This is a genomic window from Sphingobium sp. DEHP117 (genome assembly GCF_030867385.1).
Lineage (GTDB): Bacteria > Pseudomonadota > Alphaproteobacteria > Sphingomonadales > Sphingomonadaceae > Sphingobium.
On sequence record NZ_JAPFBJ010000002.1, the window covers coordinates 55450 to 169419 of the forward strand.

Below are 113970 nucleotides of genomic sequence, written 5' to 3' on the forward strand. Positions count from 1 at the left end.
GATGCTTTTCGCCCGGCGCCCAAAGGCCGTCAAACAAGGTGCAGCTGCCGGTGATGTCGATGAAGGCGCGGCCGAATTCGCCGCCCTCGCCGCCCTCGACCTTGCCGCCAAGCTGCTCCATCATCGTCTGCTGGCCATAGCAGATGCCAAGGATCGGGACGCCCGCATCGAAGAACGCCTGCGGGGCGCGCGGGCTGTCTTCCCACGTTACCGAGGACGGACCGCCCGACAGGATGATCCCGCTGGGTTTCATCCGCTCAAAGGCTGCGGCGGCGGCGCTGAACGGGGCGATCTCCGAATAGACGCCCGCCTCGCGCACGCGCCGGGCGATGAGCTGCGTCACCTGGCTGCCAAAGTCGACGATGAGGATGGATTCGTGGTGCTGGCCTGTCATAGGGAGCCGATAAGGCGGGCAGGCGCGCCTGTCCAGCCTGCGCGCTATTTGGGCGTAACCTCCAGCCCGGTCCAGTGCGCGAGGAAGGCGTAGCTGTCGGCATATTCGGCGATCAGCTTGTCGACCGGCTTGCCCGAGCCATGCCCGGCGCGCGTTTCGATGCGGATGAGGTGCGGTTTAGGGCCGATCTGCGCGGCCTGCAGCGCGGCGGCATATTTAAAGCTGTGGCCCGGAACCACGCGGTCGTCCGTATCGGCCGTCGTCACCAGGATCGCGGGATAGTCCACGCCCGGGCGAATATTGTGATAGGGCGAATAGCCGCGCAGAATTTTGAAATCCGCCTCTTTGTCCGGGTATCCGTAATCATCGACCCAGTATCGCCCGGCCGTGAACTGGTCGAAGCGGAGCATGTCCATCACGCCGACGGCGGGCAGCGCGGCAGCAAACAGGTCCGGACGCTGGTTCACCACCGCGCCCACCAGCAACCCGCCATTGGATCGGCCCTCGATGGCGAGCTGGCCCGCGCCGGTATAGGCATTGTCGATCAGATATTCGCCCGCAGCGATGAAATCATCGAACACATTCTGCTTGTTGGCGAGGCGGCCCGCATCATGCCACTCGCGGCCGAACTCGCCGCCGCCGCGCAGGTTCGCCACCGCGATCACCCCGCCCTGCTCCAGCCAGGCCATGCGTGTGGCGGAATAGCCCGGCGTGAGTGGAATGTTGAAACCGCCATAGCCGTAGAGCAGCGTGGGCGCGGGCGTGCGGGTGCGGGCCAGCGCCTTCTTGCGCACGACGAACATCGGAACCTTGGTGCCGTCCTTGGAAGCGTAGAACAGCTGCTCTTCTTCATAGTCCTCGGGATCGAAGGCGAGGCGCGGCCGGGCGAACTCTGCGATAGCGCCCGTATCGGTATTGAAACGATAGATGGTGCCCGGCGTGGTGAAACCGGAAAAGCTGAAGAACGTCTCCGGGTCGCCCGCCTTGCCGCCAAAGCCCGCCGCCGTGCCGATTCCCGGCAGCGGGACCGGGCCGACAAAGCGGCCATCCAGCTCGACCAGCTCCGCAACCGATTGTGCCTTGCTCATATAGGCGAGGATGATGCGCCGCCCGATCATCGATGCGCCCGCAAGCGTATCGGCCCGCTGTGCCACCACCTCCACCGGGGCGGCGCGGCGGCGCGCGGCATCGAGTGTGACGAGGCGACCGCGCGGCGCGTCTCGATCAGTGATGAACCACATACGGCTCGCCACGCTGCCGACCAGCCGCCACTCATGGTCGAGGCCGGATACCAGCCTGCGCGGCTTCCATTTCGGATCGGCGAGGTCGATCACCGTGACGGCATAGCGCGGGTCCGTCCCCTCCGAGGTGGTGATGACGAGCCAGGCACCATCGTCCGTCACCTGCGCGCTGTGGTTCCATTTGGGGTGATCCGGGGTGCGATAGACCAGCCGATCGGCGCTCTGATCTGTGCCGAGGCGATGATAATAGACCGCGTGGCCAAGGTCCGCGCCCAGAAACTCGCGCCCCTTTTCCGGCGCGGGAAAGCGGGAATAGAAAAATCCCTCCCCGGCCCTGTCCCACTCGAGGCGGGAGAACTTCACCCAGTCCACCCGGTCGGGCAGCACAGCGCCGCTATCGACATCGAGCACGTGCACCGTGCGCCAATCGGTGCCGCCGTCCTGCACCGCATAGACAAGGCGGCGGCCATCGGGCGAAGGCTCCCATTCAGCGAGCGCGGTCGCCCCGTCCCTGGCAAAGCCATTGGGGTCGATCAGCAGGCGCGGCGCCCCCTCCGCCCCTTCGCGCACATACAGTGGAGACTGGTTTTGCAGGCCGGTGTTGAAGAGGTGAAAAATCCGCCCACCCGCCTTGCGGGGCACCGAATAGCGGGCATAGTCGAACAGCGCGCGCATCCGCGCCCGCAATATCTCCCGCCCCGGTAAGGTGGCGAGATAAGCGTCGGTGACGCGGTTCTGCGCGCCAACCCAGGCTTCGACCTCTTTGTCGGTGCGCACATCATTTTCAAGCCAGCGATAGGGATCGGCAATGCTTTCGCCGAACTTCTCCTCAATGAGTGGCAGCGCGCGGGTGGCGGGATAGCGGATGGCGGGCATGGAGTCCTTGTTCGCGGAGCGAGGGGCCGAAGCGGCAGCGTCTGGCGCATTTGCCCGTGCGCACGGAGCAGAAAGCGCGCCCAGCGCCAGCGCGCATATCAGCGCGGCCCGATATGTGGATCCTGTCACACCCTCTCCCGGCTCCCTCGGGCTTATAGCGCCAAACGGGCCGCCAGCCTATTGGCCGACGACCCGTTTGTGAAGCGATGATGTGATGAAGCGCTTAGGCGGCTTCCATCTCATCCATGTCTGCGGTCTGCACCGGGCCGCTGTCCTGACCCTTGGCGCTGGTGTCGCGGTCGACCAGCTCGATCACCGCGATCGGCGCGGCGTCTGACGCGCGATACCCCGCCTTGATGATGCGCGTATAGCCACCGGCGCGGCCCTTGTAGCGCTCAGCCAGAACGTCGAACAGCTTGGCGAGCTGCGCGTCGTCCTGCAGGCGCGACTGCGCGAGGCGGCGGTTGGAAAGGCCACCGCGCTTGGCGAGCGTGATCAGCTTCTCGACATAGGGGCGCAGTTCGCGCGCCTTGGCGATACCGGTTGTGATCTGCTCGTGCTTGATGAGCGAGGCCGCGAGGTTGCGCAGCAGGGCCGTGCGATGGCCCGATGCGCGCTGTAGCTTGCGATGTCCTACCTTGTGACGCATGTTTCTTACTCCGTTCGTAAAGGGACCGTGCGAGGTATCCCCATCCCGGCGGTGTTGGCTAGCAGGCCACCGCCATCGCCTGTGTGTCCTAAGACCGCGTGGTGTTTCGTTCAGGCGGAGCCGGGTCGAAGACGACCGTAGGGCAAAAGTTCGATTTTCGAGCACCGGCGCGCAGCGTACCCATAGTAGGTGAGCACCGGACCGGAGAAAATCGGGCTTTGCAGGCCCGCCTGGGCGGAATGCCGCCGGTCTTAGCCCATGAGCTCCTGTTCGAGCTTCTTCGCCATCTCCTCGATATTCTCCGGCGGCCAGCCGGGGATATCCATGCCGAGGCGCAGGCCCATGGACGAGAGCACTTCCTTGATCTCATTGAGCGACTTGCGGCCGAAGTTCGGCGTGCGCAGCATCTCCGCCTCGGTCTTCTGAACCAGATCGCCGATGTAGATGATGTTGTCGTTCTTGAGGCAGTTGGCCGAGCGGACCGAAAGCTCCAGCTCGTCCACCTTCTTGAGGAGGTAGCGGTTGATGGTGTTGGCGTTGCTCTCGCCCTCGCCACCCGCAGCAGCCCCGCCTGCCATCGCGACCGGCGCTGGCGCGGCCAGCGCGTCCTCGAAGTGGACGAACAGCTGCAGCTGATCCTGCAGGATGCGCGCGGCATAGGCGACTGCATCCTCGGGGCTGACGGTGCCGTCGGTCTCGACCGTGAGGCTCAATTTGTCGAAGTCCAGCTCCTGGCCCACGCGGGTCGGCTCGACCTTGTAGGCCACCTGGCGCACCGGCGAATACAGCGCATCGACCGGGATGAGGCCGATCGGCGCATCGGCCGGGCGGTTGGAAACGGCCGGAACATAGCCCTTGCCGATATCGGCCGTCAGCTCCATGTTGAGCGACGCGCCCTGATCGAGGTGGCAGATGACGAGATCGGGGTTCATCACCTCGATGTCGCCGGACACCGCAATGTCGCCCGCCTTCACCTCGGCAGGGCCGGTGATCGAGAGCTGAAGCCGCTTCGGCCCCTCGCCCTCCATCTTGAGCGCGATCTGCTTTACGTTGAGCACGATGTCGGTCACGTCTTCACGCACACCGGCGAGCGACGAGAACTCATGCAGCACGTTCTCGATCTTGATCGAGGTTACGGCCGCACCCTGCAGCGACGACAGCAGAACGCGGCGCAGCGCGTTGCCCAGCGTCAAGCCAAAGCCGCGCTCAAGCGGCTCCGCCACGAAGGTCGCCTTGCGGCGGCCATCGCCGGCAGACTTGATCTCCAGGCTGTTGGGCTTCTTCAATTCCTGCCAGTTCTTCATGTTGACAGTCATGTATTTCCCCTGGGAATATGGCGGGAGTTCTGCCTTCACTGAAGAAGCGAACCCCGGCCGGTGCAAAAGCGAGGGTGGCGCGTCCGCCACCCTGACGGGAGGTTCGTTAGACGCGACGACGCTTGGACGGCCGCACACCATTGTGCGGGATCGGCGTTACGTCGCGGATCGAGGTGATGGTGAAGCCGACGGCCTGGAGGGCGCGCAGCGCGGACTCACGGCCCGAACCCGGACCCTTCACCTCAACCTCAAGGGTGCGCACGCCATGCTCGGCGGCCTTGCGGCCCGCATCCTCGGCGCAGACCTGCGCGGCGTACGGCGTGGACTTGCGGCTGCCCTTGAAGCCCATCATGCCGGCGGACGACCAGCTGATCGCATTGCCCTGCGCGTCGGTGATGGTGATCATGGTGTTGTTGAAGCTGGCGTTCACGTGCGCGACGCCGGCCGAGATGTTCTTGCGCTCGCGTCTTTTGATGCGCTGAGGTTCCCGTGCCATATCTTGCATTCCCTACTCGAAATTTCTGTCTTCGAGGCTGTGCCCAAGGCGGGCTGCCTCCGGCGGAGAAAAAGTTGAAATCGTCCCCGGGACGATTCTTACTTTTTCTTACCTGCGATCGGCTTCGCCTTGCCCTTGCGGGTGCGCGCGTTGGTATGCGTGCGCTGGCCGCGAACCGGCAGGCCCTTGCGATGGCGCAGGCCGCGATAGCAGGCGAGGTCCATCAGGCGCTTGATGTTCATCGCGGTGTCGCGGCGCAGATCGCCCTCCACCGTGTAGCTCGCGTCGATTGCCTCGCGGATCTGGAGCACCTCGGCGTCCGAAAGATCCTGAACGCGGCGGCTCTCGTCGATGCCGAGCTTGGTTGCGATGTCCACCGCAGTCTTGCGGCCGATGCCGTGAATGTAGGTCAGCGCGATGATAACGCGCTTGTTGGTCGGGATGTTGACGCCCGCGATACGTGCCATAAAAATGCTTCTCCTGCTCCACAGGGCGCCTGGCGAGCGCCCCATCTCAAAGCTTGATGCCGCGCTGCCGGTATAATCCGGCATGGGCAACGACGATATTCCGGGATACAAAAAGCACGGCCAGCGCCTTTACCCGCACTGCCGTCCATCCATGTATCGGAAGCGGTTGCCCTTATCGAGTCGCCTGTGCCCTGTCAAGCAAAGGACTATGTTCACCTTCACTTAACCAAAATATCGGAAAATGGGGTTGTCGATCCTTTATAAAGGGTCAGCGGATCGGCGGAGACTGGCATCAATGAATTTAACAACAATCCTGGTCGTCGATGATTCCGTAACAATCCGCGCAATGCTGGAGGTGTTGCTGGAGCAGGACCGCTCGCTGCGCATCGTCGGCATCGCTGGCGACGCCGAGGAAACATTCCGTCTGATTCGCGAAACCGACCCGGATGTCATCACTCTGGATGTCGCAATGCCCGGCATGGACGGCATGGCCGTGCTGGAACAGATCATGCGCGAGGAGCCGCGCCCGGTCATCATGCTTTCCTCGCTCATGCGCGAGGGAGATCCGATGCGGGTCGAGGCGGAACAAAAAGGCGCCGCCGGATGCTTTAACAAGTCGCGCATGGTCAGCCAGGCGCCCGAGTTGATCGCGATGATCAAGGAGGTCGCCTATCAGCGCGGCCACAGGGGTGAGGATATTCCCCGCATGCCCCTTTCCGCTAGAGCCTGATCGCCCCTGCCCGTTCGGTCCCGCCGCTGCGGCTGCTTTTGCGCGCTTTCCACCGCTCGGTGATCCACCGGCTCGCAGGCATTTCAACCCCATAATGCAGCGCCGCTGCCATCGGCACGATCACGCTGAGCGCGAGCGCGAACGCACTCCAGTGATCCAGCCCGGCGGCCTGCGCTTTCAGCAGGATGACGAAGCTGATATTCTCGTGCACGAGGTAGAGCGGATAGCTGATCGCGCCGAACCATAATATCGGCCGCACGTTGAGAAAGCGCAGCGCCCCGCCGAGCGTCGCCGCAAAGGTTATGATGAGAGCGCACCCGGCCAGAAACATGTCGTATTTGTCGGTGAGGAACAACGTGATCAGCGCCGCCGCGAAATAGGGCAGTTGCCTGTGCCATTGGCGCTGCCCCGACCAGATGCGATAGAACAGCATGCCGATAATGAAATAGGGCACGAACTGAAGCACCAGCACCATGGCGATGCGCGAGGGCATGTCCTCCCACAGGAACATCAGGCATTTGAGTGCCAGCCACGGGATCAACATCGGCTCCAGCCGATCAAGCTTTTTGCCGAGCAACAGCCACAACCCGATCATGCAGGCATAAAATCCCAGCTCGACCGTCAGCGTCCAGTAGGCTCCGTCCACTGCGGGCAGATAGAGATAGCCCTGCAGCATCGTGATGTTGGCGAGCGCGGCGGTGGACGGGATCTGCAACTGCTCCACATGCCCCAGCCACACGAATGCCAGCACCAGCGGGAGGGTAGCCCAATAGGCCGGAAAAAGACGCGAGAAGCGATTGACCGCGAAATCCATCACACCGCCTATCCGCTCGAGCGTGAAGAAGATCGCAAAGCCGGACAATGCGAAGAACAACAGAACCCGATATTCCCCCGCCCAGAACGAGAAGGGGACGTGGTCGACGCCCGGAAATACCTGGGGAAAGCGGGTGGTCAAGTGAAACAGCACGACTGTGATCGCCCCGATGCCGCGCAGGGCATCAAGCTCGATCAGGCGCCCCCTGGTGGCGCGCACCGGCGAATCAACAACAGCCGTTTCGTCTCGCATTGCGCGGCTGATAGCGGAAAATGCTTAAGACCCTAGTAAAGCTGTTGGCGGGTGAGCAGTAGCAGCCCTAACTGCGAGAGGGCATGGGCGCTGCATCATCGAGCGGCCCCGCCGCAAGGCAGCAGCCTGCGGCAACCGCCGCCGCGCACCACAAGGCCGCCGCGCCAAAGTGCGTCTGCATCGCCGCCCCCGCCACCGCGCCGCCCACCAGTGCCAGCCACAGCGCCATATGCGGCAGCCATGCCCTGCGGTCCTCGCCCAGCAGCGCGCCCGCGATGCGCTGCCCCGCCTTGACGAAGGTGCCGGTCATGTAGGTGAGCGCCACACGCACCTCGCCATCGCGCTCGAACGTGGCGTTCTCCGCACCCATTGCCAAGGCAAGCAGCAGCGCGGACGGCATGGCCCAGCCCGCGCTTCCCGTCGCCGCACCCAGCGTCAACAACAGCGCCACCAGCCCCAGCACAGCCCTGTGTCGCCTGCGCGCGAGCCTGCCAGTGAGCGACCCGGCAATTACGCCCAGGAAGAACGCGGCGATCAGGCCGCCCGCGCGTATCCAGTCCGCCGCATGATGCATCAGGCCCACCGCAAGGCGGGTGCTGTTCCCGCTCATGAACGAGACGAAAAATCCGCCGATCTGGATGAAGCCGATCGCGTCGACATATCCCGCCAGCGCCGCCAACAGCAGCGCCAGCGCGCGCCCTGTGATTAAGCTCGATCATCCCCGCCGGTCAGCGGGATGCGTCGCCCGGTCCGCATCAGCCGAGGATCGCGCCGATCGCCACCGTCACATCGTCCATGTCCGCCATGCCGTCCACGCGCGAGACGATGCCGCGCGCCTCGTATATGGGAAGGATCGGCGCGGTCTTGGCGCGATATTCGGCCATGCGCGTGCGCACGGTTTCCTCATTGTCGTCGGCGCGGCGCTTGAACTCGGTGCTCCCGCATTTGTCGCACACGCCCTCTTTGGCGGGCAGCTTGAATGTGTCGTGATAGCCCTCGCCGCAATTGGCGCAGGTGAAGCGGCCGGTGATCCGCTCGACCAGCGCGTCTTCATCGACCTCCAGCTCGATCACGTGGGCGAGGGTGCGGCCGCGGGCCGACAGGATATCGTCGAGCGAATGTGCCTGCGCTTGCGTGCGCGGATAGCCATCGAAGATCACACCGGTTTCGGGAGACAGCGCGTCCAATGCCTCGCCGATGATGCCGGATACGATCTCGTCAGAAACAAGACCGCCCGATTCCATCACGGCCTTCGCCTGCAAACCGACTGGAGTGCCCGCCTTCACCGCAGCGCGCAGCATATCTCCCGTTGAGAGCTGCGTCATGCCCCGGCTTTCGACCAGCCGGGTCGCCTGCGTGCCTTTGCCTGCACCCGGAGGGCCCAACAAAATGATGTTCATATCCGTCCCCTGTTATGGCGCCCCCCCGGTGCAGCGGGTCAGCGCATCCGTCCCTTGAGGCGTGCCTTCTTGATAAGGTCGCCATATTGATGCGCCAGCAGATGGCTCTGAATCTGCGTCACGGTGTCCACCGTTACATTGACGACGATCAGAAGGCTAGTTCCACCAAGGTAGAAGGGAATGCCCGCCTGGCTGATGGCATATTCCGGCACAAGGCAGATGAAGGCGAGATAGGCCGCGCCGATTACGGTGATGCGCGTCAGCACATAATCGAGGTAATTCTCGGTGTTCTTGCCCGGCCGGATGCCCGGAATGAACCCGCCATTCTTCTTGAGATTATCGGCCGTCTCTTCGGGATTGAATACCAAAGCAGTATAGAAAAAGCAGAAGAAGACGATGCCAAGGCCATAGAGCAGCATGTAAACGAGGCTGCCGTGGCTGAGATACTGGTTAAGCGCGAGCACGAAGTCACCCCAGGCGCTCTCACCCGCCACCTGGTCGCCCGCGAACTTCGAGACAGTGAGCGGCATCAGCAGCAGCGAGCTGGCAAAGATCGGCGGGATCACGCCCGCCGTGTTGACCTTCAGGGGCAAATGGCTGCGGTCCGCCTGCATCAGGCCCTGCCGCGTCTGCCGCTTGGGATACTGGATCAGCACCCTGCGCTGCGCCCGCTCCATGAAGCAGATGAGCGCGATGAGGCCAAGGCCGACGATGATGATACCAAGGATCAACAGGCCGGAGATTGAGCCTTCGCGGCCGGACTGGAACAGGTTCGCCAGCGTAACCGGCAGCTGCGCGACGATGCCCGCCATGATGATCAGCGAGGTGCCATTGCCGATCCCGCGCGAGGTGATCTGCTCGCCCAGCCACATCAGGAACATCGTGCCGCCGATCAGCGAGACGACGGCGGTGATGCGGAACAGCGTGCCCGGCTCCACCACCGCCTGCATGCCCTGCGCCGCGCCGAAGCTTTCCAGCCCCACGGCGATGAAATAGCCCTGAACGGCGGTGAGGCCGACGGTGCCATAGCGGGTATACTGGTTGAGGCGCTTGCGCCCGCTCTCGCCTTCTTTCTTGATCGCCGCGAGCGTGGGGTGAAGCGAGGCCGCGAGCTGCACCACGATCGACGCCGTGATGTAGGGCATGATGCCCAGCGCGATCAGGCTCATGCGCTCCAGCGCGCCGCCGGAAAAGGTGTTGAAGATGTCGAGCACGCCGCCCTGCGTCTGGGCATAGAGCGTCTTGAGTACGGTCGGATCGACACCAGGCAGCGGCACATGGCTGAGGAAGCGAAACACGATCAGGGCGCCGATGGTGAACCACAGGCGCTTCTTGAGGTCCGTCGCCTGCGCGAATTTGGCGAAATTGATGTTCGCCGCCATTTTATCGGCCGTGGTTGCCATGCTTGCTCTCAAACCTTCAAAACTGGCGCCTGCGGGCAGGCGAAAACGTCCCTTAGCGGCTATATCGGCGGGTGTGAACCATTAACCTGTTGGTTCGCCCCGTTCATCAACAGGAATTGGTGACGCGTAGCGGACCCAGCAAGGTTATGCCGGTGCCATGGCCCAAAAAAGCGAAACCCCGCTTCCCATTGCGGGCGAGCGGGGTCTCAAAATTCGAGCGGAGAGGCTTACTTCCGTGCTGCGAGCTTCGCCGCGCGGACCGTGCCCTTCTTGGCGGCGGCCTTCTCGGCGGCGCTCACCACCTCGATCACCGAGACCGAACCACCGGCCTTCTCGACTGCCTCAATCGCGCCCTTCGACGCACCGGCGACAGTGAAGGTCAGCTTGGCGGAGAGGTCACCCTTGCCCAGCAGGCGGACGCCGTCCTTGCCGCCGCGCGCCAGGCCAGCCTCTTTCAGCGCAGCATGATCGAGCGCGGCGCCAGCGGCGATCTTGCCCGCGTCGACGGCCTTCTGGATCGCGCCGAGGTTCACGATCGCGTAATCCTTGGCGAAGATGTTGTTGAAGCCGCGCTTCGGGATGCGCATGTGGAGCGGCATCTGGCCGCCCTCGAAGCCGTTGATCGACACGCCCGAGCGCGCCTTCGCACCCTTCTGGCCGCGCCCGGCGGTCTTGCCCTTGCCCGAGCCGATACCACGGCCCACGCGCATACGGCCCTTGCGGGCGCCTGCATTATCGGAGAGTTGGTTCAGTTTCATGTCTGTGCACTCGCTTTCGCTATGTTCGCGCTTCCTCTCCCGCTGGCGGGAGAGGATATGAAGCCTTGCGAGCTTGCTCGCTAGGCGAAGTTGGTGAGGGCGGTTCCCTCACCGCTGCGACTAGGGCCTGCTGCGCAGCCCAGTCTCGCTGCCTCTCCCGCAAGCGGGAAAGGATGATATATTAATCTAAGACCTGCACCAGATGCGGCAGCTTCTTGATCGCGCCGCGTACTTCGGGCGTATCCTCCAGCTCCACCTCACGGTGCATTTTGTTGAGGCCAAGCCCGATCAGGATCTTGCGCTGGGCCTCGGGGCGGCGGATCGGCGATCCGATCTGCTTCAGCTTGATGGTTTTTTTCCCTTGGGCCATATCGCTTACTCCGCAATCGCTTCGGCGTCGGCCTGGGCCACCTCGGCAGAGGCGCCGCCACGACGCAGCAGATCCGCAACCTTCTTGCCACGGCGCTGGGCCACGGCCTTGGGGCTGGACTGATCGGTCAGCGCCTCGAAGGTGGCGCGGATCATGTTATAGGGGTTCGACGTGCCGACCGACTTGGTGACCACGTCCGCCACGCCCAGGCTCTCGAACACGGCGCGCATCGGGCCGCCCGCGATGATGCCCGTTCCTGCCGGAGCCGAACGCACGGTGACGTTACCGGCGCCGAAGCAGCCACGGCCATCATGATGCAGTGTGCGGCCTTCCTTCAACGGAACGCGGACCATCTTCTTCTTGGCCGAAGCGGTCGCCTTGCTGATCGCCTCGGGCACTTCGCGCGCCTTGCCGTGGCCGAAGCCGACCCGGCCCTTGCCGTCGCCGACAACGACCAGCGCCGCGAAGCCGAAACGCTTGCCGCCCTTCACGGTCTTGGAAACGCGGTTGATGTGAACCAGCTTCTCGACCAGCTCCTCGCCCTGTTCCTCGTCGCGGTTGCCGCCACGGCGGTCGTCGCGGCGGCCACGGCCACCACGGTCACCGCGCTCGCCACGGTTGCCGCCACGGCCACGACGCGGGCCACGGCCTTCGCCCTGGGTCTCGGCTTCTACCGCCGCCGGGTTACCGGCCTGCGCCTGAATGTCGTTTTCATCTGCCATATCAGAACTCCAGCCCGGCTTCGCGAGCCGCATCGGCCAGCGCCTTCACGCGGCCATGAAAGAGGAAACCACCGCGATCGAACACGACGCGGGTCACACCGGCCTTGGTCGCCGCCTCGGCGACGCGCTTGCCGACATCGGCAGCGGCGGCGGAGTTGGACCCGGCCTTGCCGCGCACGTCCTTGTCCAGCGTTGAGGCAGAGGCAACCGTGTGGCCCTGCGCATCGTCGATGACCTGGGCATAGATATGCCGGCCCGAACGGTGGATCGAAAGACGCGGGCGATCGCCCGAGCGCGCCTTGAGGGCGGTGCGAACGCGGCGACGACGCCGCTCGAAGAGAGAGAGTTTCGCCATGGCTTACTTCTTCTTGCCTTCTTTGCGGAAGATAAACTCGCCGCGATATTTGATACCCTTGCCCTTGTAAGGCTCCGGCTTGCGCCAGCGGCGGATCTCGGCGGCCACCTGGCCCACCTTCTGCTTGTCGATGCCCGAAATCTCGACCGTGGTGTTATCCGGGGTCTTGATCTCGATGCCCTCGGGCACCGGGAAATCGACGTCGTGGCTATAGCCGAGCTGCAGCTTCAGGGTCTTGCCCTGCGCGTTGGCGCGATAGCCGACGCCGGTGATTTCCAGCACCTTGGTATAGCCCTCGGTCACGCCGGTGACGAGGTTCTGGATCAGCGTGCGCTGCATGCCCCAGAAGGAGCGTGCGCGCTTGCCTGCGTTGGCCGGAGCGACGGTCAGCTTGCCGTCTTCCAGCGCATAGGTGACTTCATCGGCCATCGGGATCGAGAGGGTGCCCTTCGGTCCCTTCATCGATACGACGCCGCCCTCGATGCTGGCGGTGACGCCAGAGGGGATCGCCACGGGTTTCTTGCCTGTGCGGCTCATCAGAACACCTCCGCCAGCACTTCGCCGCCGACATTCTGCTCGCGCGCTTCCGCGTCGGAGAGAACGCCCTTGGGCGTGGAAACAATCGTGATGCCGAGGCCATTGCGCACGATCGGCAGCTCCTTGCTGCCCGAATAGACGCGGCGGCCGGGCTTCGAGACGCGGGCGACATGCTTGATCGCGGGCTGGCCCTCGAAATATTTCAGCTCGATGCGCAGGCCCGGGTGCTTGCCGAGCGCTTCCTCGGAATAGCCACGGATATAGCCTTCGCGCTGCAGCACATCGAGAACGCGGGCGCGCAGCTTCGAAGCCGGCGTCGTCACGCTGTCCTTGCGGGCCGTCTGGCCGTTGCGGATGCGGGTGAGCATATCACCCAGAGGATCGGTCAATGCCATTTCTTGGCTCCTTACCAGCTCGACTTGGTGACGCCGGGGATCAGGCCCTTGTTGGCGAGATCGCGCAGCTGCACGCGGCAGAGACGGAATTTGCGGTAGTAAGCGCGCGGACGTCCGGTCAGCTCGCAACGGTTGCGAATACGGGTCGGGTTGCCGTTGCGCGGCAGCTCCGCCATCTTCAGCCGCGCCATCAGGCGCTCCGTATCGTCGAGCGACGTATCCGCCGCGATCGCCTTCAGCTTCGCATATTTGCCGGCATATTTCTTCACCAGCTTCTTGCGCCGCTCGTTCTTGTTAATGGAACTCAGTTTCGCCATCGACTTAAGCTCTCTTTCCTACCTTACGGGCAGACACGCTCACGCGGCCTGCTTTTCCTCTTCGACCGGGAACGGGAAACCGAACAGGCGCAGCAGCTCGCGCGCCTCGTCATCGGTCTTCGCCGTGGTCGTAACGATGATGTCCATGCCGCGCACCTTGTCGATGCGGTCATAGTTGATTTCGGGGAAGATGATCTGTTCCTTGATCCCGAAGGCATAGTTGCCGCGCCCGTCGAAGCTCTTCGGGTTGAGACCACGGAAGTCGCGGATGCGGGGCATCGCGATCGTGATCATGCGGTCGAGGAACTCGTACATGCGCTCGCGGCGCAGCGTAACCTTCGCGCCGATCGGCATACCCTCGCGCAGCTTGAACTGGGCGATGGACTTTTTCGCCTTGGTGATGACCGGCTTCTGGCCCGCGATCAGCTCCATTTCCTCGGCGGCGGACGTGACCTTCTTCTTGTCCTGCGTCGCTTCGCCCACGCCCATGTTCAGCGTGATCTTTTCGATCTTCGGAACTTCCATCTGGTTCTTGTAGCCGAACTTCTCGGTCATCGCCTTGACGACCTGATCCTGATAGATCGACTTCATGCGAGGCGTATATTTGTCAGCCATCAGATGACCTCCCCGGACTTCACGGCCACGCGGACCTTCTTGCCATCGCGCACCTCGAAGCGGACGCGGGTGGCCTTGCCATCCTTGCCCGCAACGGCGACGTTGGAAATGTGCAGCGGCGCGGGCTTGCGATCGATGCCACCCTGCGGGTTCAGCTGATCGGGCTTGCGGTGGCGGGCATGCACGTTGATGCCGTCAACCAGCACCTTGTCTTCCTTGGGGAAGACTTGAAGGACAGCGCCGGAACGGCCCTTGTCCTTGCCGGCGAGCACAACGACGGTGTCGCCCTTCTTGATCTTGGCCGCGCTCATTACAGCACCTCCGGAGCCAGCGAGATGATCTTCATGTGGCCGGTCGCGCGCAACTCGCGCACCACGGGGCCAAAGATACGGGTGCCGATCGGCTCCTGGTTCTTGTTGACCAGCACGGCGGCATTGCCGTCAAAGCGGATCACGCTGCCGTCCGGGCGGCGCACATCCTTGCGGGTGCGCACGATGACGGCGCGGTGCACGTCGCCCTTCTTCACCTTGCCCTTGGGCTGCGCTTCCTTGATCGAGACGACGATGATGTCGCCCACGCCCGCAGTGCGCCGCTTGGAGCCGCCCAGCACCTTGATGCACTGGACGCGCTTCGCGCCGCTGTTGTCCGCGACGTCGAGATTGGATTGCATCTGGATCATCGATCCGGTTCCTTCTTGTCTGGCCTGCCGGAAGCTTCCGGTGGTTCCTGATTAAGCTCTTATGCCGCCACTTCCGGGGACTTGTGCGTATCCACCCGCTCTATGACCTTCCAGGTCTTGAGCTTCGAGATCGGCGCCGTCTCCTCGATGCGGACGGTCTCGCCCTCGCGATACTCGTTGGCATCGTCGTGAGCGTGATACTTCTTCGAACGGCGGATGATCTTGCCGTAGAGCGGGTGCTTCACCTTGCGCTCCACGCGGACCACCACCGTCTTGTCACCCTTGTCGGAAACCACCGTTCCCGTCAGCACGCGCTTGGGCATCGTCTGGTTCCTTCCTTACTTCGCAGCCGAGCGCGCACGCTCGGCCCCTGCGGCGGATGCCGCGCGTTCATTTTGCAGAGTTTTGATCTTCGCGATCGAGCGGCGCACTTCGCGCACCCGAGCCGGCTTTTCCAGCTGGTTGGTCGCAGCCTGAAAGCGCAGGTTGAACTGCTCCTTCTTCAGGTTCGCGAGCTCACCGTTCAGCTCATCGTCGCTCTTGGCGCGCAGGTCAGCGATCTTGCTCATGCTCCGGCTCCCAGGTGCGAGGTGTCGCCCAGGCGGGCAACGACCTTGGTCTTGATCGGCAGCTTCATCGCTGCGCGCGAAAAGGCCTCCGCCGCGAGCGGGCCGGGAACGCCGTCGAGCTCGAACAGGATGCGGCCCGGCTTAACGCGCGCCGCCCAATACTCGACACTGCCCTTGCCCTTACCCTGACGGACTTCGGCGGGCTTCTTCGACACCGGCACGTCGGGGAACACGCGGATCCACAAGCGGCCCTGACGGCGGATGTGGCGGGTGATCGCACGGCGGGCCGCCTCGATCTGGCGGGCGGTGATCCGCTCCGGCTCCATGGCCTTGAGGCCATAAGCGCCGAAGTTCAGGTCGCTGCCACCCTTGGCATCGCCCTTGATCCGGCCCTTGAAGGCCTTGCGGAACTTCATTTTCTTCGGTTGCAGCATGGTGCTCTTACCTTATTCTCAATGCGCCGGGCGGACGCCGGAGGTTTGAGCCTCCATCATCAGCCGGTCGGTCGCCATCGGGTCATGGCCCAGAATCTCGCCCTTGAAGATCCACACCTTGATGCCGCACACGCCATAGGCGGTGTGGGCCTCGGCCTCGGCATAGTCCACGTTACCGCGCAGCGTGTGCAGCGGAACGCGGCCCTCGCGATACCACTCGGTCCGCGCGATCTCCGCGCCGCCCAGACGGCCGCCGCAGGTGATCTTGATGCCCTCGGCGCCCAGACGCAGTGCAGACTGCACCGCGCGCTTCATGGCGCGGCGGAACGCGATACGACGCTCCAGCTGGTCGGCAACACCCTGCGCGACGAGCTTCGCATCGATCTCCGGCTTGCGGATCTCGACGATGTTGAGGCTGACGTCAGACGAGGTGAACTCACCCAGCTTGCGGCGCAGCTTCTCGATGTCCGCGCCCTTCTTGCCGATGATGACACCGGGGCGCGCGGCATAGATCGACACGCGGCACAGCTTGGCCGGGCGCTCGATCACGACCTTGGAGATCGCGGCCTGCGGCAGGTTCTTCATCACATACTGGCGGATCTTGAGATCCTCCATGAGAAGACGGCCATAGTCGCCACGCTCGGCGAACCAGCGGCTGTCCCAGGTGCGGTTGATCTGGAGACGCAGACCGATCGGATTACTCTTATGACCCATGGCTCAAGCCTCCGCTTCGTTCTGTTCGCGCACCACGATCCGCACCCGGCTGAAGGGCTTGAGGATGCGGGTCGATTTGCCGCGACCGCGGGCATGGAAACGCTTCATCACGATGCCCTTGCCGACCGACGCCTCTGCAACGACCAGCGAGTCCACATCGAGATTGTGGTTGTTCTCGGCATTGGCGATGGCCGAAGCCAGCACCTTGCGCACATCGACCGCCATCGCGCGCTTGGAGAAAGCGAGGATGTTCATCGCTTCCTCGACCTTGCGGCCGCGGATCAGTGTGGCGACGAGGTTCAGCTTCTGCGCCGAGCCACGGATCGACGTGCCGACGGCCAGCGCCTCGTTGTCGCCCACGCGGCGGGGGGATTTTGCCTTGCCCATCAGCGCTTGCCCTTCTTGTCAGCGGCGTGGCCGGGGAAGGTGCGCGTCGGCGCGAACTCGCCCAGCTTGTGGCCGACCATGTCTTCGTTGACGGAGACAGGGATATGCTTCTTGCCGTTGTAGACGTTGAACGTCAGGCCAACGAACTGCGGCAGGATGGTCGAGCGGCGCGACCAGGTCTTGATCGGGCCAGCCTTGCCGCCCGTATCCTGAGCAGCTTCTGCCTTTTTCAGCAGATGCAGGTCCACAAACGGACCCTTCCAGACGGAACGAGCCATCGCTTACCTCTTCTTCTTCGCGTGACGCGACCGGATGATGAACTTGTCGGTCGCCTTGTTGTGGCGGGTGCGGGCACCCTTGGTCGGCTTGCCCCACGGGGTCACCGGATGGCGGCCACCGGAGGTCCGGCCTTCACCACCGCCGTGCGGGTGGTCGACCGGGTTCTTGGCGACGCCGCGGGTGAGCGGGCGCTTGCCGAGCCAGCGGTTGCGGCCAGCCTTCGCCAGGTTGGTGTTGGCGTTGTCGGGGTTCGACACCGCGCCCACCGTGCCCATGCAGTCAGAGCGGATGTAGCGCTGTTCGCCCGAGTTGAGGCGCACCATCACCATGCCGCGATCACGACCGACGAGCTGCGCATAGGTGCCTGCCGAACGGGCGAGCTGGCCGCCCTTGCCCGGCTTCATCTCCACATTGTGGATGATGGTGCCGACCGGCATCTGGCCCAGCTCCATCGCGTTACCCGGCTTCACGTCGGTCTTCTTCGCGGCGATCACCTTGTCGCCAGCGGCGAGGCGCTGCGGCGCGAGGATATAGGCCTGCTCGCCGTCCGCATAGGAGACCAGCGCGATGAAGGCGGTGCGGTTGGGGTCATATTCCAGACGCTCGACCGTGCCCTCGACATCCCACTTGCGGCGCTTGAAATCGATGATGCGATAGCGCTGCTTGTGGCCGCCCGCGATGCCGCGCGAAGTCACGTGGCCCTTGTTGTTGCGGCCGCCGGTCTTGCGCTTGCCCTCGGTCAGCGCCTTGACGGGCTTGCCCTTGTGCAGGTGAGACTTGTCGACCAGGATCAGGCCGCGCTGGGCCGGGCTGGTCGGATTATAATGCTTGAGTGCCATTGTCCGTCCTCAGCTCAGATCGTGCTGGTCACGTCAATCGACTGGCCCTCGGCCAGCGTGACGATCGCCTTCTTGAAGTCGCTGCGTGTGTAGGGCTTGCCCTTCCAGCGCTTGGTCTTGCCCTTCTGGACGAGCGTGTTGACGCCCTTGACCTTCACGCCGAACAGCGCCTCGACAGCGGCCTTGATCTCCGGCTTGGTGGCGTCGTTCGCCACCTTGAAGACCACGGCGTTGTTTTCGGAAAGCAGCGTCGCCTTCTCGGTGATGTGCGGGGCGAGCACCACGTCGTAATGACGCAGGGTCGCTGCGGGGGCTGTGGTCTTAGCCATTGAAACGAGCCTCCAGCTTTTCCACGGCGGCGCGGGTCAGGACCAGCGCATCCGCACGCAGAATGTCATACACATTGGCGCCGACCGCAGGCAGCACGTCGATGCCGATGAGGTTCGACGACGCCTTGGCGAAGCTGACGTTGATGGCGTCGCCATCAATGAACAGCGCCTTCTTCAGGCCCAGCTTCTCGAGCTGACCCGCAAGCACCTTGGTCTTGCCGTCCTTGACATCCAGGTTGTCGAGCACGGTCAGCGTGCCGCCCTTGGCCTTGGCCGAGAGCGCCATCTTGAGGCCGAGTGCGCGGACCTTCTTGTTCAGGTCGTGGCCAAAGGTACGGGCGCGGGCGCCGTGTGCCTTACCACCGCCGATGAACACCGGGGCGCGACGATCGCCGTGACGGGCGACACCGCCGCCCTTCTGGCGACCGAACTTCTTGCCGGTACGGGCAACATCCGAACGCTCGCGGGTGGCACGGGCCGGGGCGCGGCGCTTTTCGAGCTGCCAGGTGACGACGCGGTGCAGAATGTCCGCGCGCGGCTCGACACCGAACACGGCGTCGTTCAGCTCGACATCACCGGCCTTGGCGGCGTCCAGGGTTTTGACATCAACCTTCATGGCTTAGCCCTCCTGGCCTTCGGTCGCTTCCACAGCGGCGACATCCTCGGCGGGTGTGTCGGCAGCAGCCGGAGCGGCATCGTTGGAATTGGCAACCTGCTTGAGGCTGGCGGGATAGGGCGCGTCGGCCGGGCGCGGTACCTTGACCGCATCCTTGACGAGCAGCCAGGTGCCCTTCGAGCCAGGCACGCTGCCCTTGACGAACAGCAGACCGCGCTCAACGTCCGTACGGACGATCTCGAGGTTCTGCTGGGTGCGCTGGCGGTCGCCCATGTGGCCCGCCATCTTCTTGTTCTTGAACACACGGCCCGGATCCTGGCGGTTACCGGTCGAACCATGGGCACGGTGGCTGATGGACACGCCGTGAGTTGCGCGCATACCGCCGAAGCCCCAGCGCTTCATCGCACCGGCAAAGCCCTTGCCCTGCGTGTGGCCGGTTACGTCAACCAGCTGGCCGGCGATGAAGTGATCGGCGGCGATCTCCGCGCCGACATCGAGCAGCGCGTCCTCAGCGACACGGAACTCGGCGACCTGCGCCTTCAGCTCGACTTCAGCCTTGGCAAATTGCCCGCGCTGCGGCTTGGCGACGTTCTTCGCCTTGGCAACGCCAGCGCCCAACTGGACGGCGACGTAGCCGTCCCTATCAATCTCGCGGCGCGAAACGACCTGGTTGCCTTCCAGCGACAGAACGGTGACCGGCACGTGCCGTCCGTCCTCGTTGAAGAGGCGGGTCATCCCGACTTTCTTCGCGATCACGCCAGTGCGCATGATCTTGTCCTCCAATAGAGGCCCGCGTCGCTCGCGCTTCACGGGCTTATCCAACGAAAAAACCCCTCGGGAGCATTCCCTTGGGGCCAACCCAAAATTTGATCACCCCGCCCGGGCTGGATGCTCTCTCGAGGAGAGCGACGGGGGACCATGACCCGGACAAGTCCGGCGGTATCCCAATAGCTGAGGGGCAAGCCGAACCGGCCTACCCCTCACATGGCCATCAGGCCAGTTTAATCTCGACGTTCACGCCAGCGGCCAGATCGAGCTTCATCAGCGCGTCGACCGTCTGCGGCGTCGGCTGCACGATGTCAAGCATACGCTTGTAGGTGCGAACCTCGAACTGCTCACGGCTCTTCTTATCGATATGCGGTCCACGGTTGACCGTGAACTTTTCGATGCGCGTCGGCAGCGGAATGGGACCGCGAATAAGAGCACCCGTACGACGAGCCGTGTCGGCGATGTCGCCAGTCGCCTGATCGAGCACGCGGTGATCAAAGGCCTTGAGGCGAATACGGATATTCTGCGTTTCCATGTCCAACTTACCGATGCGAAAGAGCCAGAAAAAATCAGACCGCGCGAATCAGTCGACCCGCGCGGTCCGGTGCCTATATTACTTCGAGATGCTGCCGACAACCCCTGCGCCGACGGTCCGGCCGCCTTCGCGAATTGCGAAGCGCAGACCCTGGTCCATCGCGATCGGAGCGATCAGCTTCACGCCGAGCTTCACGTTGTCACCGGGCATCACCATCTCGGTGCCGGCGGGGAGGATGACCTCACCCGTAACGTCGGTGGTGCGGAAGTAGAACTGCGGACGATAGTTCGCGAAGAACGGCGTGTGACGGCCGCCTTCGTCCTTCGAAAGGACGTACACTTCAGCTTCGAACTCGGTGTGCGGGGTGATCGAGCCGGGCTTGCAGAGCACCTGGCCACGCTCCACCTCTTCACGGCCCACGCCGCGAATCAGCGCACCGATGTTGTCGCCCGCGCGGCCCTCGTCGAGCAGCTTGCGGAACATTTCGACGCCGGTGACGGTGGTCTTCTTGGTGGGCTTGATGCCGACGATCTCGACTTCCTCGCCAACCTTGACGATGCCGGTCTCGACGCGGCCGGTAACCACGGTGCCGCGACCCGAGATCGAGAACACGTCTTCGATCGGCATCAGGAACGGCTTGTCAACCGGACGCTCCGGCTGCGGGATCCAGCTGTCAACAGCCTGCATCAGCTTCAGGATAGCGTCGTGGCCGATCTCAGGGGTCTTGTCCTGAAGGGCGGCAACGGCCGAACCGGCGATGATCGGAATATTGTCGCCGTCGAAGTCGTAGGAAGAGAGCAGCTCGCGCACTTCCAGCTCGACCAGCTCGAGGATTTCCGGATCGTCGACGAGGTCGACCTTGTTCATGAACACGACGAGCTGCGGCACGCCGACCTGCTTGGCGAGCAGGATGTGCTCGCGGGTCTGCGGCATCGGGCCGTCGGTCGCGGAAACGACGAGGATCGCGCCGTCCATCTGCGCTGCGCCGGTGATCATGTTCTTCACATAGTCGGCGTGGCCGGGGCAGTCGACGTGCGCATAGTGGCGCGCTTCGGTCTCATACTCGACGTGCGCGGTCGAGATGGTGATGCCGCGCTCGCGCTCTTCGGGCGCCTTGTCGATGTTGTCATAGCTGGTGAAGGTCGCGCCGCCGGTCTCGGCGAGAACCTTGGTGATCGCTGCGGTCAGCGAGGTCTTGCCATGGTCGACGTGACCGATGGTGCCGATGTTGCAGTGCGGCTTGGTCCGCTCAAATTTAGCCTTAGCCATTTCCTACCTCTTCTTGTCCAAATCTGCTTCGACTGCCTGGAGGCGCCTCGCGAAGTGGCGCTCATAGCAGCTAATTTCGATAATGCCAGCCTGTTTTGCAGCTTTTTGGCCCTCGCCAATCCGATGCAAAATAGGGTGCGCTGCGTTTGGTTCAGGGGGAGCCGAGAAGTTCGGTTTTCGAGAACCGGAGCGCAGCGTACTACAGGTACGTGAGCACCGGATCGCAGAAAACCGGGCTTCGCAGGCCCTTCTGAACCGAACGCCTAGGCCATTTTCGCCTTCACTTCTTCCGCCACATTCTGCGGCACTTCTTCATAGTGCGAGAACTGCATGGTGTACTGCGCGCGGCCCTGGGTGAAGCTGCGCAGCTGGTTCACATAGCCGAACATGTTGGCCAGTGGCACCATCGCCAGCACAGCCTGCGCGTTGCCGCGGCTGTCGGTTCCCTGAATCTGGCCACGACGGCTGTTGAGGTCACCGATCACGTCGCCCAGATAATCCTCTGGCGTCACGACCTCGACCTTCATGATCGGCTCGAGCAGCTTGATGCCGGACTTCTGCGCCACTTCGCGCATACAGCCACGGCCCGCGATTTCGAATGCCAGCGCAGAGGAGTCGACGTCGTGATAGGCGCCGTCCGTCAGGCGGATCTCGAAGTCGATGATCGGGAAGCCGATCAGCGATCCGGTTTCCGCCGTCTCGCGCATGCCCTTCTCGATCGCGGGGATATATTCGCGCGGAATGTTACCGCCCTTGATCTCGTCGATGAAGGTGATGCCGCTGCCGCGCTCGCCCGGCGTGACCGAGACCTTGACGCGACCGAACTGGCCCGAACCACCCGACTGTTTCTTGTGGGTGTAGTCGACCTCAACCGGCTTCGCGAGCGATTCACGATAGGCCACCTGCGGCGCACCGACATTCGCCTCAACCTTGAACTCGCGGCGCATACGGTCGACGAGAATATCGAGGTGAAGCTCGCCCATGCCCTTGATGATGGTCTGGCCGCTCTCGTGATCGGTCGAGACGCGGAAAGACGGGTCCTCGGCGGCGAGGCGATTGAGCGCGACGCCCATCTTCTCCTGGTCCGCCTTTGTCTTCGGCTCCACCGACAGCTCGATCACCGGCTCGGGGAATTCCATGCGCTCGAGGATGATCGGTGCCTTCTCGGCGCACAGCGTGTCGCCGGTGGTGGTCTCCTTGAGGCCCGCCAGCGCCACGATGTCGCCCGCATAGGCGCTTTCGATGTCCTCGCGGTTGTTCGAGTGCATCAGCAGCATGCGGCCCACCTTCTCCTTCTTGTCCTTGACGGAGTTGAGGTAGGTGCCCTTGGTCAGCGTGCCCGAATAGATGCGCACGAAGGTGAGCGAGCCGACGAACGGGTCGTTCATGATCTTGAACGCCAGGCCGGAGAACGGCGCGGCGTCGTCGGTCGGGCGGCTGTCCGGCGCGTCGGTGTCGGGGTTGATGCCCTGCACGTCCTCGATGTCGAGCGGCGAGGGCAGATAGTCCACCACTGCGTCGAGCAGCGGCTGCACGCCCTTGTTCTTGAATGCCGAGCCACAGCACACCGGCACGAAGCTCTGGTTCAGCGTGCCCTTGCGGATCAGCTTCTTGAGCGTGTCGACGTCCGGCTCATTGCCCTCGAGATAGGCTTCCATCGCCTCGTCGTCCTGCTCGACGGCGAGCTCGATCAGCTTCTCGCGATAGCTGGCGGCCTTGTCGGCCATGTCAGCCGGAATTTCCTCGAAGAAGAACTCGGCGCCCAGGCTCTCGTCCTTCCAGATGATGGCGCGGTTCTGCACCAGATCGACGAGACCCTTGAGGTCGCTCTCGATCCCGATGGGGAGATACAGCACCGCCGGCGTCGCGCCCAGGCGCTCGATGATCGACTGCACGCAATATTCGAAGTTTGCGCCGGTGCGGTCGAGCTTGTTGATGAAGCACATGCGCGGGACTTTATACTTGTCCGCCTGGCGCCACACCGTCTCGGACTGCGGCTCGACGCCCGCCACGCCATCGAAGCATGCTACCGCGCCGTCGAGCACGCGAAGTGAGCGCTCCACCTCGATGGTGAAGTCCACGTGTCCGGGCGTGTCGATGATGTTGATGCGGTGGTCGTTCCAGAAGCACGTGGTCGCCGCAGACGTGATCGTGATGCCGCGCTCCTGCTCCTGCTCCATCCAGTCCATCGTCGCGGCGCCGTCATGCACCTCGCCGATCTTGTAGGACTTGCCGGTGTAGTAGAGGATACGCTCGGTCGTCGTGGTCTTGCCGGCGTCGATATGCGCCATGATGCCGATGTTGCGATAGCGTTCGAGCGGATGGCTGCGGGCCATGATGCTTACTCCGTGTGCCGAATGCGGCGGGTTGGGTTATGTGCAAGAGTGGCCGGAGCGCGAGGCACCGGCCATCCCGAAAAGTTTACCAGCGATAGTGCGAGAAGGCGCGGTTGGCCTCTGCCATGCGGTGCGTGTCTTCGCGCTTCTTCACCGCGTTGCCGCGGTTGTTGGCGGCGTCCATCAGCTCGCCCGAGAGGCGGGCGGCCATGGTCGTCTCCGAGCGCGAGCGCGCGGCCGAGATCAGCCAGCGGATGGCGAGCGCCTGCGCGCGCTCGGGGCGCACCTCGACAGGAACCTGATAGGTGGCGCCACCGACACGGCGGCTGCGAACCTCGATGCCCGGCTTGACGTTGTTGAGCGCGTCATGGAACATCTGGATCGGGTCTTTCTTCGCCTTGGCCTCAACAGCCTCCAGCGCGCCATAGACGATCTGCTCCGCAACGGCCTTCTTGCCGTCCAGCATCACGCTGTTCATGAACTTGGAAAGCACCTGATCCTTGTACTTGGGATCGGGCAGGATGATGCGCTTTTCGGGGCGACGACGACGTGACATATGTTCTTCTCCCCTGCCTTACTTCGGACGCTTCGCGCCGTACTTCGAACGGCTCTGTTTGCGGTCCTTGACGCCCTGCGTGTCGAGCACGCCGCGCAGCACATGATAGCGCACACCGGGAAGGTCGCGCACACGGCCGCCGCGGATCAGCACGACGCTGTGCTCCTGCAGGTTGTGGCCCTCACCCGGGATATAGGTGATGACCTCGCGGCTGTTGGTGAGGCGCACCTTGGCAACCTTGCGCAACGCCGAGTTCGGCTTCTTCGGGGTCGTGGTATAGACACGGGTGCAAACGCCGCGCTTCTGCGGGTTCGCTTCCATCGCAGGGACCTTGCTCTTGGCCTTCTGCGGCTCGCGGCCCTTGCGGACCAATTGGTTAATCGTTGGCATGAAGCCCTTCACCTTCTCAGTTACTTTACCGTACCCGCCCTCTTGTTGCCGTGGTTTATTCCAACAGCAACGGCCCCGGCGGCCAATGACCCCCTGGACCTGCAAGACAAGCCGGCAATGTTCAGCTCATAATGTGACTCGCTTGTCGGCACTTCGGAACTGCGCAAATCCGCGAAACGGAAGGGCGGGAATCCCCAACTACTGGCCGCGAGGCAGCGCGCCCTATAGCGATGCGTTCCCGCATGGTCAAGCACGCAGGCTCGCACGCAGCTTTTCCCGTTCACGGCAAAAATTAACCACGCGCCCGATGCCGTGGGCACCATCCTATAATGGAGGGACGCTCCCCAATCGTAGGATTGTACGGCATGACCATTCGCAAACTCATCCAGCTCGGCGCTTTTGCGCTCCTTCTCCTCCTTGCTGTCGGCGGGACTATCGCGGCCATTGAGATCCGGGAGATCAGTATAGGTGGCCCAATCGAAACTCGCCAGCGGCAAACCGCGGAGCTGATGGCCGATGTCCTTCCTCCAGCAAACTACATCATCGAGCCTTTCATGTCCGTCACGCTCGCTCTCGAAGATTCCGAGCACAGCGCGCAGATCATCAATAATCTGGTCAGGATGGAAAAGGCATACCGCACGCGCAAGGACGTGTGGCTCAATGCGGATCTTCCACCTGGCGCCGCAGACAATATGCGCCAGGCTTATGAATGGGGCGACAAATTCTGGGCCTCGGTCGACAATCAGTTCATCCCCGCCATCCGGCGTGGAGACCGTGCCACGGCAGATCATTATCATGATACCGTGATCACGCCTGCGTTCGACCGTCACCGGGAGGCGATAGACAATGCCATAGCCGAAATTTCAGTGTATCAGGCGGATCTGGAGGAAAAGGCACAAGGCTCCCTCAAGCAGATCGACATGATCCTGGGTGTGGCCGCGCTGCTGGTTGTCACCTGCGTCGGGCTCTTCTGCTGGTCCATGCTCTCCCGCGTTTCCGCGCCGCTTGCCCGCACGGCAGAGACGATGCGAGCCATGGTGAACGGCGATCTTTCTGCCGCGATCGAGGGTGATACCCGGGCGGACGAGATCGGCGATGTCGCCCGAGCGCTCGTCAGCTTCCGCCAGGCCGAGGTAGACAAGCGCGCGCTCGAGGAAATGGGCCGGGCGCAACAGGCTGAGCGGACCCGCATCATTGACGCTCTTTCAGTCGCGCTGCGCCATCTTGCGAACGGCGATGTAAGCTATCGCATCGAGGACCAGTTCGAAGGCCAGTATGAGGAGTTGCGGCAGGACTTCAACTCCGCCCTCACCGCTATGGGCAGCGCGCTGCGCGCCGTGTCGGAAGCCTCGCACGCCATCCGCCTCGGCACCGGAGAGATTGCGCAGGCCTCAAACGACCTTTCGATCCGCACAGAGCAACAGGCCGCCGCGCTGGAGGAAACTTCCGCATCGATGACGACCGCCACCGGATCGGTACGCGAAACCGCCGATGCCGCCAAGGAGGCGAACAGCGCGGTGCAGGATGCGCATGACGCCGCCGAGCAGGGCGGACGCATCGTGCACGAGGCGATCGCCGCGATGGACGAGATCGAGAACAGCTCCAAGCAGATCAGCCAGATCATCGCGTTGATCGATAATGTCGCGTTCCAGACCAACCTGCTGGCGCTCAACGCGGCGGTAGAGGCGGCGCGCGCGGGCGACGCGGGCGATGGCTTCGCGGTGGTCGCCGCCGAGGTGCGCGGCCTTGCCCAACGCACGGCCGATGCCGCCAACGACGTGAAGAAACTCATCACCTCTTCGGCGCAGCAGGTGGAGAACGGCGTGCGCCTTGTGGGGCAAGCCGGCGAGACGCTCGATCATATCGTCGAGCGTGTGAGCGAGATCACCAAGCTGGTGCGCAACATCGCCGGATCTGTCGAAGAGGAATCGCTGGTGCTGGTTCAGGTCAACGCCGCCGTGGGCGAAATGGACCAGATGACGCAACAGAATGCCGCTATGGTTGAGGAGTCGACCGCGTCGGCTCGTAACCTCGCGAGTGAGGCTGAGTCGCTCGCCAAGTTGGTCGGCAACTTCCAGATCGACATGCCCAACAACGACCTGCCGATCACCAGCCGCACCTACCGCTCGGCTGGCAGCCTGGCAGACGCAGCGTGACGGCAGGAACTATGGCTGAACGGGCGCGGTCGGCGCTCCCTGTGGTACAGGCTGCGCAGGGGGCGTCGGCTGGGTCTGGGCAGGGACCGTTTGCGGCTCGGCGGCCTGGGGCGCCCCAACGGGCGCAGCTACGGGCGCCGGCTCCCCGCCTCTGCTTTCGCTGCTCTTCGCCGCTGCGGCATCGGCTGTTTCCCTGGCTGCCTCCTCCGCCATCTTTCTGATGCGATATTCCTCGCTATGCAGCGCCAGAATTTCCGCCTTGCGCTTGTTCAGATAATAAGTGCGCTGCGCCGCATAGGGGTTACCGCTCTCGCGGATTTCCTTCAGCTCGTCATCGAACTCCGCGCGCTCGTCCAGCGCGCTCAGGCCTCCCTTGGGCAGGGCATAATAAGGCGTATTGAATGGCTTGCCCGCCACCAGAGGCACCAGGCTCAGATCGATCACCCGGCCGAACACATCACGCACCGTGGTCGATCCGATCAGCGGCAGGAACAGATACGGCCCCGGCCCCACCCCATAATAGCCCAGCGTATCGGCCAGCCCGTTGGAGCGGCGGGGCAGATGAAACGGCTTTTTCTTGGCGACATCAATCAGCCCGGCGATACCGAGCGTGGAATTGATGCCGAAGCGCGCCACGGTCTCCAACGCCTTGCCGATCTTGAACTGCAGCAGGAAGTTGACGAACACGATCGGCTCATCAAGGTTGTTGATGACGTTGCGCACGCTCTTGCGCACCTTTTTCGGCACGCTTTCCTTATACTCCCGCGCGACCGGCCCGATGATCGCCTTGTCGACCGCCTGCACCGCCTCGTAACTCACCTGATTGACCGCCTGCGCCGGGTCGGACCGGGGGGCGCCGCGCTCGCCGGAGACGGTTATCACGTTCTGGCCATCGGAGGGTGCAGCGGCGTCGGGAGGGACTATTTGCGGAGGCGCTCCGGCAGCGGGAGGCGCCGCAGGGGCAATGATCTGCGGCGGTGCGCCTGCCGGCATCTTTGGGGCAGCCGCCTGTTCCGGCGAAGCACCGGGCGGCGGAGTGGTAAGCAACACGGGGGGCGGACCGCCCAGGCCGGAATTCGCCTGTCCGGGAGCCATCATCAATGTGATAGCGAGCAGAGACGCGCTCAAATCCGTCCTTCCCTGAAAATACCTTCGTATCCCAACCACACCCGCCAAAACGGCGATGTTGCCCCAACCGCGACCGGGCGTGGCCGTATCAACTGCCATATGCGCCCTAAGGTTCCGGTCAAGCGGGAATTCTTCCCCGGTCGGCGCGCGGGAACAGGGGCAATCAACGGAGATACTGTTTTTCAATACTTTACCGCTATCGCACACCGGTCGCTAACCATACTTCGAGTCTGCTGACCGATGCCCCTGTCTCGCCCTTCCACGTTCTTGCGCAAGTTCGGTCTGCCGCTGATCGGTGTAGTGACGGTTTTCCTAGCGATTGGCATCTCGCTGATGATCTGGATGACATACGAGCAGGACGCGCTGCAGATGGAGCAGGAGCGTAATCTCGCCAGCGCGGCGCTTCATTCGCGCGAAGAGTTCCTCACCCGCAACCTCGGCGACTATGGCGTGTGGAACGATGCGGTGCAAAACATGGTGCTCCGCCGCAACATCAACTGGGCAAACACGAATCTCGGCCCCTATCTCTACCAAATCCAGGGCTATGAATACAGCTTCGTCATCGGCCCGGACGACGAAATCATCTACAGCAGCTATCGCGACAAGCAACAGTCCATGAAACCGGAGGCTGTCTTCGGCAGGGACTATGCGCGAATGCTGAAAGAAATGCGCACCGCCCCGGCCGGGCGAGACAAACGCCTCGTCAGCCTCACAGTCGTCGGCGGCCGCCCTGCACTGATGGGCATGGCCGCCATCGTGCCCAGCGACGGGCAGGTGCATCTGCGCAGGGGCCAGCGGCCCACGATGCTGCTGTTCGCCAAGGAGCTTGATACGCCGCTGCTCAACGAGCTGGCTCGCAATTACAGCCTCAAGAACCTGACCATCCGTGTCGGAAAATCGGAACAGCGGCCCGACGGCATCACCCTCCACGCGTCCGATGGCCGGGTTATCGGATGCCTGCACTGGGATTCGGCTCGCCCTGGTTCGCGTCTTCGCATTGTCGTCCTCCCGTTTTCGCTGGCGTTCGCGCTCTGCTTCATCGGGGGCATATTGGCAGTGCTGCGCATGAGCCGCATCGCATTGGCGCAGGGGCAGAGGGCGCATGATAAGATTGTCGAACACAACGCACTGATGGCCGCGGAGCGCACGCGCCAGCAGGATCTGACGCGCGCGGTAGAGGCAGCACGGGCCGACAATGCCAAGCTCTTGGCCGAATCGGCGCAGGCCCATTTGCGCGCCGAAGCAATGCGAGATGCGGTGATGAAGGACATCGCCGACCGCATCGACCAGGAAGTGACCGCCTTCGTCTCCTCGCTCTATGACATGGTGTCGGAGCTGGGCAAGAAGTCCGGCGATCTGCGCCATTCGGCCGAATCCACTCATGTTTCCGCGCTTGATGTTCAGTCTGCCAGCGCCGCCGCGCGCCAGCGGCTGGACGACGTCATCAAGGCGACCGAGCATCTCGCGCACTCCTGTTCGTCAGTGCAGACACACACGCAGGTCACGGATCAGTCGCTCGAAGCCGCGATCGAGAAGGCAGGCGTGGTATCTCAGCGCATCGGCGATGTTGGCGAGGCGATAGGCCGCATCCGCAGCATCTCCGAAATGATCGGGGAAATCACCTCGCAGACCAACCTTCTGGCCCTCAACGCCACCATCGAGGCGGCGCGCGCGGGCGAAAGCGGGCGCGGCTTCGCGGTCGTCGCGGGAGAGGTCAAGGCCCTCGCCGCCCACACCGCCGGTCTGACACAGCAGGTAACCGAACAGCTGGCGGAAATCGCCGAGACCAAGCGCCGTGCGATTGAGGCGATCAAAGACCTGATCGGCGCGCTCAGCCCCGCCTCGCAGGCTGCGGAAACGATCGAGAATGTGGTGGCGGGCCAGTCGCTCTCGCTGGGCCAGGTCGACCGCAGCGTCGATCAGCTCGTCGCCCTCTCCGCCCGGCTGGAAAACATCGCAGGCGTCGCGGGCGAAGCAGCCAGTAACGGCATGAGGAACGTCGAGACCGTTTCCGGCATCGCCGATGAGGTGGCATCGAACGTCAACGAACTGCGCCTCAAGGTCGCCTCGCTCACCGATGAGCTGCGCCAGCCCGCCGCCGCCATCGTGATCTGACCGCCGGCACCCCGGCCCATGCACAACACGCTTAACGCATTTGCATATCGCGCGCGGCGGCGTCATGGGAATGCGGGGAAGGACAGATCCGTCAGGGGGCAGCTCTAGCGATGGCGCATGAAGGCGGCATGAAATACCGGCCGGATATCGACGGCCTGCGCGCCGTCGCGGTATTGAGCGTCTTCGCCTATCATCTGCGGCCCAATCTGCTCCCTTCAGGTGGCCTCGGCGTCGATATCTTCTTCGTCATCTCAGGCTATCTGATCGGCGGGATCATCCTGCGTGAGTGCGCAGCCGGCGAATTCTCGTTCCTGCGCTTCTACGAGCGGCGGCTGCGGCGGATCGTCCCCGCGTTGCTGGTGACCATCCTGGCGGTGCTGGGCGCTTCCGCGCTTCTCCTGATGCCGAGCGAACTGGAACAGGGCGGCATCTCGGCTGCAGCGGCGCTGCTTTCCGCGTCCAACCTCTATTTCTGGCACACGGTCGATTACTTCAACGAGGCTGCGGCGGACATGCCGCTGCTTCACACATGGTCCCTGGGGGTCGAGGAACAATTCTACATCCTCGCGCCGGTCATCCTTGCGCTGCTCGCGAAATATGCGCGCCGCGCGATCCTGCCCGCGCTGGTACTGATGCTCGTTGGTTCGCTCGCGCTCAATGTCAGCCAAGTGCAAAGCGCGCCGGTCGATGCGTTCTACCTGCCGCAGGGCCGCGCGTGGGAACTGCTGGCGGGCGTGATCCTCAACCGCCTGACATGGCCCGCGCTCGGCTCGCGCGGTGCGCGGGAAGTGGTGGCAGGGGCCGGCGCGGCGCTGATCTTGCTCAGCCTTGCACTGCTGCGCCCCGATATGGGCTGGCCCGGCCTTGCCGCCGTGCCGCCGGTGCTGGGCACCGCGCTCATCATCTGGGCGGGGCAACATGGCAGCAGCAGCATCGCCCGAGTGCTGGCGCTCAAACCCTTCCTCTGGGTAGGCCTCATCTCATACTCGCTTTATCTGTGGCATTGGCCCGCGATCGTCTTTGCGCGCGAGATCGCGCTGGTCGATGTGCCTTCCAACACTTTGAGCGCCGCCATCGTGACCTTCGCTTTCCTCGCCGCATGGGCAAGCTGGCGCTTTGTCGAGCAGCCGTTCCGCAAATCCACGACGATGCCCGGCCGCGCGCTGCTGCGCTGGACCGGCGGCGGCGCAGCTGTGGTCCTTGGCCTGTGCACGCTGCTCGTTGTCGCCAAAGGCTTCCCCGCCCGGTTCGATGCCGAGACGGTGCGCATCGCCAGCTTCGTGCAAGGCGCGGAAGACAATCCCTGGCGCCGCTGCATCCTGACCGAGCGTGACGACCCGGCCAAATTCCCGGCAGACTGCCTCGCACCTGTCGTCAAAGCCGGCGAGCGGCGCATACTGCTGCTCGGAGACAGCCACGCCAACATGTTCCGCCCGGCGCTCGACGCACTGCCCCATGCCCGCGTGATGGAGGCGACTTACGCTGCGTGCGCGCCCGACGATGCGCTTGACCCGCAGGCTGCGCAGACCCCTTGCGGCCTGCTCCTCCGCAAGGCTCTTGATGCCGCCGCGCGCACCAAGCCCGATCTCATTGTCGTCAGCTGGCAGGTAAAGCGCCTGCGCCCCGCACAGGTGACTGCGCTGGGCGAACGCCTCAAGCGCATTGGCGCGCCGATCCTCGTTATCGGCCCTACGCCCGAATATAGCGTGCGCGTGCCCAAGCTGATGGCGGCGGCGCGGGTGCGCGGCGAGCCTGATCTGCCGCCGCGTTACCTGAGTCGCCATATCTGGCAGGCCGACGCCCGCCTCGCCCCGCTGGCACGCCAGTTCGGCACATACCTCTCGCCCCGCACGGCGCTATGCGACGCGGCAGCCAAGCAATGCCTGCTGACCGCCGGGCGTGACCCGGCCTATTACGACCGCCAGCACTTCAACGGGCCTGGCGCGAAGGCGATCTTTCAACAAATGGTGCGCGAGCAGCTTACGACGGAAGAGCGGACGCGGATTGGCGTGTGAAAACCAAATCGCCTACAGCACCACAACCGTCATCCCGGACTTAGCCTTGCCCGAAAAAGCCTGTGCTTTTTCGCGGCAATGCTTGATCCGGGATCCAGCTTTTCAAGCGCTGAGCCTCGTTCACTGGATCCCGGATAGCGCGATTTCCTGTCCAAATCCTCGCGGATTTGGAGAAAATCGGCTTCCGGGATGACATAGTGGCGACTTCAACGGCCCCTAAAACAGCTGCTTGCGTATGCTGATCGTAATCGTCCGCCCCAGCGGATCGAGCTGCGAACCCGAATAGGCCGGTGGTGTCGCACCGGTGCCGTCCGTCACCCGCTGCCGCGCGTTGAAGATGTTGCCCACGCCTACGCTCATGCGCGTTCCGAACAGCCACGGATGATCGCGCAGCACAGACGGTATCTGCCCCAGATTGACGAACAAGCGCAAATTGACGGTGGCAAGATCGCCGAAGCGCAGGTTGCCGGAGGCTGCGCCGCCGGGGTCTCGCACCCGCGCCGCGCTCTGCCAGTTGGCCGTGAGCCGCCCGCCGAGCCAGCCGCGATTATAGCCCGCCGTCGCCTCCACCTCATGCCGCGGCTGGGGCGCGCCGCCATTCAACGTGCCGCCGCCCAACAGGTCGATCTCGCTCTGCCCCGCCAGCAGCGTCGCTTTTTCGGTCAGGTGGATGCTGTGATAGAGCGAGAAGCTGAGGCGGCCGCCTCCGCCGCCGCGCCCGCCAAAGCCGCCACCGCCAGGTCCACGCCCGCCACCGGGCGCCCCCTGCGCGCCATCACGCCCGCTGCCCTGCCCTGCACCCGGCGGCCCGCCGGGGAAGCGCTGCGCCATATAAGCGCGCATCGCGTCGATCTGCGCCTGCGGCGTCTTCAATGTCTTGGAGAAATTGACGCCCCAGCGCAGCACATCGCTCGTCTGGCGCGCAATATTCACAGGGCGCGCATCGACCGCGATCAGCATGCCCGTGGGATCCCGCACGAAGCGCCCGGCGTATGCCGCCTCGCTCGCGGCGGTGAGCGCGGGCAGCGCGACGATGCCGTTGTCGGTGCGGCGGCCGGTATAATCGAGCGTGAAGCCGAGATTGGGCTTGTCGAGCAGCTTGAGGTTCAGGCCGAGCCGCCACTCGCGCAGCTGCGCCTTTTCCAGCGCGGGATTGCCGCCGGACGTGCGCCGCACCAGCACGCTCTGCCCGCGCACATAGTCGAAAAAGCGCACCGCATCTGTGTCGATCTGCGGATCACCCAGCTGCTGGACCGTCGGCGCGGTCTCGGCATCCTTGTAGGAACCGACCACGCTCACGGTCTTGACCGGGGCCCAGCTGAACCCGCCGCCGAACGCGCGCACGGTACCGAAGTCTGACAGTGTCTCGCCCTGCACGTTGGCGTTCAACGAAAGGTCGCCGATCCAGCGGGTCGGGCTGTCCAGCACGGGCACGTCGATGTTGAGCGCGCCCAAGCCGCTGGTGCGCTTGAGCGCGGCAGCGCGGGTGGTACCGCGCTGGAAAGAGCGGCTGTCGAAGCGGCTCAGCGTCCCGCCCACGCGCCCGGTCAGCGATATGTCGCCTGCGGGCAGCCGCGCGATCGGCCCGTTAATGCTAATGTCACTCACTAGCACATCGTCATTGCTGCGCGCCTGATCCGCCGGCTGTCCAGCCGGTGTCCGCGTGGAAATAGCCCTCGACTCCCCATGGTCATACGCCGTCGTCCACGTCCCGCGCCAGCGCGCGACATCGAGGTTCATCGTGCTGCCCAGCCGCGCGGTCTGGCTGCTCGTGGTGCGGGTCTGGTCACCCACCGCGCCCGTGAGCGCGCGCGTCTCATCCGTCGTCACCACGCCGTTGACGCTGGCGGTCAGCCGCTCGGACAGCGGGTGGTGATAAGAGGCGTTCGCCTCGAACTGCTCGCCCGCCGCGATCAGCGAGCGCCCGGTCACCCCCGCCCCGCCGATCAACCCGCGATCAGCCTCGGTGAGCAGGTCGGTGCTGGTATATTCGGCAGCAAGGCTGAAGCGCGCGCCATCCCGCACAGAGAAATAGCTGGCCTCGGCGTTGGTGCGCCCGCCGCCACCCTCGGTCGCGAGGCGTTGCCGCCCATCCAGCGTCCAGGCGCGGAAGCGTTTGCGCAGCACGAAGTTGACGACCTTCTGATCCGCCGGATAGCCATATTTGAGGGCGACCTGCTCGGGCAGCACATCGACCCGCGCGATCGCCTCGGAAGGGATGCGCTCTATCTCCTGCCGCCCGGAAACGCGCCGCCCTTCGAGCAGGATCAGCGGAGCGCCGCCGCCTGTCCCCCGGATCTGCGGCGCGAGTTCGCTCAGGATCTCGCTGACGCTGCTGACGCCCAGCGCCCGCACATCCGCCCCGCCCAGCGTGACCTCCGGTTTGATCTCGCCCAGCGCCGCGCCGGGCAGCCGGGTCGACGCCGTGACGACAATCTCGTCCTCGGCCTGCTCGTCCTGCTGCGCGTTGGTGGTCTGCTGCTGCGCGTAAACAGGTGCGGGTGCAAGGGTCGCAGCGAAGCAGGCAGTCAGGAGGAGCGGGCGCATATACGGCAATCCTTGGCGGCTAAACTCTCGTCCGGCAAGCGCGCCTCTCCCTTCGCATTTGCTCGCAGCGAGCGATAAGGTGCGGCCGATGAACCGCCGCTGACTCTGGCGCGCGCCTAGCCCAACCGCGCCAGCGCCGCAGCCAGCCGCTCCGCCTCGGCGGATTTCTCCGCATGATCCGCGCGCGCCTTCTCAACCGCCTCGGGCTTGGCCTTTTCGACGAACGCCGGGTTGTTGAGGCGGCCTTCGAGCGACTTCGCTTCCTTGCTCACCGCTTCGAGTGCCTTCGCAAGCCGCGCCTTCTCAGCGGGGACGTCGATCAAGCCTTCGAGGCCAAAAGTGTATTCAACCCCCTTTGCCGCAAACGGGACTGCCGAACCAGGAATGGCAAAGCTTGTTTGAGACTCTTCTACCCGATCTTCCTGCCTCCCACTCTCACTATTGATGCGAATCCCGGAGTTGAAAAAAACTACCGCTTGCAGCTTTCCGATACGAGCAAGTGCAGGGCCATGCTTAGAAAAGCGTGAGATCAATATCTGGCGGGTGGCGTCATCCAGCTTGCGACTGTCAGGCCCGATAATGATCCTTTGCCCCGGCGGAATCCCCACTTCCGTTCGGATAGAACGCAAGTTTGCTAGAAGCTCCACAACCCACTCCACCTCAGCCTTTGCTTGCGGGTCCACCGCCGCCCCCGGCTCCGGCCATTTGGCGACGATCAGCTCATAGTCCCGTGTCCCGAGCGCGTGCCACAGTTCCTCGGTGATGAACGGCATGAACGGGTGCAGCATTACCAGTATCTGGTCGAGCACCCACCCCGCGACCACCTTGGTCTCGTCGTCCAGCGCGCCCTTGATGAGTTCGAGATACCAGTCGCAGAACTGATCCCACACAAAATGATAGATCGCGTTCGCCGCGGCGTCGAAGCGCAGCTCGGCGAGCGCCTTGTCCAGCGCGGCGACGGTTTCCACCACCTCGCCGATGATCCATTTGTTGACCGCGAGCGTTGCGGGCGGTGCCGCGACCGCAGAGGACGCGCCGATGCCGTTGCTCATGGCAAAGCGGGTCGCGTTCCACAGCTTGGTCGCGAAGTTGCGATATCCCTCGACGCGCTTTTCATCCATCTTCACGTCGCGGCCCTGGCTCTCCATCGCCGCCATGAAGAAGCGCAGAGCATCTGCGCCATAGCGGTCAATGAGGCCGAGCGGATCGACGACATTGCCCTTGGACTTGGACATTTTCTGCCCGTCCGCCGCGCGCACAAGGCCATGCAGATAAAGCCGCTTCCACGGCACATCCTTCATGAAGTGGATGCCCTGCATCGCCATCCGCGCATCCCAGAAGAACAGGATGTCGAAACCGGAGATCAGCAGGTCATTGGGGTAGTGGCGCTGCAGTAAGCCCCTCCCCTGCAGGGGAGGGGTTGAGGTGGGGTGTTGCCCCACATCCTGCACTTGGCTGAGAGCCCCCACCCCCGGCCCCTCCCCTGCAGGGGAGGGGTGATGTTCTCCCTCCGGCCAGCCGAGCGTCGCGAACGGCCAGAGGGCGGAGGAGAACCATGTGTCGAGGACGTCCGTTTCTTGATAAATCCATATATTGTTTGGATCATTACCCTTGCCAGTGAGGCTTGGGAGCATGTTCAGAGTTGTCACCTCAACCGGAAGAGCATGACCCGCGTTTGCGTAATATCTCTCAGCTTGAATCAACGCATCTAACTGTGTGTCAGCAACAAAAACCTCTACGTTGGTCATGCCAAGATCATACATGATCTTGCCGTTGGAGACTTTAGGTCCGAACCACGCCGGAATACGATGCCCCCACCACAATTGCCGCGAGACGCACCAGGGCTGGATATTCTCCATCCAGTTGAAATAGGTCTTCTCCCAGCTCTTCGGCACGATCTCTATCGCGCCGGACTTTACCGCCTCGATCGCGGGCTGTGCCAGCGTCGCAGCGTCGACATACCACTGGTCGGTCAACCACGGCTCGATCACCACGCCCGAGCGGTCGCCATAGGGCGTCTGGATTGTGCGCGGTTCGGCGTCGTGTTCGGTCTGGTTGCCTTCCTTGTCCTTGGTGACGTGGGGGATCAGCAGGCCGAGCGCCTTCATCTGCGCGACCACGGCCTTGCGCGCCTCGAAGCGGTCCAGCCCGAGATAGTCCGCCGGGATGAGGCCATCCGCCGTCTGCACCACGCGCGCATCGGCATCGAGCATGTTGAGCATGTCCGCCGCCTTGATCCCTGCGCGCCTGCCGACCTCGAAGTCGTTGAAATCATGGCCCGGCGTGATCTTGACCGCGCCCGAACCCAGCTCCGGATCGGCATGGTCGTCCGCCACGATGGGAATGCGCCGCCCGGTAATAGGCAGGATGACGAACTTGCCGATAACGGACTGATAGCGTTCGTCCGCGCCGTTGATCGCCACCGCCATATCGGCGAGCATCGTCTCGGGTCGGGTCGTCGCTACCTCAATGAATTCGCGCCCGTCATCCAGCCTTGCGCCGTCAGCCAGCGGATATCTGAAGTGCCAGAAGCCGCCCTGCACCTCGCGCGTCTCGACCTCAAGGTCAGAAATAGCGGTCTTGAGGCCGGGGTCCCAATTCACCAGTCGCTTGTCGCGATAAATCAGCCCCTCGTTATAGAGATCGACGAACACCTTGACGACAGCGCGCGTGAAATGCGGGTCCATCGTGAACTGCTCGCGGCTCCAATCCATCGAGCAGCCGAGACGGCGGAGCTGACCAGTGATCGTGCCGCCGCTTTCGGCTTTCCATTCCCAGACCTTGTCGATGAACTGCTCGCGCGTGTAATTGGTGCGCTTGTCCTGACGCGCCTCCAGCTGGCGCTCGACCACCATCTGCGTCGCGATGCCGGCATGATCGGTGCCTACCACCCACAGCGCATCCTTGCCGCGCAGACGCTCATAGCGGATGACGATGTCCTGCAAAGTGTTGTCGAGCGCGTGGCCGATATGCAGGCTGCCCGTCACGTTGGGCGGCGGGTTCACGATCGTGAAGGGCTGCGCGTCGGGCCTCTCGGGCCGGAACAGGCCGTTCGCCTCCCAATGCTGATACCAGCGCGCCTCGATAGAGGCGGGATCAAATGTTTTCGCAAGCTCGGTCATGGGCTAGCCCACTAGAGCATTTTCAGAAAAAGTGGGAACCGGTTTTTCGCCCGAAAATACGAAAAAACGATGCGCGCTTATGCCGGAGAGGTCAATTCGCGGATGCAGCATCCGCGCCCGCGATTACAGCGGACGCCCGGTGATCCGCGCGATTTCCTTCGCCACCATACCCTCAACAAGGCGGGGCAGATTGGCGTCGAGCCAGTCCTTCATCATCGGACGCAGCATTTCGCGCACGAGGCCTTCCAACGTGTTTTCCGCTGCTTCCGGCTCGCTGGGTTTGATCATCAGCGACGACAGCGCCGCAAGTGAGGACCGGGTGGCCGCTTCGCTAGCCTGCGAGACGATGGATTCGGCCGACGGCGATGAAACGGGTGCAGCAGTTTCCATGGCGACCTCTTCGTCTATCCGCTCAGCCGAAACCTCGTCGGCCATGTCAAAGCTGCTGTCCAGCTCCAGCGCGATATCGTCGAGCGAAAGCGTCTCATCGACCAGTTCGTCGAGCACAACAGGGCTATCCGCCTTGATCGCCTGGCCCACACGCGGCATTTCCTCGGTCAGCTCCAGCACCTCGTCGACATAGGAGGATGCCGCGATGCCATCGTCGGCGTCCTTGGCCAAGCTGGCAACGACAGCCTTGCGGCGCGATTCGCGATCCGTGTCGCGGCGCGCAGCTGATTTCGGCTCCTTGCGCGGGGGGATTTCCCCATCCTCAGCAATTATCCGCTTGATAGAAGACAGAATTTCCTCCATCGACGGCTCCTTACTCATATCACCCATGTCTGATCACCTGCTGCCCACGCCCCCATAATCCGGCGCACATTGACATGGTTAAAATCTGTGTCAAGCACTGTGCTGAACGCAGATTTACGCGCCTTTTGCCCGAAATTCAAAAGACGAAGCCGGCTTTCTCCGATTCGAAACCCGCAGCTCGCACCATGTCCATGTCGGCAAGCGCGATCAGGCCAACGACGCCCCCCGCCTTGCGCCCGCTCATGAGCCGGGTCACGCCGCGCTCGATGACGCCACAGGCCACGCGGCCACCCTCGGCAAGCTGGGCCGAAAGCGCGTCAGGAAAGGCATCGACAGCGCCGTCGATCAGGATGGCATCATAAGGCCCATTTTTGGCGTCGCCCTTCGCCGAACCGGCCTTCACTCTCACCACCTCGGCACCCATATGGCTCAGCAGCGCGGCTGTATAGCCTGTCACATCCCCCAGCAGCAGCACCTTGTCACCCGCCTCGATCTGCGCGGCGGTTAGCAGTCGGCCGGTTGCGAGCGGCGGGTTCATCGCTCCGCCATCGCCCAGAGGAACGGGGCGGTCTATATAGCAGGTTTCGCGCCGCGCGGCGGGTACGAAGTCTTCGCGCGGGACAGACGCCATCGCGGCGATAACCGCAGGGTCGTTAACATCGCTGGTGCGAAGCTGGCTTGCCACCATGGCGGCGCGCATCGCCGGAAAATCGACCTTGCTCATAGTGCCTCCCGAATCGCGGCGTCGGGCCGCGCCTGTTGCTGACCCAGCCCTCTAGTCCAATGATCCCACATTCGTCCAGCCTGCCACAATTTACTGCGCGGTCCAGCCGCCATCGACCGAAATATTTGCCCCGGTGATGTTCGCTGCGGCATCGGAACACAGGAACAGCGCTGTGGCCGCCACCTGCTCAACCGTGACAAACTGCTTGGTGGGCTGGCCGGCGAGCAACACATCGTTCATCACCTGCTCGCGCGTCATGCCCCGCGCCTTCATAGTGTCCGGAATCTGATTCTCGACCAGCGGCGTCCAGACATATCCGGGCGAGATACAGTTGGCTGTGATACCGAACGTCGCGGTTTCGAGCGCGATCGTTTTGGTCAGTCCGGCGATCCCGTGCTTGGCGGTGACATAGGCACTTTTGAATGGAGAGGCGGTGAGCGAATGGGCCGAGGCGGTCTGGATGATCCGACCCCACTTCTGCTGCTTCATATAGGGAATGGCCAGGCGCGAAGTGTGGAAGGCGGAGCTGAGGTTGAGAGCGATGATAAGGTTCCATTTCTCAGCCGGAAACTCCTCCACTGGCGCGACATGCTGCAACCCGGCATTATTGATGAGTATGTCCACCCCGCCAAAGATATTGGCGGCCTCCTGCATCATCGCCTCGATCTGATCGGTCCGAGTGAGGTCATGCCCACAATAAAGAACGCGCGCGCCGCTCTGCGCTTCGAGCGCCTGCCGCTCCCGCTCTATCGCCTCGGCATCACCGAAACCGTTAATGACGAGGTTTACACCCTCGGCCGCCAGCGCCTTCGCATACGCGAGACCGATGCCGGAGGTGGAGCCGGTAATCAGTGCGGTTTTGCCCTTGAGCGTCATGTGATCCCCATGTCTGTTCCGCGCCAGATTGCGCTGCACCGCAATAAGGCTAATTTGCGACAGCGCCAAGCCCCGCAGCCTTTTCTTGTTTGCGGAATTACCTTACTTCACACTACCGCACACCAAGGGAGAGAGCGATGCGCCTCGACGACGAACAGGAAAGCAGCAACTTCGAAGTCCAGCGAGGCGGCGGAGGCTTTGGCGGTGGGTTCGGCGGAGGAAATCTGCTCGGTTTCTTGCTCCCCATGATCGGCTCCCGCTTCGGGTGTGGCGGAATCGCGGTGGTGTTGCTGATCTTCGCGGTGATGGGCGGCGGACTGAACCTCGGCTCGATGTTCGGCGGCGGCAGCGCGCCCAATGTGCAGAGCTCGCAAGATGCTGCGCAGCTGACCGAGACTCAGCACTGGTCACTCAAAGTGCTTGGATCGACGGAGCGGGTGTGGGGGCAGGTGTTCGGCCAGAGCGGCCAGCAATATCAGCCTGCTACGCTGGTCTTCTATTCCCAGAGCGGCATGTCCGGCTGTGGTGCGGCGCAATCGGCCATGGGCCCGTTCTACTGTCCCAACGACCAGCGGATCTACCTGGATACCGATTTTTTCAACGAGCTGAAAACCCGCTTCGGCTCGCCGGGCGATTTCGCGCAGGCTTATGTTATCGCGCATGAGGTCGGCCACCATATCCAGGATCTGGAAGGCACATTACGCAAGGCGCATGATTTTCAAGGGCGCGCCAGCGAGGCGGAAGGCAACGCCATGCAGGTGCGGGTGGAGTTGCAGGCGGATTGCTATGCCGGGGTGTGGGGGAAGCTGACGGGTCTTATGGAAGCGGGCGATCTGGAGGAAGGCCTTCGTGCGGCGCAGGCGATCGGCGACGATACGCTTCAGCGCGATGCCGGGCGTACGCCAATGCCGGACAGCTTCACCCATGGCTCTTCGGAGCAGCGGATGCGGTGGCTGAAGCGTGGCCTGGATACCGGCGACCCGGCGCAATGCGATACGTTCAGCGGAGAGGTGTGAGAGAGAGTGGTCATTGGCATGCGACCCGAGAGCGACACAGCTCTTGCCAATGACCCTTGCTGCGTCGCCTGTGGGCTTCGGGAGGTCAGTCTTAGGGGGTGAACGCGCCTCTATGGGATCGCTGTAAAAGAGTCATGTCCCGCAGTTGGACACCTTGATTTACCTCTGGCGGTGAGGGCGGGATTATGATTCCATCGAGTTGCAGCGATGGAGGCGTATGTGTCGGTTCAGCGTGGGTTTTTCGATCTGGATGAGCGGTATGCGGCGTTGTCGGCGGCGGGCGATCCGTTGGAGAAGTTGAACGGACTGATCGACTTCGAGATTTTCCGGCCCGCGCTGGATGCGGCCCTGCAGCGTTCCGATGGCAGCAAGGGCGGCCGACCGCCGATGGACCCGGTCATGATGTTCAAGACGTTGATCCTGCAGACACTCTACGGCTTGTCGGATGGGCAAGCGGAGTTCCAGATTCTGGACCGGCGCAGTTTCGGACGTTTCCTCGGTCTCGACGATGGCGACAACACGCCCGACGAGACGACGATCTGGCGCTTCCGCGAGGCACTCGTGCGCGCCAATGCCGTCGACGCCCTGTTTGCCCGGTTCGATGCCCATCTCAAGGATCAGGGCTACCTGGCCATGGGCGGCCAGATCCTCGACGCCAGCATTATCGCCGCCCCGCGCCAGCGCATGACCAACGAGGAGCGCGCCATCGTCAAGGACGGCGGCATTCCCGAGGGCTGGGCCACCAAGCCGGCGAGGCTGGCGCAGAAGGACCGTGACGCGCGCTGGACGCTCAAGCGCGGGCGGCGGAAGAAAGGGCCCGACGGCAAGCTCATGGCCGAGATCGCCACGCCCATCTTCGGCTACAAATCCCACATCGGCATCGACCAGCGCCACGGCTTCATCCGTACATGGTCCGCCAGCGATGCCGCCCGCTACGATGGCCGCGAACTGCCCGGCCTGATCGATGCGGAAAACACCGGCAGTTCGATCTGGGCGGATACGGCCTATCGCAGTCAGAAGAACGAGCGGGCCATCCTGCGCGCGGGGCGCGTGTCGAAAATCCACTTCCGGCGTGCGCCTGGCAAGCCGCTGCCTGTGCAGCGCCAGCGTGCCAATGCCGCGCGTTCCAAAATCCGATCCGCCGTCGAACACGTCTTCGCCACGCAGAAACACAGGATGGGCCTGTTCATCCGCACCATCGGCATCGAGCGCGCCAAAGCCAAGATCGGCCTCGCCAACATCGCTTTCAACTTCAAACGTTTCCTCTACTGGGAAAGCCGAACGGCCACGACGTGATCAGACGCTGCTCAGGCCGGAACACGTGGTTCTCCCCTCCAGCGGCCGGAGCGCGATGAACGCATGGCCGTAAATCCGCCTGCTGACCATCCCACACGTTGAAGACAACCCTGGAACCCGGTAAATCAAGGTGTCCAGCTGCGTGACAATAAAAATTCCCCAAAAACCGAGATATCTTCGCAAGAAAAAGGGGCTGCCGAAAATATTCCGCAGCCCCTTTTCATGGCTTTACAAATCGAGGATCAATCCTGAGTCAGAAAATCCGGCAGACCACCCGGCGCATCATCTTCGCCGCCGGAGCGCTCGGGCATCGGGCCGCGCTCTCCACGGTCCCGATCGCGGCCGCCGCCACGACGACGGTCACCCCGATCCCGCCCGCCGCGATCGCCCCGATCTCCACGCTCACGCGGTTCGCGCGGCGGGCGAGTGTCTTCCAGCTCCTCGCCGGTTTCCTGATCAACAACGCGCATCGACAGGCGGACCTTGCCGCGATTGTCGATCTCGAGCACCTTGACCTTGACCTCCTGGCCTTCGGAAACGACGTCTCCCGGCTTCTCGACGCGTTCATTGCGCATCTCTGAGACGTGGACGAGACCGTCCTTGCCGCCCATGAAGTTCACGAACGCACCAAAATCGACGATGTTGACGACCTTGCCGTTATAGATCTTACCGACCTCCGGCTCCTCGACGATGCCGAGGATCCAGGCCTTGGCAGCCTCGATCTGCTTGATGTCCGACGAGCTGATCTTGATGACGCCCTCGTCGTCGATGTCGACCTTGGCCCCGGTCTCCGCGACGATCTCGCGGATCACCTTGCCACCCGTGCCGATGACATCGCGGATCTTCGACTTGTCGATCTGGATCGTCTCGATGCGCGGCGCGTGCGCCGACAGCTCAGAGCGGACCTCGCCCAGTGCCTTGCTCATCTCTCCAAGGATGTGCGCGCGGCCTGCATTGGCCTGGGCCAGTGCAGCCTTGAAGATTTCCTCGGTGATACCAGCGATCTTGATATCCATCTGCATCGTGGTGATGCCTTCGGACGTACCAGCGACCTTGAAGTCCATGTCGCCGAGATGATCCTCGTCACCGAGAATATCCGAGAGAATGGCGAACTCCTTGCCCTCAAGGATGAGGCCCATTGCGATGCCTGACACCGGACGCTTCAAGGGCACGCCGGCGTCCATCATCGAGAGCGAACCACCGCAAACCGTCGCCATCGAAGAAGAGCCGTTCGACTCGGTGATGTCTGAGAGAACGCGGATAGTGTAGGGGAACTCTTCCTTGGTGGGCAGCACAGGGTGCAGCGCGCGCCAAGCGAGCTTGCCATGGCCAACTTCGCGACGACCCGGAGCGCCGAAGCGACCCACTTCGCCGACCGAATAGGGCGGGAAGTTGTAGTGCAGCATGAAGCGCTCATAGTGCAGACCGTCCAACCCGTCGATCATCTGCTCGGCGTCCTTGGTGCCGAGTGTGGTGGTGCAGATTGACTGCGTTTCACCACGAGTGAACAGCGCCGAACCGTGGGTGCGCGGCAGGAAGCCAACGATCGCCTCGATCGGGCGGATCTGCGTGGTGGTGCGGCCGTCGATACGCTGGCCGTCCTTGAGGATCGCGCCACGAACGATGTCGGCCTCCAGCTTCTTCATCGTCTTATTGGCGACCATCTGTGTCTGCGGGCTTTCCTCCGCGAACGCCGCCTTCGCCTTGGCGCGCGCTTCGTTCAGCGCGTTGGACCGCTCGGACTTGTTGGTGAGCTTGTAGGCAGCAGCAATATCCTTGCCGACGAGGTCCTTGAGCTTCGCCTTCATCTCGACCGTGTTGTCGGACAGGTCGATTTCCCACGGATCCTTCGCCGCCTTCTCGGCCAGCTTGATGATCGCGTCGATCACCTTGCGGCTCTCGGCATGAGCAAACATCACCGCGCCGAGCATTTCGTCCTCGGTCAGCTCCTGGGCCTCGGACTCGACCATCATCACCGCGTCTTGCGTCGCCGCAACCACGAGGTCGAGCCGACCTTCCGCGACTTCCGTAAGCGACGGATTCAGCTGATATTCGCCATCCTTGAAACCGACGCGCGCCGCGCCGATCGGCCCCATGAACGGCACACCCGAAATGGTGAGCGCAGCCGAGGCCGCTACCATCGCCAGAATATCGGGCTCAGTCTCGCCGTCATAGCTCATGACCTGGGCGATGACGTTGATCTCGTTGTAAAAACCTTCGGGGAACAGCGGACGCACCGGGCGGTCGATCAGACGGGAGACCAAAGTCTCCTTTTCGGTCGCGCCGCGCTCACGCTTGAAAAAGCCGCCGGGTATGCGCCCGGCTGCGGAGTATTTCTCCTGATAGTGAACGGTGAGCGGGAAGAAATCCTGCCCTTCCTTCACCGATTTGGCCGCCGTGACTGCGCACAGCACCACCGTTTCGCCATAGGTCGCGAGCACTGCGCCATCGGCCTGACGGGCAACGCGGCCCGTTTCGAGCTTGAGGGTCTTTCCGCCCCACTCGATTTCGACTGTCTTTACATCAAACATTGGTTTTCCTTCCACCCACCGGCCCTATTGCGCGGCGGGGCTTGCAGAGTGCGGGCAAAGCCGGCCCGCAGCGGTACGGAGGCATTCTCTTCGCCTCCTCATGTCAGAGCCATGCCGGATTGCATGGCCTCCGAATCGAAACGGCCCCGTTTGGGGCCGCCTCCTTGCGCTCAACCTTACTTCCGTAGGCCCAGCTTTGCAATCAGCGCCTCGTAGCGGCCCTGATCTTTCTTCTTCAAATAATCCAGCAGGCTGCGGCGCTTGTTGACCAGCATCAGCAGGCCGCGGCGGCTGTGATTATCCTTATGGTGGCCCTTGAAGTGCTCGGTGAGGTTCGAAATGCGCTCCGAAAGGATCGCGACCTGCACCTCGGGAGAACCCGTATCGCCCTCATTCTGGGCATGTTCCTTGATCAGCGCGCTCTTGCGCTCAGCTGTAATCGACATCGGCTTCCTTTCTATAATCAGAGATTGAAGCCCCGCACGACCCGGATTTCCAGGCCGGAACCTTCCACCAGCGCGATGGGCGTTTGGCCCTCCGTCGCCAGCATCAGACCCTGCTTGCGGGGGTCTCCCGCCAGTACTTTGCCCTGCCTGAGGGCCAGCGCCTGATCGGGAGTGACGGGCAGAGCCGGGATGTCGTCCAGCCCAACCGTCAACGGCAGCACATACTGCACGATGGTGCGGCCCTTAGCAGCTTGCGTAATTTTGTCCAGCGAAATCGCGGATTTCAGGGTGAATGGCCCGGCCTTGGTGCGGCGGAGCATCGTCACATGGCCAACCGTGCCGAGCGCGAGGGCAATATCGCGCGCGAGGGAACGGATATAGGTGCCCTTGGATACGGTGGCGGAAAGGGTCACGCACTCCGCATCGCAGGCGAGCACTTCGAGCGCGTGGATCGTCACGGCGCGGGTTTTGAGCGTCACTTCCTCGCCTGCCCGCGCGAGATCATAAGCACGACGGCCATCCACTTTCAGCGCCGAGTAAGCGGGCGGCATCTGTTCGATCGGGCCGGTAAAGCGCGGGAGGATGGCCTCCACTTCCGCCAGGGCCGGGCGTGCATCACTGGTGGCGATCACCACCCCTTCCGCGTCCAGCGTGTCGGTCTTCTCCCCAAATTTCACACAAAAATCATAGGCCTTGTCGCTATCGAGCATCCGCCCGGCGAGCTTGGTTGCCTCGCCCAGAGCGATGGGGAGCACTCCCGAAGCCAGCGGATCGAGTGTCCCGCCATGGCCGATCTTGACCTTGGGGTATCCCGCCTCACGCAGACAGCGCTTGACCGCCGCGACCGCCTGCGTGCTGCCCAGACCATAAGGCTTGTCGAGGATGATCCAGCCGTGGAGGGCGCTCACGGGTGGGCCGCCCGCCAGTCATCCGCCAAGATCGCATATAGGGCGGTGTCGCGCACATATCCGGTCCAGGTAACCCGGTTCCTGCGCAAAATCCCCTCTCGCACGGCACCCAGCTTTTCCATCGCCGCCATCGAGCGCGCATTGCGGGTGTCGACTGTGAATTCGATCCGCCAGAAGCCGCAGCCGATCGCGTGGTCGATCATTAGCTGCTTCATGCGGCAATTGACCCCGGTGCCCCGCGCTGCGGGTTCGATATAAGTGCCGCCGATCATCACCGTTCCATTTGCCGGGTCGGGGGTGATATAGCTGGTCGTGCCGATCACCGCGCCGTCCAGCAGCACAGTAAATCGTACCCACCCCTGCTCGCCGTGAAAGCGCTTGAGCATCGCTTCAGCATCCTCGCAGAGCATATTGACGGGATAGATCTCCCATATGTCACGGTCACGCGCGCAGGCATCGAGCAGCGGCCCGGCATGCTCGGCCTTGAACGGAACCAAACTCACATTGCCGTCCGTGAGTTCCTGTTCGAGGGCATTGCCGGGCTGGCTCATTCCTCGCTTAAGTCCCGCGCCACCTTGGGGTCGCGCAACAGCGCCTCTATATGACTGCCTTCATCGAAACTCTCGTCAATGATGAACTTGAGCTTGGCCGCGTTCTTCATCTTTACGCGCTTGGCCACCTCTCGCTGGAGATAGGCGGTGTTCTGGCGCAGCGCCTTCAGCACCGCCTCCTCGTCCCGTCCCAACAGCGGCTTCACGAACGCTGTGGCATGGCGCAGGTCAGGCGTCATCCGCACTTCGGTCACACTCACCATATGGCGGGCGAGTATGTCGTCGTGCACATCGCCGCGCTGAAGGATATCCGCCAGCACATGGCGCACCTGCTCGCCTACGCGCAGCAGGCGGACGGAAGCGCCCTCATTCCCGGCCATGTCCCATCCCTTTCAGCGAGGGTCACAACACCCGCGCGCGTTCCTCTACCTCGAACAGCTCCAGCATGTCGCCAGGCTTGATGTCGTTGGTGTCGGCCAGCACCGCGCCGCATTCCAGACCTGCGCGCACCTCGGCCACATCGTCCTTGAAGCGGCGGAGCGAGGCGATGGTCGTCGCCGAGACAATGACATCGTTGCGGGTGAGGCGCGCGTTGATACCCTTGCGGATGAAGCCATCGACCACCAGCATACCGGCGGCCTTGTCCTTCTTGCCTGCGGGGAACACTTCCTTGATCTCCGCCCGGCCGACGACCGTTTCGATCCGCTCCGGCGCAAGCTGGCCCGCCATCTCATTGCGGGCTTCCTCAAGCAGGTCATAGATCACGTCATAATAGCGCAGGCTGATCTTCTCGCGCTCGGCAAGCTGGCGTGCCTTGGCGTTGGGGCGCACGTTGAACCCTATCAGCGGCGCGCGGCTGGCGGCAGCCAGAGTCACGTCACTCTCGGTGATCGCACCGACGCCCGAATGCAGCACCCGCACCTTGATCTCGTCCGTGGAAATACGGTTGAGCGAGGTGACAATCGCCTCGACCGAACCCTGCACGTCGCCCTTCACAACCACAGGATACTCGATCTGGGTGGTATTGAGCGCCGAGAACATATGCTCGAAGCTGGTCGGCGCAGAGGTCGTCCGCTTTTTCGTCGCCTGTTCGGCGCGATAGGCGGCGACCTCGCGGGCGCGCGCCTCGTTCTCCACGACCGAGAGCTGGTCGCCCGCCATCGGCACGCCGGAAAGACCCAACACCTCAACCGGCATAGACGGCCCGGCTTCCTTGACGTTCTGGCCCTTGTCGTTGACCATCGCGCGCACCCTGCCGCTCTGCTCGCCGACGACGAAGATGTCGCCCACTTTGAGCGTACCGCGGCCGACGAGAATGGTGGCAACCGCGCCGCGCCCCTTGTCGAGCTGCGCCTCGATCACCCGGCCCTCTGCCGCGCGATCGGGGTTGGCCTTGAGCTCCAGCAGTTCGGCCTGAAGCAGGATTTTCTCAATCAGCGTGTCGAGGCCGATCTTCTTGAGCGCGGAGACTTCGACGTCCTGCACCTCGCCGCCCATTTCCTCGACCATCACCTCATGCTCCAGCAGGCGCTCACGCACGCGCTGGGGGTTGGCGGTATCAAGATCGACCTTGTTGATCGCCACGATCATCGGCACGCCGGCCGCCTTGGTGTGGTTGATCGCCTCGATGGTCTGCGGCATCAAGCCGTCATTCGCGGCGACGACCAGCACGACGATATCGGTCACGTTTGCACCGCGTGCGCGCATCTCGGTGAAGGCTTCGTGGCCCGGCGTATCGAGGAAGGTGATGACCTCGCCTCCCTTCGCCTTGATCTGATAGGCGCCGATATGCTGAGTGATGCCACCCGCTTCGCCCGCCACTACATCGGTACCGCGCAGCGCATCCAGAAGGCTGGTCTTGCCATGGTCGACATGGCCCATGATCGTGACGACGGGCGCACGGGACTTGAGCGTCTCGGGCGCATCGACATCCGCGCCGGTGTCGATCTCGACATCCGCGTCGGACACGCGTTGGATGCGGTGGCCGAACTCCTCAACCAGCAGCTCCGCCGTATCCTGGTCGATCGTCTGGTTGACCGTAACCGGCATGCCCATCTTGAACAGCGCCTTCACCAGATCCGCACCCTTTTCGGCCATGCGGTTGGCAAGTTCCTGCACCGTGATCCCCTCTGGCACCACAACATCACGCACCTGCTTTTCGCGCGCCTGCTGGCTGCCACCATGTGTGCGGCGATATTCCTTTTCGCGCGCGCGCTTGAGCGCGGCAAGGCTGCGGGCGCGGGCGCTATCGTCGTCAGACAGCGCGCGGTTGACGGTCAGCTTGCCCGACTGGCGGCGATCATGATCGCCCCGCTTTGCGCGGTCAGGCTTGGCGGCGGGTTCGGGCCGCTTGACTGGCAGGACGGGCGTGAAGCGCCGTGGTGCGGGGCGGGCATCGTCCGTCCCTTCTTCCCCTGCACCAGCGGTCGACGGTGCGGCATCAACCTCTGCCGTTGCCATCTCCGGCTCCGGCGCAGGCGCTGTTTCTGGCGCTGGAGCAGCTTCGCTCTCCTGCTCAGCACGGCGGTTTTCTTCTGCCCGGCGCTTTTCTTCCTCGCTCGCGGCAAGGCGTGCGGCTTCCTCACGGCGGCGCGCATCTTCCAGCGCGGACATGCGGGCCTCCTCGGCCTCGCGCAGCAGCTTCGCCTGCATCTCCTGACGGCTCATCAGGTCGTTGCGCGGCGGCGGAGGCGCGGCGGGACGCGGCGCCGGCGCTACGGGGGCAGCAGGCGCAACCGGCGCGGGCGCGGCGACCACAGGCTCCGGCGCGGCGATCGGAGCCTCGCCAGGCTTGCCGATGATGCGACGGCGCTTTACCTCGACCACGACGGTGTTTTTCCGCCCGTGGCTGAAGCTCTGCTGCACCTGACCCGATTCTACCGTCCGCTTGATGCCCAGCGGCTTGCGGCCCAGAACCGGCTTGTCTTCGTTGCTGTCACTCATCGACTTTGTTCAACCTTCTCAACTTCAAACACCAAAATGCGGCATGGCCCATGTGCAAGGCCGCCGCTCAGTCATCATGCCCGATGGACATATCCGCCGTACCGGCCCTAACCCGCGCCTCCGGCGATCGTTCTTCTGCCGCACTGTTAGCGCATCCGGCATAGCTTTGCCAGCGGCTTAACAGCGCACCGATCCGCTCCGCCGCGCCGGGGTTCGTCACCGCGATGTGGACGACGTTCTCTCGCCCCAAAGCCTGAGATAGAGGCTCGCGGCCTACGGGCAAGACCATGCCCGCCAATTCCTGACCTTCGGCCTCCTCGCCTACCCGCCATGCCTGATCGAGCTTGCGGCGCCCATCGGGCGCGGCGTCGGCGGCGTGGAGCAACATGCTCACCTGCCCGCGCCGCGCCGCGACATCGATCTTCTCGGAGCCGGTAATGAGATTGGACGCGCGCGCCTCAAGGCCCAGCCGTTCCATCGCCTGCCGTTCGAGCGCGCTTTCCACCAGCCCGCCCAGATCTGCTGGGATCACGATTTCCCCGGTCTTGAATGCTCGTGCCAAAGCGGCTTTGAGCTTGCCGTTGCCCAGTGCCTTTTCCAGCGCCGCGCGCGGCACGCCGATCCACGCGCCCCGCCCCGGCGCCTTCGCGCGCACATCGGGCATCACCGCGCCGTCGGGCGCAAGCGCGAGGCGCACCAGATGCTCTGGCGCGGCGCGGTCTCCGCTCAGGATGCAGCGGCGCTCGGTCATGAGAGCGCCTCGCTGCGGCCGGTATTTAGTTCAGCAACGCGCCGATCATTGGGAAGCATCCGCAGCATCTGCGACCTCCCCTGTTTCTGGCCCACTTTCATCCGCGAACCAGTGCGCGCGGGCGGCCATGATGATCTCGTTGCCCTGTTCCTCAGACAGGCCATATTCCGCCAGCACGCCACCCTTGTCCTCGGCCGACTCCCTGTTCTTGCGGCGGTCGGACTGACGCTTCTTCGCAATCAATTCGTCGGTGGCAAGGTCGGCCAGATCGTCGAGCGTCTTAATGCCCGCCTTGCCAAGCGTCACCAGCATTGCCTCGGTGAGGTGCGGCATGTCGGCCAGCGCATCCTCAACGCCCAGCGCCCGGCGCTCTTCGCGCGCGGCGGCCTCGCGCCGCTCCAGCGCCTCGAGCGCGCGGCTTTGCAGCTCCTCGGCCAGCTCCTCGTCGAAGCCCTCGATGCCTGCCAGCTCCTCAACGCCGACATAGGCGACCTCTTCCAGCTCGCCGAACCCCTCGGCGACCAGCAGCTGCGAGAGCGTCTCATCGACGTCCAGCTCGTTCTGGAACATCTCGGACCGTTCGACGAATTCCTTCTGCCGCTTTTCGCTCGCATCAGCCTCGGTCATGATGTCGATCGCCTTGCCGGTCAGCTGGCTGGCGAGACGGACATTCTGGCCCCGGCGGCCGATGGCGAGCGAGAGCTGATCGTCCGGCACCACCACTTCGATGCGGCCCTCATCCTCATCGATGACGACGCGGCTGACGGTCGCGGGCTGGAGCGCATTCACCACGAAGGTCGCGGTATCCTCGCTCCAGGGGATGATGTCGATCTTCTCGCCCTGCATTTCCTGCACCACCGCCTGCACGCGGCTGCCCTTCATGCCAACGCACGCGCCGACCGGGTCGATGCTGCCATCGCGGCTGATAACGCCGATCTTGGCACGGCTGCCGGGATCACGTGCGGCGGCCATGATAGTGATGATGCCGTCGTATATTTCCGGAACTTCCTGCGCGAACAGCTTTTTCATGAACTCGGGATGCGCGCGGGACAGAAAAATCTGCGGCCCGCGGTTTTCGCGGCGGACGTTGAGCACGACCGAGCGCACCCGGTCGCCCACGCGTACTACCTCGCGCGGAATCTGCTGATCGCGGCGGATGACGCCCTCGGCGCGGCCTAGGTTGACGACGACGTGGCCGAACTCAACCGACTTCACCACGCCGGTGATGATTTCGCCCACGCGGTCCTTGAACTCCTCATACTGGCGCTCGCGCTCGGCATCGCGCACCTTCTGGAAGATCACCTGCTTGGCCGACTGAGCGTCGATACGGCCCAGATCAATGGGCGGCAGCGGATCGACGATGAAGTCACCCAGCGCGGCTCCGGGCTGGAGCTTTTGACCCTGCTTGAGGTCAACCTGCTTGAAATAATCCTCGACAGTCTCGACCACCTCGACCACGCGCCACAGCCGCAGATCGCCGGTGTCCGGATCGAGCTTGGCGCGAATGTCGTTCTCAGCGCCATAGCGGGCGCGAGCCGCGCGCTGGATCGCGTCCTCCATCGCCTCGATGACGATGGCCTTGTCGATCATCTTTTCCGAAGCCACGCTGTTGGCAATGGCGATCAGCTCGGCCTTGTTGGCGGAAATGGCAGTGGCCATCGTACCTTATCCTTCCGTTTCAATCTCGTCCGCCCCTTCCGAGGAGAGCGGCATGGTAGCAGAAATTAGTGCATCCGTCAGCACCAGCTTGGCGCTCTGGATATTGTCAAAGCCGATGCTCACGCGGCCCAGCTTGGGGTCGTCGAGCAGGATCGTCTCCCCCTCCACCCCGGCAAGGATGGACTTGAATTGCTTGCGTGCCTCGACCGATTCGACCACCGTGATCCGCACCTCATGCCCCGCCCAGTCGGCAAAGTCCTTGAGCCGGGTCAAGGGCCGGTCGATACCGGGCGAAGACACCTCAAGCCTGTAGGCGCTTTCGATCGGGTCACGGCCCTTGGCTTCCAGATCATCGAGCATATCGGACAGGCGGCGCGAAAGTGCGGCGCAATCGTCGATATTCAGCTGACGCGTATCCGGCCGCTCCGCCATGATCTGGAGTGTGGGGTCGTCTCCGCCGAACATCTTGACACGCACGAGGTCAAACCCGAGGGCACGCGCCTCAGGCTCGATCAACTGTGTCAGTGCGGCCAGATCGACCACAAACAACCCTTTCGAAAGACATGACCTTCTAGCGCCGGAGCCTCGCGGTTCCGACCCTAACATGGTGGCAATGTCAGGAAGAATGGTGCGCCTCTAACCCAAGACGCCGCGTGTTACAACACGTTTGTTATGCCCTGCTGTTATGCTCTGCTCGCTGTGCTGAACGGCTCTGACGTGACCGGGTATCCCAGCCCTTCAGGGATACACAGATAGTCGCCATCGGCGCGCGTCTCCACCCTTGGCTCAATCAGCCTGACCTGGTGCGCTTGCGCATGCGCCACCAGCGCCGCGATGCTCTCGCACTGGGCCAGTCGCTCAAGGTTACGGCGGGTGGGGAAGATGATCTTCACTCGCCGGGCGTCCGCCTCGTCCAGCACCTCTTGCGCAGTATGCCAGACCAGCCGCGTCGTCTCGCCTCCGTCCGGCGTCAGCTCTCCCGGCACATGACCGGCAATGGCGATATAAAATCGGGTGTCATAGCGACGGTGCGGCGTTGTCGAGGGCGGGCACCAGCGCGCGAACGGGATCAGGCGATCAAAGTCGAAGGCCAACCCCATAGAGTTAGCCACGCTGGCCAGCGATGCGCCATTCTTCAACGCGCGCCGCAACGCAGGCGCCGCTTCGGCCGCCCTCGCCTCATCCACCAGCCCCAGCACTAGGCCGCATTCCTCGATGGTCTCGCGGACCACCGCAATACGCGCTGCGAGATCTTCGATATCGCCCTGCGGCGCGATCCGCACAGCGTGATCTTGGTCGGCCTTATCCACCGCGCCGCCGGGAAAAACCATCGCCCCGCCCGCGAAGGTCATCGACTCGGCACGTTCCTGCATCAGAAAATGCGGAGCACCCGACGGGTTATGCCGCGCGACAACGGCTGTCGCGGCCGGGCGCGCCGATTGAGGCTGGCTGGTCATCGTTGATCTCTGCACTTCGATGGTCCGGCGCGTCAAGGCGGTTACGCCGCGCCGTCCTGTAAGGGCAGGCCAATCTTGGCGGGCGTCGACGAGCACCAACTCTGGACAACCCCTACAGTTGCAACCAGTTGAGAGTAGAGACAGCACTCAATGAAATGTCATTCCTTCAGCGCCCGCGCAGCGAGCGGCGCAAGGCCGTTTGCCATTTTGTCCACACCCTGCGGATTGGGATGGATGCCATCGGCCAAGAGCAGCTTCGGGTCGCCGATCACGCCATCGAGAATGAAGGGATAGAGCGGGGCGCCATAACGGCGGGACAGATCGGCATAGATCGGGTTGAACGCCTTGGCATAATCATCGCCCATATTGGGCGCGGCGATCATGCCCGCCAGCATGGCCGCGATGCCCCGCCGCTTCAGCTCTTCCAGCATCGCGGTAAGATTGTCCCGCGTGGCCTGCGGGCTGAGACCGCGCAGCATATCGTTGCCGCCAAAGCCGATGATGACGAGATCGGGCTTCTTGGGCAGCCCATCGAGCACAAACCCCAGGCGCATCAACCCTGCCGCACTGGTATCGCCCGAGACTCCGGCATTGAACACATGCGCGGGCGTGCCCAACGCCCTCAAATTGCGTTCCAGCGCAGGGGCCAAGCCCTCATCCCGGCCGAGCTGATATCCCGCAAACAGGCTGTCGCCGAACACCACGACCAGCGCGTCTCCCGCCGCCGGCGCGCTAACATTACCCGCCGCCCTGTTGGTCGTCGCTTGCCCGTTACCAACTTTTTGTGAGGGGCCATCGCCCTGCTCGTCTGCCGCGCCGCAGGCCGTGACAAGCTGGACAAGCGCCAACAGCACCCCATATGACACCCAGCTCTTCTTCGCGTTGTTCCACACCGGTAGGCACATCCCTTCATGCACATGCAAATGAACGATCTTTCCCCTATCGTGGTTCATGCGAGAAATGTCACGCTGACGCTTGGCCCAGCGGAGAATCCCGTCGAGATTTTACGGGGGATAGACCTTGATATCCGCCGGGGGGAAAGCGTGGCGGTGCTGGGCGCGTCAGGGTCTGGCAAATCCTCACTGATGGCAGTGCTCGCAGGGCTGGAGCGGGCGAGCGCTGGCGAAGTGATGATCGGCGGCGCGGATTTCAGCGCGCTCGATGAGGACGAACTCGCGCGCGCCCGGCGTGGCCATGTCGGCATCATCCTGCAGGCATTCCACCTGCTGCCTACCATGACCGCGCTGGAGAATGTCGCCGTGCCGCTGGAACTTGCAGGCAGCACCGATGCCTTTGCCCGGGCGGCGCGGGAGTTGACCGCCGTCGGCCTTGGCCACCGGATGGATCATTATCCCGCCCAGCTTTCCGGCGGCGAGCAACAGCGTGTCGCCATCGCCCGCGCCATGGCGCCCGAGCCGAAGATCCTCTTTGCCGACGAGCCAACCGGCAACCTCGATGGCAAGACATCGCAGGCGATCACGGACCTGCTGTTCGATCGTCACCGCGAAGCGCAGGCAACCCTGATGCTCATAACCCATGACCCGACGCTGGCCGAACGGTGCGACCGGATTGTCGAGATCAGCGACGGCCGCATCGCAAACGAACGGCGCGGCTGAGATGGGACAGCGCGACCTCGGCTGGCGCGCAAGCTGGCGCATTGCCCGGCGCGATCTGCATGCGCGGTTGATTGGCCTGCGCCTGCTGTTCGTCTGCCTGTTCCTCGGTGTGGCAATGCTGGCTGCGGTCGGCAGTCTGACCACCGCCATCACCACCGAGATTTCCGAGCGCGGGCAGGTGATATTAGGCGGCGACATCCAGATCAAGATGACGCAGCGTGAGGCGAGCGCCGACGACAAGCGTGCCTTCGCGCGGCAGGGTGCGTTGAGCGAGACCATCCGCACGCGCGCCATGGCCAAACGCATCGACGGCACGCGAGGTAACGGGCCGGAGGCAGTGCTGACGGAGCTTAAAGGCGTGGATGCCGCCTACCCGCTCTATGGCACACTTACATTGCAGAACGGGCGCTACGCCGCGCCGCTTGCGCCCGATGCGATCCTTATCGGCGCAGCACTGGCGGAGCGGCTCTCGCTGCGGCTGGGAGATAGACTGCGCTACGGCCGCGCGGATTTCACAGTACAGGACATCATCGCCGACGAGCCGGATCGCGTGAGCGAGGGCTTCACCCTCGGCCCGGTGGCGATCGTTTCGATGGACGGTATGCGCCGTACCGGCCTCATTCAGCCGGGCAGCCTGTTTGAGAGCAGATATCGAATCCGACTGCCCACCGGGGCCGACGCAGCGACTGTCCGCCAGCGCATGGAGGAGGAGAATGCCCCCGCCGGTTGGGAATTCGGCGACCGCGAGAACGCTGCTCCCGGCGCCAACCGCTTCCTCGGCCGCATGGGTCAGTTCCTTTCGTTGATCGGCCTGACCGCGCTGGCGGTGGCGGGAATCGGCGTCAATAACGGCGTGACCTCCTATCTGACCTTGCGCCGCCGCGGTATTGCGACGCTGAAGATACTGGGCGCCAGCGCCTCGGACATTGCGCGCATCTATCTGCTCCAGATCGGCGCGGTATCGGCCTTCGCTATCGTGCTGGGGCTGATCGTGGGCGCACTTGCCGTGCCGCTGATCGTGGCGCTGGCGGGCGATGTGCTGCCGGTGCGGCCCGGTTTCACGCTGCATCCGCTGCCGCTCGTCACCGCCATGCTCTATGGCGTGCTGATCGCGCTGATCTTCGCGGTGCCGCCGCTGGCGCGGGCACGGCGCGAGTCCGGCGCGGCGCTGTTGCGCGCGGGCGTGGACCCGCTGCGCCACGGGCTGGATGCGCGCAGCCGGGCGATGACGGTGGGCGCGGTGCTGCTATTGCTCGCGCTCGTGCTGTTAGGCGCACGCGATGTGCTGTTTTCGCTCTGGGTCATCGGCGCGATCGCGGGCGTCTTGCTCCTGCTTTCGGGGCTGGGGCTTACGGCCCGATGGGTGGCGCGCAGGGTGCCGCGTCCGCACGCGCCGTTGCTGCGGCTTGCCCTCACCAATCTTTATCGGCCTGGCGCGCAGACCACCGCTCTGGTCATCGCGCTCGGCCTCGCGCTCACTTTGTTCGTGACGCTGGCGGGCATTCAGACCAGCCTGAAAAACGAGATCAGCCGCACTGTGCCGGCAAAGGCGCCGGACCTCTTCGTGCTCGACATACCTTCGGGCGATAGGGCGGAGCTGCTTTCCACTATCGCGCGCCATGCGCCGGATGCCGCCGTCAATATCGTGCCTGCCCTGCGTGGTACGGTCGTCGCTTATGGCGGCCAGCGCGTTGCCGAGCGCGAGAATGTGCCGGGTGATGCCTTCCTCCTGCGCGGCGAGCGCGGCGTAACCTACAGCACCGTGCTGCCCGAAGGCAGCGAAATTGCGAAGGGCACATGGTGGCGCGCCGATTATGCCGGGCCGCCGCTTGTTTCGCTCGATGCCGAGCAGGCCAAGTTGCTCGATCTCGATGTGGGCGACACCCTCACCGTCAGCGTTTTGGGCCGTGAGATCGAAGCGCGCATCGCCTCGCTGCGCACGATCAACTGGGAGACGATGGGCTTCAATTATGTGATGGTGTTTTCGCCCAGCAGCCTCGCAGGCGCGCCGCACACCCTTACCGCCACCATCACCCTGCGCGGAAACGAAAAAGCAGCGGTGACGCGCGGGCTCCTTTCGGCCTTCCCCGGCGTTTCAGTGATCGAGACCGGAGAGGTGCTCGTCCAGGTACGCGCCTTGCTCGATCAGATGAGCGCCGCCATCCTCGCAGCCGCTTCGATCACGATATTGGCGGGGATCGCCGTGCTGATCGGCGCGATTTCCGCCTCGCACCAGATGCGCAGCTATGACGCGATCATCCTCAAGACATTGGGTGCCACCCGCTGGCAGGTGCTGGGTACGCAGGCACTCGAATATGGGCTGATCGCGCTGGTGCTGGCGGCGGTTTCACTGGTGCTCGGCATCGGAGCGGCATGGTTCGTGATCGTCAAGCTGTTCGAGTTCGCCTGGATGCCGAACTGGTGGGTTGTATTCGCCACGCTGCTGGGGGGTGCCGGCTTGACACTGGGCATTGGCCTCGGCGCCTCTCTCCCCCTCATGGCCCTGCGCCCGGCGCAGGCGTTGCGGAGGGTTTGAACGCACCCCCTCGACAATCAGAGAAATGAGAACATAATAGGAACATGTTCTCTGATTCGTCTTTTGTACCCGGGCGTGAAAAGCTCTTGGCCGCCGGTCTATCCGGCGCTGAGCCTGCGGCGCGCCTGGGATTGGGAAGCAGTTGCGCGGATCAATGGCTGGAAGGCGGATTGGCTGCGCAAGGCGTGCACGAATTTTATCAGGCGGGAGAGAAAGACGGGCCGTCGCTCAGTGGTTTTGCGCTCCTCCTCGCCGCCATGCGCCAGCGTCAGCACGGCGGTGCCCTGATCTGGGCGCGCGAGGTAAAGGCGGCGCGGCTGGGCGGCTATCCCTACGGCCCCGGCATCGCCGAGCTGGGCATCGACACGCGCCTGCTGACTCTGCTGACCCTGCCCGATGCCAAGGCAGTATTGAAGGCAGCGTTCGATGCGGCGCGCGATGCGGCAGTCTCGGCAGTGGTGATGGAGCTGACCGGCAGGCAACCCCTGCTGGATCTCACGGCCACGCGGCGCTTCGCACTTGCGGCTTTGGAAATGGACACGATGACACTGCTGGTGCGCGGCAAGGCGAAGCCTACGCCCAGCGCCGCGCATACCCGCTGGCATGTGGCGGCCGCGCCTTCCCGCGCGCTGGAGGCGCATGCGCCGGGCGCGCCTGCCTTCGTGCTCGACCTGTTGCGCCAGCGCGGCGGGAGAGACGGGCTTCGCCTCATATTGGAGTGGGATCGTGACACGGCTGCGTTCCGCATCGGGGATCATGTCGCACGGGCCACGCCGCTATCTCGCCCTTCATCTGCCATGGCTGCCGGCGGAGCGGGCGATGCGCGGCGGCCTCGCGCGGCCTGAGCAACCCTTCGCTCTTGTCGAGAAGCAGCGTGGCGCCCTGCGCCTTGCCGCGCTCTCGCCGCTGGCGGCACAGACCGGCATTGCACCCGGCATGGCGCTCGCCGATGCGCGCGGGCTGGTGCCCGATCTTGCCACCTTGGCTCATGACCCGGAAGCTGACGCGGTGCTGCTCGGCCAGATGGCGCGGCATTGCATTGCCTATACGCCCAGCGTGATGCCCGATCCACCGTGCGGCATAATGCTCGACATTACCGGCTGCGCGCACCTCTTCGGCGGCGAGGCAGCCATGCGCGATGCCATCGCCCAGGATTTCCGCCAGCGCGGCTACACGATGTGGCTGGCTGTGGCGCATACGCCCGATGCGGCACGCGCGCTCGCCCGCCATGGCGGCGCAGACGTGCACGCCCTGCCGCTCGATGCGCTGGATGTGGACGAAACCGTCCGCCTTGCCCTGCGCCGCGCTGGCATTCGCACCATAGGAGAGCTGGCCGCCCTGCCGCCTGCGACACTCGCCGCCCGCTTTGGCGCACCGCTCGTGCGTTTGCTTGCCCGGCTGACGGGCAGCGAGGACCCGCATATCGTCCCGCATCTGCCGCCGGAGGATATCCGGGCCGAGCTGCGCTTTGCCGAACCCATTGGTCGCCATGCGGACGTGCTGGATGCGATCGAATGGCTGGCCACGCAGGCAGCGGGCGCGCTGGCCGAGTCGGGCAAGGGCGGGCGGGCGTTCGCGGTTCAGCTTTGTCGCAGCGACGGGCATGTGGCGCGCCTCTCCATCGAGACCGGCACCCCCACTCGTGACCCCGCGCTCCTCATGCGCCTGTTTGCCGAGCGGATAGACAGCCTTGCAGACCCGCTCGACCCCGGCTTCGGCTATGACAGCCTGGTATTCGAGGTGAGCCACGCCGAAACGCTGGAGCAACAGCAGCGCAGCCTTGCGCCCGATGCCGCAGGCCCGGCGGACATCGGCCCGCTGCTCGATCGGCTGGCGGTGCGCTATGGCCCGGCGGCGATCCAGAGTTTTGCCACCGGTAACAGCCATGTGCCGGAGCGCGCCGGCTATCTGGCGCGCGCACAGGATGGCGAGCGGGGGTCCACGTCCATCCCCGGCGAGACGGGCGAACCGCCGCTGCGCCCGCTCTTCCTGCTCGATCCGCCACAACCGGTAGAGGTGCTGGCGACGATCCCGGACGGACCGCCGCGCCGGTTCCGCTGGCGGGGCGAGCAACATCTGGTGCGGCTCTACGAAGGTCCGGAGCGGATCGCTCCGGAATGGTGGCGGCGGCGGCAGGGCTATGCCAGCCCCGGCTTCAGCCGCGATTATTACCGGATCGAGGATGAGGATGGCCGCCGTTTCTGGCTATGCCGCCACGGGCTTCACGGGCGAGAGACCAGCGAGCCGCGCTGGTATGTGCACGGTCTTTTCGCATGAGTGGCCCGCCCCCCTATGCCGAACTGGCGGCGGCGACCCATTTCTCGTTCCTGCGCGGGGCCTCGCACCCTTGCGATATGGTAGCCCATGCGCTTGAGCTGGGCATGACCGGTATCGGCATTGCCGATCGCAACACGGTGGCGGGCGTGGTGCGCGCGCATGTGGCCCTGCGCGAAGCAACCGCAAAGGCTGAAACCGAAGGCCTGCCTTTCCCCGATTTCCGCCTCGTCGTCGGCGCGCGGCTGGTGTTTGCGGACGGTACGCCGGACATCATCGCCTATCCCGCGACGCGCCACGGCTGGGGGCGGCTGACGCGCCTGCTCACCCTCGGCAATCTGCGCGCACGCAAGGGAGAGTGCGTCCTGCACCTCGATGATCTGTTGACACATGCCGAAGGCCTGCTGCTGATCGCCATGCCCAGCGCGGATGCGACGCTGCTGGCCCGGCTGCGGCAGGCAGCGGCAGGGCGCGTGTGGCTCGGCGCGGTGATGGGCCGTACGGGGCGGGATGAGCGCCGCCTGGCCCAGGCCCGCGCCCTCGCCGCGCAGGCAGGGCTGCCGCTCATCGCCATCAACGACGCGCTCTACGCCGCGCCCACTGCCAAGCCCCTGCACGACGTGCTCACCGCCATCCGTCTCAAGACGACGGTGCAGCAGGCAGGACGCCAGCTTGCCGCCAATGCCGAACGCCACCTGAAACCGCCCGCCGAAATGGCGCGCCTGTTCGCCCATGCCCCCGAAGCCATCGAGGAAACACAGCATTTCCTCGCGCGTATCGCCTTCCGCCTGGACGATCTGCGCTATGAATATCCGCATGAGCCGGTGCCCTATGGCTGGGAGCCGCAGGACTGGCTGGAGCATCTGGTCAGGCAAGCCGCGCACCAGCGCTACGGCGCACACATACCCCCCGATGCGCAAAGGCGGATCGAGGAGGAGTTCGCGCTCATCCGCCAGCAGAACTACGCCTATTATTTCCTGACCGTGCACGACATCGTCCGCTTCGCCCGCGCACAGGAGCCGCCGATCTTGTGCCAGGGGCGCGGCAGCGCGGCCAACAGCATTGTCTGTTTCCTGCTCGGCGTCACCTCTGTCGACCCGACCACGCATGATCTGCTCTTTTCCCGCTTCGTATCGGCCGAGCGCAAGGAGCCGCCCGACATCGATGTCGACTTCGAGCATGAGCGGCGCGAGGAGGTGATGCAATATATCTATCGCCGCTATGGGCGGGAGCGCGCGGGCATCGCCGCCACCGTGATCCATTACCGCCCGCGCAGCGCGGTGCGCGAGGTGGGCAAGGCGCTGGGCCTCTCCGAGGATGTGACCACACGCTTGGCGAGCACGGTGTGGGGCAGCTATTCCTCGGAATATAAGCGCGAACGCGTGGAGGAGAGCGGCTTCGACCCCGACAATCCGGAAATAGCGCGCCTCAACCATTTTGTGCAGGAGATCCTGCACTTCCCGCGCCATCTCTCGCAGCATGTCGGCGGATATGTGCTGACCCAGGGGCGGCTGGACGAGATCGTGCCGATCCACAATGCCGCGATGGAGGATCGCACCTTCATCGAGTGGGACAAGGACGATATCGACGCGCTCGGCCTGATGAAGGTCGATGTGCTGGCGCTCGGCATGTTGACGTGCATCCGCAAGAGCTTCGACCTGATGCGCCAGCATGGGCTGGGCGACCACAGCCTCGATATCGACCTCAAGTCGGATGACCCGGCAGTCTATGACATGCTGTGCAAGGGCGACAGCATCGGCGTGTTTCAGGTCGAGAGCCGGGCGCAGATGAACATGCTGCCGCGCCTCAAGCCGCGCGAGCTGTATGATCTGGTCGTGCAGGTGGCGATCGTGCGGCCCGGCCCGATCGAGGGGGACATGGTCCACCCTTATCTGCGGCGGCGCTGCGGCGAGGAGGAGGTGGAATATCCCAGCCCCGCCCCACCGCATAACCCCAATGAACTGCGCACGGTATTGGGCAGAACCTATGGCGTGCCGCTGTTCCAGGAACAGGCGATGAAGCTCGCCATCGTCGCTGCGGACTTCTCGCCCGATGAGGCCAACGGCCTGCGCCGCGCAATGGCAACGTTCCGCAATGTCGGCACCATCCACGGCTTTCAGCAGAAGATGATCGGCGGCATGGTCGCGCGCGGTTATGACCCGGCCTTTGCCGAACGGTGCTTCAAGCAGATAGAGGGATTCGGCAGCTATGGCTTTCCGGAGAGCCACGCCCAGAGCTTTGCCCGGCTGGTCTATGTCTCGGCATGGATCAAGTGCCATCAACCGGCGGTGTTCGCCGCCGCGCTGCTCAACTCCCAGCCGATGGGTTTTTACGCACCGGCGCAGATCGTGCGCGATGCGCGCGAGCATGGCGTGGAGGTGCGGCCCATCGACGTGAACGCCAGCGCGTGGGACAATGGGCTGGAGCGGCGCGCGGATACTGCTCTCGCCGTGCGTCTGGGCTTTCGCCAGATCACCGGTTTTCGCGAAAGCTGGGCGCAGGCGATCACAGCGGCGCGCGAAGCCGGGCCGTTCCCCTCCATCGAGCATCTGGCGCGGCGGGCCTGCCTGCCGCAGCGGGCGCTGCGCCTGCTTGCTGATGCCGATGCCTTTGGCTCGCTGGGCGCGGGGCGACGCGCCGCCCTGTGGGAGGTGCGCCGCCTGCCGGACGACGAACTCCCGCTGTTCGCCGCCCCGCGCGCCGCCGAGTTGGGAGTGGAGCCGGACGTCTTCCTGCGCCCCATGGGCCTGGGTGAGCATGTGGCGGCGGATTATCAGATGACCGGCCTTTCGCTCAAAGAGCATCCAATGGCGTTGCTGCGCCCTCTGTTCGCGCGGGAGAAGGCTATGCCCTGCGCCGCCCTGAGCGGCATGAAGAGCGGCGCGAAGGTGCGCGTCGCCGGGGTGGTGCTGGTGCGCCAGCGCCCCGGCAAGGGCAATGCGATCTTCATCACGCTGGAAGACGAAGGCGGCATCGCCAATATCGTGCTGTGGGCGCGCCAGTTTGAGGCCATGCGCCGCGAGGTGATGGCCGCGCGCGTCATGCTGGTCGAGGGCGAACTACAGGTGAGCAGGGAGGGTGTCATCCACGTGATGGCGAGCCGCATCCTCGACCGGAGCGAAGTATTGGCGCACCTTTCCGACAGCTATCGCGCGGAACCGGAACTCTCTCCCGCAGACGAGTTCGTCCACCCCCAGCATCCGCGCAAGGCCATGCCCGCCGTCGAGGCGCGGCACCGCCACCCGCGCGATGTGAGGCTGCTGCCCAAATCCAGGGACTTCCATTGAGCGAGACGATGTGGAGCGAACGACCGTGCGGGTGTACGGAAAGCACCGGCGCACACCACAGGGATTGCAGGCCAATGCGGAAACATTGGCGCGCGCAGGTGTTGAGGGCATGCAACCTCCAATCCGCACGGGAACACTGCCATGACTGTCAACAGCGCATCCGCCCGCTACGAAGGCCTCGGCCGGGATGGCAAAGGCCATATCTGGACCAAGCGCGGCGCGCTCGACGCCGAGCCTTATGGCTTTGCCTCGCGCTTTGAGGACGGGCCGGGCACCAACCCGGAGGAGCTGATCGCCGCCGCCCACGCCGCCTGCTTCACCATGGCGCTGAGCTTCGCGCTGGCGAAGGCGGGGCACAGCGATGGCCAGCTGGACACCGAGGCCAAGGTGACGCTGGACAAGGACGGCGAGGGCTTTGCCGTGACCAAGAGCGCGCTCTCCCTTACTGCGAAGGTGCCGGGCATCGCGCAGGAAGACTTCGACCGCATTGCCGACGAAGCCAAGGCCAACTGCCCGATCAGCAAGCTGCTCAACTGCGAGATCACGCTGGAAAAGACGCTGGAGGGCTGACCACGGCGCCCGCCTGGCAGCCAAAAGTCATGAAAGTCACGCCCTGTGAGGGGGGTTACTGCGCCTGCCCGTCCTCCCCGCCCGCGCCGCCTTGCCCGCCCTCGGCCGTCAGCCGCGCGCGCTCTTCCGCTTCATCGGCGGCGTCGATCGCTTCCGCCTCCGCGCCATAGACGACATCGACATCATCGAGCACCAGCCCGGCGCGGCTTTCCTCCTCGGCGGTGAGCGCGACGCGCACATCCTCCGCCTCGGCCTCCATATGCAGCACCGCGCGGGCGAGCGCGATGGCATAATGATGGGACTGGATCGGCAGCTCCTGCTTTTCCGCCGCGCGGCCATAATAAGCCGGGGCGCGGGTGCGCAGCAGGAACTGGGCAAGGCGCTCGTCATAGCGCCGATGCTCGCCCACCTTCTTGCCCTGATGATAATGGGGGACGGGCACCCCCTTGATCGCGCGGGAGAGGACGGCATCCTGCAACAGCTGGATCGCCCACTCCATCGCCGATTCCCAGGCTCGCCTGAAGCTCCCCGCCTGGGGATGCGCGCGCAGGCGATAGGCGCTGCGCACAGACATGCCCGCCGCCCGCGCCGCATCGGCAACGCATCCGCAATCCGCCAGCGCATTGATGAAGGCGATCTGCCGTTCGGCGGTCCACCCATCATGCCGCGCGGCGCGCGCGACCGGGGTGAAGGGGAACTGCGGCATGGCCTTGCCTGCGGGGCGGGAGGATTTTGAACGGGGCATGGGCAGGGTGTACCGCAAAGGCGGGGCTGTAGGACAGAGTGTTGGATGAGACTTGGCGGACCGGATTTCATCCGCTATTCGCCTTCACAAGAGAATATAGGATTTCTGCATGAATATTCTGCCCCTAGCGGAAATGGATCAACGCCATCCGGGATTAACAGAGGGGATGGCGCAAATGTTTTTCGAGGCTGCATCTGTTTGTTTTGCGCGTCATCACAGTCGTCCAAGTGTAGTTGACATTGAGACAGTCGACGGATCATCCCAAGCCACTGTAGATTGGCTTGCACCTACGCCTCAAATGGATCGGGCTTATGCTAATACGATCGACACTACTGAATGGGGAGCCTACGGAGTCTCGCTAGCAGCTCTTGAGTTACAAACTGGCTATGTAGCGGTCCAACGTGCTGAGACGCTAAGCGGAGCCGATTTCTACGTTGCACCAGCTACCGCTGCTAACGACGACTTGGAAACAGCCCTGCGTTTGGAGGTGTCTGGAACTGACCAAGGTGCGCGTTCTGTTTGCCGAACGCGTCTGACGAAAAAAATTGATCAAACGAGAGCGGCAGGACATTCCAAGCCAGCTTTGGCTTCTGTGGTAGGATTCAGTGAGAAGTTAGTTCTAGTTTCACAGGTTATAGAGCCGTGAGCTGGTCTGAACTTCACAAGAAAAGTGCTGATCTGGCGTTCAGAGCTGCACAACTGCGAGTGATTAGCCGCTCGGATGCAGAAGGTCTTTACGCGGCAGCAGCAAAATTAGAGATTGAAGCGCTCGATGCTATCCCATTCGATAAAATTCGAACTCGTGGCATTATTGGCGTCAGCGCTGCATCACTGTTATTCAAAGGTAAACTTTTCTCCGAGGCTGAAGAACTAGCACTTCAGCTACTTAATGGTAAACTATTGGAAGATGCGCGGGTTCAACTCCAGGCCGTATTGCAGGCTGTATGGAATGAAGCAGCTAAGCGGGAGCGCGATATCAAATTTTTGCCGGGACAAGTTATCGTATCCATTAGCGGCGGAGAAGTGGTTACTGGGGGAGCTCCACTTGACCTTATTCTCTCGAAAGTTCAAACCGTTCAGAATATATTTATAAGAACTGTTGAATATCTTAGCCGGTTACCTTTACGAACTAGAGGCAGGCCCAGCCCTGAAATACGGGATTACTGTCGCCCTTGGCTATTCCAAGCGCCCGCAGGCAGCTATCAATTCGCTGTAGCCGTGCAAGGTCCGCAGCAACGTGACTTTTTTAAGGACCAGTTAGCCCCGATGTATGTCACTGATAAGTTTCTTGATATCGTTCAGGCAAGTGCCTCGGGGTCAGATGAACAATTAGAGCATATCATAACTGATGAGGACTATAGAACTACTTTTGTACGTCTCACCAAGATCCTGTCGCCGACAGGTAGAAACTATGAGAGAGTGAGGATTTATTCATACGATAATCCGAAGGAAATTAACTTAAGCCCAGATGCCAGACATTATGCTTCAGAATATATTGCATCAATCAAAGCTTTACCTTCGGATTCAGGGACGCGGGACAAAATCGTTGGCACGCTTCGTGCGTTGGATCTAGATCGAGACTGGCTTGAAATTGAAGTAGAGGGGCGGCATCAGAGAATTGTCGGGCTACAGGATGCCATCGACGACGTGATTGGTCCTCTTGTAAACAAAAAGGTGACGGTCACAATTGATCGCGTCGGTCGCAAATTAAACTTTGTCGACATAGATGAAAATTGAGCTGATAACTTTGAGCCCTCAATCCCCGCGTTTGCGGTGCACGACATAGGCCATGCCCAATATCGCCGTGACGATGCCGATCGCGCCGCCGCCGATCGAGGTGATGGTCGCGATGGCCTCTTGCGGCTCGACCGTTGTTGATACGCCGCCCCGCACCTGCATCACCAGCCAGAAGGTGCCGAGCGCCAGAAACAGGTCCAGCACAACCATGCCGACGAGAGCGCGTTTCGATTTTTTCATGGATAGTCCCCCCTCCCGCCTGCCCAATGGCGAGAGAGGGGATGCTATCATTCGGCGGCAGGAAGGTAAATCTCGCCGCCTTTCTCGCGGAACTTCTCTGACATTTCGGCCATGCCCTGTTCCGCAGCGGCCTCTGAGCCAGCCGCGATGAACGCATCCGCACTCTGGTTCTGCTTGGCCGCAAACTCCCGCACTTCCTGCGTAATCTTCATGCTGCAGAATTTCGGGCCGCACATGGAGCAGAAGTGGGCGGTCTTCGCGCCTTCTGCGGGCAAGGTCTGGTCGTGATATTGCTCGGCGGTGTCCGGGTCTAGCGAGAGGTTGAACTGGTCGCGCCAGCGGAACTCGAAGCGGGCCTTGGAGAGCGCATCGTCCCGCACCTTGGCCGCCGGGTGGCCCTTCGCCAGGTCCGCCGCGTGGGCGGCGAGCTTGTAGGTGACGACGCCGACCTTCACATCATCCCGATCCGGCAGGCCGAGATGCTCCTTAGGCGTGACGTAGCAGAGCATCGCCGTGCCGTACCAGCCGATCATCGCCGCGCCGATGCCCGAGGTGATATGGTCATATCCCGGCGCGATATCGGTCGTGAGCGGGCCGAGGGTGTAGAACGGCGCCTCGCCGCAGACCTCGAGCTGCTTGTCCATATTCTCCTTGATCTTGTGCATCGGCACATGGCCGGGGCCTTCGATCATCACCTGCACGTCCTGTTTCCACGCGCGGTGGGTGAGTTCGCCGAGCGTGTAGAGCTCCGCGAACTGCGCCTCGTCATTCGCGTCCGCTATCGAGCCGGGGCGCAGGCCATCGCCCAGCGAATAGGCGATGTCGTAGGCCTTCATGATCTCGGTGATTTCGTCAAAATGCTCGTAGAGGAAGCTCTCCTTATGGTGCGCGAGGCACCATTTCGCCATGATGCTGCCGCCCCGGCTGACGATGCCGGTGACGCGCTTCGCCGCGAGCGGCACGTAAGGCAGGCGCACGCCCGCGTGGATGGTGAAATAGTCGACGCCCTGCTCGGCCTGCTCAATCAGCGTATCGCGGAAGATTTCCCACGTCAGCTCCTCGGCGATGCCGCCGACTTTTTCGAGCGCCTGATAGATCGGCACCGTGCCGATGGGGACGGGGCTGTTGCGGATGATCCACTCGCGCGTGTCGTGGATGTTGCGGCCGGTGGAGAGGTCCATCACCGTGTCCGCGCCCCAGCGGATCGACCAGACCATCTTGTCGACCTCGCTCGCGACGTCCGACGCGACGGCGGAGTTGCCGATGTTGGCGTTGATCTTCACCAGGAAGTTGCGGCCGATCGCCATCGGCTCGGTCTCTGGGTGGTTGATGTTGCTGGGGATGATCGCGCGGCCACGGGCGACTTCGTCCCGCACGAATTCCGGCGTGACATAATCGGGGATGGCGGCGCCGAAGCTCTCGCCATCGCGGACGTATTCGCGCAAGCGTTCGCGGCCCAGGTTCTCGCGCTCCGCCACATATTCCATCTCGGGCGTGATGATGCCGCGGCGGGCATAGTGCATCTGGGAGACGTTGGCGCCCGGCTTGGCGCGCAAGGGACGCTGGACGACATTGGGGAAGGGGCGGACTCCACCGGAGCGATCCGGCCCGAGCTGCCCGTTATCCTCCGGCTTCACCGCGCGGCCGTCATAGGCCTCGACATCATTGCGCGCCATGATCCACTCGCGCCGCAGCTGGGGCAGGCCGGCCATGATGTCGATATGGGCTTGCGGATCGGTATAGGGGCCGGAGGTGTCATAGACGCGGATCGAGGGCTCTCCGCCAGCCAGATCGATCTCGCGCATAGCGACGCGGATGCCGCTGCCCGAATGCGCGGCGACATGCACCTTGCGGCTGCCTCTTATGGGGCCGGTGGTGACGCCAATCTCTGCCTTTGCGGGAAGGTCTGCCATGGTCATTCTCCTCGGAGATCGGGAGAGAGAATGACCGCTGCGGCATGCCCTCCCTCCGACCGTATTAACGGTTTCAGGTTCAGCGGGTCGCAGGACGTTACGCCTGCCTCTCAGCCACATGGCTCCCCGGGGATGGCCAATGTGTATGCCTCGACACCGGCAATGTCCAGCCGGAGAGTTTAACACATGCGTGCGGAAAGACCGTATCCCTCGATTAGGCGACTTACAGTAACCGCCCGTATAAAAACCCGAATTTGCCAAGGATAATGCAATATTAACCAACCCAAATCATATAATAGACAAACTAAAGCTTGCCTGGAGAGAAGTATGAAACGCTCGTCCATCAGGTTCAAGGTTCAGCTTACGTTTGGGCTGTTGCTGGCTGTTGCCGCCAGTTGGGCGCTCGCGAGCCACATTGTTAACCGGGAGATCACGAACGCAATGCGCCAGATGGTGCAGGCATCCGCACTGCTGCGCAACCAGACCGACACGGACATGGAGCATGACGCGATCCGGGGCGATGTGCTCGGCATCCTTGCCGCGCAGACCGTGCCAAGCCTCAACGCCCCGGCGCTGGCGCAGTCGCTGAAGGAACGCGTCACCAACTTCCGCGAATTCTACGACGCGACTTTGACCTATGACCAGTCCAAGGCGGTGACGGACAGCGCAACCGGCGTGAAGGCGGATGTGGAGATGTATCTCACCAGTGCAGAGCAGATCGCCGAGGCGGCGCTGGCCAGCCAGCCTGTCTCGCCCGATGCCTTGAGCCAGTTCAACGCCAAGTTCAAGGCGCTGGAGGGCAGTCTTGGGGGCGTGTCAGACGCTATCGAGACGCATGTGGCCGAGACACGCTCTCATGCGGGCGACGCGGCACGGCGCGGCAATTATGTCACTTATGCCTGTCTGCTGCTGATCGTCGGCACGATCCTGTTCGTCTGGCGCAGCTTCGCAAAGCAGTTCCTGCGCCCGATCTTCGAGATCAAGGGCGCGGTGGAGCAGCTGACCCGGCGCGACCTCGATATCACGATCGAGGCGACAGAGCGCGGAGATGAGCTGGGCGAGCTGGGCGAGGCCGTCTATGGCATGCGCGATCAGATTGCCGAAGCCGTTGCCGCCCGCAAGGCGCAGGAGGAGGAGATCGTTCACACCATCGGCAGCGCGCTCGCCCGCCTCGCCAGCGGCGACCTCTCCAGCCGCATCGAGACGGAGCTGAAGGGCGCGTTCGCTAGCCTCAAGGACGATTTCAACCAGGCGGTGCATCAGCTTTCCGCCGTGTTGAGCACCGTGCACCAGTCGACCGACAAGATGCTGACCAGCGCGGAGGAGATCAACCGCTCCGCAGACGACCTGGCCCGCCGCAACGAGCAGCAGGCAGGCAGCATCAGGGCGATCGCCGACGCCATTTCCGACGTATCGGAAAAGGTCGCCGCCTCGGCCAAGTCAGTGCGTGCGGCGCAAACGGCCGTGAAAGACGTGAACGGCGCGGTGGCGCAGGGCGGCACCGTGATCCAGCGCGCGGTCGAGGCGATGGACAAGATCGAAACCTCCTCGCGCGCGATCGACAGCATCATCTCCGTCATCGACGGCATCGCCTTCCAGACCAACCTTCTGGCGCTCAACGCGGGGGTCGAGGCGGTGCGCGCGGGCGAGGCCGGCAAGGGCTTCAACGTCGTCGCCAGCGAGGTGCGCGCACTCGCGCAACGGTCTGCCGACGCCGCGCACGAAATCAAGCAGCTCATCTCCAACAGCTCCTCTCAGGTCGAAACCGGGGTCAAGCTCGTGCGCGAGGCGGGAGACTCGCTGGAGGCCATCCTCGCCAGGGTCATGGAAATCTCGACCGTGATGGAAAGCGTTACCAGCAGCGCGACAGAGCAGGCCGGGTCCTTGAGCGCGATCGACGGCAGCGCCCACGACATTCAGGGCATCACCCAGCAAAACGCCGCCGCGACCGAGCAGGTCACCGCCGTGACGCGTATGGTGGTTGATGTGACACGCGATGTCGTAAGCCAGCTTTCGAGTTTTACCTTGGATTCAAACTCTGCAGCTAAAGACCACCGCAGGAGGCTCGCGGCATGAAGGGTTTTTGGTTTAGTTCTCTGTTCTCACTGGCCCTCGCCATGGCCATCTCGCCTGCCGCCTCGGCGGAGGACAGCGCCCCGGCATCGCAGACAGATGCCGTGCGCATAGACACGTCCTACACGTCCGATGTAGCCGCCACCCTCTCTGGCGGCACGGACAAAAAGGCGCGTTACCTCGGCAATGTCGACCTGACCGCAGACATCGACCTCGACCGGCTGCTCGGCTGGCGCGGCGGGCGGGCTTTCATCTATGGCCTAGGCAATTTCGGCAAGCGCCCCAATGACAGCGCAGGCACGCTGGAGGGCGTCAACAATATCGAGGTGGGCAAATCCGCCGCGCGGTTGTTCGAGGCCTGGGTGGAGCAAGACCTGGGCAGCGCCAGCCTGCGCGCTGGCCTCTATGACCTCAACAGCGAGTTCTACGCGAGTGACAGCGCCGGGCTGCTGATCGCGCCGCCGTTCGGCATCGGCTCCGAGCTGGCGGCGACCGGCGCGAATGGTCCTTCGATCTTTCCATCGTCCGCACTCGCCGTGCGCCTGCGTGCTGACATCGACGGCGGCAATGGCTATGTGCAGGCGGCCGCCTTCAACGCGCGCGCGCAGACATGGGGCGACCATGGCGGCATCGACACCAGCTTTGACGACGGCGTGCTGCTGATCGGCGAGGCGGGCCACGAAATCGGCCCGGCGCGCCTGAGCCTCGGCGCCTGGACCTATACCAAGCGCCAGGAGGATGGCTTCGCCACCGATGCCGCAGGCGACCCGCTGATGCGCAGGGCGTGGGGGATATACGGCATGATGGAGGCGCATGTCTTCGGCAGCGAAGACAGCCCAAGCCTCGACGCCTTCCTGCGCGGCGGCGCGTCTGACGGGCGGACGAGCGACTTTTCGTGGGCTGCGCACACCGGCCTGCTGTATGGCCCCGTATGGCCGGGGCGCGACGACAGCGCGCTTTCCCTAGCCCGGCTTATTCATCGGGCTTGGTCAGAAGGGTTGGCGGGAGTGGTGTAAGCGATTGCTTTGATGTAGGAAAATGGGTGTCTAGACCAGTCCTGCAGCGAGGCAATTTATGCCACGGGCCACACCCGCCGGGAGCGATGATAGCGCGCCGGGATTTTCGTTTCCAGCGATCGGGCGCAAGAAGATCACAGCCGCGTTCGACGGAGGTCGGCTCACCTCGGATGGCGGTGTTCTGCTGCTGGCACAGGCCGAGCGCGCGATGGGGCTTTGCCGGCGGCTTGCGGCTTGCATTGCCGATCCGCGGGACCCTGTGCGGGTGATCCATCGCCTTGATGACATCCTGCGTGCCCGGGTGTTCGCGATCGCCTGCGGCTATGAAGACGCCGATGATCTCGACGCTCTGCGCGACGATCCGGGCTTCCGCCTGGCGCTGGGCAAGCTGCCGGGATCGGGCGCGGGGCTGGCCAGCCAACCGACGATGAGCCGGTGGGAAAATGCGCCGACCACACGCGAGCTGGCCAGGATGATGGCCGCGATGATCGACATCTACTGCACCAGCTACCCCGCCGCGCCGGCGGCGGTGACGCTGGATATCGATGACACCTGTGACGTTGTTCATGGCTATCAGCAGCTCTCCTTCTGGAACGGGCATCATGGCGAGCGCTGCTTCCTGCCGATCCATGTCTACGACACTGCCACCGGCCGACCGGTGGCGATGCTGCTGCGCACCGGCAAGACACCGTCGGGCGCCGAAGCTGCCGGCCACATCCGGCGCCTGGTGCGCCATCTGCGCCGGCACTGGCCCGAAACGCACATCACCATCCGCGGCGACGGGCACTATGGCCGGCCCGAGGTCATGGCCTTCTGCGAGGCGGCCGGCGTCGACTACGTGTTCGGCCTGCCGACCAACGCCGCGCTGCGTGCTGATCCCGAAATCGTCGCTGCCGCCGATGCCTGCGCGGTTAAGCGGGCTCAGCGCCAATATCCGGTCCTGCGCAACTATGCCGAGACCCGCTACGGCGCGAAGAGCTGGAAGTGCCAGCGCCGCGTCGTCGCCCGGATCGAGGCCAGCACGCTGGGCATGGACATCCGCTATGTCGTCACCTCGCTGGCCGAAGGTTCGGCTGAGCATATCTACGACACCCTCTACTGCGCGCGCGGCAACGCCGAGAACCTGATCAAGCGCCACAAGACCCAGCTTGCCAGCGATCGTACCTCGTGCCGCTCAGCCAATGCTAACCAGATGCGCCTCATCCTGCACACCGCCGCCTACTGGCTCGTGTGGCGCATCCAGCAGGAAATCCCGAAGGCTGCCGCGCTCGCCACCGCCGAGTTCGCAACGCTGCGCCTGCGGTTGCTCAAGGTCGCCGCCCGCATCATCGAAACCGCTACGCGCATCCGCGTCGCCTTCGCGTCAGCCTGTCCCGATGCCAGCCTGTTCAGAACCATTGCCACCGGCCTCCGGCCGGCACCCACATAACCAGCGCGGCAGTGCCGCCCAAAGCCCGAGCCCTCGTCCTTCAACCTCGAAAAGCCCATCGATCCTGACGCGGTGAAAAAACCGCCGGAGGAGCTTGCTCTGATCACCCGGCGACCGACAAACCATGCTCGCACGAACCCGGAGCGGAGGCCTCATGAATAGTGCGGGCTAGGGCTGCGCTATGCCCGCACCAGCATACCGTTTCGCGACACCATGCGCGCCGCCGGGGACACCCCCAGTCGCCACGAATACGGCCTTGAGCTGACCTATGCGGACCGGATCGCGCCGTTCCTGATGCTCCAGCCCGACCTCCAGATCGTCGGCGATCCTGGAGGGGTGGCGGGGGCTCCCGCCGCGCTGATCACAACCCTGCGCATCACGATAGAAATGCCGCCGCTGCGGCGCTGAGCCTTTCGGAAGCTGAGGCGGATCGGCATTCAGCCGTGACGGCCTGCAAATATCGGTTCCCCGCGCTTCCGGTGCTCACGTACCTTTAAGTACGCTGCGTTTGACCGAGGCGCGTGACTCGGTCCAAGGGTCACGGAAAACCGACATTTTGTCCTGCGGTCGTCTACGACTCCGTCACGTCATCATCTGAATGTCGATCCGCCCTTAGACCGCCATTGCACTGTAATCTTGCGGGCCTATATGGGCGGACTACAGAAGAGTCCCCCATAGGAGCGCGCGAGTGAGCAAGGTTCTGGTGATAGGCGCGGGCGGCGTCGGTTCGGTCGCTGTCCACAAAATGGCGATGAATGCGGATATTTTTTCCGACATCACGCTGGCGAGCCGCACGCTGTCCAAATGCGATGCCATCGCGCAATCGGTGAAGGAGCGCACCGGCGTCGTCATCAAGACCGCGCAGATCGACGCCGACGATGTCACGGCCACTACTGCGCTGATCAAGCTGTATAGCCCCAAGCTGGTCGTCAACCTCGCGCTGCCTTATCAGGATCTCGCCATCATGGACGCCTGCCTGGCGGCGGGCGTGCATTATATGGACACCGCCAATTACGAGCCGCGTGACGAGGCGCATTTCGAATATAGCTGGCAGTGGGCCTATCAGGACCGGTTCAAGGACGCGGGGCTGATGGCTCTGCTCGGCTCGGGCTTCGACCCTGGCGTCACCTCCGTGTTCGCAACCTACCTCAAGAAGCATTATCTAGACCGGATCGACACGCTCGATATTCTCGACTGTAACGGCGGCGACCATGGCCAGCATTTCGCCACCAACTTCAACCCGGAAATCAACATCCGCGAAGTGACCGCGCCTGCCCGCCACTGGGAAAACGGCGAGTGGGTGACGACGCCCGCACTTTCCCACAGGCAGACGTTCGATTTCGAGGCGGTTGGCCCCAAGAACATGTACCTCATGTATCATGAGGAGCTGGAAAGCCTCGCGAAGCACCTGCCGGAGATCAAACGCATCCGCTTCTGGATGACCTTTGGCGACGCGTATCTCAAGCACCTCGAGGTGTTGCAGAATGTCGGCATGACGCGGATCGACCCGGTGATGTATGAAGGCAAGGAGATCATCCCGCTCCAGTTCCTGAAAGCCGTTTTGCCCGAACCCTCGACCTTGGGCGCGACGACCAAGGGCAAGACCAACATCGGCGACATCGCCACCGGCATCGCCAAGGATGGATCGGCCAAGACCTACTATATCTACAACATATGCGACCATGAGGAGGCGTTTGCCGAGACCGGCAATCAGGCGGTGAGCTATACCACCGGCGTGCCCGCGATGATCGGCGCGGCGATGATCCTCACCGGTGCCTGGGGAGGCGCAGGCGTGTTCAACATGGAGCAGATGGACCCCGACCCCTATATGGACATGCTGAACAGGCACGGCCTGCCGTGGAAGGTGAAGGAGCTGGATGGGCCGCTGGCGTTCTGATCTCCGGCGGGCTATCGCTCGGCGATGACCTGGAACGTGCTTGCTCCCATCGCTCTGCTCGTCGCCTCGAATGTTTTCATGACATTCGCGTGGTACGGGCATCTGGGCTCGCCGCAGCGGGCGCTCTGGCTGGCGATCCTGCTGAGCTGGGGCATCGCGCTGTTCGAATATTGCCTGGCGGTGCCCGCCAACAGGATCGGTGCGCGGGTCTATTCGGTCGCCGAGCTGAAGACGATGCAGGAGGTGATCACGCTCTGCGTGTTCGCGGCATTCGCGACCTTCTACCTTGGCGAGAGACTGACGATCAATCATGCGGTCGGCTTCGCGTTTATCGCGATCGGCGCGTTCTTCATCTTCAAGGGACCATTGGGGCAGGCATAAACCATGGAAACTCGCGCGGGTGACCCCGGCGCCTTTGCGCGCTTCGATCTTAGTTCCGTCCCCTCGCCCGCCTTCGTGGTGGACGAGGCGGCGGTGCGGCGCAACCTTGCCATCCTCGCCGATGTGCGGGACCGCGCGGGAATCAAGCTGCTCTCCGCGCTGAAGGCGTTCTCGATGTGGTCGCTGGGGCCGGTCATCGCGGAATATCTCGATGGCGTGTGCGCGTCAGGCCTCTATGAGGCGCGGCTGGGTAAAGAAGAGTATCGCGGCGAGGTGGCGACCTATTGCGCGGGATACAAGGCAGAGGACCTGCCCGAAATCTGCGCGCTGTCCGATCACATCATCTTCAACTCGCCGGGCCAGCATGCGCGCTTCAAGCCCATCCTCGATGCCGCGCGCGCGGCGGGGCACAGCTTTGACGTGGGCCTGCGCATCAACCCGCTGCATGCCGAGGGCGAGGTCGCGAAATATGACCCGTGCCAGCCGCACAGCCGCCTCGGCTTTCCGGTGGACCAGCTCACATCAGAGCATCTGGATGACGTTGACGGGCTGCATTTCCACTCGTTGTGCGAGCAGGATTTCGTGCCGCTGAGGCGCACATGGGAGGCGCTGGAACCCCGCATCACGCCGCATTTCCTGCGCCTCAAATGGCTGAATTTCGGTGGTGGGCATCATATCACCCGCGCGGATTATCAGCGCGAGGAACTGATCGCGTTTTTGCGCGATGTGAAGGCGCGTACGGCTTGCGAACTGTATCTGGAACCGGGTGAGGCGGTCGCGCTCGATGCCGGTATTCTCGTTGGCGAGATATTGGACGTGATCGACAACGGCATGCCGGTTGCGATCACCGATATTTCCGCGACCTGCCACATGCCCGACGTGATCGAGGCGCCCTATCGCCCGGCGATGCTGCACGAGGCATCAGACGGCCCGGCGACTCGATTGGGCGGCCCGTCCTGCCTCGCGGGTGACATTATCGGCGACTATCGATTCGGCGGACTGCCTGCGGTCGGCCAGCGGTTCGCGTTTCTCGACCAGGCGCATTATTCGATGGTCAAGACCAACACGTTCAACGGCGTCCCCCTGCCCGCGATCTGGCTGTGGAACAGCGAAACCAATGATTTGCGCGCCATACGGACCTTCGATTACGACGAATTCAAGCGCCGTCTTTCCTGAGTTTCGGCCCGTCACGGAATCTTAAGCGCGGTACTTTACACGGACCCCCCTTCGCCATATATCGTGCGTCCGCTGCCCCATGGGACTTCCACCGCAAGGCAGCTTGTTTTGGCTAATACCCTGGAGGTCCCTTGAATTGCACAAGCATCCTAGCGCGCTGGGGGTAGCAACCGCCCTCAAACCGGCAGCACCGGTAACGCTTATTCGCCCGCAGGCAGCAGCCCGCGCCGCCCGGTTCTTCGCTGAGAAGTTTCCGGGGCGCTCGCTCTATGCCGTGAAGGCGAACCCCTCCCCCGCCCTGCTGCGTACGTTGTGGGAGAGCGGCATCACCCATTATGACGTCGCGTCCATCGCCGAGGTGCGGCTGGTGGCCGAGGTGCTGCCGCAAGCAAAGCTGTGCTTCATGCATCCGGTGAAGGCCGAGGAGGCGATTGCCGAGGCCTATCATGTGCACGGCGTGCGGACCTTCTCGCTCGACACGATGGAAGAGCTGGAGAAGATCGTACGCGCAACTGATGGCGCGGCGGATCTGGAGCTGTGCGTGCGCCTGCGCGTGTCGTCCGACCATGCGCAACTGAGTCTTGCCTCGAAGTTCGGCATCGACCTCAGCGACGCGAAGGAGCTGCTGATGGCCACCCGCCAGGCGGCGGACGCGCTGGGCATCTGTTTCCATGTCGGCAGCCAGGCGATGAGCCCGCATGCCTATACGCAGGCAATCGAGCGCGTGCGCGCCGCCATTGTCGATGCGGCGGTGACGGTGGACATCATCGACGTGGGCGGCGGCTTTCCGTCAATCTATCCGGGCATGGAGCCGCCCGCGCTCGAGCATTATTTCGACGCCATCCACCGCGCGTTCGAAAGCCTGCCGGTGTCCTACTCGTCCGAGCTGTGGTGCGAGCCCGGCCGCGCGCTGTGCGCCGAATACAGCTCGCTGATCGTGCGCGTGGAGCGCCGCCGGGGCGACGAGCTCTATATCAACGACGGTGCCTATGGCGCGCTGTTCGATGCGGCGCATATCGGCTGGCGCTTCCCGGTCAAGCTGCTGCGCGACGGGCATGACAATGACGGCGAGGATGTGATCCCGTTCAGCTTTTATGGTCCGACCTGCGACGACATGGACCATATGGCAGGGCCGTTTCTGCTGCCCGCCGATGTGCAGACGGGAGATTATATCGAAGTCGGCATGCTCGGCGCCTATGGCTGCGCGATGCGCACGGGGTTCAATGGCTTTACCGCCGAGACGCTGGTTGTGGTCGAGGATGCGCCGATGGCGACCCTGTATGACGACGAGCGCGAGGAAGCGCCACGCCGCGACAATGTGGTGAAGCTCGGCAAATAACGGGTGCACGGGCGGCCTTGCTGCCGCCCGGCACCCCCTTTCCGGTGCTGTTGACTTGGACGGCGCGCAGGATCAGTTTCCCGCCCACCGGAAACGGCAGGAGGGACAATAATGATATCACCATTTTCGCACGAGATGCTGGCGCCCGCGGCGGCGCTGGCGCTGTGGACGCTCATCGTCATGCTTTACATGGTCGTGGTGCGCTTCGGGGCATTCAAGACCGCCAATATCGACCTCGCGAAGGTGCCGCCGGGCGGGCGCGGGCAGGATCTGGACAGCGTCTTGCCGAAGCCGGTGAACTGGCCTTCACACAACTACTCGCATCTGCTCGAACAGCCGACTCTGTTCTATCCGATCGTGATCCTGCTGGCGCTGCTCGGCGCGGCGAGCCAGCTCAACATCATCCTCGCATGGGCCTATGTCGGCCTGCGCGTGGTGCACAGCGTCTGGCAGATCAAGGTCAACACAATCCCGGTGCGCGCGAGCATCTTCTTCATTTCCAGTATCGTGCTGATCGTCCTGGCGGTGAATGCCCTCCGCGCAGCATTGGGCTGACCGATCGCCATTCAAGCAGACGCCGGCGGCCCGCTTACTGCAAGGTGGCGGGCTTGTCCGTGTCGGTATGGCCGAAAAACTGCATGAGCTGCATGGCGCGTTCGGCGCGCTCGGCGAGGGTAGTTGCCTCCAACAGCGCCTGCTTGGCCGCGACATCGAAGGGCGCGACCTGCGCCACGCTGTTGACGAAGGTGGTGTCGTCCAGCCGGGACACGGCGGACCAATCGACGATATAGCCGAGATGCTCGGCAAAGCGGCGCGCCTCCTGCTCCAGCGCGGCGCGGGCGACGGCGCTCAGCGCCTCGTCGTCATTCCGCCCTTCCGGCTCGACCTCGGCCTCCACCTGGCGGAACGGCGTTGTGACATCCAGCTCCCGCAGGATGCGAAAGCGGGCCAGCCCCGCAAGGATGATGTTGAACCGCCCGTCCTCCAGCGCCTCGCACTCGGCAATGCGCCCGAGGCAGCCGACCTCGTAAAGGCGCGGCTTCAACCCCTCCTCTGCCGGTTGCACCATGCCGATCAGCCTGTCACGCGCCAGCGCGTCGCTCACCAGCGCCCGATAGCGCGGCTCGAAGATATGCAACGGCAAATGCGCGCCGGGAAACAGCAACGCGCCGGCGAGGGGAAAAAGCGAGATACGCTGCCCGGTCATCGGCGCGGCTCTCCTCCCCCGATCAGGTGAACAATATGGCCGACAGGCGGCGACGCTGGGCAGATACCCAGGGGTCCTCCAGGCCGACCGCCTCGAACAGCTTCAACAGCTGGGTCCGCGCTGCGCCGCCCTCCCAGTCGCGATCACGCGCGATAATTTCCAGCAGCGCATCGGCCGCGGCATCGCGTGCGCCGTTGGCCATCAGCCCGCCCGCCAGCTCGAACCGGGCGGCATGATCATCAGGATCGGCGGCAACCCGCGCTTCTATCGCCGAGAGGTCTGCCACCGGCTTCGCATCGCGCGCGAGCGAGAGGGCAGCGCGCGCCCGCTCTAGCCGTGCATCCTTCGATGCCTCGGCGGGCGCGGCATCCAGCACGGCCTGCGCCTCGTCCAGCCGACCCAGCGCCACCAGCGCGCGCGCATGCCCCGCGATCACCGCTGGATGATCCGGCGCCATGTCCGCAATCTGGGAGAAGATGGACAGCGCACGCTCCGCGTCGCCCTCATCCAGCACCTGCTCGGCCATCGCCACCAGCGGCTCGATCTCCGCCTCCAGCGCCTTCTCGTCCGATTGCACCGGCAGCTGCGCCAGAATCTGGTCCAGCATCTGCTTCAGCTGACCCTCGGTACGCGCCTGGGTAAGATCCGCTACCGGCTGGCCCTGAAACACCGCATAGACCGTGGGGATGCTCTGAACGCGAAACTGGCTGGCGATGAACTTGTTTTCATCGACATTGATCTTCACGAGCTTCACGCCCTTGGGCGCATAGTCGGCGCAGACTTTTTCGATCACAGGCGCAAGCTGTTTGCACGGGCCGCACCATTCGGCCCAGAAATCCACCACCACGAGAGCCGTGCGCGACGGATCGACGACATCCCGCCGGAAATCCTCGACTGCCTTGCGGTCCGCCTCGCTCAACCCCAGCGTAGCCACGTTCTTGCCTCCGATATTGTTCCTGAAGCGGGAGCGCGCGCGCCCGCATATGCTCGCCTATTTGGGGTGCAAAGACGCCCAGCGCAAGCACCCTCGACAATGTTTGGATTCCAGATGCGAAAGGGGCTTGCCGGGCGTGCCGACCGATGCTAGGTGCGCCGCTCACCCGCCGGGATCGCGAGGCTTCACCTTCCGCGTCCGGCCGCCAGAGCGGGCGTAGCTCAGGGGTAGAGCACAACCTTGCCAAGGTTGGGGTCGAGGGTTCGAATCCCTTCGCCCGCTCCATAATTTCAAATACTTAAACCAATTTCGAGCGATACCTAGCAATCATCAGGTAGCGTATAGGTAACACATACTCCTGTGTTGCCATGTTCCGTAGTGAACACTGATTTGAAGACTCCTCCCGATCCTGATAGCGTCAGCCCGCCTGGGTATTGTCGTAACCGGGGCATCGCGATGCTCCCTTCTTAGGGATTATCGTGATGAGGATACTATCAAAGCGCCAAGTGAAGGAGTTGGTTCTGTATTCACCGCAGCACGTCGCACGATTGGAAAAGGCCGGGCAATTCCCCAAGCGGGTTCACCTTGGCCCCAGCCGAGTGGGGTGGGTTGAGGCTGAAATATTGGACTGGCTCCAGAAACGGTTGGATCGCCGCGAAGCGCCTACCCGACACTCCTCTTGAAGGAGCGGGTGGTCGGGATTGCAAGCTCGGCCACCCTTTTGAGGTAGTATGTTGATTGTCGCTGAGAGTTGACCCGGGAGGGTTATAAATTTCCACTGAGATTTGACCCATGTTGAACTCATCCCTGGCTTTGATGAGCGAGGGATCATGGAGTGTTGGACATGGCGTTATTGAGCATTATTCGGCGCTGGCATTTGCGCGATCATTTACCGATCCGGGAGATAGCGCGACGCACGGGACTATCCCGTAATACCATCCGTAAATATCTGCGTGCAGGGACTGTGGAGCCCCGGTTCAAGGTGCCGGAGCGGCCGAGCAAGCTGGATCCGTTTGCCGAACGATTATCGGCATGGCTGAAGCGGGAGATGGGACGCCCGCGCAAGCAGAAGCGCACGATGAAGCAGTTGCACGCCGATCTGGTCGCGCTGGGTTATGACGGTTCCTATGGCCGGGTTGCTGCCTTTGCACGAGCCTGGCGCGACGATTACCGGCAAGCGCAGCAGATGAGCGGTCGCGGCACCTATGTGCCGTTGGCGTTCGCGCCGGGAGAAGCGTTCCAGTTCGACTGGAGCGAGGACTGGGCGATCATCGACGGGGTACGCACCAAGTTGCAGGTGGCGCACTTCAAGCTCAGCCACAGCCGGGCCTTTCTGGTGCGGGCCTATTTGTTGCAGACGCACGAGATGCTCTTCGACGCCCATAATCACGCGTTCCGTGTGCTGGGTGGCGTTCCGCGCCGGGGCATTTACGACAATATGCGCACCGCCGTCGACAAGGTCGGGCGCGGCAAAGAGCGGACCGTCAATGCCCGCTTTCTGGCGATGGTCAGCCACTACCTGTTCGAGGCCGAGTTCTGCAACCCGGCAGCAGGATGGGAGAAAGGCCAGGTCGAGAAGAACGTTCAGGACGCCCGCCATCGCCTGTGGCAACCTGTCCCTCAGGCTGAGAGCCTTGATGCGCTCAACCTGTGGCTCGAACAGCGCTGCAGGGCCTTGTGGCAGGAGATACCGCACGGGATCGAGCCGGGTTCGGTCGCGGACGCGTGGGCCGACGAAGTGCAAAGCCTGATGCCGATGGGCAGGCTGTTCGATGGCTTTGTGGAACTGGGCAAGCGCGTCTCGCCGACCTGCCTCGTCCATCTGGACCGGAACCGCTACAGCGTACCGGCATCCTTCGCCAATCGGCCCGTGTCATTGCGGATTTACCCTGACCGTATTCTGGTCGCTGCCGAAGGTCAGGTGATATGCGAGCACCAGCGCATCATCGATCGGTCGCATCATCTGCCGGGCCATACTGTCTATGACTGGCGCCATTATCTCGCCGTCGTCCAGCGCAAGCCCGGAGCGTTGCGCAACGGTGCGCCGTTCCTCGAGATGCCCGATGCCTTCCGGCGGTTGCAGACGCATCTGCTGCGCACCCCTGGTGGCGACAGAGAGATGGTCGAGATCCTGTCACTGGTGCTCCATCATGACGAACAGGCCGTGCTGACTGCGGTCGAACGGGCACTGGAGGCTGGCGTCCCGACCAAGACCCATATCCTCAACCTGCTGCATCGGCTGCTCGACGGAAAGCCCACCGCTACGCCGCCGGTGACGGCACCGCAGGCATTGAGGCTGGTCAGTGAACCAATGGCCAATGTCGAACGCTATGATGCGCTGCGTCGGGAGACACGCCATGCGTCATGATCCTGCCAGTGGCGCTATCGTCGTGATGCTCCGAAGCCTTAAGATGCACGGTATGGCACAGGCCGTTACCGATCTCATGGCACAGGGATCGCCGGCGTTCGAAGCCGCCGTGCCCATGCTCTCACAGTTGCTCAAAGCCGAGACGGCCGAACGGGAGGTGCGCTCCGTCGCCTATCAACTCAAGGTCGCGCGGTTCCCGGCCTATCGCGATCTTGCCGGCTTCGACTTTGCCAGTAGCGAGATCAACGAGGCGCTGGTTCGTCAGCTCCATCGTTGCGATTTTATCGACGTTGCCGACAATGTCGTGCTGGTTGGCGGCCCGGGCACCGGAAAGACCCATGTCGCCACCGCGCTCGGTGTGCAGGCCATCGAACATCACAGGAAGCGGGTGCGGTTCTTCTCCACTGTCGAACTGGTCAACGCCCTCGAACAGGAAAAAGCGCAAGGCAGGGCCGGACAGATCGCTAATCGGCTCGTGCACTCCGATCTCGTGATCCTCGATGAGCTGGGCTATCTGCCGTTCAGTGCATCAGGCGGCGCATTGCTGTTCCACCTGCTCAGCAAACTCTATGAGCGCACCAGCGTCGTCATCACCACCAACCTCAGCTTCAGTGAATGGGCCAGCGTGTTCGGCGATGCCAAAATGACCACCGCTCTCCTCGATCGCCTCACCCATCACTGCCACATCCTCGAAACCGGAAACGACAGCTTCCGCTTCAAAAATAGCTCTGCCCAGCAGGCAAAACCAGAAAAGGAGAAAACATCATCTTGACCCACAGGACGTAACCGAAACATATATCCGAGACGGGTCACTTCTCAGTGAAAATCCCGGGTCAACTCTCAGCGACCATCAACAGACACGGCCATTCGCTATCTTACGGATTCGGCTTTACCGATAACTGACATCGCGGCAAAAATCGGCTTTAGCGAGACGTCCGTATTCTCCCGGCGATGCAAAGAGTGGTTCGGCACTTCTCCCAGCCAGATACGGCGCAACGCCAAACAGACTGGGCAGCCTGCGACGCTCGAAGATTACAGCGCAGCTGATCGCGCGGAACTGCTCCACCGCATCAGAGAGCTGGAACTAGAGGTGGAACGCTTGCGCAACGCGCTGGAGACGTAAGTCTTCGGCAAAACATCGCTTCGTTGTCAGTCTTCGGCAAGCTCAGGACAGGCCTTTTTGGAACGATGCTCTCGAACCGTCCAGCGTCCTGTTTTGTCAAACAATAGAGCCTTTAAGACAAGCCTCGCAAGCCAAGATGACTATGCGATAATCAGTGGATTAGGCTGGCAGTCGACTAATCGCGTCGGCCAGATCGATCATCTGGAGCGCTGAACCGAATGATGAACACCGGCCATCTCGCGTCCCGTCCCGCGCATGTACCTGCAGAGCTCGTTTTCGATTTCGATCTCTACAACCTCCCGGGGGCGGCAGAGGATGTCCAGGCTGCGTTTGCGGCATTTCAGCAACGCGCACCTGACATCTTTTGGACGCCGCATAATGGTGGCCACTGGGTGGCCACCCGGGCAAATGACATTGTGCAGATGCAGCTCGACCACCGCCACTTTTCGCACAATCAGATCGCGGTTCCGGCATTTCCGCCCGGTACACCCCTGGTTATTCCTATCAACCTCGATCCGCCTGAACATACCGGTTATCGGCGGCTGCTTAATCAATATATGGTGCCGTCGGCCATAACGAAGCTCGAAGCGCGGGTCCGCCAGGTTGCTATTGATGCAATTGAGCGCTTGGTACCCCAGGGCGAATGCGAGTTCATACAGGATTTCTCGCAAGTCCTGCCGATCGACGTTTTCTTGTCTCTCGTCGATCTGCCGATTGATGCAAAGAAAGGGCTGCTGCCCATCGCCGAGCAGGTAACGCGCGGAGAGACGCAGGAAATCCGTGTGAGCGGACAGGCGAAGATGTTCGAACATCTCAATGACTGGGTTCAATCCAGGCGCGACAACCCCGGCAGCGATCTGCTGAGCCAGATCGTCACGTGGGAGATTGACGGAAAGCGCATCGGCGAAGCTGAGGCCATATCCTACGCAGCGGCGATCTTTTTTGGTGGCCTCGACACGGTTGCCGGTATGTCGGGATTTATCGCATTGTTCTTAGCCCGCAATCCTGGGCATCGTCGGCAGCTTGCTGCACGCCTTGACGACGCGGCATTCATGAAGAACGCCGTAGAGGAACTTTTCCGCCGGCACGGCCTGGCCAACACGGCACGCCTGATCACTGAAGATCTCGAATTTGGCGGTGTACAGTTCAAGGCTGGCGATCTTGTCCTGCCGGCCAATGTCTTCGTTGGCCTGGACGAGCGGATAAACCCCGACCCCCTCACCGTGGATTTCAACAGGGAAAAGCCTGTCCACGCCATCTTCGGAAACGGCCCGCATGCCTGTCCCGGCGCTACATTGGCGAGACGGGAGATTCGCATCTTCCTGGAAGAGTGGCTGGCGCGTATCCCCGATTTCTCCGTCAAGCCCGGCACGACCCCGGTCATGTCCTCGGGCGTGGTCAGCGGCATTCAGCGGCTGGAGCTGGTTTTTTCATGATTGCCTCTCAAACCTGCGCCACGACGGCGTGAGCCTGATCAAAATCCGCAGCACGCGGATCCGACCATTGGCTTACTCCGCGACGACGCACGATGAGTGCCCCAAAAGTGCGACCTTGAGCGCGCTGCGTTAAATCTGACGCAGCGCGCTCTGTTTGTCTGTTATCGCATCGTTTGGCCCCATCCGGGCCCCACTGATGCGTACGACGCTCGAGCGGCGATAAACACCAATAATCAGTCGTCGCACTGGCCAGTGCCTACAGTGCGTTACGCGCTCTGATGACGTCAGCAAATTCTTCCTGCATGACCTTGGGGACGATGAACTTTTCCGTTCTGTCGATCTGTTGGATATGCGAGGCGATTTCCTCTGCTGTCGCATTCTTGCGATAGTCCGACACCCAACCTTCGCTGATTGCGGTAAAAACACGCGAGAAGCGCCCGCCGGTGGCAGCGTATGCCTGTTGATTCACCTGGCATTCTCGACTGGCAAGATATGTCACCATAGGAACGACATAACCAAGGCTTATTTCCGGGTCGAAAAGAGCCTCCCATCCCTCCGGCGCCTGATCGTGGAAATCCGGTGGAAATTCATTGGCTTCACGACCCAGGCGGGTGAACGCAGAGGGAAGTACGCAGTTGGTCCGAACCCCATGCTTTGCGCCTTCACGGGCAAGATTGTTCATCAACCCGACGACGCCGGCCTTTGCCGCTCCGTAGTTGCTCTGCCACAAAGACCCGTACATGCCCGCAGACGAGCTGATCAGCACGATACGGCCATATTGCTGCTGCTTCATAAGCCTGAAAGCGGGTTGGCCGAGAAAATAGCAGCCCATGAGGTGCACATCGATAATTTCTCGGATGGCAGTTTCGGAGAGTTGCTCGAACGGACCGTTGCGCAGGAATCCCGCGTTGTGAACAAGAACGTCGACCCGGCCGAAATTCTTCACTGCACAATCGATGATCGCATCGCCGCCCGCACGGACTGCGCAACTGAAGTTCGCTGCCACAGCACGGCCGCCTGAAGCGCGAATTTCCTCTGCCACCACATCTGCGGGATTGGGCTCTCCCGCCGACCTGGCCGCAAGATCGTTTACCACCACGCAAGCACCACGGCGGGCAAGGTCCTTTGCATAGGCCGCGCCCAGCCCTCCGCCAGCCCCCGAAACCACTGCAACCTGGCCGTCAAATCGAATTACATTATTGTCGTCACCCATTGCTTTAATCTCCACATATTCGCTGTGACATGGGGGTCATTATTGTATTTCGGCGCCTCTCAGATGACCTATCAGGCAGGACCGCTTTGGAGCCTTCCAATGGGGTCCGATCTTGCAATTGACGTGCATCCTGCCCCTCATCGGCGAGGATCACGCTAACTGCCGGTGAACCTCGCCAATCTTCTTGCCGTCTTCGAAATAGCCGAGGCCGTAATCTCCCTTGATCGTTGTGCGCAGCATTCTGCGTTCGTACTTGGGGTTATAGCCTTCGACTGCATGCAGCATCCGCCAATTGTCCCAGATCACCATGTCGGACGTGTTCCACTCGTGCCAGTAGACGTGCTCGGCAGAGCATAGCGCGTTGAGGGTACGGCAAACCTCATCCAAAAAGGCGTCCCCTTCGGCGTCTTCGCGTCGCTCCATGCCGACGGACATCCAAGGTCCGATGTGAAGCACCTTTTCACCAGTCTTGCGCGTCCACACTGCGGGATGCATGGCGCGAGGGAACCTCGCAGCTTCGAGGAGCAAGGCGGGAGTTTGCGCCGCTTCGCTGATGACTTTGAAATCCACGCCGAAACGCATAGTGCCGAGCCGGGTGTCGAGCGTGTAGATGATATTCTGGTTTTCCAGTCCGTCGCGTAGATGCTTCGGAAACCGGGAATATAGATCGATACCGTCGGCAAAACCCGTCCTGCCCTCTTCGGGTGCCACGATCGCCGCGCGCAGCACACCCGCACGATTCAGCTCATCATTGTAGCAATGATCAAAGTGCCATGGAGAATAGCAGGCAATGCGCCGCCCGTTCCGCTCAACAAGGCAGTCTTCTTCCGGATTTTCGCGTGGCTTGTAATGCATGTCTATTATGCCGAGCGCCGCATCTGCGGCGTCTTTATCCCGAGGTGTTGACTGGGAAGGATGCTCCTTTAGCGGACCGAAGATTTTGCTGAGCTCCACCTGCATCTTCGAGGTAGAATCCATACCTTCGAACACGATCATTCCGCGCGTCTCGAATATCTCGATTATCTGCGCCCGAATCGCCTGGTCAAAGATGTTGTCCCAGGTCACACCGGCAATCCGTGACCCGAAGGCGAGGTTTTCCGCTAAATCGCGAACATGAATTTCAGCCATTAGTCTCTCCAGTGTTTTTGCCGTGACGTTTGGAAACCGAGATCGGGTGTCGACCTCTAGAGCGCGCTGCGTTCAATCTGACGCAAGCCGCGCGCTCTATCTTTCTGTTGTCGCATCGTGTTGGCCAAAAACCGGTTCCCACCCTCCGGCTTCGCTCAGGACAGGCTTTTTGGCACGATGCTCTGGTTCGCCGCCGACAATCCGCTTGCGGCTCAGAATTTTGGAAGCTGGCCCATGGACGACCGCTCGCGGGCAGTCTGCCGGTCGGGCTGTCATCGCTGAGACCGTGGACCCCATTTTTGCTGGCGGCCATTACAAGTTGCCGTCTGCGCGATCGGACAGCCACCCGAATGCGGGTTGACGGAAAACCAGAGGCCCTCAACCCGCAAGATTTCACCGTTCCAGTCATCATGACCTAACTGGATCAGGTCCTGCAAATATTCGCGGCAATGCCGGACTTTAATTTGATATTACGGAACAAAATGTGTCAGTTGAGACAGCTGAATACGCCAAGGAAACGGCGGGGCGCCACATGGGCGGCGGTTTCATCATTGTTCTAGGGGCTGTGGGGATTCAGTCCATATAGGCCTGCAAAGCGCTATTTTCTGCGCTTCGGTGCTCACGTACCTTTAAGTACGCTGCGTTGAAACGAGTCACGTGCCTCGTTTCAAGATGCTCGAAAATCCCCCTTTTGCCCTGCGGTCGCCTGCGGCCCCGGCTCTATCTGAACTGAATCCCCACGGCCCCTAGAGCGCTTTCCGATCTCAATGAAACAGATCAACCGCTCCAGGCTATTGTTTTACCGCGATTTCTAGAGCATCGTGCGCAAAAGTGGGAACCGATTTTGCGCCAAAACGATGCGTTAAAACAAAAACTTGGAGCGCGCTGCGTCAAATCTGATGCATGACGCGCGCTCTATCCTTGTCTTGTCGCATGGTTTTGCCAAAGACCGGTTCCCACCCTTCGACAAGCTCAAGGCAGGCCTTTCTGGCACTATGCTCTAAGACGATGCCACCCACCCGGGGGTCGCAGCCGGGTGAGTGGCACAGAGTTCGCGCGAATGACCGGCAATAAGCCGATTACCCCCTGTTAGAAGCGAATGCCTGCCGTCACACCGAATGACAGTGGCTCACCGAGAGGTGAATAGGTGTCAACCGTGGTGGGACGATAGTGGATCAGGAATTTCTCATCCAGCAGGTTTTTGCCCCACAAACGCGCGTAATATGTGTTGCTGGGATCCGTCCATGTGACCGAAGCATTCAGCATCACGAAACTGCCTTGACGGGCACGCTGCTGGTTCGCGCGATTTGCATAAGGCGTGTTCTGGAGCAACGACGCATTGTTCCCGAAGTTCGCCGGATTATTTGCAACCCAACCGCCCCAGATAGACGGATCGGTGACGACATAGCTATCCGTGTACTTCGCATTCACAGCCATGAGCAACCCGCCCTCGCCGTTGGGGATCAGGTAGTCGGCTCCCAGCACCGCGGTAAAGTTGGGCGCGCGAGCCATCTGATCGCCCGAAATATCCTGGGCGAGCGAAACGTTCTTGAATGTCTTCAGCGGATCGCTGTTCGTGTTGAAACCGGTGACCGCAGGATTGACCCCGGTACCGCTGTAAATGAAGCCCTTGCCATAGCGAGCGTGCAGCCACGTCGCGCCGGCATGCACATTGAAGTTTTCGACGACTTCGTAGTCGAAACTGGCCTCCGCGCCGTAGATTTCAGCGCTGGGAGCATTCTGCAAAATGGTGAAGATACTGGTGCCGGAGACCACTGTGTTGGACACCTGCAAGTTCTTGTAATCATAATAGAAGCCTGCGACCTCGGCGCGAAGGCGACTGCCTGCATGCTTGAACCCGACCTCATACGCGTCGACTGTCTCCTGTTTGGCATCGCGATACAGGCTCGGCGCGCCCACAATCCCACCTCCACTTGTGGGAACGTTGGATGGCCATTCTCCGCTTCGGAAACCCTTGGAATAGGAAACGTAAACACTCGTACGCGGCTCGATTTCGTAACGGATCGATGCGCGAGGCGTGAACTTTTTGTATTTGGAAGCGAATTCAGTACCAGTCGCGGCCTCGTAAGCTTTCGTGTCGTAGACCAAGCCGACCGGGTTGGACGGGCTGATACGGAGAGGACTGGTTCGCCGGACATATACGTCCTGCGTTTCCTCGCTGTAGCGACCACCGGCATTGATGCTCAGTCGATCACCCAAATGGAAAGTCGCGTCGGCGTAGGCGGCCCAGGCCTCCTTCGTTCGATTGAATACCTCGTCCCTGTAGAACACCGAATATTGCGACAGCGGCACCTCGACTGCCGGGTTAAAAGACGTCGGTCCTAGGTAGAACGTCGCCGGGCCAGGATAAGAGGTCTTGATATTGATATACTGCGCACCCACCAGCAGATCGAGGTTGTCAATCGCGGATATCGAGTAATCCAGGGTCTGCTGCCAGCTGCGGTCCCGCTGTTTGTTGGTGAAATATTGGGCGGGAACATAGCTTCCGTCTGGGTCGAATGGAGTGTCGACCGTTGTATTTGTGTATGCGGAGATGGATCGCAGTTCGCCGATGCCGGTTTCCAGCTTCAGCTTCAAGAAACCTTCGTTCTGTTTCACGTTGATCTTGGATTTGAGATCGAACGCCGCTCCGCCCAACTTGGTCGGCGTCGTGCCGCCTGAAGCAGCCGAAGGGACGGTCACGTTTTCAAAATGGGTGAAGTTGTTCGCGTTGGGATCATCGACATGCGTGTAGGCATATCCAGCCGTGGCCGAAAAGCTGTCGCTGAATTCGAAGTACAGCTTTGCGCGAATGGCATCCTGATCGATGCCAAGCGTGCGCCCGTCGAATTTGCCAGGTTGGGTGCGGCTGGCCTTCTTGATCCAGCCGTCGGTCCGGCGAATATAACCGGCGAGACTGACTCCAACCTGATCGCTAATCGGTCCGGATACGAAGGCGCTGGCGCGCTTGTCGTCGAAGCGAGCATAGGTCAACTCGACCTTGCCGGTCCACTTCTTCCCTGGATCGATTGTCGAAATCAGGATCGCACCGCCTGTTGCATTTCTTCCGTACAGCGTGCCCTGCGGCCCTTTCAGAACCTGGACGTTCTGAATGTTCGGCATGTCGATATTGAGGGCGGCGGGCAGGGTCTGGTAGACGTCGTCAATATAGACGGCGACGTTGTTCTCGAAAGCGCCCGCATTTGTCGTGGTGATGCCGCGAATTGCCGGCTGCGGAACGGTGCCGCCGTTGCCGAGCTGGTAACCTGTCGTAACGTTGGCGAGATCGCGAACGTTGTTGACATTGGCCTTGGCGAGGCTTTCCGGCGTCAGCACCGTAACAGTCATCGGCACATCTTCCAGCGCCTCTGTCCGGCGCTGCGCGGTGACGACGATGATCGAATCGTCGACGACTTCGGTTTCAGCCGGCGCCGCAGTTGCCTCCGCCGCAAGCCCAGGCGCCGCCATGATAACAGGCGACAGCGCGGTGGCCGCCAGAGCCCCGGCGCGCCAAATCCTGCTGAACAGCCGTCCGGTCCCTTCGGCGGCCGACATTTTGCAATGCGGTGAATAATTCATGATATCCTCCCCGTTTCGAATTCATCGCCATCAGTTTTTTTGGCACAGGATCGGCGGGAACCGGGCATTGGGACCCGTGCTCACTCCGCCTGCCTCTGTCACAGCTGACCGCGAGACCTGTGCGTTTTAATTCATTGTAGGCTAACTCAGCCGATTCATAACGTCAATCGTTATTGTCGGACAATATGGCTCGCGGTCGGACACGCGGTTGCATGATCCCCACGATCGACCATTTTTTCGGCAGTCGCCGAGGCTCGCAATTGCATGAAATGGAGTACGCATTCTGAATGTTTTTGTGGAATTACAACAAACAGAAGGTACGTCAGCGTTACTGTGGGCCGATGCACCTCATCGGATTGAGTCCGGTGCCGGACAGCGAGCGTATCGATCCTGAAGCCAGATTTGCGGCACGCCATCGCCCGCCGCGCTCCATCATACCGGCGTTCACGCTTTTGCCAGCAGCGCCTCAATAGCGGATCGATGCTCCGCACTTCGTACCGTCTCTTTTTCCCATTCCAGACCAACATCAAGGATCCCATCGGCCGCCCGCAGTGTTTCCAGATTGAGCAGCGCTTTGGTCTTTCGCAACGCTATCTGCGGCATCGAGAGCAGTTTCGCAGACAGCGCCTCTACCGCAGCATCAAGGTCCTCGGCGGCGAATGTGCGATTGATCAACCCGATCGATGCCGCTTCGCCCGCTGTCAGCAACTCCCCGGTCAGAAGGAACTCCTTAGCCCTTGTAAGTCCGACGCGCGCAGGCCACACCAGCGCTCCACCATCGCCCGCCGCCAAACCGATCGCGACGTGGGGATCCCCAATCTTGGCCCGTTCGGCAGCATAGACGATGTCGCACAACAGGGCGATCGTGGCGCCCAGGCCGACCGCATGCCCGTTCAATTGACATATGACTGGCTTTTCCGTTTCAAGCAGTGTCATCACGATGCGCCGCGCCATTGCGATTTCATGATCGAATTTCTCGGGATGCGCTGCATTGTCGGCAATGTGCGCCAGATCGCCGCCGGCCGAAAATGCTTTTCCTGATCCGGTGAGCACCAACACGTCGCTCGCCCTGTCGTCGCGCGCGAAGACGAGCGCCTCCGGCAGTTCGTCATGCATCATTTTGTCGAACGCGTTCATCACGTCCGGCCGGTTCAGGGTGATCGTCAGGACTCTGTCACGACGCTTCAGCGCGATGGTTTCAAACTCTGGCACTGCGTGATCCATCAGGCGCTCCGTAAATTATGTACCCATTCCGGCAGGGCGCGGCGCACAGGGAACATGCGACGATTCCTCACCAAACATCGCTGGCTACCGCCCATATGTCAACGAACGCAATGCAAAATCCGGCACGATTGTCAGATCATATATATCCCTTTATTGTCGGACAATTGTTATTGGCCGCTCGAATCGGGTTGACGGGTTTCGTGCATTGCGAGGGGATTTTAGGTGGAGTTCGTTTGGACCGAAGATCAGCGGGAGTTCCGCGAGCGTATCAAGTCCTTCTTGGCCGAGCTGTTACCGGACGACTGGGAACGTTTCAGTCAGCATGGACCGGCATCGCCTGCGCTGACCGAATATGCCGAGACAGTTTGCGCAAAGCTTGCCGCCGAAGGTCTTCTCATTCCCCACTGGCCGCAAGACCATGGTGGAGCCGGGCTCGACCCTTGGTACCAAACGATCCTCGCCGAGGAGATGTGGCGTGCGGGGGAACCGCGCGGCGGGCAGTATATGAACGTCAACTGGATTGGCCCTACGCTGATCCGCTATGGCTCTGAAGAGCAGCGGCGTCGTTATCTTCCCCGGATCGCGGAAGGCCGCGCTTTGTGGTGCCAGGGCTTTTCGGAACCGGGGGCAGGATCGGACCTCGCGAGCCTGCGCACCCGTGCGGAACAGGCTGGTGACGAATATGTGATCAACGGCCAGAAGATCTGGACCAGCTACGCGACGCTAGCGCAAACCTGCTTTCTGCTGTGCCGCACATCGGACGACCGCAAGCGCGGCATTACCATCCTCCTCGTTCCGATGGACACGCCCGGCATAGTTGTGCGGCAGATCCCTTCGCTCATCGGCGAAGGCGACATCCACGAGGTGTTTTTCGACAATGTGCGTGTACCAGTGACCGCGCGCCTGGGCGAAGAAGGCCAGGCATGGGAAATCATTTCCTATTCGCTGCGGAATGAACGACTTGGCATACCGCGTTACGCGCTGGCGAGGGCCGCCCTCGATCGCGCGGTGAAGATCTTGCAGGATCGCGGCGAGTTCGACGCACCTCTGGTGCGCGCCGAGGCTGCCAAGGCTGTCGCGCTTTGCGAGGCGGCGCGCACCGCGAACTACGCGTTGGTCAGCCTGCGCGCCAGGGGGGAAGAACTCACCGCCGAAAGCTCGACAGCGCGGTTTGCAACCGTGAATTGCGAACGGAGCGCGGCTGAGTTCGTCGTCGAATATGTTCCGAACGCACTGGTCGACGAGCACCCGTTTCTGAAAATGCACCACCAACGGGCTATCGTCGCCGGCATTGCAAGCGGGGCTGCCGAAATCCAGCTTAACGTCATCGCCAGCGACGTACTGCATCTGCCGCGGGAGGCCCGCTGATGGACCTGACACTCAGCGACCTTCAAAGCTCGATATTGACCGCACTGGATTCCCTCACAAAGGGCTATTCCGCGCCGGATCTGCACGATGCCCCGCTCAGCACGCAGAGCGAGACGCTCGACAGGGAATTGCGAGACGGCGGCTTTCTGGATGTGATGAGCGATCCCGAGCTAGGCGCCGTCACTGCGGCTATCATCGTCGAGAGGATATCGCGCCTGCCCGTGGCCAGCGAGACCGGAGCGAGCATGTTCTTTGGGGGCGCGCTGCCCGCTCAATCCTCTAGCGCGGTCGCGGTGATGAGTGGCGCGCGCGCGCCGTTTCCGATCCGCTATCTGGCGCCCGGCACGAGAATTGTGGTCCTCGAGGCTGATCGCACGTCGTATTTCGTTGCGCAGCCTGACCAGATTCGCGCAGAACCGGAATCGCTTTACGCCTACCCCGTGGCGACCTTGCTGCACATGCCTGATGATCGCGCAACGCTGGAAATCAGGCCTGAAGAAGCGCAACGCCGATGGAGGGTTGCGCTGGCGGCTGAAATAGCCGGCCTGCTGCGCGCCGCACTCGATAGTACGATCAGCCATGTAAGCGAACGAGAGCAGTTCGGGCGCAAGATCGCCACCTTTCAGGCTGTCCGCCACAGGCTGGCCCAGGCGCATGTGAACACGAACAGCACCTACTGGCTCGCTATGAAAGCCGCAGCAACGGAGACGCCCGAAGACGCAGCAATGGCCCTTTGGCATGCGCAGGAATCAGCACGAAACGCTGTCTATGATTTTCACCAGTTCCTTGGAGGCATGGGCATGACCCTTGAGCACCCGCTGCATCTTTGGACCTACCGGCTGAAAGCGCTGATAAGTGAACTGGGAGGCCGCGCGGGCAATGCTGCTGCTGCGGCCGATGCCCTCTGGCCGCGTGAAATGCCAACAGCTCGCCGCTGATGGATTTCAGGCAGTCCGGGCGAGCATTTCCCTGCCCGCCCGTTCTGCCCAAATGTCTTCGCAGCCACCCAACTCGCAGTTGAGCATCGCCCGCTTCAGAAACAGGTGCACCGGCATTTCGATAGTAAGACCGATACCGCCGTGGAGCTGGATCGCCTCCTCCGCGACGTCGCGATAAATGCGCGCGGCGAACGACTTAAGTGCCCCAGCCGCAACCATACCCGCTTGCTTGTCCGCCGCTGTCGCCCGGAGCAGTGCATCGCCCAGCGCGATTTCCTTTTTCAGGTCGGCGCATCTGTGCTTGAGCGCCTGGAACATAGCCAACGGCCTGCCGAACTGCTGACGGGTCTTGAGATACTCCGTGCTCATTTCGAGCGCTGCTGTGGCCCCACCCAGACTGTCTGCCGCAAGCGCCAGATGCATCTCTACCCCCAACTCAGCTCGAATGGCCGAGGCGTGGGCTCCTTCCGCCATGATCATCCCGGAATCCAGCCGTACATCGTGAAGGAGGATATCAAACATCCGTCTGGTGGCATCCCACGTTTCGCGCTCCACGAGTGCGACGCCATCGGCCGCCAGCGATACGAGACCAATCCGATTAGCCGCATCGACGAGGACGTGGGTGGCCATGTCCGCGTCCGGCACGCCATGAAGCGAGCCGGAAATCGTGCCGTCGCTTGCATGTATCCGGGGATCAAGCAGCGGTACCGATATATATTCGCCCCCCATCATTCGTTCGAGGAGGGCGCCGCGATCCGGCATACTACTGGCGGCGACCGCCAGCACGCCAAGCTGGGCGGGGATCATCGGCATGCGCGAGAGCACGCGCCCCAGTTCATAATGTATGGCGGTCGAGGCGGCACGACCGAGTTGAAGGCCACCATAGGCTTCAGGAACGCGGATCATTCCCCATCCCATTTCCGTCGCCAACCCCCATGCCCGGTCGCGCTCCGGGGCGAGCTGATCGGCCGGAAACATCTTCCTCGCCACGTCCACCAGTTCGGAGAAATCGATCATCACAGCGTCCAGCCCTTGGGTTCCCTCTGCATCCCCAGCATTCTTTCCGCGATGATATTGCGCTGCACTTCGTCGCTGCCGCCCGCGATCGTCCAGGCGTAGCTGTTCTGAAAATCTGCCAGCCAGTTGCCGCTGTTCAGGTCGCCAAAGGTGATTGGCCGACGATACTGCGCATCCATGCCGCCCAAGCGCACACCCAAATCGGCATAGGCGCGCAAACAGCGCGAATATGCAAGTTTGACCAGCGAGGCATCTCCCGGCTGCTCAGTGTCGTTTATCCGTTTCTCCAGATAGTCATCCGCGAGGGCGCAAACGGCTTCGACGCGCGTAGCCAGCCGGCCACAATCGCGCAGCACGCCGACATCGGCATCCCGGCCTGCCTGCCGAACGGTCGCGGCAATACGGTCGAGCGCTCCGCGCATCCGGTACGACAATTCAAGCAGCGTCAAACCGCGCTCGGAAGCTAGGGTCAGGACCCATTGATTATCGGGCTGCAATGTGATTCAGGCGCGCAGTAAGGAGCCTGAGAGATGCGTGATTTGTTTTGGCTGACGGACGAGCAGATGGCTCGGCTTCAGCCCTATTTTCCGAAAAGCCATGGTCGCCAGCGGGTTGATGATCGACGGGTGTTAAGCGGGATAATCTTCGTCAATCGCAATGGATTACGGTGGTGCGATGCGCCAAGGGAATATGGCCCGGCGAAGACGCTTTATAACCGCTGGAAGCGCTGGGGAGACAAGGGTGTCTTCGTCCGGATGATGGAAGGCCTAGCCGCACCGCAGGCTCCCGAACGCAAGACGGTCATGATCGATGCAACTTATCTCAAAGCCCACCGCACGGCGTCCAGCCTGGCGGTAAAAAGGGGGAAGCTGGACGCCTGATCGGGCGCACGAAGGGTGGCATGAATACCAAGCTGCATGCCGTCACCGATGCAAACGGTCGCCCAATCAGCCTCTTCATAACCGCAGGTCAGGTCAGCGATTATACAGGGGCCGCCGCCCTGCTCGACACCCTCCCCAAGGCACAGTGGCTGCTGGCTGATCGGGGTTATGATGCGGACTGGTTCCGTGATGCCTTGCGGGAAAAGGGCATCAAACCCTGCATTCCGGGCCGTAAATCCCGGAACAAAGCCGTCAAGTACGACAAGCGCAGATACAAACGCCGCAACCGCATCGAGATCATGTTCGGTCGCCTCAAGGACTGGCGGCGTATCGCAACACGCTATGACAGATGCCCAACCGTCTTTCTCTCGGCCATCGCCCTCGCTGCTACCGTCATCTTCTGGCTCTGATCAATGAGTCCTGACCCTAGGGTCTTCTGCGCAACGCTCCAGCCATCACCCTCCCCACCGACTCTTTGCGAGACGGGGATGCGTACTTCGTCGAGAAATATCTCCGCAAATTCCTCATCGCCCTGAATCTGCGGGATAGGCCGCACCGTGATGCCATCGGTTTTCATGTCCATCAACAGGTAGGTCAGTCCCGACTGCTTGGGACCGTCGCTGGAGGTGCGCACGAGCAACAGGCACATGTCAGCATATTGTGCCATTGTTGACCAAATCTTCTGGCCTGTGACCACATAATGGCCATCGACCAGCTCAGCCTTGGTACCAAGGGCCGCCAGGTCAGACCCGGCACCCGGTTCCGAAAAACCCTGACACCAGGTTTCCCCCTCCAATATTGCCGGCAGATACCGGTCACGCTGTTCGGGCGAAGCGCATTCCGAGAGCGTCGCATAGGCGTGGTAGGTCGACACGAACGAAAGCAGCAGCCGTGGCGCGTCGGCGCGCGCAAGCTCCTCATAAATGATTTTTTGTTCGGCAAGTCCGCGGCCACCGCCCGGCCATGGCTCGGGCCAGTGCGGCACGGCATATCCTGCCGAGACCAGCTTTTTGAACCAGGCCCGCTGCGCTTCTACAAAACGCTCGTGCGATTTCGCTTCGCGCCAATCGGACGGAGCGTTGTCCGCAAGCCAGCCGCGCACTTCGCTTCGCAGTTCAACCAGATCCTCGCCCATGCCATTCTTAGAGCCAACCAAAGCGCCGCAAGGCAAGTCTTTCCTGTGAACACTCCGACCGAGACAGCCACGGTTGCTGGTTCAGTCATTGGCCCTCCCCCCTGAGCGGTTACTCTCAGTTCGTACCCGATATGTGGGCGGCGGCTGTCCCTTTTTCGGGCGGTATGACGAAAGGATTATCCGATGGGCGTTACGCTTGTCAGGAACGCGATGATATTTGACGGCACCGGCGCCCCCGCGCGACGCGGTGAGTTGCGGATCGCGGGAAACCGGATCGCTGCGGCCGATGAAGGCCCTGCCGATACCGTGATCGACGCGGGCGGCCGCTTCGTCATGCCGGGCATGGTGGAAGGGCACGGGCACCTGTCGTTCGAGAACGTATCCGCCACCGAGGATCTGATCGCCCCCACACCGGAGGCACAGACGTTCACCGCAGCGCGCGGGGCGAAAGCATTGATCGAGGCGGGCTTCACCAGCGTCTACGGCGCATCGGAAGCGAAGCTGCGGCTCGGGGCCGCAGTCCGTGACGAGGTCAATGCCGGGCGCCTGCCCGGTCCGCGCATTCGCGCCGGTGGCCTTGAAATCAGCGTGACCGCCGGCATGGGAGACGAAACGCGCGAGCATAATCCGCGTGTCGGCCTGGGTACGCTGGTCGATGGACCCGAAGAGATGCGCAAGGCCGTGCGCATCCACTGCCGCGAGGGCGTCGACAATATCAAGCTGGATGTCTCCGGGGACCCCTTTTATCCCAACACGCCGGGGCATTGTACCCCCATGACGTTCGAAGAGATCAAGATGGCGGTGGATACGGCACACCGCTATTTCAAGAAAATCAACGCGCATACACGTTCGATCGAGGGCTCCAAGATGTGCGTGCGCGCGGGCATCGATGCGATATTCCATGTCGAGTATTCCGACGAGGAACTGCTCGATATGCTGGAAGAGGCGAAAGACCGCATCTTCGTGGCACCAACCGTGGGACTGTTTCACCAGATCATGGCTGGCGACGCGACGGATTATGGTCTGTCCGTTGAGATAGCTGGCTATATGAATATCCCCGAGCTGCTGGAGAACTCCTGCAAGACCCACACGAAATTGCGTAAGCGTGGAATACGTCACCTGATCGGCGGAGACTATGGCTTCAGCTGGAGCCCGCAGGGCACACAGGCACGCGATCTTACATTCTTCGTCGATTATTATGGCTATACGCCGGCAGAGGCCTTGCGGTGCGCCACCCGCAACGGCGGCCTTGCCATGATGGACGACGGATCGCTCGGCACTCTTGAGCCGGGCAAACTTGCGGACTTGATCATCGTCGACGGCGATCCCCTTCAGGATCCGAGCGTGCTTGTCGGACCCGACAACATCCGGCTGGTGATGAAGGATGGAGCGATCTGCAAGAATATGTTGCCGCAAGCGGCCGGGGGGCTGGCACCGGCTGTTTCAGAAACCGTCAGTGCTTGAGGAGGGGGTCATGAACGTCGAACGGAGCGGAATCCGGCCGGGCGAGGCCCGCCATCCCGATGAATCAACACAGGAAATCATCGCTCGCGATCGCAATGGGGCGCCCGCATGGGCCCGCGAGGTCTCCTACGAATATCTCGGAAGCGAAGATATCGACAAGGCTCGTTATACCGAAGCCGCCTTTGCCGACGCGGAATTCAAGCGGCTGTGGACGCGCACCTGGCAAATGGTCTGCCGGGAGGACCAGATACCCGATACCGGCAATTATTATGTCTATGACATCGGTCCCTATAGCTTCATCGTTGTGCGCACCGACGACGGTTCGATATGCGCGCATTACAATGCCTGCCTTCATCGCGGGACGAAGCTGAAGCCCTCGGCAACCGAGGGCTCCGCCATCGATCTCAAATGCCCGTTTCATGGCTGGACCTGGAATCTTGACGGTTCGCTGAAGGACATTCCCGAACGGTGGGACTTTCAGCATCTTGCAGGACGCAAGATGTGCCTCCCGCAGGCGCGCGTGGAAACTCTGGCAGGCTTCGTCTGGGTCAACATGGACCCAGCCGCACCTGATCTGAAAACCTATCTCGGCAAAAAGGCGCTGGCGCATTTAGACGCGTGGAAACTCGAAAACCGCTACATCTACCTTCACGTTCAGAAGAGCTATCCGGCCAACTGGAAGCTGACGATGGAGGCTTTCATGGAAGCCTATCATGTCGGCGATACCCACCCTCAGGTTGCGCCTGCAAACGGCGACGTGAACAGCCAGTACGACATTTATGACGAGCACGTGAACCGGTTTATCTCAACCTTGGGCGTTGTCAGTCCGAAATTGAAGGGCAAATATACCGAGGCCGATATCATAGAGAACTTTACGCTCGGCGATAGTTCGTCTCTGGGAGGCAAAAAGCCTGAATTGAAAGCGGGAGAGCGGGCGCGGCAGGTGATGGCCGACATGTTTCGTAATATGTTCGAAACAGCAACCAACAGCGATCTGTCGGCCGTTTCCGACAGCGAGTTGCTCGATACCTACAGCTATACGGTCTTCCCCAATCTGTTTCTCTTTCCGGGAATTTCGCTTCCCATGATCTATCGCTTTCGGCCGGATGCGCGGGACCACCGCCGTACGATCTACGAGGTGATGTTCATGCGGCCCAAACCCAGAAATGGAGAGTTTGAAACCGCCGAAGTACAGAAACTGGCCGATCACCAGAGCTTTGCAGAGGCCGAGGGGATGGATCCCGGCTTCGGCAAGATTCTGGATCAGGATACCGACAACCTTTACGCCCAGCAAGAAGGGTTGGAAGCGAGCGCCAAGATGGGCCTCACGCTAGCTGACTATCAGGAAATCCGTGTCAGGCACTTTGAACGGACGGTCGACAAATATATTGCCATGGAACCGTTTGTGCCGCGAATTGAAAACCTGCAACCCTGACCACGCACTATGGTGCGCGTGCATGATTGCGCGCTGCCTGACGGGATCAGGCCGTGTTTTCGCTCCGGTACGACACGAGCGCCGAGGGCCGAGCGCTCTGGGCTATCGACATCTGGCAGCAACGGCTCGTCTGCTGGTGTGCAGCCCCGTGCTGCCGCCGATTAGCGGAGCCGCCATAGTTATTGACGCAGCATTGCTCCAGATCACAGTCTATCAGTGGGCTTGACCCCGGGTGACGGGGATGAGCGCTCCGCTGATCGAGCGGGCGGCGGGCGACGCCAAGAACAATATGACATCGGCGATCGCCTGAGGCTTGACCCACTGGCTGGTATCGGCACCAGGCATATCCGCGCGGTTCGCTGGCGTGTCGATGATGCTGGGGAGCACCGCGTTCACGGTTACATTGCTGTCGGCCAGTTCTGCCGCCAGCGCCTCCGTAAGACGATGGACGCCGGATTTGGAGGCGGCATAGGCACCCATACCGGCCGCCGCTTGGAGCGCAGCCCCAGCACCGATGTTGACAATACGCCCCGCCGAACTCTGCTTGAGATATGGCAGAGCAGATTTTGTGATGGTCGCGAGCGATTTCACGTTCATTGAGAACATGCGCTCCCACGCAGCAACGCTGCCTTGTTCCAGGGTCTCCCAGATGAAGCCACCTGCGATGTTGACCAGAACGTCTATGCCTCCAAAGCGATCGACGACCTGCGAGATCGCGTTGTCGACCGCCTGCTGATCGAGCAGATCGACACCTGACAGGTCAATGCCGCCGACTATTGTGTCTGGTGGGGCCGAGGCGAAATCAACCCGGACAACCCGATCACCCGCCGCAGCGAAGGCCTCCGACACTACCCGGCCCAATGCTCCGTATCCACCAGTGATAATGACAGTTTGCCCACTCACGCCGTTGCCCCTTCGTTTTATATACCACCTGCAAGGAGGTTGGATGCTGATTTGTTGATGGTGAACTATCAATTGTGACGGACGCCGTCCACCGAGTTATGTCTGCGCTGCCGGTTCACCCGCAAGCACCGCGCCATTTTGTCGGCGTGTGCGCTGTCAGAATGACACTGGCCGTTTGAACGCTTCATGTGCCAGGGCACGTTGGGTTTCGTCCGGTTGAACCCCTCGGCGAAACCTGAAGGCTGGGATCAGCGCGCGATGGCTACAGGCGAAAGGTAACGCGTGGTCGAAATGCCGCCATCGACGGCGATCGATTGACCGCTGACAAACCCCGCCGCGTCCGAGCACAGAAATGCGACCATCGCGCCGATATCATCAGCAGTACAGTCTCGCTGGATCGGTGTAAGTTCGTGGTTGGTCCGCTGGAAGAAATCCGATTCCCAGAAAGCGTCCGTCATTTCGGTTCGTACGACAGACGGAGCGACATAGTTGGCGCGAATCCCCCTTGCGCCATATTCCGCTGCCAGGGTCCGCATGAGTCCGATCTGTCCCGCCTTCACGGTGCTGTAGGCGCCGCCTCCCGCCGTTCCGTACAGGCCCCACGTGGAACCGATGAACGTAAAGGTGCCTCCATCGCCCATATGCTCGAGCGCGTCGCGGCATAGTCGAAACGGTGCGCGCAGCGACACCCCCAGCACCTCGTCGAGCATATCGTCGGTAGTTTTGTGAACCGGGCCAAAGTTGAACGATCCGGCATTGTTGATCACATGATCGATACGCCCAAAGATTTTCAGGGCGCCCGCCACCACCGCTTCGGGTCCGTTTTCGCTTGCAATGTCCGTCGCGACAAAATCGAACGCGATATTCTCGCCCGCCAGAACCTCCTTCAATGCGGTAAGCTTTCCCGCATTACGGCCGGTTCCCAAGACGCGAACTCCGGCCTTTCCGAGATGGCGACAGATTGCAGTGCCAATTCCGCCCGCCGCTCCGGTCACGATCGCTACTTTCGAATTCATCCTATCGCCTCCGCACTGTCTTATTATCGGGCGCCCGTCTGATTGGCTGCGCGCCTGGCAATGTCATTTGCAGCAGCAAATCCGAAAGTGAGAGCCGGGCCAATTGTTGCGCCTGCACCAGGATAGGTATCCCCAAACGGGGTACCGGCCTGATTGCCCACGGCATAGAGATGACCGATGGGCGAACCCGTTTGATCGAGTACCCGGCCGGCAGCGTCGCATTTCAGACCGCCCTTGCTCCCGAGGTCGCCATTATTGATCGGCACCGCATAGAATGGCGGCCTGGAGATCGGGCCGAGGCACGGGTTGGGCTTGCACGACGGATCGCCGAACATCTGGTCATATGCGGTGTCGCCGCGATGAAATTCCGGATCGGTACCGACACGAGCATATTCGTTCATGTTGGCGACTACTTTTTCCAGCATATCGCGCGGCACATGGATCTTGTCTGCCAGTTCGGCAACGGTACCAGCGCGGAACACGTAGTGATCCCACCAGTCTCCAGGAACCTTTCTGTCAGGCATAAGAATATTCGGCAACAGCCCCCCAGCGCTGAACTTCTCTCGAAAATTGGCGTCGAAGACCAGCCAGCACGGGCAATTCGCTCCCGTTTTCAGCTGGTCCTCCACCATCGCCTGGCCGAAACTATCATAACCCATGGCTTCGTTGACGAAGCGGTTTCCATTACGGTTGACGCAAACCGAGTGGGGCCTGCCTACGTCAAAGGCAGCTTGATGGATTTCATTGAAATTGCTGGCGTGCCGCATCGGCAGCCGCATCGTGGGGATCCACCACCCCTGTTCGGTATGCTCGGTTGCGGCGCCGATTTTTTCGGCTGCGATCAAGCCTTCGCCCCGGTTGGCATCCTCCGGAGTAGAGGAATGCCGCGTCAATCCGGGTACCGGATAGAAGCGGTCACGCAACTGCTGGTTCCATTCATATCCGCCCGCAGCCAGGACTACGCCGTAACGAGCGGAAATGGTGTATCTGCGGCCAAAATTGCTCACCTCGACGCCGGTGACATTTCCAGCCTTGTCGACGATCAACTCCTGCAACTGGGTTTCGGTGCGCAGCTCCACGCCACGCTCGAAAGCCTTTTGAAAGAGCCAGCCCATCAGCGCCGCGCCTTGCGTAAAGCGGCGGTCACGGTGGCTTGCCCTGCGGGTCTCGCGATCCAGATGATAGCGCCGCAGGATATTGATGACGGTGCGCCTCCAGCCTTTCGCCTGCATCATCAGGGTGAAGGTCTCCGGCAAGTCCATCGAATATCTGCCGAACAGCTTGAAACGGTTATACTGCTCGCGCATCAAAGGATAGCGCGCATCCCCCAGCTTGCGTCCATCGAACGTGGAGATGGTCAGCGATCGGTCGGAACGGGCATTGGGCCTGTCAGGGAAGTAATCTGGCCAAACCCCGACGTTCACAGGAATATCCAGGGATCGCATGAATGCCAGCATCTCGGGCGCAATGTCTACGAACGCCTCAAGCCTTTCCTGGTTTACCGGAACCCCGATAATGGCCTTGAGGTAAGACAGGGCGCCCTCCCGGCTGTCGTCCTCGTTCCCCGGCAGCCCATGGTTGGGGACCCATAGCACGCCACCCGACGTTGCGCTTGTACCGCCGAACTTGTGCTCCTTCTCAATGATGAGAACAGAAAGGCCGCGGTCCGCAGCGCGCAGAGCCGCCATGGCGCCTCCGGACCCGGACCCGACGACAACGACGTCATAAATATCGCCCTGTCCCACCTGCATCACCAATTAGGCACTTGTGACAGATGGGAATCCGCCGGAAAAATATAGAGTTCCAGGAAGTGCCCCGTGTCCTGACGCGCATCGAAATAGGCATATTCGCCGCCCATGGTTTCCGCCGCAACCGGAAGCGTGTAGCGCGCCTTGGCCGCCGCATAATGACGGTCGAAGTCGGCTCGGTTGGAGAAATGACGACCGAGGTGGTGAAAGCGCTTGGCATAGCCGCTTTCGGGCAGACCGATCCGGTAGACGCTGCAATCGCCCGAAATGGGCTGAATAACCTCTATTTGAAGGCCATTTTTGTTGGCCAGGGCAAAATGGCATACCGCTGTTTTGCCGGGGCCGGTGTCGAATACCGCGTCGGGCATTTCAAACCACCCGCCAATGTCATGCTGCTCCGCCAGTTCGTCCATGGCCCGTCGCCAGTCCGTTGTGACGTAGGAATACTGATAATAGTCCAGGTCTTTCATCAGGCCTCTCCTCACCACGCCTGTATCTCAGAACGACAGCTTATCGGGTCTGACACAGATCAGTGAAATGACCCGGTCGGTACGACCCGTTGACCGGCTTGGAGCCGATTGTCGCGCTGCCAGTGCGAAGGCCTCGCCTCGAGCCTGTGTGCGCGTCAAACGACTCAGAGGCACGGAGCGGCCGTTAATGGGGCGACGCTGGACGATTGGAGACTGACGTCAGGAGCGCTCCGCGCGGAAGCGTGGCAGCGCATCCTCGAGATACGCTCGCCATTCAGCCACACCTTGATGCTTGACGGGCCCGTAGCCTCGCACACGCCAGACCGATCCGGCGATCTCCTGTGCCAGCGGAAGATTTGCCTGTGTGAGCTCGCCGGCCAGGCTTGCAATGAGGCCCTCATAGTCTCCAATCAGCGCGCGCTCCATCCGTCTTTCGGCGGTGTAACCGAACAGATCGAACGGGGTACCGCGCAGCATCTTGCCGTGACGCAGTGCTCGAAAAACGGGGACAATCCATCGACCCAGACGGATTTTTCTGGGACGGCCGGTCTTGGGGTCCTTCCCTAACGGGAGGAGCGGGGGCGCCAGGTTGAACTGGAGGACGTAGTCGCCCTCAAACGCATCCTCGACGGACGCTTTGAATTCAGGAGATGTATACAGCCGAGCAACTTCATATTCGTCCTTGTACGCCATCAGCCTTGCAAGCTGGTCGGCACAGGTGACGAGAAAATTCTCGTAACCTTTGATGCCGCGGCTTGCGGCGATCCCTTCGATGGCGGCAATCGTCGCAGCATAGCGATTTGCCCAGGCGTCATTCTGGTACTTCCGCAAGAAGGCACGGCGGCTCTCCAGCATTTCACCCAGGGTCGCCGGTCGATGCGCGGACTCCTCGCCTATCCCGGCAAGGCGCAGCAGTACGCCCGGGTCAACTGCGGCAAGGCGGCCTAGCTGAAGGGCGCGGATGTTCTGTTTCACGGAAACGCCGTTCATAATCAGCGCCTCTTCGATCGCGTTCACACCGAGCGGCAGCAAACCTTTCTGCAAGGCATAGCCCACCATGAGGAAATTGGTGAAGATCGCATCGCCCATAAGCCGCGTCGCAAGCTCGCCCGCGCGCAGGCTGTCGGTTCGGTCGGGCGACACGCGCTTTGCCAGCGCCGAGAGGAAGCGGGAGGCAGATAAATCCAGAGCCTGGTTGGTCTGGAATTCGCCAGTCGGCACGACATCCTCGTTACAGATCAGCCGGGTGCTCTCACCGGCGCCGCGCATCACATCGGGCGCGGTGGCGACGACGAGATCGCAGGCGATGATCAGGTCGGCCTCACCCGTGCCCACCCGTGCGCTGGGTATTTGATCTATATGTTCGGCAATACGCAGATGACTGACGACTGCGCCCCCCTTTTGCGCCATCCCGGTCATGTCGAGCAGCTTTGCAGCCTTCCCCTCGATATGCGCCGCCATTGCCAGCACTGCACCGACTGTGAGCACCCCCGTCCCCCCGATCCCTGTGACGAGCACGTCATATCCGCCATTCACCGGGGATGGTTCGGGCGCGGGCAAACCGGATATGCGCGCGTCCAACATGGAGACATCGGCCTCTCGCCTCGCCGGCCTTCCTCCGATGACGGTCACGAAACTCGGGCAGAAACCCTTGATGCAGCTAAAGTCCTTGTTGCAGGTTGACTGGTTGATGCGGCGCTTGCGACCGAACTCGGTTTCGACGGGCTCTACACTGAGACAATTGGACTGCTGCGAACAGTCTCCGCACCCTTCGCATACGGCCTGATTGATAAACAGACGTTCGGCGGGGTCAGGATAGCGACCGCGCTTGCGCCTGCGGCGCTTTTCGTTGGCGCAGGTGCTGTCATAGACGATGGCTGAAGTTCCCGCGACCTGGCGCAACTCACGCTGGACCTGATCGAGGTAATCTCGATGCAGCAGACGCACTCCGGCGGGCAGATCGGCCACCGAAAAGCGCGACGGGTCCTCGCTGATCAATACCACCGGATCGACACCTTCGGCGACCAGCTCGTGCACGATCTGGACAGGGGAAAGCCCGCCCTCCATCGGTTGACCGCCGGTCATGGCAACCGCGTCATTATAGAGGATCTTGTATGTCACCCGGCTTTTTGCCGCGACGGCCGCCCGGATCGTCAAAAGCCCGGAATGGGTATATGTCCCGTCGCCGAGGTTCTGGAAATAATGCGGGGTATCCACATAGGTCTGAGCCGCGACCCATGGCATCCCCTCGCTGCCCATTCCGACCGTTGCCATCGTGTTCCGGCTCGGCATGAAATGCGCCAGGCCGTGACAGCCGGTTGCCCCCATCGCGGCGCTCCCGTCCGGAACGACCGTGGAAAGGTTGTGCGGGCAACCCGAACAGAAATAGGCCGGCCGGACCGCCTCGGCCACCAATCCTTCCGCTCGGGCATCCGAAGCGGCAAGGCTGTCCGCTCGGCAGCGCAGTTCTTCGTCCACGCGGTCCAAGTCAGCCAGCCGCCTCACGAGAGCCCGCCTTACTGCGGCAGCGTCGAGAACATTGTCCGCCCTGATCAGCGCCGCACCGGCCGGGTCGCATTTGCCGGAGAGCAAAGGCGCATTAGCCAGGCCATATAGCAGCCGAGCCACCTGATCCTCAACGAAGCCGCGCTTTTCCTCGACAACCAGCACTTCACGCGCGCCGGCGCAACTCGCACGGAGGAACTGCGGTTCGACCGGCCAGGTCAACGCCAGCTTCACGACCCTGATGCCGAGCTTCTCGCAGCGCTCCTGCGTCAGCCCCAGATCGCTGAGCGCCTGGGCGGTATCGAGCCAGCTTTTTCCAGCCGTCACGATGGTCAGATTGTTGTCACGCCCTCCGTGGGTGATGCGGTCGAGCGCGTTGCTTCTTACGAACGCTTGCGCAGCCGGGAGGCGGTGATCAACGGTGAGCGCCTCCTGTTCAAGCGGTCCTCGCCCCTGAACCAGTGACAAAGGAGGTCCGTCTCGATCGGGCAGTGCTATGGCAAAATTGGCTGCAGGCAGGGCGACGGTCTGCGTCAGGTCCAGCGTGTCGGTGATGGTCTTGAAACCGGAATACAGCCCGCTGTAGCGCGACATCGCCCAGCCGAACTGCCCATAGCTGAGCAATTCTTCGCTGGTGGCGGGGTACAATGTGGGGATCAGCGCGGCCGCAAGATTCTGGTCTGACTGATGTGCGCTGGCAGAACTCTTGGCACCATGATCATCACCGGCAAGGAGCAGGACACCGCCTTTCGCAGCCGTCCCTTCCAGATTGCCGAGCTTGAGCGCTTCATGCGCGCGGTCGACGCCGATGCCTTTTGCATACCATAGCGCGAACACGCCTTCGACCCGCGCCTTGCCGAACCAATTAACCTGCTGGGTACCACGGAGGCTGGTGGCGGCCAGTTCCTCGTTCAGCCCCGGCTCGAAGCGTATATCATGTTCGTCCAGCAGGTGAGCCGCAGACCAAAGCTGTGCGTCAAGCGTCGTCACCGGCGACCCGCGATAGCCGGTGACATATCCGGCCGTGCGCAAGCCCGCCGCCGCATCACGCTTAGCCTGATCGATCAACAGCCGCACAACGGCCTGGAGCGCGCCAATCAGCACCTCCCCATCCGTTTGCGTGTATTTATCGTCGAGGGTCTGAACCGATTTTGTCATCTCGACACAGATAGAGGGGCTTCCAACTTACGCGATGGCCTGGCGCGCGTTTGCCGTTGTCTGCGACAGCATCGGCCCTTCGAACGCACAGCGCCCCTCAGCCTGACGTCAGTTCTTCATGCGGGCAGCTTTATCCGCCTCACGCGAAGCCGCGCGGCATTCGCTGGCATTCACGCCAAAGACACGTTTGAACATCCGGCTGAAATGCGCGGGGCTCTTGAAGCCTACGCCATATGCGATTTCGTGCACGGCGACCTCGCGCGCTTCCGTTTGCATCAACCAATTCCGCGCATGTTCCAGGCGGCGTCTCCAGATGAACTCCGTACAGGTGGAGCCCGTCGTCCGGAGCAGGGAGGAGACGTAGCGTGGGCTCAAATTGCATCCCTCGCTCACCATAGCGGTGCTCAGATTGGGGTCGCACAGATGAACTTCTATAAAGCGCAGCACCTGATCTAGCCTTTGCTCGGCGATTGTCTGGCGTGCAGGCACTTCTGACTGAAGACGGCGGCCGACATGACCTATAACTTCGATTGCGGCCTCTACCAGAATCAGCCGAGATTTGAATGAGACATCGTGGTCATTTTCAAACACATCCGTGAGTATATTTCGCGCAATCGAAACCTCGGTCCACGATGAGTCGATAAACAGGCTTGACGAAATTTCCCGTACCACATGGTCCCTCAGCAAGTGGGTTGGCACGGTGACGTGCAGGACTTCACTCGTCGCTCCTCCCGCGTGGTCCTCAGTTCTAATTTCAACAAGAAACGGGTTTGTGGAACGCGTGATCAGCGCCTCACCCGGTCCTACTTCCTGCCGGCCGAGGTGGTTTGAAAAGCACAGGACACCCTTACGCACGAACCACAGTATCGAAAGATCGGTGGCGTCTTCGCGAATATGCCTTTGCTGTCGCCGGAAATGCTGAACGGTCGCAGCTCGAGTGACGATGATCGCATAGGGACCGATCTCACTTTTTTGCGCTCGGACGGTCATTTGACGAGCATCGTCTATCCAAAAATCGCCGCTGTAATATTCCTGATCACGGTCGCCGCGGAACAGCCTTTGGCAATCCTGATAATTGCGTCGATCCAGCGCGAACAGCGTTTCTGGCATCACCCTCTCCGAAATGCTGGGCCAGATTATTACATTATTGACCGACAACTTACTAGGACAATCTGCACCCCCTTCTGCCGGGCGACACCTTGATCAACGGCACTCCGGACCTGCCACGTGGCGCCCTATCAGCGTGCGACGCAGACCCGGATGCTATCCACCACGTCAATTTTCTGTCTTGTTGGATCAATATCGTGCGACCTCCTCGCCTTATTATCGACGAATACCAAAAAGTTTCTGGAGAGTGGCGACATGAGCGAACTGAAGATCAGCAAACTGAAGGAGGATCTGCCCTTTGGAGCGCGTGTCGACGGCGTGGGCTGGAACAACATAAATGATACCGCAGTTCGCGCCCAACTCAATGGACTGTTCGAGGAACACGGACTCCTCGTTTTTGAAAACATGGAGCCAAGCTCGAAAATGCAGGTTGCCCTGAGCGAGGTGTTCGGGTCGCTCAAGGATCATCCGACCAAATCGACCCCGCGTGACGGCGATGTGGGCGATGCGCATCCCGGCGTCATCGACATGCATTCGCTTCCAAACGAAGATCCCAATAACGTGGACGGGCTGGTGGAAATCGACGGGAAGAGGCTCGCGAGATTTTCCCCATGGCATTTCGACCACTGTTATAATGATGAACTCAACCGCGCAGGCGTTCTGCGCGCTGCCATCAACGCGCCCGAGGGCGGGCGGACCGGCTTCGCCGACGGTATCGATCTTTACAAGAGGTTTCCGGCCGCCTTGCGCGACAAGCTGGAAAAACTGAACATCATCTACACGCTCGATATCCGGCTGACCAAAATGCGGTTCGGCGTCAACTTCAAGGCATTGGGCGACGTCCCCCAAGCGAGAGCGATGCTGCACGAAGTAGCGATGTTCCCACGGGCGATGCATCCGGCCATTTGGACCCGGGCATCCGGCGAGAAAGTCCTTCACATAGGCCCTTGGATGTCCGAGGGCATTGAACATCATGAAGACCCGGCTGGTGAGGCATTCTTCGAAGAAGTTTGCCAGACAATCAATGAACTCTGCACGGGGAATGCGGTCTATTGGCACGATTGGCGCCCCACCGACATGCTGATCTGGGACAACTGGCGCCTGCTGCATGCCGTGGAAGGGTGCGATCCCAAATATGAACGGCGCACGTTGCGGACGACGATAAAGGGTGATTACGGCCTCGGATATTTCGAGGACGGAAAGAAGATCGGGGAAGTGATGCGGAACGTCGTATAGGGCGACTGTGGGGAGCCGCACGACAGAGCCAGGGCTATGTGACTGATACAGGCGTCGGCATGCCTTCGGACTGAAATGATAGGCTTGCGGGCCCATTTCGCAGCTGCCGCAGTTGACCTCAACCAACCGGCGTGGCTATCGGAGCATTGCCTGAATGGACCTTCACGCCTAGGCTGGCGCACATTACTGTATCGGGGTTTGAGGAATAGATGGCGTGACGGCCGGCGACACGAGCAACGGACCATCTTCCCGGATCACGATCCATCCTGTTACGGGAATGGGTGAAGTGCGCGCAGGCGATGATCTTCCGCACCTCATCGCCACGGCGATCCGCCAGAGCGGCGATACGATCATGCCCGGCGACGCTCTGATCGTGACGCAGAAGATCGTCTCCAAGTCGGAAGGGCGCTGGGCCAGCCTGGCCGATGTCGCGCCGACGGCGGAGGCCATCAGCCTCGCCGAGCAGGTGCGCAAGGAGCCCCGCCTTGTCGAGATGGTGCTGCGGGAGTCGACAGCGGTCGTGCGTGCGGCCCCTCATGTGCTGATTACGCGGCACCGCTGCGGCTTCGTCATGGCCAATGCGGGTATCGACCAATCCAACCTCGGCGGCAGCGATCCCGACCGCATCCTCCTTCTCCCCCTCGACCCCGACCAGAGCGCACGCGCCTTGCGAACAGGGATCACTGCGCTGACCGGCGTTGCGCCCGCCGTCGTCATCACCGACAGCTTTGGTCGCCCCTGGCGGCATGGCGTCGTTCCGGTCGCCATTGGCGCCGCCGGGCTGCCCTCGCTGATCGACCGGCGCGGCGAGCCGGATCGAGACGGGCGAACGCTGGCGGTGACCCAAGTTGCCCTTGCCGATCTTGTTGCCGCGGCCGCCGGCCTCGTCACCGGAGAAGGTGCCGAGGGCATTCCTGCCGCACTCATACGCGGTCTTTCCCTTCCCCAGGGTGACAACCCTGCGGTGGCACTTGTACGTCCGCTTGAAGAGGATCTGTTCCGGTGAACGGGCCGATCGTCATCCTGAGCGGCGGCGTAGGCGGCGCGAAGTTCGTGGAAGGCATGTACCATCTTGCAGAGCGTCCGCCCCTCGTGGCCATCGTCAACACCGGCGATGATTTCACGCATCTGGGCCTCCATATCTCGCCCGATATCGACAGCGTCCTCTATGCACTGGCAGGCCTGTCCGACAGGGATCGCGGGTGGGGGAGGCAGGACGAAAGCTGGCAGTGCATGGGCGCGCTCAGGGAGCTGGGCGGCCCCGCCTGGTTCCAGCTTGGCGATCGTGATCTTGCGACGCATATTCTGCGGACAGACCGTCTGCGCGCCGGGCATAGCTTGTCCGACACAACGGCACATTTGACGCAAGCCTGGGGGATCGACGCGCGCGTCCTGCCCATGTCCGATGACCCTGTCGCCACCATAGTGACCACGGACGAAGGCCGCCTGCCTTTCCAGCGCTATTTCGTCGAGCGGCAATGCGCGCCCCGTCTACTGGGTGTCGAGTTCGAGGGCGCTGCAAAGGCGCGTCCGGCTCCGGGTGCGGTCGAAGCCATAGCCGAGGCGTCCGCCATATTCATTGCCCCGTCCAACCCGTTCCTGAGCGTCGATCCGATCCTCGCCGTCCCCGGTATTGCCGATGCCCTGCGCGAAAGCCCTGCGGGAAAGGTGGCCGTCTCTCCCCTTATCGGCGGACGGTCGATCAAGGGCCCGACATCGAAGATCATGGCGGAACTGGACCTGCCCGAGTCCAATGCGGCGATCATCGCCCACTATCGCGGGATGATAGACGGCCTGGTGGTCGATGTTTCCGATGAATTGCCCGCTGACATGCCCGCCAGCCATACAAGCACGCTCATGCGCGATCTGGAAGACAAGCGCCGCGTCGCCCGCTGCGCGCTCGCGCTGGCCGGGCAACTCGCGCGATGACCGGATGGCACGCCATTGTCCCCCTGAAATCGCCGACGCGGCGCAAGACCCGGCTTGGCCTGCCCGAGGACGACCGTATTGCCCTCACCGAGCGGATGGCAGCGCACGTGCTCCAAACGGTGCGCGAAACGCCCGGGATCGTCGAGATCGGCCTCCTGTCGCCAGAAAGCCGTGCAGGGACGGTCTGGCTGCCTGACCAGGGCCGGGGCCTCAACGCCGAACTGGGCGAAGCACGCCGGCGATGGCTGCATCGCGCCGTCCTCATTATTCACGCAGACCTGCCGCATCTTTGCACCAATGATGTAAGCCAGCTCATGAACGCGGCGACGGACGGCGCGGTCGCCATCGCGCCGGATCGGCACGGCACGGGCACCAACGCGCTCGCCCTTCCCCCCGGCATCGAGATGGCACTTGCCTTCGGGCCCGGCAGCTTCGAGGCCCATCGCACCGCCGCAGCCTGTGCGCGGATCGTCCAGACGCCCGGACTGTCTCACGACCTCGACACGCCGGACGACATGGCCGCGTGGAGCGCATTGCAACAAGGAGCCTTTGTTAAATGACAAAGAACCTTTCGGGACCTGTTCGGGCAAAGATATTCGCTCAGAGCTGGAGCAGTGCGGAACATCCGGGTAGCGACGGACGAAATTGAAGTGGCGCAATGCGGCCGATCGCGGCCAATCACAAAGGAAGATTTGACATGCTGAAAAGCGTCTATCCGCTTTACCTGAACAATGAGGCCGCGCAGCCCAACAGCGATCTCGCGGTCACGGACAAGTTCACCGGCGAAGTCGCTTTCCGCACAGCACTGGCGACCCCCGATGTTATCGACGAAGCCATCGCGGGTGCCGCCCGCGCCGCACCGGCGATGGCGAAGCTTGCGAGCTTCGAGCGGCAGTCCGTGCTCGACCATTGCGTGAGGCGTTTCCGCGAGCGGTTCGATGAGCTTGCCTATGCTTTGTGCGTCGAGGCAGGCAAGCCGATCAATGATGCGGAGGGTGAGGTCACGCGCCTGATCGACACATTCCGCATCGCCAGCGAAGAAGCGACGCGCAACTATGGTGAGGTCCAGCCACTGGACATCTCGGCGCGCGCCAAGGGGTATATGGGTATGTGGAAGCGCGTGCCGATCGGCCCGTGCAGCTTCATCAGCCCCTTCAATTTTCCGTTGAACCTCGCCGCCCACAAAATCGCGCCCGCGATCGCAATGGGGTGCCCCTTCGTGATGAAGCCCGCCAGCCTGACGCCGCTCGGTGCAATCATCATGGGCGAGGTGCTGTCCGAGTGCGACGTGCTCCCCAAGGGAGCGTTCTCGATACTTCCCGCCAGCCGCGATGGCGCGGACCTGTTCACGACCGACGACAGGCTGAAATTACTCTCCTTCACCGGCAGCCCGGAAGTGGGCTGGGACCTGAAGGCGA

108 protein-coding genes, 1 tRNA gene and 1 riboswitch (2 of these 110 cut by a window edge) are annotated in these 113970 nt (G+C 62.3%); of the genes, 39 read left to right on the forward strand and 70 right to left on the reverse strand.

Annotated elements, in window-relative coordinates; translation table 11 throughout:
- The 6 genes from guaA to rpsM form a co-directional block, all read right to left on the reverse strand.
- A protein-coding gene (guaA, locus tag OOT33_RS07330) for a glutamine-hydrolyzing GMP synthase (RefSeq protein WP_307749357.1) crosses the window boundary here: on the reverse strand, window positions 1–394 show its beginning. It extends 1166 nt beyond the left edge of the window; the window shows 394 of its 1560 coding nt (coding positions 1–394); its start codon is at window positions 392–394; the stop codon falls past the left edge of the window.
- 44 nt (window positions 395–438) lie between these two features.
- The gene (locus OOT33_RS07335; protein ID WP_307749358.1) at window positions 439–2640 is read right to left on the reverse strand and encodes a prolyl oligopeptidase family serine peptidase; all 2202 of its coding nucleotides are present in this window, start codon (window positions 2638–2640) and stop codon (window positions 439–441) included.
- A 94-nt stretch (window positions 2641–2734) separates the two neighbouring features.
- Complete coding sequence (rplQ, locus tag OOT33_RS07340; RefSeq protein WP_307749359.1) at window positions 2735–3160, reverse strand: 50S ribosomal protein L17; 426 nt, start codon at window positions 3158–3160, stop codon at window positions 2735–2737.
- 251 nt (window positions 3161–3411) lie between these two features.
- Window positions 3412–4476, reverse strand: a complete 1065-nt coding sequence (locus OOT33_RS07345) for a DNA-directed RNA polymerase subunit alpha (protein WP_307749360.1) — start codon at window positions 4474–4476, stop codon at window positions 3412–3414.
- Between the two features lie 106 nt (window positions 4477–4582).
- The gene (gene rpsK / locus OOT33_RS07350; RefSeq protein ID WP_129404559.1) at window positions 4583–4972 is read right to left on the reverse strand and encodes a 30S ribosomal protein S11; all 390 of its coding nucleotides are present in this window, start codon (window positions 4970–4972) and stop codon (window positions 4583–4585) included.
- Between the two features lie 98 nt (window positions 4973–5070).
- On the reverse strand, window positions 5071–5439 hold the full coding sequence (gene rpsM, locus OOT33_RS07355) for a 30S ribosomal protein S13 (RefSeq protein WP_307749361.1): 369 nt from the start codon (window positions 5437–5439) through the stop codon (window positions 5071–5073).
- Between the two features lie 295 nt (window positions 5440–5734).
- Here rpsM and OOT33_RS07360 point away from each other — a divergent pair, with 295 nt between their 5' ends.
- The gene (locus tag OOT33_RS07360) at window positions 5735–6169 is read left to right on the forward strand and encodes a response regulator (RefSeq protein ID WP_307749363.1); all 435 of its coding nucleotides are present in this window, start codon (window positions 5735–5737) and stop codon (window positions 6167–6169) included.
- Here OOT33_RS07360 and OOT33_RS07365 read toward each other — a convergent pair.
- The 29 genes from OOT33_RS07365 to rpsL all read right to left on the reverse strand — a co-directional run bounded on the left by OOT33_RS07365 (window position 6159) and on the right by rpsL (window position 24807).
- Window positions 6159–7235 (reverse strand): acyltransferase family protein, encoded by a 1077-nt coding sequence (locus OOT33_RS07365; RefSeq protein ID WP_307749364.1) that lies wholly within the window; start codon window positions 7233–7235, stop codon window positions 6159–6161. The two genes, OOT33_RS07360 and OOT33_RS07365, sit on opposite strands and share 11 nt — an antisense overlap.
- Window positions 7236–7302: 67 nt before the next feature.
- Complete coding sequence (locus OOT33_RS07370; protein ID WP_307749365.1) at window positions 7303–7914, reverse strand: DUF1275 family protein; 612 nt, start codon at window positions 7912–7914, stop codon at window positions 7303–7305.
- 76 nt (window positions 7915–7990) lie between these two features.
- Window positions 7991–8635, reverse strand: coding sequence for an adenylate kinase (locus OOT33_RS07375; protein WP_307749366.1), 645 nt, complete (start codon window positions 8633–8635; stop codon window positions 7991–7993).
- Window positions 8636–8673: 38 nt separating this feature from the next.
- Complete coding sequence (gene secY / locus OOT33_RS07380) at window positions 8674–10038, reverse strand: preprotein translocase subunit SecY (protein WP_307749367.1); 1365 nt, start codon at window positions 10036–10038, stop codon at window positions 8674–8676.
- 227 nt (window positions 10039–10265) lie between these two features.
- A complete protein-coding gene (rplO, locus tag OOT33_RS07385) occupies window positions 10266–10796 on the reverse strand; it encodes a 50S ribosomal protein L15 (RefSeq protein ID WP_307749368.1) in 531 nt (176 codons plus the stop codon).
- A 181-nt stretch (window positions 10797–10977) separates the two neighbouring features.
- Window positions 10978–11166 carry a 50S ribosomal protein L30 gene (gene rpmD, locus OOT33_RS07390; RefSeq protein WP_307749370.1) on the reverse strand — a complete coding sequence of 63 codons (189 nt, stop codon included), beginning with the start codon at window positions 11164–11166 and terminating at the stop codon, window positions 10978–10980.
- Window positions 11167–11171: 5 nt separating this feature from the next.
- A complete protein-coding gene (gene rpsE / locus OOT33_RS07395) occupies window positions 11172–11888 on the reverse strand; it encodes a 30S ribosomal protein S5 (protein ID WP_307749371.1) in 717 nt (238 codons plus the stop codon).
- A gap of 1 nt (window position 11889) precedes the next feature.
- The gene (gene rplR, locus OOT33_RS07400) at window positions 11890–12243 is read right to left on the reverse strand and encodes a 50S ribosomal protein L18 (RefSeq protein ID WP_307749372.1); all 354 of its coding nucleotides are present in this window, start codon (window positions 12241–12243) and stop codon (window positions 11890–11892) included.
- 3 nt (window positions 12244–12246) lie between these two features.
- Window positions 12247–12780: a 50S ribosomal protein L6 gene (gene rplF / locus OOT33_RS07405; protein ID WP_307749373.1), complete on the reverse strand. Its 534-nt coding sequence runs from the start codon at window positions 12778–12780 to the stop codon at window positions 12247–12249.
- Window positions 12780–13175, reverse strand: coding sequence for a 30S ribosomal protein S8 (gene rpsH, locus OOT33_RS07410; RefSeq protein ID WP_307749374.1), 396 nt, complete (start codon window positions 13173–13175; stop codon window positions 12780–12782). Before rpsH ends, rplF begins: the two co-directional genes overlap by 1 nt.
- Window positions 13176–13186: 11 nt before the next feature.
- Window positions 13187–13492 carry a 30S ribosomal protein S14 gene (gene rpsN / locus OOT33_RS07415; RefSeq protein WP_307749375.1) on the reverse strand — a complete coding sequence of 102 codons (306 nt, stop codon included), beginning with the start codon at window positions 13490–13492 and terminating at the stop codon, window positions 13187–13189.
- 39 nt (window positions 13493–13531) lie between these two features.
- Entirely contained in the window at window positions 13532–14107 is a 576-nt protein-coding gene (gene rplE, locus OOT33_RS07420; protein ID WP_307749376.1) for a 50S ribosomal protein L5, read from the reverse strand.
- Complete coding sequence (rplX, locus tag OOT33_RS07425) at window positions 14107–14418, reverse strand: 50S ribosomal protein L24 (RefSeq protein ID WP_307749377.1); 312 nt, start codon at window positions 14416–14418, stop codon at window positions 14107–14109. Before rplX ends, rplE begins: the two co-directional genes overlap by 1 nt.
- Window positions 14418–14786, reverse strand: coding sequence for a 50S ribosomal protein L14 (gene rplN / locus OOT33_RS07430; protein WP_307749378.1), 369 nt, complete (start codon window positions 14784–14786; stop codon window positions 14418–14420). The genes rplX and rplN overlap by 1 nt, the downstream gene beginning before the upstream one ends.
- Before the next feature lie 59 nt (window positions 14787–14845).
- The gene (gene rpsQ, locus OOT33_RS07435) at window positions 14846–15109 is read right to left on the reverse strand and encodes a 30S ribosomal protein S17 (RefSeq protein WP_307749379.1); all 264 of its coding nucleotides are present in this window, start codon (window positions 15107–15109) and stop codon (window positions 14846–14848) included.
- A 15-nt stretch (window positions 15110–15124) separates the two neighbouring features.
- Entirely contained in the window at window positions 15125–15355 is a 231-nt protein-coding gene (gene rpmC / locus OOT33_RS07440; protein WP_307749380.1) for a 50S ribosomal protein L29, read from the reverse strand.
- A complete protein-coding gene (rplP, locus tag OOT33_RS07445) occupies window positions 15352–15789 on the reverse strand; it encodes a 50S ribosomal protein L16 (protein ID WP_129403772.1) in 438 nt (145 codons plus the stop codon). Before rplP ends, rpmC begins: the two co-directional genes overlap by 4 nt.
- A gap of 18 nt (window positions 15790–15807) precedes the next feature.
- Complete coding sequence (gene rpsC, locus OOT33_RS07450; RefSeq protein ID WP_307749381.1) at window positions 15808–16503, reverse strand: 30S ribosomal protein S3; 696 nt, start codon at window positions 16501–16503, stop codon at window positions 15808–15810.
- Window positions 16504–16506: 3 nt separating this feature from the next.
- Complete coding sequence (gene rplV / locus OOT33_RS07455) at window positions 16507–16890, reverse strand: 50S ribosomal protein L22 (RefSeq protein ID WP_307749382.1); 384 nt, start codon at window positions 16888–16890, stop codon at window positions 16507–16509.
- Window positions 16890–17168, reverse strand: a complete 279-nt coding sequence (gene rpsS, locus OOT33_RS07460) for a 30S ribosomal protein S19 (RefSeq protein ID WP_307749384.1) — start codon at window positions 17166–17168, stop codon at window positions 16890–16892. Before rpsS ends, rplV begins: the two co-directional genes overlap by 1 nt.
- A 3-nt stretch (window positions 17169–17171) precedes the next feature.
- The gene (rplB, locus tag OOT33_RS07465; RefSeq protein WP_307749385.1) at window positions 17172–18008 is read right to left on the reverse strand and encodes a 50S ribosomal protein L2; all 837 of its coding nucleotides are present in this window, start codon (window positions 18006–18008) and stop codon (window positions 17172–17174) included.
- 14 nt (window positions 18009–18022) lie between these two features.
- Entirely contained in the window at window positions 18023–18337 is a 315-nt protein-coding gene (locus OOT33_RS07470) for a 50S ribosomal protein L23 (RefSeq protein ID WP_307749386.1), read from the reverse strand.
- Window positions 18330–18953, reverse strand: coding sequence for a 50S ribosomal protein L4 (gene rplD, locus OOT33_RS07475; RefSeq protein ID WP_307749387.1), 624 nt, complete (start codon window positions 18951–18953; stop codon window positions 18330–18332). Before rplD ends, OOT33_RS07470 begins: the two co-directional genes overlap by 8 nt.
- Window positions 18954–18956: 3 nt before the next feature.
- Window positions 18957–19721, reverse strand: coding sequence for a 50S ribosomal protein L3 (gene rplC, locus OOT33_RS07480; RefSeq protein ID WP_307750331.1), 765 nt, complete (start codon window positions 19719–19721; stop codon window positions 18957–18959).
- A 223-nt stretch (window positions 19722–19944) separates the two neighbouring features.
- The gene (gene rpsJ / locus OOT33_RS07485) at window positions 19945–20256 is read right to left on the reverse strand and encodes a 30S ribosomal protein S10 (protein ID WP_014077880.1); all 312 of its coding nucleotides are present in this window, start codon (window positions 20254–20256) and stop codon (window positions 19945–19947) included.
- A 78-nt stretch (window positions 20257–20334) separates the two neighbouring features.
- A complete protein-coding gene (gene tuf / locus OOT33_RS07490) occupies window positions 20335–21525 on the reverse strand; it encodes an elongation factor Tu (RefSeq protein ID WP_307749389.1) in 1191 nt (396 codons plus the stop codon).
- A 263-nt stretch (window positions 21526–21788) separates the two neighbouring features.
- A complete protein-coding gene (gene fusA / locus OOT33_RS07495) occupies window positions 21789–23861 on the reverse strand; it encodes an elongation factor G (protein ID WP_307749390.1) in 2073 nt (690 codons plus the stop codon).
- A gap of 85 nt (window positions 23862–23946) precedes the next feature.
- Window positions 23947–24417: a 30S ribosomal protein S7 gene (rpsG, locus tag OOT33_RS07500; protein ID WP_307749391.1), complete on the reverse strand. Its 471-nt coding sequence runs from the start codon at window positions 24415–24417 to the stop codon at window positions 23947–23949.
- A gap of 18 nt (window positions 24418–24435) precedes the next feature.
- Window positions 24436–24807 carry a 30S ribosomal protein S12 gene (gene rpsL / locus OOT33_RS07505; protein ID WP_307749392.1) on the reverse strand — a complete coding sequence of 124 codons (372 nt, stop codon included), beginning with the start codon at window positions 24805–24807 and terminating at the stop codon, window positions 24436–24438.
- 365 nt (window positions 24808–25172) lie between these two features.
- Between rpsL and OOT33_RS07510 the strand changes: the two genes are divergently transcribed.
- Window positions 25173–26963: a methyl-accepting chemotaxis protein gene (locus tag OOT33_RS07510; protein WP_307749393.1), complete on the forward strand. Its 1791-nt coding sequence runs from the start codon at window positions 25173–25175 to the stop codon at window positions 26961–26963.
- 9 nt (window positions 26964–26972) lie between these two features.
- On the opposite strand, the gene OOT33_RS07515 is transcribed toward OOT33_RS07510, so the two are convergent.
- Window positions 26973–28091, reverse strand: coding sequence for an MlaA family lipoprotein (locus OOT33_RS07515; protein ID WP_307749394.1), 1119 nt, complete (start codon window positions 28089–28091; stop codon window positions 26973–26975).
- Window positions 28092–28331: 240 nt separating this feature from the next.
- Here OOT33_RS07515 and OOT33_RS07520 point away from each other — a divergent pair, with 240 nt between their 5' ends.
- Entirely contained in the window at window positions 28332–30206 is a 1875-nt protein-coding gene (locus OOT33_RS07520; protein ID WP_307749395.1) for a methyl-accepting chemotaxis protein, read from the forward strand.
- A gap of 128 nt (window positions 30207–30334) precedes the next feature.
- Window positions 30335–32221, forward strand: a complete 1887-nt coding sequence (locus tag OOT33_RS07525) for an acyltransferase family protein (protein WP_307749397.1) — start codon at window positions 30335–30337, stop codon at window positions 32219–32221.
- Window positions 32222–32437: 216 nt separating this feature from the next.
- Here OOT33_RS07525 and OOT33_RS07530 read toward each other — a convergent pair whose 3' ends face one another.
- The 5 genes from OOT33_RS07530 to OOT33_RS07550 all read right to left on the reverse strand — a co-directional run bounded on the left by OOT33_RS07530 (window position 32438) and on the right by OOT33_RS07550 (window position 40243).
- The gene (locus OOT33_RS07530) at window positions 32438–34768 is read right to left on the reverse strand and encodes a TonB-dependent receptor (protein WP_307749398.1); all 2331 of its coding nucleotides are present in this window, start codon (window positions 34766–34768) and stop codon (window positions 32438–32440) included.
- Window positions 34769–34884: 116 nt separating this feature from the next.
- Window positions 34885–37890, reverse strand: coding sequence for a valine--tRNA ligase (locus OOT33_RS07535; RefSeq protein WP_307749399.1), 3006 nt, complete (start codon window positions 37888–37890; stop codon window positions 34885–34887).
- A gap of 123 nt (window positions 37891–38013) precedes the next feature.
- Window positions 38014–38670, reverse strand: coding sequence for a DUF2497 domain-containing protein (locus tag OOT33_RS07540; protein WP_307749400.1), 657 nt, complete (start codon window positions 38668–38670; stop codon window positions 38014–38016).
- A gap of 109 nt (window positions 38671–38779) precedes the next feature.
- Window positions 38780–39367: a protein-L-isoaspartate O-methyltransferase gene (locus tag OOT33_RS07545; RefSeq protein ID WP_307749401.1), complete on the reverse strand. Its 588-nt coding sequence runs from the start codon at window positions 39365–39367 to the stop codon at window positions 38780–38782.
- Window positions 39368–39457: 90 nt separating this feature from the next.
- Window positions 39458–40243 (reverse strand): 3-hydroxybutyrate dehydrogenase, encoded by a 786-nt coding sequence (locus tag OOT33_RS07550; protein ID WP_307749402.1) that lies wholly within the window; start codon window positions 40241–40243, stop codon window positions 39458–39460.
- Between the two features lie 137 nt (window positions 40244–40380).
- On the opposite strand from OOT33_RS07550, the gene OOT33_RS07555 reads away from it, so the two are divergent.
- Entirely contained in the window at window positions 40381–41259 is an 879-nt protein-coding gene (locus OOT33_RS07555; protein ID WP_307749404.1) for a neutral zinc metallopeptidase, read from the forward strand.
- A gap of 219 nt (window positions 41260–41478) precedes the next feature.
- Complete coding sequence (locus OOT33_RS07560; protein ID WP_307748048.1) at window positions 41479–42555, forward strand: IS5 family transposase; 1077 nt, start codon at window positions 41479–41481, stop codon at window positions 42553–42555.
- A 242-nt stretch (window positions 42556–42797) separates the two neighbouring features.
- Here the strand turns inward: OOT33_RS07560 and pnp are convergent, their stop codons facing one another.
- From pnp to OOT33_RS07615, 11 genes are all read right to left on the reverse strand, one after another.
- Window positions 42798–45086 carry a polyribonucleotide nucleotidyltransferase gene (gene pnp, locus OOT33_RS07565; protein ID WP_307749405.1) on the reverse strand — a complete coding sequence of 763 codons (2289 nt, stop codon included), beginning with the start codon at window positions 45084–45086 and terminating at the stop codon, window positions 42798–42800.
- Between the two features lie 176 nt (window positions 45087–45262).
- Complete coding sequence (rpsO, locus tag OOT33_RS07570) at window positions 45263–45532, reverse strand: 30S ribosomal protein S15 (protein ID WP_307749406.1); 270 nt, start codon at window positions 45530–45532, stop codon at window positions 45263–45265.
- A gap of 17 nt (window positions 45533–45549) precedes the next feature.
- Entirely contained in the window at window positions 45550–46440 is an 891-nt protein-coding gene (gene truB, locus OOT33_RS07575) for a tRNA pseudouridine(55) synthase TruB (RefSeq protein WP_307749407.1), read from the reverse strand.
- A complete protein-coding gene (locus OOT33_RS07580; RefSeq protein ID WP_307749408.1) occupies window positions 46437–46991 on the reverse strand; it encodes a GNAT family N-acetyltransferase in 555 nt (184 codons plus the stop codon). Before OOT33_RS07580 ends, truB begins: the two co-directional genes overlap by 4 nt.
- Entirely contained in the window at window positions 46988–47371 is a 384-nt protein-coding gene (rbfA, locus tag OOT33_RS07585; protein WP_307749409.1) for a 30S ribosome-binding factor RbfA, read from the reverse strand. The genes OOT33_RS07580 and rbfA overlap by 4 nt, the downstream gene beginning before the upstream one ends.
- Before the next feature lie 22 nt (window positions 47372–47393).
- Window positions 47394–49934, reverse strand: a complete 2541-nt coding sequence (gene infB, locus OOT33_RS07590) for a translation initiation factor IF-2 (protein WP_307749410.1) — start codon at window positions 49932–49934, stop codon at window positions 47394–47396.
- A gap of 67 nt (window positions 49935–50001) precedes the next feature.
- The gene (locus OOT33_RS07595) at window positions 50002–50685 is read right to left on the reverse strand and encodes a DUF448 domain-containing protein (RefSeq protein ID WP_307749411.1); all 684 of its coding nucleotides are present in this window, start codon (window positions 50683–50685) and stop codon (window positions 50002–50004) included.
- 45 nt (window positions 50686–50730) lie between these two features.
- The gene (nusA, locus tag OOT33_RS07600) at window positions 50731–52344 is read right to left on the reverse strand and encodes a transcription termination factor NusA (RefSeq protein ID WP_307749412.1); all 1614 of its coding nucleotides are present in this window, start codon (window positions 52342–52344) and stop codon (window positions 50731–50733) included.
- 6 nt (window positions 52345–52350) lie between these two features.
- Window positions 52351–52887, reverse strand: a complete 537-nt coding sequence (rimP, locus tag OOT33_RS07605) for a ribosome maturation protein RimP (RefSeq protein ID WP_307749413.1) — start codon at window positions 52885–52887, stop codon at window positions 52351–52353.
- A 140-nt stretch (window positions 52888–53027) separates the two neighbouring features.
- Window positions 53028–53801 (reverse strand): NUDIX domain-containing protein, encoded by a 774-nt coding sequence (locus OOT33_RS07610; protein WP_307749414.1) that lies wholly within the window; start codon window positions 53799–53801, stop codon window positions 53028–53030.
- Window positions 53802–53959: 158 nt separating this feature from the next.
- The gene (locus OOT33_RS07615; protein WP_307750332.1) at window positions 53960–54706 is read right to left on the reverse strand and encodes a GDSL-type esterase/lipase family protein; all 747 of its coding nucleotides are present in this window, start codon (window positions 54704–54706) and stop codon (window positions 53960–53962) included.
- A gap of 6 nt (window positions 54707–54712) precedes the next feature.
- On the opposite strand from OOT33_RS07615, the gene OOT33_RS07620 reads away from it, so the two are divergent.
- The 6 genes from OOT33_RS07620 (at window position 54713) to OOT33_RS07645 (ending at window position 64084) form a co-directional block, all read left to right on the forward strand.
- A complete protein-coding gene (locus OOT33_RS07620) occupies window positions 54713–55417 on the forward strand; it encodes an ATP-binding cassette domain-containing protein (RefSeq protein ID WP_307749415.1) in 705 nt (234 codons plus the stop codon).
- Between the two features lies 1 nt (window position 55418).
- The gene (locus tag OOT33_RS07625; RefSeq protein WP_307749416.1) at window positions 55419–57953 is read left to right on the forward strand and encodes an FtsX-like permease family protein; all 2535 of its coding nucleotides are present in this window, start codon (window positions 55419–55421) and stop codon (window positions 57951–57953) included.
- A 170-nt stretch (window positions 57954–58123) separates the two neighbouring features.
- Window positions 58124–58798: a hypothetical protein gene (locus OOT33_RS07630; RefSeq protein WP_307749417.1), complete on the forward strand. Its 675-nt coding sequence runs from the start codon at window positions 58124–58126 to the stop codon at window positions 58796–58798.
- Window positions 58680–60230, forward strand: a complete 1551-nt coding sequence (locus OOT33_RS07635; RefSeq protein WP_307749418.1) for a DNA polymerase Y family protein — start codon at window positions 58680–58682, stop codon at window positions 60228–60230. The genes OOT33_RS07630 and OOT33_RS07635 overlap by 119 nt, the downstream gene beginning before the upstream one ends.
- Window positions 60227–63514, forward strand: coding sequence for an error-prone DNA polymerase (locus OOT33_RS07640; RefSeq protein WP_307749419.1), 3288 nt, complete (start codon window positions 60227–60229; stop codon window positions 63512–63514). Before OOT33_RS07635 ends, OOT33_RS07640 begins: the two co-directional genes overlap by 4 nt.
- A gap of 141 nt (window positions 63515–63655) precedes the next feature.
- Window positions 63656–64084, forward strand: coding sequence for an OsmC family peroxiredoxin (locus OOT33_RS07645; RefSeq protein WP_307749420.1), 429 nt, complete (start codon window positions 63656–63658; stop codon window positions 64082–64084).
- A gap of 55 nt (window positions 64085–64139) precedes the next feature.
- On the opposite strand, the gene OOT33_RS07650 is transcribed toward OOT33_RS07645, so the two are convergent.
- The gene (locus tag OOT33_RS07650) at window positions 64140–64790 is read right to left on the reverse strand and encodes a hypothetical protein (protein WP_307749421.1); all 651 of its coding nucleotides are present in this window, start codon (window positions 64788–64790) and stop codon (window positions 64140–64142) included.
- Between the two features lie 148 nt (window positions 64791–64938).
- Here OOT33_RS07650 and OOT33_RS07655 point away from each other — a divergent pair, with 148 nt between their 5' ends.
- The gene (locus OOT33_RS07655; RefSeq protein WP_307749422.1) at window positions 64939–65475 is read left to right on the forward strand and encodes a hypothetical protein; all 537 of its coding nucleotides are present in this window, start codon (window positions 64939–64941) and stop codon (window positions 65473–65475) included.
- Window positions 65472–66566: a hypothetical protein gene (locus OOT33_RS07660; RefSeq protein ID WP_307749423.1), complete on the forward strand. Its 1095-nt coding sequence runs from the start codon at window positions 65472–65474 to the stop codon at window positions 66564–66566. The genes OOT33_RS07655 and OOT33_RS07660 overlap by 4 nt, the downstream gene beginning before the upstream one ends.
- Before the next feature lie 18 nt (window positions 66567–66584).
- On the opposite strand, the gene OOT33_RS07665 is transcribed toward OOT33_RS07660, so the two are convergent.
- Complete coding sequence (locus tag OOT33_RS07665) at window positions 66585–66806, reverse strand: hypothetical protein (protein ID WP_307749424.1); 222 nt, start codon at window positions 66804–66806, stop codon at window positions 66585–66587.
- A gap of 47 nt (window positions 66807–66853) precedes the next feature.
- Window positions 66854–68719: a phosphomethylpyrimidine synthase ThiC gene (gene thiC, locus OOT33_RS07670; RefSeq protein WP_307749425.1), complete on the reverse strand. Its 1866-nt coding sequence runs from the start codon at window positions 68717–68719 to the stop codon at window positions 66854–66856.
- Between the two features lie 33 nt (window positions 68720–68752).
- Window positions 68753–68858, reverse strand: a riboswitch (TPP riboswitch).
- Window positions 68859–69046: 188 nt separating this feature from the next.
- On the opposite strand from thiC, the gene OOT33_RS07675 reads away from it, so the two are divergent.
- The 9 genes from OOT33_RS07675 (at window position 69047) to OOT33_RS07715 (ending at window position 78585) form a co-directional block, all read left to right on the forward strand.
- A complete protein-coding gene (locus tag OOT33_RS07675) occupies window positions 69047–70795 on the forward strand; it encodes a methyl-accepting chemotaxis protein (protein WP_307749426.1) in 1749 nt (582 codons plus the stop codon).
- Window positions 70792–71808 carry a carbohydrate porin gene (locus OOT33_RS07680; protein WP_307749427.1) on the forward strand — a complete coding sequence of 339 codons (1017 nt, stop codon included), beginning with the start codon at window positions 70792–70794 and terminating at the stop codon, window positions 71806–71808. Before OOT33_RS07675 ends, OOT33_RS07680 begins: the two co-directional genes overlap by 4 nt.
- Window positions 71809–71866: 58 nt before the next feature.
- Window positions 71867–73237: an IS1380 family transposase gene (locus OOT33_RS07685; protein ID WP_307748129.1), complete on the forward strand. Its 1371-nt coding sequence runs from the start codon at window positions 71867–71869 to the stop codon at window positions 73235–73237.
- Between the two features lie 174 nt (window positions 73238–73411).
- On the forward strand, window positions 73412–73645 hold the full coding sequence (locus OOT33_RS07690; protein WP_307750333.1) for a carbohydrate porin: 234 nt from the start codon (window positions 73412–73414) through the stop codon (window positions 73643–73645).
- A 280-nt stretch (window positions 73646–73925) separates the two neighbouring features.
- Complete coding sequence (locus OOT33_RS07695) at window positions 73926–75134, forward strand: saccharopine dehydrogenase C-terminal domain-containing protein (protein WP_307749428.1); 1209 nt, start codon at window positions 73926–73928, stop codon at window positions 75132–75134.
- A 24-nt stretch (window positions 75135–75158) separates the two neighbouring features.
- Window positions 75159–75515: a DMT family protein gene (locus OOT33_RS07700; RefSeq protein WP_307749429.1), complete on the forward strand. Its 357-nt coding sequence runs from the start codon at window positions 75159–75161 to the stop codon at window positions 75513–75515.
- A gap of 3 nt (window positions 75516–75518) precedes the next feature.
- A complete protein-coding gene (locus OOT33_RS07705; RefSeq protein ID WP_307749430.1) occupies window positions 75519–76691 on the forward strand; it encodes a carboxynorspermidine decarboxylase in 1173 nt (390 codons plus the stop codon).
- Between the two features lie 136 nt (window positions 76692–76827).
- A complete protein-coding gene (locus OOT33_RS07710; protein WP_307749431.1) occupies window positions 76828–78030 on the forward strand; it encodes a type III PLP-dependent enzyme in 1203 nt (400 codons plus the stop codon).
- A gap of 111 nt (window positions 78031–78141) precedes the next feature.
- On the forward strand, window positions 78142–78585 hold the full coding sequence (locus OOT33_RS07715; protein ID WP_307749432.1) for an MAPEG family protein: 444 nt from the start codon (window positions 78142–78144) through the stop codon (window positions 78583–78585).
- A gap of 34 nt (window positions 78586–78619) precedes the next feature.
- Here OOT33_RS07715 and OOT33_RS07720 read toward each other — a convergent pair whose 3' ends face one another.
- Window positions 78620–79237: an LON peptidase substrate-binding domain-containing protein gene (locus OOT33_RS07720; RefSeq protein WP_307749434.1), complete on the reverse strand. Its 618-nt coding sequence runs from the start codon at window positions 79235–79237 to the stop codon at window positions 78620–78622.
- Window positions 79238–79259: 22 nt separating this feature from the next.
- Window positions 79260–80171 carry a tetratricopeptide repeat protein gene (locus OOT33_RS07725; protein WP_307749435.1) on the reverse strand — a complete coding sequence of 304 codons (912 nt, stop codon included), beginning with the start codon at window positions 80169–80171 and terminating at the stop codon, window positions 79260–79262.
- A gap of 210 nt (window positions 80172–80381) precedes the next feature.
- Here OOT33_RS07725 and OOT33_RS07730 point away from each other — a divergent pair.
- From OOT33_RS07730 to OOT33_RS07745, 6 genes are all read left to right on the forward strand, one after another.
- Window positions 80382–80456, forward strand: a tRNA-Gly gene (locus OOT33_RS07730).
- Window positions 80457–80653: 197 nt separating this feature from the next.
- Window positions 80654–80854 (forward strand): helix-turn-helix transcriptional regulator, encoded by a 201-nt coding sequence (locus tag OOT33_RS17870; protein ID WP_373690534.1) that lies wholly within the window; start codon window positions 80654–80656, stop codon window positions 80852–80854.
- A gap of 161 nt (window positions 80855–81015) precedes the next feature.
- Window positions 81016–82539: an IS21 family transposase gene (gene istA, locus OOT33_RS07735; RefSeq protein ID WP_307748224.1), complete on the forward strand. Its 1524-nt coding sequence runs from the start codon at window positions 81016–81018 to the stop codon at window positions 82537–82539.
- Entirely contained in the window at window positions 82529–83311 is a 783-nt protein-coding gene (istB, locus tag OOT33_RS07740; protein WP_307748225.1) for an IS21-like element helper ATPase IstB, read from the forward strand. The genes istA and istB overlap by 11 nt, the downstream gene beginning before the upstream one ends.
- 93 nt (window positions 83312–83404) lie before the next feature.
- Window positions 83405–83662, forward strand: coding sequence for a helix-turn-helix domain-containing protein (locus OOT33_RS17875; protein WP_373690564.1), 258 nt, complete (start codon window positions 83405–83407; stop codon window positions 83660–83662).
- 218 nt (window positions 83663–83880) lie between these two features.
- Window positions 83881–85098: a cytochrome P450 gene (locus OOT33_RS07745; protein WP_307749436.1), complete on the forward strand. Its 1218-nt coding sequence runs from the start codon at window positions 83881–83883 to the stop codon at window positions 85096–85098.
- Window positions 85099–85354: 256 nt separating this feature from the next.
- Here OOT33_RS07745 and OOT33_RS07750 read toward each other — a convergent pair whose 3' ends face one another.
- The 4 genes from OOT33_RS07750 to OOT33_RS07765 form a co-directional block, all read right to left on the reverse strand.
- A complete protein-coding gene (locus tag OOT33_RS07750; RefSeq protein WP_307749437.1) occupies window positions 85355–86311 on the reverse strand; it encodes an SDR family NAD(P)-dependent oxidoreductase in 957 nt (318 codons plus the stop codon).
- Window positions 86312–86461: 150 nt separating this feature from the next.
- Window positions 86462–87439 (reverse strand): TauD/TfdA family dioxygenase, encoded by a 978-nt coding sequence (locus tag OOT33_RS07755; protein ID WP_307749438.1) that lies wholly within the window; start codon window positions 87437–87439, stop codon window positions 86462–86464.
- A gap of 1089 nt (window positions 87440–88528) precedes the next feature.
- Window positions 88529–91018, reverse strand: a complete 2490-nt coding sequence (locus OOT33_RS07760) for a TonB-dependent receptor domain-containing protein (RefSeq protein ID WP_307749439.1) — start codon at window positions 91016–91018, stop codon at window positions 88529–88531.
- 444 nt (window positions 91019–91462) lie between these two features.
- Window positions 91463–92242, reverse strand: a complete 780-nt coding sequence (locus OOT33_RS07765) for an enoyl-CoA hydratase-related protein (protein WP_307749440.1) — start codon at window positions 92240–92242, stop codon at window positions 91463–91465.
- A 222-nt stretch (window positions 92243–92464) separates the two neighbouring features.
- On the opposite strand from OOT33_RS07765, the gene OOT33_RS07770 reads away from it, so the two are divergent.
- Window positions 92465–93610 (forward strand): acyl-CoA dehydrogenase family protein, encoded by a 1146-nt coding sequence (locus tag OOT33_RS07770; protein ID WP_307749441.1) that lies wholly within the window; start codon window positions 92465–92467, stop codon window positions 93608–93610.
- A complete protein-coding gene (locus tag OOT33_RS07775; protein WP_307749442.1) occupies window positions 93610–94548 on the forward strand; it encodes an acyl-CoA dehydrogenase family protein in 939 nt (312 codons plus the stop codon). The genes OOT33_RS07770 and OOT33_RS07775 overlap by 1 nt, the downstream gene beginning before the upstream one ends.
- Window positions 94549–94554: 6 nt before the next feature.
- Here OOT33_RS07775 and OOT33_RS07780 read toward each other — a convergent pair whose 3' ends face one another.
- Both OOT33_RS07780 and OOT33_RS07785 read right to left on the reverse strand, forming a co-directional pair.
- Window positions 94555–95565: an acyl-CoA dehydrogenase family protein gene (locus OOT33_RS07780; RefSeq protein ID WP_307749443.1), complete on the reverse strand. Its 1011-nt coding sequence runs from the start codon at window positions 95563–95565 to the stop codon at window positions 94555–94557.
- Window positions 95565–96062 carry an acyl-CoA dehydrogenase family protein gene (locus OOT33_RS07785; protein WP_307749444.1) on the reverse strand — a complete coding sequence of 166 codons (498 nt, stop codon included), beginning with the start codon at window positions 96060–96062 and terminating at the stop codon, window positions 95565–95567. Before OOT33_RS07785 ends, OOT33_RS07780 begins: the two co-directional genes overlap by 1 nt.
- A 33-nt stretch (window positions 96063–96095) precedes the next feature.
- Here OOT33_RS07785 and OOT33_RS07790 point away from each other — a divergent pair.
- A protein-coding gene (locus OOT33_RS07790; protein WP_307748392.1) for an IS5 family transposase occupies window positions 96096–96856 on the forward strand; the annotation gives its coding sequence in 2 pieces (ribosomal slippage) (window positions 96096–96432 and window positions 96432–96856; 762 coding nt in all).
- Here OOT33_RS07790 and OOT33_RS07795 read toward each other — a convergent pair.
- On the reverse strand, window positions 96787–97581 hold the full coding sequence (locus OOT33_RS07795) for an acyl-CoA dehydrogenase family protein (RefSeq protein ID WP_307749445.1): 795 nt from the start codon (window positions 97579–97581) through the stop codon (window positions 96787–96789). The genes OOT33_RS07790 and OOT33_RS07795 overlap by 70 nt on opposite strands.
- Before the next feature lie 183 nt (window positions 97582–97764).
- Between OOT33_RS07795 and OOT33_RS07800 the strand changes: the two genes are divergently transcribed.
- Both OOT33_RS07800 and OOT33_RS07805 read left to right on the forward strand, forming a co-directional pair.
- Complete coding sequence (locus tag OOT33_RS07800; protein WP_307749446.1) at window positions 97765–99045, forward strand: amidohydrolase family protein; 1281 nt, start codon at window positions 97765–97767, stop codon at window positions 99043–99045.
- Between the two features lie 10 nt (window positions 99046–99055).
- Window positions 99056–100480 (forward strand): SRPBCC family protein, encoded by a 1425-nt coding sequence (locus tag OOT33_RS07805; protein ID WP_307749447.1) that lies wholly within the window; start codon window positions 99056–99058, stop codon window positions 100478–100480.
- Window positions 100481–100693: 213 nt separating this feature from the next.
- Here the strand turns inward: OOT33_RS07805 and OOT33_RS07810 are convergent, their stop codons facing one another.
- The 6 genes from OOT33_RS07810 to OOT33_RS07835 all read right to left on the reverse strand — a co-directional run bounded on the left by OOT33_RS07810 (window position 100694) and on the right by OOT33_RS07835 (window position 109390).
- A complete protein-coding gene (locus OOT33_RS07810) occupies window positions 100694–101383 on the reverse strand; it encodes an SDR family NAD(P)-dependent oxidoreductase (protein ID WP_307749448.1) in 690 nt (229 codons plus the stop codon).
- A gap of 248 nt (window positions 101384–101631) precedes the next feature.
- A complete protein-coding gene (locus OOT33_RS07815; RefSeq protein ID WP_307749449.1) occupies window positions 101632–102399 on the reverse strand; it encodes an SDR family oxidoreductase in 768 nt (255 codons plus the stop codon).
- Window positions 102400–102422: 23 nt separating this feature from the next.
- Complete coding sequence (locus tag OOT33_RS07820; RefSeq protein WP_307750334.1) at window positions 102423–104150, reverse strand: FAD-dependent oxidoreductase; 1728 nt, start codon at window positions 104148–104150, stop codon at window positions 102423–102425.
- Entirely contained in the window at window positions 104150–104617 is a 468-nt protein-coding gene (locus OOT33_RS07825) for a VOC family protein (protein WP_307749451.1), read from the reverse strand. Before OOT33_RS07825 ends, OOT33_RS07820 begins: the two co-directional genes overlap by 1 nt.
- 219 nt (window positions 104618–104836) lie before the next feature.
- Window positions 104837–108280 carry an indolepyruvate ferredoxin oxidoreductase family protein gene (locus OOT33_RS07830; RefSeq protein ID WP_307749452.1) on the reverse strand — a complete coding sequence of 1148 codons (3444 nt, stop codon included), beginning with the start codon at window positions 108278–108280 and terminating at the stop codon, window positions 104837–104839.
- 108 nt (window positions 108281–108388) lie between these two features.
- Window positions 108389–109390, reverse strand: a complete 1002-nt coding sequence (locus OOT33_RS07835; RefSeq protein WP_307749454.1) for a helix-turn-helix domain-containing protein — start codon at window positions 109388–109390, stop codon at window positions 108389–108391.
- Window positions 109391–109642: 252 nt separating this feature from the next.
- On the opposite strand from OOT33_RS07835, the gene OOT33_RS07840 reads away from it, so the two are divergent.
- From OOT33_RS07840 to OOT33_RS07860, 5 genes are all read left to right on the forward strand, one after another.
- Window positions 109643–110623: a TauD/TfdA family dioxygenase gene (locus OOT33_RS07840; RefSeq protein WP_307749455.1), complete on the forward strand. Its 981-nt coding sequence runs from the start codon at window positions 109643–109645 to the stop codon at window positions 110621–110623.
- 214 nt (window positions 110624–110837) lie between these two features.
- Window positions 110838–111629, forward strand: coding sequence for a coenzyme F420-0:L-glutamate ligase (gene cofE / locus OOT33_RS07845; protein ID WP_307749456.1), 792 nt, complete (start codon window positions 110838–110840; stop codon window positions 111627–111629).
- A complete protein-coding gene (gene cofD, locus OOT33_RS07850; RefSeq protein WP_307749457.1) occupies window positions 111626–112552 on the forward strand; it encodes a 2-phospho-L-lactate transferase in 927 nt (308 codons plus the stop codon). The genes cofE and cofD overlap by 4 nt, the downstream gene beginning before the upstream one ends.
- Window positions 112549–113112: a 2-phospho-L-lactate guanylyltransferase gene (gene cofC, locus OOT33_RS07855; RefSeq protein WP_307749458.1), complete on the forward strand. Its 564-nt coding sequence runs from the start codon at window positions 112549–112551 to the stop codon at window positions 113110–113112. The genes cofD and cofC overlap by 4 nt, the downstream gene beginning before the upstream one ends.
- A 137-nt stretch (window positions 113113–113249) precedes the next feature.
- Window positions 113250–113970, forward strand: the 5' portion of a protein-coding gene (locus OOT33_RS07860) for an aldehyde dehydrogenase family protein (RefSeq protein ID WP_307749459.1). Its footprint extends 710 nt past the window's final position; only the first 721 of its 1431 coding nucleotides appear in the window; it begins with the start codon at window positions 113250–113252; its stop codon lies beyond the right edge, outside the window.

What these genes read in the sequence shown, in the direction of transcription:
- rplQ (WP_307749359.1), bottom strand. Translation starts at nt 3,160, where the DNA reads ATGCGTCACAAGGTAGGACATCGCAAGCTACAGCGCGCATCGGGCCAT.
- OOT33_RS07345 (WP_307749360.1), bottom strand. Translation starts at nt 4,476, where the DNA reads ATGACTGTCAACATGAAGAACTGGCAGGAATTGAAGAAGCCCAACAGC.
- rpsK (WP_129404559.1), bottom strand. Translation starts at nt 4,972, where the DNA reads ATGGCACGGGAACCTCAGCGCATCAAAAGACGCGAGCGCAAGAACATC.
- rpsM (WP_307749361.1), bottom strand. Translation starts at nt 5,439, where the DNA reads ATGGCACGTATCGCGGGCGTCAACATCCCGACCAACAAGCGCGTTATC.
- OOT33_RS07360 (WP_307749363.1), top strand. Translation starts at nt 5,735, where the DNA reads ATGAATTTAACAACAATCCTGGTCGTCGATGATTCCGTAACAATCCGC.
- OOT33_RS07365 (WP_307749364.1), bottom strand. Translation starts at nt 7,235, where the DNA reads ATGCGAGACGAAACGGCTGTTGTTGATTCGCCGGTGCGCGCCACCAGG.
- OOT33_RS07375 (WP_307749366.1), bottom strand. Translation starts at nt 8,635, where the DNA reads ATGAACATCATTTTGTTGGGCCCTCCGGGTGCAGGCAAAGGCACGCAG.
- secY (WP_307749367.1), bottom strand. Translation starts at nt 10,038, where the DNA reads ATGGCAACCACGGCCGATAAAATGGCGGCGAACATCAATTTCGCCAAA.
- rplO (WP_307749368.1), bottom strand. Translation starts at nt 10,796, where the DNA reads ATGAAACTGAACCAACTCTCCGATAATGCAGGCGCCCGCAAGGGCCGT.
- rpmD (WP_307749370.1), bottom strand. Translation starts at nt 11,166, where the DNA reads ATGGCCCAAGGGAAAAAAACCATCAAGCTGAAGCAGATCGGATCGCCG.
- rpsE (WP_307749371.1), bottom strand. Translation starts at nt 11,888, where the DNA reads ATGGCAGATGAAAACGACATTCAGGCGCAGGCCGGTAACCCGGCGGCG.
- rplR (WP_307749372.1), bottom strand. Translation starts at nt 12,243, where the DNA reads ATGGCGAAACTCTCTCTCTTCGAGCGGCGTCGTCGCCGCGTTCGCACC.
- rplF (WP_307749373.1), bottom strand. Translation starts at nt 12,780, where the DNA reads ATGAGCCGCACAGGCAAGAAACCCGTGGCGATCCCCTCTGGCGTCACC.
- rpsH (WP_307749374.1), bottom strand. Translation starts at nt 13,175, where the DNA reads ATGGCATTGACCGATCCTCTGGGTGATATGCTCACCCGCATCCGCAAC.
- rpsN (WP_307749375.1), bottom strand. Translation starts at nt 13,492, where the DNA reads ATGGCGAAACTGAGTTCCATTAACAAGAACGAGCGGCGCAAGAAGCTG.
- rplE (WP_307749376.1), bottom strand. Translation starts at nt 14,107, where the DNA reads ATGGCTGACAAATATACGCCTCGCATGAAGTCGATCTATCAGGATCAG.
- rplX (WP_307749377.1), bottom strand. Translation starts at nt 14,418, where the DNA reads ATGAGCGCGGCCAAGATCAAGAAGGGCGACACCGTCGTTGTGCTCGCC.
- rplN (WP_307749378.1), bottom strand. Translation starts at nt 14,786, where the DNA reads ATGATCCAGATGCAATCCAATCTCGACGTCGCGGACAACAGCGGCGCG.
- rpsQ (WP_307749379.1), bottom strand. Translation starts at nt 15,109, where the DNA reads ATGCCCAAGCGCGTGCTGACGGGAACGGTGGTTTCCGACAAGGGTGAC.
- rpmC (WP_307749380.1), bottom strand. Translation starts at nt 15,355, where the DNA reads ATGAGCAAGATCGCTGACCTGCGCGCCAAGAGCGACGATGAGCTGAAC.
- rplP (WP_129403772.1), bottom strand. Translation starts at nt 15,789, where the DNA reads ATGCTGCAACCGAAGAAAATGAAGTTCCGCAAGGCCTTCAAGGGCCGG.
- rpsC (WP_307749381.1), bottom strand. Translation starts at nt 16,503, where the DNA reads ATGGGTCATAAGAGTAATCCGATCGGTCTGCGTCTCCAGATCAACCGC.
- rplV (WP_307749382.1), bottom strand. Translation starts at nt 16,890, where the DNA reads ATGGGCAAGGCAAAATCCCCCCGCCGCGTGGGCGACAACGAGGCGCTG.
- rpsS (WP_307749384.1), bottom strand. Translation starts at nt 17,168, where the DNA reads ATGGCTCGTTCCGTCTGGAAGGGTCCGTTTGTGGACCTGCATCTGCTG.
- rplB (WP_307749385.1), bottom strand. Translation starts at nt 18,008, where the DNA reads ATGGCACTCAAGCATTATAATCCGACCAGCCCGGCCCAGCGCGGCCTG.
- OOT33_RS07470 (WP_307749386.1), bottom strand. Translation starts at nt 18,337, where the DNA reads ATGGCTAAGACCACAGCCCCCGCAGCGACCCTGCGTCATTACGACGTG.
- rplD (WP_307749387.1), bottom strand. Translation starts at nt 18,953, where the DNA reads ATGAAGGTTGATGTCAAAACCCTGGACGCCGCCAAGGCCGGTGATGTC.
- rplC (WP_307750331.1), bottom strand. Translation starts at nt 19,721, where the DNA reads ATGCGCACTGGCGTGATCGCGAAGAAAGTCGGGATGACCCGCCTCTTC.
- rpsJ (WP_014077880.1), bottom strand. Translation starts at nt 20,256, where the DNA reads ATGGAAACGCAGAATATCCGTATTCGCCTCAAGGCCTTTGATCACCGC.
- tuf (WP_307749389.1), bottom strand. Translation starts at nt 21,525, where the DNA reads ATGGCTAAGGCTAAATTTGAGCGGACCAAGCCGCACTGCAACATCGGC.
- fusA (WP_307749390.1), bottom strand. Translation starts at nt 23,861, where the DNA reads ATGGCCCGCAGCCATCCGCTCGAACGCTATCGCAACATCGGCATCATG.
- rpsG (WP_307749391.1), bottom strand. Translation starts at nt 24,417, where the DNA reads ATGTCACGTCGTCGTCGCCCCGAAAAGCGCATCATCCTGCCCGATCCC.
- rpsL (WP_307749392.1), bottom strand. Translation starts at nt 24,807, where the DNA reads ATGCCAACGATTAACCAATTGGTCCGCAAGGGCCGCGAGCCGCAGAAG.
- OOT33_RS07510 (WP_307749393.1), top strand. Translation starts at nt 25,173, where the DNA reads ATGACCATTCGCAAACTCATCCAGCTCGGCGCTTTTGCGCTCCTTCTC.
- OOT33_RS07520 (WP_307749395.1), top strand. Translation starts at nt 28,332, where the DNA reads ATGCCCCTGTCTCGCCCTTCCACGTTCTTGCGCAAGTTCGGTCTGCCG.
- OOT33_RS07525 (WP_307749397.1), top strand. Translation starts at nt 30,335, where the DNA reads ATGAAATACCGGCCGGATATCGACGGCCTGCGCGCCGTCGCGGTATTG.
- OOT33_RS07530 (WP_307749398.1), bottom strand. Translation starts at nt 34,768, where the DNA reads ATGCGCCCGCTCCTCCTGACTGCCTGCTTCGCTGCGACCCTTGCACCC.
- OOT33_RS07535 (WP_307749399.1), bottom strand. Translation starts at nt 37,890, where the DNA reads ATGACCGAGCTTGCGAAAACATTTGATCCCGCCTCTATCGAGGCGCGC.
- OOT33_RS07540 (WP_307749400.1), bottom strand. Translation starts at nt 38,670, where the DNA reads ATGGGTGATATGAGTAAGGAGCCGTCGATGGAGGAAATTCTGTCTTCT.
- OOT33_RS07545 (WP_307749401.1), bottom strand. Translation starts at nt 39,367, where the DNA reads ATGAGCAAGGTCGATTTTCCGGCGATGCGCGCCGCCATGGTGGCAAGC.
- OOT33_RS07550 (WP_307749402.1), bottom strand. Translation starts at nt 40,243, where the DNA reads ATGACGCTCAAGGGCAAAACCGCACTGATTACCGGCTCCACCTCCGGC.
- OOT33_RS07555 (WP_307749404.1), top strand. Translation starts at nt 40,381, where the DNA reads ATGCGCCTCGACGACGAACAGGAAAGCAGCAACTTCGAAGTCCAGCGA.
- pnp (WP_307749405.1), bottom strand. Translation starts at nt 45,086, where the DNA reads ATGTTTGATGTAAAGACAGTCGAAATCGAGTGGGGCGGAAAGACCCTC.
- rpsO (WP_307749406.1), bottom strand. Translation starts at nt 45,532, where the DNA reads ATGTCGATTACAGCTGAGCGCAAGAGCGCGCTGATCAAGGAACATGCC.
- OOT33_RS07580 (WP_307749408.1), bottom strand. Translation starts at nt 46,991, where the DNA reads ATGAGCCAGCCCGGCAATGCCCTCGAACAGGAACTCACGGACGGCAAT.
- rbfA (WP_307749409.1), bottom strand. Translation starts at nt 47,371, where the DNA reads ATGGCCGGGAATGAGGGCGCTTCCGTCCGCCTGCTGCGCGTAGGCGAG.
- infB (WP_307749410.1), bottom strand. Translation starts at nt 49,934, where the DNA reads ATGAGTGACAGCAACGAAGACAAGCCGGTTCTGGGCCGCAAGCCGCTG.
- OOT33_RS07595 (WP_307749411.1), bottom strand. Translation starts at nt 50,685, where the DNA reads ATGACCGAGCGCCGCTGCATCCTGAGCGGAGACCGCGCCGCGCCAGAG.
- nusA (WP_307749412.1), bottom strand. Translation starts at nt 52,344, where the DNA reads ATGGCCACTGCCATTTCCGCCAACAAGGCCGAGCTGATCGCCATTGCC.
- OOT33_RS07610 (WP_307749414.1), bottom strand. Translation starts at nt 53,801, where the DNA reads ATGACCAGCCAGCCTCAATCGGCGCGCCCGGCCGCGACAGCCGTTGTC.
- OOT33_RS07615 (WP_307750332.1), bottom strand. Translation starts at nt 54,706, where the DNA reads ATGTGCCTACCGGTGTGGAACAACGCGAAGAAGAGCTGGGTGTCATAT.
- OOT33_RS07620 (WP_307749415.1), top strand. Translation starts at nt 54,713, where the DNA reads ATGCACATGCAAATGAACGATCTTTCCCCTATCGTGGTTCATGCGAGA.
- OOT33_RS07625 (WP_307749416.1), top strand. Translation starts at nt 55,419, where the DNA reads ATGGGACAGCGCGACCTCGGCTGGCGCGCAAGCTGGCGCATTGCCCGG.
- OOT33_RS07640 (WP_307749419.1), top strand. Translation starts at nt 60,227, where the DNA reads ATGAGTGGCCCGCCCCCCTATGCCGAACTGGCGGCGGCGACCCATTTC.
- OOT33_RS07645 (WP_307749420.1), top strand. Translation starts at nt 63,656, where the DNA reads ATGACTGTCAACAGCGCATCCGCCCGCTACGAAGGCCTCGGCCGGGAT.
- OOT33_RS07650 (WP_307749421.1), bottom strand. Translation starts at nt 64,790, where the DNA reads ATGCCGCAGTTCCCCTTCACCCCGGTCGCGCGCGCCGCGCGGCATGAT.
- OOT33_RS07655 (WP_307749422.1), top strand. Translation starts at nt 64,939, where the DNA reads ATGAATATTCTGCCCCTAGCGGAAATGGATCAACGCCATCCGGGATTA.
- OOT33_RS07665 (WP_307749424.1), bottom strand. Translation starts at nt 66,806, where the DNA reads ATGAAAAAATCGAAACGCGCTCTCGTCGGCATGGTTGTGCTGGACCTG.
- thiC (WP_307749425.1), bottom strand. Translation starts at nt 68,719, where the DNA reads ATGGCAGACCTTCCCGCAAAGGCAGAGATTGGCGTCACCACCGGCCCC.
- OOT33_RS07675 (WP_307749426.1), top strand. Translation starts at nt 69,047, where the DNA reads ATGAAACGCTCGTCCATCAGGTTCAAGGTTCAGCTTACGTTTGGGCTG.
- OOT33_RS07680 (WP_307749427.1), top strand. Translation starts at nt 70,792, where the DNA reads ATGAAGGGTTTTTGGTTTAGTTCTCTGTTCTCACTGGCCCTCGCCATG.
- OOT33_RS07685 (WP_307748129.1), top strand. Translation starts at nt 71,867, where the DNA reads ATGCCACGGGCCACACCCGCCGGGAGCGATGATAGCGCGCCGGGATTT.
- OOT33_RS07700 (WP_307749429.1), top strand. Translation starts at nt 75,159, where the DNA reads ATGACCTGGAACGTGCTTGCTCCCATCGCTCTGCTCGTCGCCTCGAAT.
- OOT33_RS07705 (WP_307749430.1), top strand. Translation starts at nt 75,519, where the DNA reads ATGGAAACTCGCGCGGGTGACCCCGGCGCCTTTGCGCGCTTCGATCTT.
- OOT33_RS07715 (WP_307749432.1), top strand. Translation starts at nt 78,142, where the DNA reads ATGATATCACCATTTTCGCACGAGATGCTGGCGCCCGCGGCGGCGCTG.
- OOT33_RS07720 (WP_307749434.1), bottom strand. Translation starts at nt 79,237, where the DNA reads ATGACCGGGCAGCGTATCTCGCTTTTTCCCCTCGCCGGCGCGTTGCTG.
- OOT33_RS17870 (WP_373690534.1), top strand. Translation starts at nt 80,654, where the DNA reads ATGAGGATACTATCAAAGCGCCAAGTGAAGGAGTTGGTTCTGTATTCA.
- istA (WP_307748224.1), top strand. Translation starts at nt 81,016, where the DNA reads ATGGCGTTATTGAGCATTATTCGGCGCTGGCATTTGCGCGATCATTTA.
- istB (WP_307748225.1), top strand. Translation starts at nt 82,529, where the DNA reads ATGCGTCATGATCCTGCCAGTGGCGCTATCGTCGTGATGCTCCGAAGC.
- OOT33_RS07745 (WP_307749436.1), top strand. Translation starts at nt 83,881, where the DNA reads ATGATGAACACCGGCCATCTCGCGTCCCGTCCCGCGCATGTACCTGCA.
- OOT33_RS07750 (WP_307749437.1), bottom strand. Translation starts at nt 86,311, where the DNA reads ATGGGTGACGACAATAATGTAATTCGATTTGACGGCCAGGTTGCAGTG.
- OOT33_RS07755 (WP_307749438.1), bottom strand. Translation starts at nt 87,439, where the DNA reads ATGGCTGAAATTCATGTTCGCGATTTAGCGGAAAACCTCGCCTTCGGG.
- OOT33_RS07760 (WP_307749439.1), bottom strand. Translation starts at nt 91,018, where the DNA reads ATGAATTATTCACCGCATTGCAAAATGTCGGCCGCCGAAGGGACCGGA.
- OOT33_RS07765 (WP_307749440.1), bottom strand. Translation starts at nt 92,242, where the DNA reads ATGGATCACGCAGTGCCAGAGTTTGAAACCATCGCGCTGAAGCGTCGT.
- OOT33_RS07775 (WP_307749442.1), top strand. Translation starts at nt 93,610, where the DNA reads ATGGACCTGACACTCAGCGACCTTCAAAGCTCGATATTGACCGCACTG.
- OOT33_RS07780 (WP_307749443.1), bottom strand. Translation starts at nt 95,565, where the DNA reads ATGATCGATTTCTCCGAACTGGTGGACGTGGCGAGGAAGATGTTTCCG.
- OOT33_RS07795 (WP_307749445.1), bottom strand. Translation starts at nt 97,581, where the DNA reads ATGGGCGAGGATCTGGTTGAACTGCGAAGCGAAGTGCGCGGCTGGCTT.
- OOT33_RS07800 (WP_307749446.1), top strand. Translation starts at nt 97,765, where the DNA reads ATGGGCGTTACGCTTGTCAGGAACGCGATGATATTTGACGGCACCGGC.
- OOT33_RS07805 (WP_307749447.1), top strand. Translation starts at nt 99,056, where the DNA reads ATGAACGTCGAACGGAGCGGAATCCGGCCGGGCGAGGCCCGCCATCCC.
- OOT33_RS07815 (WP_307749449.1), bottom strand. Translation starts at nt 102,399, where the DNA reads ATGAATTCGAAAGTAGCGATCGTGACCGGAGCGGCGGGCGGAATTGGC.
- OOT33_RS07820 (WP_307750334.1), bottom strand. Translation starts at nt 104,150, where the DNA reads ATGCAGGTGGGACAGGGCGATATTTATGACGTCGTTGTCGTCGGGTCC.
- OOT33_RS07825 (WP_307749451.1), bottom strand. Translation starts at nt 104,617, where the DNA reads ATGAAAGACCTGGACTATTATCAGTATTCCTACGTCACAACGGACTGG.
- OOT33_RS07830 (WP_307749452.1), bottom strand. Translation starts at nt 108,280, where the DNA reads ATGACAAAATCGGTTCAGACCCTCGACGATAAATACACGCAAACGGAT.
- OOT33_RS07835 (WP_307749454.1), bottom strand. Translation starts at nt 109,390, where the DNA reads ATGCCAGAAACGCTGTTCGCGCTGGATCGACGCAATTATCAGGATTGC.
- OOT33_RS07840 (WP_307749455.1), top strand. Translation starts at nt 109,643, where the DNA reads ATGAGCGAACTGAAGATCAGCAAACTGAAGGAGGATCTGCCCTTTGGA.
- cofC (WP_307749458.1), top strand. Translation starts at nt 112,549, where the DNA reads ATGACCGGATGGCACGCCATTGTCCCCCTGAAATCGCCGACGCGGCGC.